The 115343-nt window shown below is 71.4% G+C and carries 96 protein-coding genes (1 of these 96 cut by a window edge); 32 read left to right on the plus strand and 64 right to left on the minus strand.

Features of this window, described 5'->3' with window-relative positions; translation table 11 throughout:
- Window positions 1-80: 80 nt before the first annotated feature.
- On the minus strand, window positions 81-1709 hold the full coding sequence (gene pruA, locus P0Y31_RS11980) for an L-glutamate gamma-semialdehyde dehydrogenase (RefSeq protein ID WP_275869626.1): 1629 nt from the start codon (window positions 1707-1709) through the stop codon (window positions 81-83).
- 56 nt (window positions 1710-1765) lie between these two features.
- Between pruA and P0Y31_RS11985 the strand changes: the two genes are divergently transcribed.
- Window positions 1766-2587, plus strand: coding sequence for an alpha/beta hydrolase (locus P0Y31_RS11985; protein ID WP_275869628.1), 822 nt, complete (start codon window positions 1766-1768; stop codon window positions 2585-2587).
- 33 nt (window positions 2588-2620) lie between these two features.
- Here P0Y31_RS11985 and P0Y31_RS11990 read toward each other — a convergent pair whose 3' ends face one another.
- From P0Y31_RS11990 to P0Y31_RS12010, 5 genes are read right to left on the minus strand one after another with little or no spacing between them, the layout of a single operon-like run.
- Window positions 2621-3385: a SprT-like domain-containing protein gene (locus P0Y31_RS11990; RefSeq protein ID WP_275869629.1), complete on the minus strand. Its 765-nt coding sequence runs from the start codon at window positions 3383-3385 to the stop codon at window positions 2621-2623.
- A 40-nt stretch (window positions 3386-3425) separates the two neighbouring features.
- The gene (locus P0Y31_RS11995; protein ID WP_275869631.1) at window positions 3426-4916 is read right to left on the minus strand and encodes a peptide ligase PGM1-related protein; all 1491 of its coding nucleotides are present in this window, start codon (window positions 4914-4916) and stop codon (window positions 3426-3428) included.
- Window positions 4917-4930: 14 nt separating this feature from the next.
- A complete protein-coding gene (locus tag P0Y31_RS12000) occupies window positions 4931-5353 on the minus strand; it encodes a hypothetical protein (RefSeq protein WP_275869633.1) in 423 nt (140 codons plus the stop codon).
- Complete coding sequence (locus P0Y31_RS12005; RefSeq protein WP_275869635.1) at window positions 5350-6360, minus strand: patatin-like phospholipase family protein; 1011 nt, start codon at window positions 6358-6360, stop codon at window positions 5350-5352. The genes P0Y31_RS12000 and P0Y31_RS12005 overlap by 4 nt, the downstream gene beginning before the upstream one ends.
- A 10-nt stretch (window positions 6361-6370) precedes the next feature.
- Window positions 6371-7795, minus strand: a complete 1425-nt coding sequence (locus P0Y31_RS12010; protein WP_275869637.1) for a wax ester/triacylglycerol synthase family O-acyltransferase — start codon at window positions 7793-7795, stop codon at window positions 6371-6373.
- Window positions 7796-7835: 40 nt separating this feature from the next.
- Here P0Y31_RS12010 and P0Y31_RS12015 point away from each other — a divergent pair, with 40 nt between their 5' ends.
- Complete coding sequence (locus P0Y31_RS12015; RefSeq protein WP_275869639.1) at window positions 7836-8309, plus strand: hypothetical protein; 474 nt, start codon at window positions 7836-7838, stop codon at window positions 8307-8309.
- Window positions 8306-9628 (plus strand): hypothetical protein, encoded by a 1323-nt coding sequence (locus P0Y31_RS12020; RefSeq protein WP_275869641.1) that lies wholly within the window; start codon window positions 8306-8308, stop codon window positions 9626-9628. Before P0Y31_RS12015 ends, P0Y31_RS12020 begins: the two co-directional genes overlap by 4 nt.
- A 24-nt stretch (window positions 9629-9652) precedes the next feature.
- Here the strand turns inward: P0Y31_RS12020 and P0Y31_RS12025 are convergent, their stop codons facing one another.
- Together P0Y31_RS12025 and P0Y31_RS12030 are read right to left on the minus strand one after the other, a co-directional pair.
- The gene (locus tag P0Y31_RS12025) at window positions 9653-10939 is read right to left on the minus strand and encodes a hypothetical protein (protein WP_275869643.1); all 1287 of its coding nucleotides are present in this window, start codon (window positions 10937-10939) and stop codon (window positions 9653-9655) included.
- The gene (locus tag P0Y31_RS12030; protein WP_275869645.1) at window positions 10936-11607 is read right to left on the minus strand and encodes a hypothetical protein; all 672 of its coding nucleotides are present in this window, start codon (window positions 11605-11607) and stop codon (window positions 10936-10938) included. The genes P0Y31_RS12025 and P0Y31_RS12030 overlap by 4 nt, the downstream gene beginning before the upstream one ends.
- Window positions 11608-11844: 237 nt before the next feature.
- Between P0Y31_RS12030 and P0Y31_RS12035 the strand changes: the two genes are divergently transcribed.
- Window positions 11845-12069 (plus strand): helix-turn-helix domain-containing protein, encoded by a 225-nt coding sequence (locus P0Y31_RS12035; RefSeq protein ID WP_141777395.1) that lies wholly within the window; start codon window positions 11845-11847, stop codon window positions 12067-12069.
- 64 nt (window positions 12070-12133) lie between these two features.
- Here P0Y31_RS12035 and P0Y31_RS12040 read toward each other — a convergent pair whose 3' ends face one another.
- Entirely contained in the window at window positions 12134-12697 is a 564-nt protein-coding gene (locus P0Y31_RS12040; RefSeq protein WP_275869647.1) for a hypothetical protein, read from the minus strand.
- A gap of 156 nt (window positions 12698-12853) precedes the next feature.
- Between P0Y31_RS12040 and P0Y31_RS12045 the strand changes: the two genes are divergently transcribed.
- The gene (locus P0Y31_RS12045; RefSeq protein WP_275869649.1) at window positions 12854-13705 is read left to right on the plus strand and encodes a hypothetical protein; all 852 of its coding nucleotides are present in this window, start codon (window positions 12854-12856) and stop codon (window positions 13703-13705) included.
- Between the two features lie 74 nt (window positions 13706-13779).
- A complete protein-coding gene (locus tag P0Y31_RS12050; protein ID WP_275869651.1) occupies window positions 13780-14286 on the plus strand; it encodes an Rv3235 family protein in 507 nt (168 codons plus the stop codon).
- 85 nt (window positions 14287-14371) lie between these two features.
- Here P0Y31_RS12050 and secA read toward each other — a convergent pair whose 3' ends face one another.
- The 7 genes from secA to P0Y31_RS12085 all read right to left on the minus strand — a co-directional run bounded on the left by secA (window position 14372) and on the right by P0Y31_RS12085 (window position 22888).
- Complete coding sequence (gene secA, locus P0Y31_RS12055) at window positions 14372-17272, minus strand: preprotein translocase subunit SecA (protein WP_275869653.1); 2901 nt, start codon at window positions 17270-17272, stop codon at window positions 14372-14374.
- Between the two features lie 171 nt (window positions 17273-17443).
- Window positions 17444-17749, minus strand: a complete 306-nt coding sequence (locus tag P0Y31_RS12060) for a GNAT family N-acetyltransferase (protein ID WP_275869655.1) — start codon at window positions 17747-17749, stop codon at window positions 17444-17446.
- A gap of 21 nt (window positions 17750-17770) precedes the next feature.
- Window positions 17771-19114 (minus strand): MFS transporter, encoded by a 1344-nt coding sequence (locus P0Y31_RS12065; protein WP_275869657.1) that lies wholly within the window; start codon window positions 19112-19114, stop codon window positions 17771-17773.
- A 75-nt stretch (window positions 19115-19189) separates the two neighbouring features.
- Complete coding sequence (locus P0Y31_RS12070; RefSeq protein ID WP_275869659.1) at window positions 19190-20416, minus strand: crosslink repair DNA glycosylase YcaQ family protein; 1227 nt, start codon at window positions 20414-20416, stop codon at window positions 19190-19192.
- On the minus strand, window positions 20413-21111 hold the full coding sequence (locus P0Y31_RS12075) for a response regulator transcription factor (protein ID WP_275809695.1): 699 nt from the start codon (window positions 21109-21111) through the stop codon (window positions 20413-20415). The genes P0Y31_RS12070 and P0Y31_RS12075 overlap by 4 nt, the downstream gene beginning before the upstream one ends.
- Before the next feature lie 105 nt (window positions 21112-21216).
- Window positions 21217-21888: a ribosome-associated translation inhibitor RaiA gene (gene raiA, locus P0Y31_RS12080; RefSeq protein ID WP_275869660.1), complete on the minus strand. Its 672-nt coding sequence runs from the start codon at window positions 21886-21888 to the stop codon at window positions 21217-21219.
- 226 nt (window positions 21889-22114) lie between these two features.
- Window positions 22115-22888: a phosphoribosyltransferase family protein gene (locus P0Y31_RS12085; RefSeq protein ID WP_275869662.1), complete on the minus strand. Its 774-nt coding sequence runs from the start codon at window positions 22886-22888 to the stop codon at window positions 22115-22117.
- A gap of 177 nt (window positions 22889-23065) precedes the next feature.
- On the opposite strand from P0Y31_RS12085, the gene P0Y31_RS12090 reads away from it, so the two are divergent.
- Window positions 23066-24688, plus strand: coding sequence for a histidine kinase (locus P0Y31_RS12090; protein ID WP_275869664.1), 1623 nt, complete (start codon window positions 23066-23068; stop codon window positions 24686-24688).
- Window positions 24685-25335 (plus strand): response regulator transcription factor, encoded by a 651-nt coding sequence (locus tag P0Y31_RS12095; protein WP_275809707.1) that lies wholly within the window; start codon window positions 24685-24687, stop codon window positions 25333-25335. Before P0Y31_RS12090 ends, P0Y31_RS12095 begins: the two co-directional genes overlap by 4 nt.
- 34 nt (window positions 25336-25369) lie before the next feature.
- Here P0Y31_RS12095 and P0Y31_RS12100 read toward each other — a convergent pair whose 3' ends face one another.
- From P0Y31_RS12100 to P0Y31_RS12140, 9 genes are read right to left on the minus strand one after another with little or no spacing between them, the layout of a single operon-like run.
- Window positions 25370-26293, minus strand: a complete 924-nt coding sequence (locus P0Y31_RS12100) for a type II secretion system F family protein (RefSeq protein WP_275869857.1) — start codon at window positions 26291-26293, stop codon at window positions 25370-25372.
- On the minus strand, window positions 26293-28299 hold the full coding sequence (locus P0Y31_RS12105; protein ID WP_275869666.1) for a type II secretion system F family protein: 2007 nt from the start codon (window positions 28297-28299) through the stop codon (window positions 26293-26295). Before P0Y31_RS12105 ends, P0Y31_RS12100 begins: the two co-directional genes overlap by 1 nt.
- Window positions 28299-29660, minus strand: a complete 1362-nt coding sequence (locus P0Y31_RS12110; protein WP_275869668.1) for a CpaF family protein — start codon at window positions 29658-29660, stop codon at window positions 28299-28301. Before P0Y31_RS12110 ends, P0Y31_RS12105 begins: the two co-directional genes overlap by 1 nt.
- Window positions 29657-30850: an AAA family ATPase gene (locus tag P0Y31_RS12115; RefSeq protein ID WP_275869670.1), complete on the minus strand. Its 1194-nt coding sequence runs from the start codon at window positions 30848-30850 to the stop codon at window positions 29657-29659. The genes P0Y31_RS12110 and P0Y31_RS12115 overlap by 4 nt, the downstream gene beginning before the upstream one ends.
- Window positions 30847-31641 carry an RcpC/CpaB family pilus assembly protein gene (locus P0Y31_RS12120; protein ID WP_275869672.1) on the minus strand — a complete coding sequence of 265 codons (795 nt, stop codon included), beginning with the start codon at window positions 31639-31641 and terminating at the stop codon, window positions 30847-30849. The genes P0Y31_RS12115 and P0Y31_RS12120 overlap by 4 nt, the downstream gene beginning before the upstream one ends.
- A 15-nt stretch (window positions 31642-31656) precedes the next feature.
- Window positions 31657-32964, minus strand: coding sequence for a Tad domain-containing protein (locus tag P0Y31_RS12125; protein ID WP_275869673.1), 1308 nt, complete (start codon window positions 32962-32964; stop codon window positions 31657-31659).
- Window positions 32952-33341 (minus strand): TadE/TadG family type IV pilus assembly protein, encoded by a 390-nt coding sequence (locus P0Y31_RS12130; protein WP_275869674.1) that lies wholly within the window; start codon window positions 33339-33341, stop codon window positions 32952-32954. The genes P0Y31_RS12125 and P0Y31_RS12130 overlap by 13 nt, the downstream gene beginning before the upstream one ends.
- A gap of 49 nt (window positions 33342-33390) precedes the next feature.
- Window positions 33391-33639: a Flp family type IVb pilin gene (locus P0Y31_RS12135; RefSeq protein ID WP_275869675.1), complete on the minus strand. Its 249-nt coding sequence runs from the start codon at window positions 33637-33639 to the stop codon at window positions 33391-33393.
- A gap of 51 nt (window positions 33640-33690) precedes the next feature.
- Window positions 33691-33864 (minus strand): Flp family type IVb pilin, encoded by a 174-nt coding sequence (locus P0Y31_RS12140; protein WP_275869676.1) that lies wholly within the window; start codon window positions 33862-33864, stop codon window positions 33691-33693.
- A 453-nt stretch (window positions 33865-34317) separates the two neighbouring features.
- On the opposite strand from P0Y31_RS12140, the gene P0Y31_RS12145 reads away from it, so the two are divergent.
- From P0Y31_RS12145 to P0Y31_RS12155, 3 genes are all read left to right on the plus strand, one after another.
- Complete coding sequence (locus tag P0Y31_RS12145) at window positions 34318-35508, plus strand: hypothetical protein (protein WP_275869677.1); 1191 nt, start codon at window positions 34318-34320, stop codon at window positions 35506-35508.
- Window positions 35505-36944, plus strand: coding sequence for a hypothetical protein (locus P0Y31_RS12150; protein ID WP_275869678.1), 1440 nt, complete (start codon window positions 35505-35507; stop codon window positions 36942-36944). The genes P0Y31_RS12145 and P0Y31_RS12150 overlap by 4 nt, the downstream gene beginning before the upstream one ends.
- A gap of 391 nt (window positions 36945-37335) precedes the next feature.
- On the plus strand, window positions 37336-38211 hold the full coding sequence (locus P0Y31_RS12155; RefSeq protein WP_275869679.1) for a hypothetical protein: 876 nt from the start codon (window positions 37336-37338) through the stop codon (window positions 38209-38211).
- A gap of 14 nt (window positions 38212-38225) precedes the next feature.
- On the opposite strand, the gene P0Y31_RS12160 is transcribed toward P0Y31_RS12155, so the two are convergent.
- The 3 genes from P0Y31_RS12160 to mtrA form a co-directional block, all read right to left on the minus strand.
- Window positions 38226-39998, minus strand: coding sequence for a GerMN domain-containing protein (locus P0Y31_RS12160; RefSeq protein WP_275869681.1), 1773 nt, complete (start codon window positions 39996-39998; stop codon window positions 38226-38228).
- Window positions 39995-41596: an MtrAB system histidine kinase MtrB gene (mtrB, locus tag P0Y31_RS12165; RefSeq protein WP_275869684.1), complete on the minus strand. Its 1602-nt coding sequence runs from the start codon at window positions 41594-41596 to the stop codon at window positions 39995-39997. The genes P0Y31_RS12160 and mtrB overlap by 4 nt, the downstream gene beginning before the upstream one ends.
- 89 nt (window positions 41597-41685) lie before the next feature.
- The gene (mtrA, locus tag P0Y31_RS12170; protein ID WP_275869860.1) at window positions 41686-42363 is read right to left on the minus strand and encodes an MtrAB system response regulator MtrA; all 678 of its coding nucleotides are present in this window, start codon (window positions 42361-42363) and stop codon (window positions 41686-41688) included.
- Window positions 42364-42649: 286 nt separating this feature from the next.
- Here mtrA and P0Y31_RS12175 point away from each other — a divergent pair, with 286 nt between their 5' ends.
- Window positions 42650-43531: a glycosyltransferase 87 family protein gene (locus P0Y31_RS12175; RefSeq protein ID WP_275869687.1), complete on the plus strand. Its 882-nt coding sequence runs from the start codon at window positions 42650-42652 to the stop codon at window positions 43529-43531.
- Window positions 43532-43566: 35 nt separating this feature from the next.
- Here the strand turns inward: P0Y31_RS12175 and ahcY are convergent, their stop codons facing one another.
- The gene (gene ahcY / locus P0Y31_RS12180) at window positions 43567-45000 is read right to left on the minus strand and encodes an adenosylhomocysteinase (protein ID WP_275869689.1); all 1434 of its coding nucleotides are present in this window, start codon (window positions 44998-45000) and stop codon (window positions 43567-43569) included.
- Window positions 45001-45285: 285 nt separating this feature from the next.
- On the opposite strand from ahcY, the gene P0Y31_RS12185 reads away from it, so the two are divergent.
- The gene (locus tag P0Y31_RS12185) at window positions 45286-46563 is read left to right on the plus strand and encodes a hypothetical protein (protein ID WP_275869691.1); all 1278 of its coding nucleotides are present in this window, start codon (window positions 45286-45288) and stop codon (window positions 46561-46563) included.
- A 22-nt stretch (window positions 46564-46585) separates the two neighbouring features.
- Here P0Y31_RS12185 and P0Y31_RS12190 read toward each other — a convergent pair whose 3' ends face one another.
- From P0Y31_RS12190 to P0Y31_RS12205, 4 genes are all read right to left on the minus strand, one after another.
- Window positions 46586-47338 carry an SDR family NAD(P)-dependent oxidoreductase gene (locus P0Y31_RS12190; protein WP_275869694.1) on the minus strand — a complete coding sequence of 251 codons (753 nt, stop codon included), beginning with the start codon at window positions 47336-47338 and terminating at the stop codon, window positions 46586-46588.
- On the minus strand, window positions 47332-48678 hold the full coding sequence (locus P0Y31_RS12195) for an FAD-binding oxidoreductase (protein WP_275869696.1): 1347 nt from the start codon (window positions 48676-48678) through the stop codon (window positions 47332-47334). Before P0Y31_RS12195 ends, P0Y31_RS12190 begins: the two co-directional genes overlap by 7 nt.
- Complete coding sequence (locus P0Y31_RS12200; RefSeq protein ID WP_275869698.1) at window positions 48675-49532, minus strand: decaprenyl-phosphate phosphoribosyltransferase; 858 nt, start codon at window positions 49530-49532, stop codon at window positions 48675-48677. Before P0Y31_RS12200 ends, P0Y31_RS12195 begins: the two co-directional genes overlap by 4 nt.
- A 92-nt stretch (window positions 49533-49624) precedes the next feature.
- A complete protein-coding gene (locus P0Y31_RS12205; RefSeq protein WP_275869701.1) occupies window positions 49625-50044 on the minus strand; it encodes a DUF3516 domain-containing protein in 420 nt (139 codons plus the stop codon).
- A 485-nt stretch (window positions 50045-50529) separates the two neighbouring features.
- On the opposite strand from P0Y31_RS12205, the gene P0Y31_RS12210 reads away from it, so the two are divergent.
- The 3 genes from P0Y31_RS12210 (at window position 50530) to P0Y31_RS12220 (ending at window position 55988) form a co-directional block, all read left to right on the plus strand.
- The gene (locus P0Y31_RS12210) at window positions 50530-51465 is read left to right on the plus strand and encodes a peptidoglycan DD-metalloendopeptidase family protein (RefSeq protein ID WP_275869703.1); all 936 of its coding nucleotides are present in this window, start codon (window positions 50530-50532) and stop codon (window positions 51463-51465) included.
- Between the two features lie 124 nt (window positions 51466-51589).
- Window positions 51590-54823, plus strand: coding sequence for a BTAD domain-containing putative transcriptional regulator (locus tag P0Y31_RS12215; RefSeq protein WP_275869705.1), 3234 nt, complete (start codon window positions 51590-51592; stop codon window positions 54821-54823).
- 142 nt (window positions 54824-54965) lie between these two features.
- The gene (locus P0Y31_RS12220) at window positions 54966-55988 is read left to right on the plus strand and encodes a calcium-binding protein (protein WP_275869708.1); all 1023 of its coding nucleotides are present in this window, start codon (window positions 54966-54968) and stop codon (window positions 55986-55988) included.
- A gap of 223 nt (window positions 55989-56211) precedes the next feature.
- On the opposite strand, the gene P0Y31_RS12225 is transcribed toward P0Y31_RS12220, so the two are convergent.
- From P0Y31_RS12225 to P0Y31_RS12240, 4 genes are read right to left on the minus strand one after another with little or no spacing between them, the layout of a single operon-like run.
- Window positions 56212-58767: a DEAD/DEAH box helicase gene (locus tag P0Y31_RS12225; protein WP_275869710.1), complete on the minus strand. Its 2556-nt coding sequence runs from the start codon at window positions 58765-58767 to the stop codon at window positions 56212-56214.
- Window positions 58764-59942, minus strand: coding sequence for an SIS domain-containing protein (locus tag P0Y31_RS12230; RefSeq protein ID WP_275869713.1), 1179 nt, complete (start codon window positions 59940-59942; stop codon window positions 58764-58766). Before P0Y31_RS12230 ends, P0Y31_RS12225 begins: the two co-directional genes overlap by 4 nt.
- A gap of 11 nt (window positions 59943-59953) precedes the next feature.
- Entirely contained in the window at window positions 59954-60163 is a 210-nt protein-coding gene (locus P0Y31_RS12235; protein WP_275809801.1) for a hypothetical protein, read from the minus strand.
- Window positions 60160-61605 (minus strand): phosphomannomutase/phosphoglucomutase, encoded by a 1446-nt coding sequence (locus tag P0Y31_RS12240; protein ID WP_275869716.1) that lies wholly within the window; start codon window positions 61603-61605, stop codon window positions 60160-60162. The genes P0Y31_RS12235 and P0Y31_RS12240 overlap by 4 nt, the downstream gene beginning before the upstream one ends.
- Window positions 61606-61701: 96 nt before the next feature.
- Here P0Y31_RS12240 and P0Y31_RS12245 point away from each other — a divergent pair, with 96 nt between their 5' ends.
- Entirely contained in the window at window positions 61702-62232 is a 531-nt protein-coding gene (locus P0Y31_RS12245) for a YbaK/EbsC family protein (RefSeq protein ID WP_275869719.1), read from the plus strand.
- Window positions 62233-62250: 18 nt separating this feature from the next.
- On the opposite strand, the gene P0Y31_RS12250 is transcribed toward P0Y31_RS12245, so the two are convergent.
- Window positions 62251-62646 carry a DUF3499 domain-containing protein gene (locus P0Y31_RS12250; protein WP_275869721.1) on the minus strand — a complete coding sequence of 132 codons (396 nt, stop codon included), beginning with the start codon at window positions 62644-62646 and terminating at the stop codon, window positions 62251-62253.
- Window positions 62647-62706: 60 nt separating this feature from the next.
- On the opposite strand from P0Y31_RS12250, the gene P0Y31_RS12255 reads away from it, so the two are divergent.
- Window positions 62707-63174, plus strand: a complete 468-nt coding sequence (locus P0Y31_RS12255) for a metallopeptidase family protein (protein WP_275809814.1) — start codon at window positions 62707-62709, stop codon at window positions 63172-63174.
- 144 nt (window positions 63175-63318) lie between these two features.
- On the opposite strand, the gene P0Y31_RS12260 is transcribed toward P0Y31_RS12255, so the two are convergent.
- Genes P0Y31_RS12260 through P0Y31_RS12270 form a run of 3 tightly spaced genes read right to left on the minus strand, consistent with a single transcriptional unit; the run spans window position 63319 to window position 68348 of the window.
- Complete coding sequence (locus tag P0Y31_RS12260; protein WP_275869724.1) at window positions 63319-64812, minus strand: DUF5719 family protein; 1494 nt, start codon at window positions 64810-64812, stop codon at window positions 63319-63321.
- Complete coding sequence (locus tag P0Y31_RS12265) at window positions 64809-68048, minus strand: glycosyltransferase (RefSeq protein ID WP_275869726.1); 3240 nt, start codon at window positions 68046-68048, stop codon at window positions 64809-64811. Before P0Y31_RS12265 ends, P0Y31_RS12260 begins: the two co-directional genes overlap by 4 nt.
- A 36-nt stretch (window positions 68049-68084) precedes the next feature.
- The gene (locus P0Y31_RS12270) at window positions 68085-68348 is read right to left on the minus strand and encodes a WhiB family transcriptional regulator (RefSeq protein WP_275809821.1); all 264 of its coding nucleotides are present in this window, start codon (window positions 68346-68348) and stop codon (window positions 68085-68087) included.
- A 178-nt stretch (window positions 68349-68526) separates the two neighbouring features.
- Between P0Y31_RS12270 and cofD the strand changes: the two genes are divergently transcribed.
- Window positions 68527-69501 carry a 2-phospho-L-lactate transferase gene (gene cofD / locus P0Y31_RS12275; RefSeq protein ID WP_275869729.1) on the plus strand — a complete coding sequence of 325 codons (975 nt, stop codon included), beginning with the start codon at window positions 68527-68529 and terminating at the stop codon, window positions 69499-69501.
- 2 nt (window positions 69502-69503) lie between these two features.
- Window positions 69504-70541, plus strand: a complete 1038-nt coding sequence (locus P0Y31_RS12280) for a coenzyme F420-0:L-glutamate ligase (protein ID WP_275869731.1) — start codon at window positions 69504-69506, stop codon at window positions 70539-70541.
- Between the two features lie 112 nt (window positions 70542-70653).
- Here the strand turns inward: P0Y31_RS12280 and P0Y31_RS12285 are convergent, their stop codons facing one another.
- Window positions 70654-71637, minus strand: coding sequence for a DNA-3-methyladenine glycosylase 2 family protein (locus tag P0Y31_RS12285; protein ID WP_275869733.1), 984 nt, complete (start codon window positions 71635-71637; stop codon window positions 70654-70656).
- A gap of 92 nt (window positions 71638-71729) precedes the next feature.
- On the opposite strand from P0Y31_RS12285, the gene P0Y31_RS12290 reads away from it, so the two are divergent.
- A complete protein-coding gene (locus tag P0Y31_RS12290) occupies window positions 71730-72434 on the plus strand; it encodes a DUF3105 domain-containing protein (protein ID WP_275869736.1) in 705 nt (234 codons plus the stop codon).
- 136 nt (window positions 72435-72570) lie between these two features.
- Here P0Y31_RS12290 and P0Y31_RS12295 read toward each other — a convergent pair whose 3' ends face one another.
- From P0Y31_RS12295 to P0Y31_RS12310, 4 genes are read right to left on the minus strand one after another with little or no spacing between them, the layout of a single operon-like run.
- Window positions 72571-73437, minus strand: a complete 867-nt coding sequence (locus tag P0Y31_RS12295; protein WP_275869738.1) for a methyltransferase domain-containing protein — start codon at window positions 73435-73437, stop codon at window positions 72571-72573.
- A 9-nt stretch (window positions 73438-73446) separates the two neighbouring features.
- Window positions 73447-74481, minus strand: a complete 1035-nt coding sequence (locus P0Y31_RS12300; RefSeq protein ID WP_275869740.1) for a lysylphosphatidylglycerol synthase domain-containing protein — start codon at window positions 74479-74481, stop codon at window positions 73447-73449.
- A complete protein-coding gene (locus tag P0Y31_RS12305) occupies window positions 74481-76370 on the minus strand; it encodes a glycosyltransferase family 4 protein (protein WP_275869743.1) in 1890 nt (629 codons plus the stop codon). The genes P0Y31_RS12300 and P0Y31_RS12305 overlap by 1 nt, the downstream gene beginning before the upstream one ends.
- Window positions 76367-77461, minus strand: a complete 1095-nt coding sequence (locus P0Y31_RS12310) for a glycosyltransferase family 2 protein (protein ID WP_275869745.1) — start codon at window positions 77459-77461, stop codon at window positions 76367-76369. Before P0Y31_RS12310 ends, P0Y31_RS12305 begins: the two co-directional genes overlap by 4 nt.
- Before the next feature lie 76 nt (window positions 77462-77537).
- Between P0Y31_RS12310 and P0Y31_RS12315 the strand changes: the two genes are divergently transcribed.
- The gene (locus P0Y31_RS12315; RefSeq protein WP_275869747.1) at window positions 77538-78326 is read left to right on the plus strand and encodes an inositol monophosphatase family protein; all 789 of its coding nucleotides are present in this window, start codon (window positions 77538-77540) and stop codon (window positions 78324-78326) included.
- A gap of 16 nt (window positions 78327-78342) precedes the next feature.
- Here the strand turns inward: P0Y31_RS12315 and P0Y31_RS12320 are convergent, their stop codons facing one another.
- Complete coding sequence (locus P0Y31_RS12320; RefSeq protein ID WP_275869749.1) at window positions 78343-80454, minus strand: hypothetical protein; 2112 nt, start codon at window positions 80452-80454, stop codon at window positions 78343-78345.
- Window positions 80455-80488: 34 nt separating this feature from the next.
- Here P0Y31_RS12320 and P0Y31_RS12325 point away from each other — a divergent pair, with 34 nt between their 5' ends.
- Entirely contained in the window at window positions 80489-81202 is a 714-nt protein-coding gene (locus P0Y31_RS12325; RefSeq protein ID WP_275869751.1) for a TIGR03089 family protein, read from the plus strand.
- Between the two features lie 6 nt (window positions 81203-81208).
- Here P0Y31_RS12325 and P0Y31_RS12330 read toward each other — a convergent pair whose 3' ends face one another.
- Entirely contained in the window at window positions 81209-82888 is a 1680-nt protein-coding gene (locus tag P0Y31_RS12330; RefSeq protein WP_275869754.1) for a peptidoglycan-binding protein, read from the minus strand.
- A 327-nt stretch (window positions 82889-83215) separates the two neighbouring features.
- Between P0Y31_RS12330 and P0Y31_RS12335 the strand changes: the two genes are divergently transcribed.
- Complete coding sequence (locus P0Y31_RS12335) at window positions 83216-84016, plus strand: CoA transferase subunit A (protein ID WP_275869756.1); 801 nt, start codon at window positions 83216-83218, stop codon at window positions 84014-84016.
- A gap of 1 nt (window position 84017) precedes the next feature.
- Entirely contained in the window at window positions 84018-84656 is a 639-nt protein-coding gene (locus tag P0Y31_RS12340; protein WP_275869759.1) for a CoA transferase subunit B, read from the plus strand.
- 115 nt (window positions 84657-84771) lie between these two features.
- Here P0Y31_RS12340 and P0Y31_RS12345 read toward each other — a convergent pair whose 3' ends face one another.
- The gene (locus tag P0Y31_RS12345; protein ID WP_275869762.1) at window positions 84772-86778 is read right to left on the minus strand and encodes a SpoIID/LytB domain-containing protein; all 2007 of its coding nucleotides are present in this window, start codon (window positions 86776-86778) and stop codon (window positions 84772-84774) included.
- A 58-nt stretch (window positions 86779-86836) separates the two neighbouring features.
- On the minus strand, window positions 86837-89308 hold the full coding sequence (locus P0Y31_RS12350; protein ID WP_275869764.1) for an FG-GAP-like repeat-containing protein: 2472 nt from the start codon (window positions 89306-89308) through the stop codon (window positions 86837-86839).
- Between the two features lie 415 nt (window positions 89309-89723).
- Between P0Y31_RS12350 and P0Y31_RS12355 the strand changes: the two genes are divergently transcribed.
- Together P0Y31_RS12355 and P0Y31_RS12360 are read left to right on the plus strand one after the other, a co-directional pair.
- Window positions 89724-90389, plus strand: a complete 666-nt coding sequence (locus P0Y31_RS12355) for a glycosyltransferase family 2 protein (RefSeq protein ID WP_345803635.1) — start codon at window positions 89724-89726, stop codon at window positions 90387-90389.
- Window positions 90386-90850, plus strand: a complete 465-nt coding sequence (locus P0Y31_RS12360; protein ID WP_275869766.1) for a DUF2304 domain-containing protein — start codon at window positions 90386-90388, stop codon at window positions 90848-90850. The genes P0Y31_RS12355 and P0Y31_RS12360 overlap by 4 nt, the downstream gene beginning before the upstream one ends.
- Here P0Y31_RS12360 and P0Y31_RS12365 read toward each other — a convergent pair.
- From P0Y31_RS12365 to P0Y31_RS12420, 12 genes are all read right to left on the minus strand, one after another.
- Window positions 90800-91204, minus strand: a complete 405-nt coding sequence (locus P0Y31_RS12365; protein ID WP_275869768.1) for an adenylyltransferase/cytidyltransferase family protein — start codon at window positions 91202-91204, stop codon at window positions 90800-90802. The genes P0Y31_RS12360 and P0Y31_RS12365 overlap by 51 nt on opposite strands.
- 102 nt (window positions 91205-91306) lie before the next feature.
- Entirely contained in the window at window positions 91307-92281 is a 975-nt protein-coding gene (locus P0Y31_RS12370) for a glycosyltransferase (protein ID WP_275869770.1), read from the minus strand.
- Complete coding sequence (locus tag P0Y31_RS12375) at window positions 92281-93096, minus strand: CDP-alcohol phosphatidyltransferase family protein (protein WP_275869773.1); 816 nt, start codon at window positions 93094-93096, stop codon at window positions 92281-92283. The genes P0Y31_RS12370 and P0Y31_RS12375 overlap by 1 nt, the downstream gene beginning before the upstream one ends.
- Complete coding sequence (locus tag P0Y31_RS12380) at window positions 93093-95132, minus strand: DUF5941 domain-containing protein (RefSeq protein ID WP_275869776.1); 2040 nt, start codon at window positions 95130-95132, stop codon at window positions 93093-93095. The genes P0Y31_RS12375 and P0Y31_RS12380 overlap by 4 nt, the downstream gene beginning before the upstream one ends.
- The gene (locus P0Y31_RS12385) at window positions 95129-95878 is read right to left on the minus strand and encodes an ABC transporter ATP-binding protein (RefSeq protein ID WP_275869778.1); all 750 of its coding nucleotides are present in this window, start codon (window positions 95876-95878) and stop codon (window positions 95129-95131) included. Before P0Y31_RS12385 ends, P0Y31_RS12380 begins: the two co-directional genes overlap by 4 nt.
- The gene (locus tag P0Y31_RS12390) at window positions 95878-96687 is read right to left on the minus strand and encodes an ABC transporter permease (RefSeq protein ID WP_275809890.1); all 810 of its coding nucleotides are present in this window, start codon (window positions 96685-96687) and stop codon (window positions 95878-95880) included. The genes P0Y31_RS12385 and P0Y31_RS12390 overlap by 1 nt, the downstream gene beginning before the upstream one ends.
- A 136-nt stretch (window positions 96688-96823) precedes the next feature.
- The gene (locus P0Y31_RS12395) at window positions 96824-98038 is read right to left on the minus strand and encodes a glycosyltransferase (protein WP_275869781.1); all 1215 of its coding nucleotides are present in this window, start codon (window positions 98036-98038) and stop codon (window positions 96824-96826) included.
- 7 nt (window positions 98039-98045) lie between these two features.
- Window positions 98046-99677, minus strand: coding sequence for a glycosyltransferase family 39 protein (locus tag P0Y31_RS12400; RefSeq protein WP_275869782.1), 1632 nt, complete (start codon window positions 99675-99677; stop codon window positions 98046-98048).
- A gap of 69 nt (window positions 99678-99746) precedes the next feature.
- Window positions 99747-101825: a DUF6077 domain-containing protein gene (locus P0Y31_RS12405; RefSeq protein WP_275869784.1), complete on the minus strand. Its 2079-nt coding sequence runs from the start codon at window positions 101823-101825 to the stop codon at window positions 99747-99749.
- On the minus strand, window positions 101822-105301 hold the full coding sequence (locus P0Y31_RS12410; protein WP_275869786.1) for a bifunctional glycosyltransferase/CDP-glycerol:glycerophosphate glycerophosphotransferase: 3480 nt from the start codon (window positions 105299-105301) through the stop codon (window positions 101822-101824). Before P0Y31_RS12410 ends, P0Y31_RS12405 begins: the two co-directional genes overlap by 4 nt.
- 136 nt (window positions 105302-105437) lie before the next feature.
- Complete coding sequence (locus P0Y31_RS12415) at window positions 105438-106448, minus strand: glycosyltransferase family 2 protein (protein WP_275869788.1); 1011 nt, start codon at window positions 106446-106448, stop codon at window positions 105438-105440.
- A complete protein-coding gene (locus tag P0Y31_RS12420) occupies window positions 106448-107986 on the minus strand; it encodes an LCP family protein (protein WP_275869790.1) in 1539 nt (512 codons plus the stop codon). Before P0Y31_RS12420 ends, P0Y31_RS12415 begins: the two co-directional genes overlap by 1 nt.
- 116 nt (window positions 107987-108102) lie before the next feature.
- Here P0Y31_RS12420 and P0Y31_RS12425 point away from each other — a divergent pair, with 116 nt between their 5' ends.
- Window positions 108103-109239, plus strand: a complete 1137-nt coding sequence (locus P0Y31_RS12425; protein ID WP_275869792.1) for an LCP family protein — start codon at window positions 108103-108105, stop codon at window positions 109237-109239.
- Between the two features lie 86 nt (window positions 109240-109325).
- On the opposite strand, the gene P0Y31_RS12430 is transcribed toward P0Y31_RS12425, so the two are convergent.
- Window positions 109326-109670 carry a hypothetical protein gene (locus P0Y31_RS12430; protein WP_275869794.1) on the minus strand — a complete coding sequence of 115 codons (345 nt, stop codon included), beginning with the start codon at window positions 109668-109670 and terminating at the stop codon, window positions 109326-109328.
- Window positions 109671-110060: 390 nt separating this feature from the next.
- Here P0Y31_RS12430 and P0Y31_RS12435 point away from each other — a divergent pair, with 390 nt between their 5' ends.
- The 3 genes from P0Y31_RS12435 to P0Y31_RS12445 all read left to right on the plus strand — a co-directional run bounded on the left by P0Y31_RS12435 (window position 110061) and on the right by P0Y31_RS12445 (window position 113240).
- Window positions 110061-111347, plus strand: a complete 1287-nt coding sequence (locus tag P0Y31_RS12435) for a cation:proton antiporter (RefSeq protein ID WP_275869796.1) — start codon at window positions 110061-110063, stop codon at window positions 111345-111347.
- Between the two features lie 268 nt (window positions 111348-111615).
- The gene (locus P0Y31_RS12440) at window positions 111616-112281 is read left to right on the plus strand and encodes a hypothetical protein (RefSeq protein WP_275869798.1); all 666 of its coding nucleotides are present in this window, start codon (window positions 111616-111618) and stop codon (window positions 112279-112281) included.
- A 20-nt stretch (window positions 112282-112301) separates the two neighbouring features.
- The gene (locus P0Y31_RS12445) at window positions 112302-113240 is read left to right on the plus strand and encodes a DUF1254 domain-containing protein (RefSeq protein WP_275869800.1); all 939 of its coding nucleotides are present in this window, start codon (window positions 112302-112304) and stop codon (window positions 113238-113240) included.
- 169 nt (window positions 113241-113409) lie between these two features.
- Here the strand turns inward: P0Y31_RS12445 and P0Y31_RS12450 are convergent, their stop codons facing one another.
- Complete coding sequence (locus P0Y31_RS12450; protein WP_275869802.1) at window positions 113410-114576, minus strand: acyl-CoA dehydrogenase family protein; 1167 nt, start codon at window positions 114574-114576, stop codon at window positions 113410-113412.
- A 217-nt stretch (window positions 114577-114793) separates the two neighbouring features.
- On the opposite strand from P0Y31_RS12450, the gene P0Y31_RS12455 reads away from it, so the two are divergent.
- Window positions 114794-115343, plus strand: partial view of an FG-GAP-like repeat-containing protein gene (locus tag P0Y31_RS12455; protein WP_275869804.1) — the 5' end (the start) only. The gene runs 1628 nt beyond the window's last position; the window shows 550 of its 2178 coding nt (coding positions 1-550); its start codon is at window positions 114794-114796; its stop codon lies off the right edge, out of view.

A 115343-nucleotide genomic window follows, 5' to 3' on the forward strand; every position in this document is an offset into this window, starting at 1 on the left:
CGGACACGGCGAGAGGGCCTGGAGCCACTGCGGTTCCAGGCCCTCTCGGCATTCGCGGGCGCCCCGTCAGGGCGGCGCGCTCAGCCCATGTGCGGGTACTCGTGCGCGGTCGGCGGGTTGAACGTCTCCTTGATGGAGCGCGCCGAGGTCCAGCGCAGCAGGTTCTGCGCGGCGCCCGCCTTGTCGTTGGTGCCGGAGGCGCGACCGCCGCCGAACGGCTGCTGGCCCACGACGGCGCCGGTCGGCTTGTCGTTGACGTAGAAGTTGCCGGCGGCGAAGCGCAGGCGCTCGGTCGCGTCGGCGATGGCGACGCGGTCCTGGGCGATGATCGAGCCGGTCAGGCCGTAGGGCGCGAACGACTCCATCTGGTCGAGCACCTTGTCGTACTGGCGGTCGGGGTAGACGTGCACCGACAGGATCGGCCCGAAGTACTCCGTCCTGAACGACTCGTCGGTCGGGTCGGCGATCTCGAGCACCGTGGGGCGCACGAAGTACCCCTCGCTGTCGTCATACTTGCCGCCGGCGACCACGTCGACACCTGAGGTGGCGTGCGCCCGGTCGATCGCGGCCGCGTGCTTGCCGAACGCGCGCTCGTCGATGACCGCGCCCATGAAGTTCGACAGGTCGGTGACGTCACCCTGCTTCAGGCCCTCGGTGATCGAGACCAGGTCGGCCTTGATGCGCTTCCACAGCGACTTCGGCACGTACGCCCGCGAGGCGGCCGAGCACTTCTGGCCCTGGTACTCGAAGGCGCCGCGGATCATCGCGGTGCGCAGCACGTCGGGGTCGGCGGAGGGGTGGGCGAGGATGAAGTCCTTGCCGCCGGTCTCCCCCACCAGACGCGGGTAGGTGCGGTAGGTGGTCAGGTTGGCGCCGACCTCCTGCCACAGGTGCTGGAAGGTGGCGGTCGAGCCGGTGAAGTGGATGCCCGCGAGGTCGGGATCGGTGAGGGCGACCTTCGAGACGTTGATGCCGTCGCCGGTCACCATGTTGATGACGCCGGGCGGCATGCCGGCGGCCTCGAGCAGCTCGAGGGTCAGCTGCGCCGCGAACTGCTGGGTCGGCGACGGCTTCCACACCACGGTGTTGCCCATCAGCGCGGGGGCGGTCGGCAGGTTGCCGGCGATGGCGGTGAAGTTGAACGGGGTGATCGCGTAGACGAAGCCCTCGAGCGGGCGGTGGTCGGTGCGGTTCCAGATGCCCTTGGAGTTGAGCAGCGGCTGCTCGGCGAGGATCTGGCGCGCGAAGTGCACGTTGATGCGCCAGAAGTCGATGAGCTCGCAGGCCGCGTCGATCTCCGCCTGGTAGGCGGTCTTGGACTGGCCCAGCATGGTCGCGGCGTTGAGCCGGGCGCGCCACGGGCCGGAGAGCAGCTCGGCGGCCTTGAGGAGGATGGCGGCGCGGTCGTCGAAGGAGAGCGCGCGCCAGCCGGGGGCGGCGGCCTTGGCGGCATCGACGGCCGCGCGGGCGTCGTCGACGGTGGCGTTGCGCATGGTGCCGAGGACCTTGCGCTTGGCGTGCGGCTGGCGCACGTCGATCCTCTTGCCCGTGCCCATCAGCCGCTTGCCAGCGATGGTGTGCGGCAGGTCGATCCGGTCGCTGCCGAGCTCGGCGAGCGCCACCTCGAGGGCGGCCCGCTCGGGGCTGCCGGGCGCGTAGTCGAGCACCGGCTCGTTGACGGGGGCGGGCACCTGGGTGACGGCATCCATGGGTGGCGACTCCTAGAGGGTCTCTCGGCGGTGAGTGCGCCCCTATGGTGTCACGTATGCCGCCACTGGAGTTTCCGCCCGAGCTCACCGTCCACGACTTCGGGGGGCCGGAGGGAGCCACCACGCTGGTGCTCATGCACGGGCTCACCGACTCCGGTGAGTGCTGGACCGACGCGGCGGCCCGCTGGGTGCCGCGCTACCGGGTGCTCGCCTGGGACGCCCGCGGCCACGGGACGTCGGCGCGGTTCACGCGTGAACAGCTCGACGCCGGCGTCGGCGAGACGATGCTCGCCGACGCGGTGGTGCTGCTCGAGGCCCTGCGCGAGCAGGGGGTCGAGCGACCGATGCTCATCGGTCACTCGATGGGCGGCGGCACCGCCGGCTCGGTCGCGGCCACCCGGCCCGACCTCGTGCGCGCCACGGTGCTCGAGGACCCCGCGCTGGGCGAGGACCCCACCGAGTCGATGGACGACCGGCTGCTCGTGGGCGACCAGCGGGTGACCGACGCGCAGGAGTGGCACGACGACCCGGAGGGTGCACTGGCCAAGGGGATGGCGGACAACGAGGGCTGGCCGCCTTCGGAGTATGCCGGCTGGGCCAGGGCCAAGACCCGGACCGACCTCGCGATGCTCGCCACCGGCCAGGCGCGCGTCCGCCGCACGTGGCAGGAGGTGGCGTCCGAGATCGCCGTCCCGTCACTGGTGCTCACCTGCGACGACCCGCTGCTGTGGGACGACGCGAAGCGCGATGAGCTGCGGGGCCTGGGCAACCCGAACCTGCAGGTGGAGAAGGTCGACGGAGCCGACCACTGCATCCGCCGGTCGAAGCCGGACGCCTTCCACCGCCTGGTCGACCCGTGGCTGGAGCAGCACGCCTGAGCTCACCGCTCGCCGTGCGCTGGCTGGGCTGGTCTACGCCGCCTCGACGAGCGGGAACGGCACGGTGAGGATGCCGGCCGGCACCTTGAGGTGGTAGCGCGTGCGGCCGCGCTTGACCACCTCGCCGACGACGCCGTAGTACTTGCCCGGCGCCAGGCAGCGGGCCCGGGTGCCGGGTGCCAGTCGAGCCACCGCCTTCGTGCCTGCCGGCCCGGGCTGGCGCGGCTGTCCCAGCGCAGCCCCGGCCGCACCCCAGAGGTCGGTCGCGCCGGCCCGTGCCGCCGCGGCCTCCGCCTCCCGCCGCCGCACGGCGGCCAGCTGCGCTTCGTAGGACGCCGACATCGCCACGGCGCGGCCGCGGTAGGTCCACGCGAAGAGGTGGCGCAGGTCGAACGACGGCCGGCATCGGGAGCATGACTGGGGCCGCTGCGGACGGCGGTGCCGGTGCACCTCGTGCCCGGCAGGACAGGTGCCGAGCCAGTCGCCGGCCACCTTCGGGGCGTCGGGGGGCACGCACCGCTGCCCGGTGCACCCGATCTTCACAGCGGTGGCCCGCCACACCTCGTCGTGCCGGTGCTTCGGCCCCACGAGGGCGTGCGCGATCTCGTGGAGGATGGTGTCGCGCACGTCGGCCTCGGAGTGCAGCCGCGTCAAGGGGCCGCTCAGGGTGATCAGCCGCTTCCCGTAGTGGCACGCGCCGGCCCTGGTCTTGGCGCGGTCGAGCCCCACCGTCCAGCCCCGCAGCCCGTGCGCGGCGACCAGTTCGCGGGCCAGGGCGAGGGCGTCGCGGGTCTGCATGGGCGCCTCCTGGTGAGCCGGGGATGACAGACCCTGAACTCTAGGCGGACCCCCCGACAACGATGGTTCGAGCTCGCCGGGCGGCGCCCGTGATGGCGGCTTGGGCCTCCTGCGCCAGCGCGGTGGCCTCCTCCGGCGAGCCCGCGATGGCCGTGAGCCCGCACCTGCCGTCGATGCCCAGCCCCGACAGCATGTGCAGCACGACCCCCGACCTCGTCGAGTCGGAGAAGTCCACCCGCGCCGCAGCGACCGCGTCGATGGCCGCATCGGCCCGCAGCCCCAGCCAGGCCGGGTCCAGAAGGTTGTCCGTCGAGGAGTAGCACCGGACCCCGCCCTGCTCGGCCAGCCACTGGCCGTGGACGGGGTCGTAGCGACCGGGCACGAGGTGCCGCAGGGCCGTCAGGGGGTGTGTGGTGCCGCCCTTGCGCAGGTTCACCTCGATGGCCAGCACGTCCCACTCCTCCCGCCGGACGGCCACGAAGTCCACGCTCAGACGCCCGCGGGCACCCAGCGCGGCCAACCGGGTGCCCACGGCGTCGGCGTAGGCGGCCAGCACACCGGTGTACTCGGGGTTCGCCGGGAAGGTGCACCCGGCATACACCTGGCCGGTCTCCCCGGAGAGCACCTGCTCGTGGGTCGCGGCCACCGAGACCGACCCGTCCGGGGCCACGTCGACCTGCGCGCTGGGGCTCGCGAAGGGCTGGCCGGACACCAGCTCCTCCACGACCCCGCCGCCCAACAGGTCGAGGCGGTACCACTGGGGGATGGCCTGCTCCAGCAGCTCGGCGAGGGCAGGGCCGTTGACCGCCCGCCCCCCGAGGTCGCGGATGCCCACCACGATGTTGCCCTCGCCCGAGCCGCTGTTGTCGTGCTTGATGACCACGCCACGGGCGTTCGGGCAGGTCTCGATGATGTCGGTGACGGCATCAGCCACCTCCTCGACCGTGCGCACGCCCTCGCGACCAGCCGGGACGGGGACACCGCTCTCGCGGAAGACGCGACGACCGGCGCTCTTGAAGGCCACCGGCCACAGGTCGGGAGGCGTGCCGTTGAGCGGCAGACCGAGCCGTTCGGCGACGGCGACCTCGGTGGTGGTGACGTTCCAGGGCTCGATCATCGCCGGGCGCCCGGCCACGACTTCGCCGATGCGCGACAGCGCCAAGGGGCTCTCGAGGAGCTTCTCGGCCACGGGCCGGGCCGACAGGTCCTCGACCGCCACCACGTGCACCCGCGCGCGCACGCCGGCCTGCAGGTGCGAGGGCACCAGGCCCGCGTAGTAGTCCAGGACGGCGGAGCCGGGGTGGGTGGAGCAGACGAACACGAGCTCGCAGCCGGGGACCCGGGCGAGCATGAGCATCTCGGTCAGGTACCGGTGTTCCAACGACAGCAGGCGCGGCCCGTAGTGCTTGAGCATGCTCTGCGAGACGTTGAGCGAGGGCAGCACAACCACGACGTGCTCGGTGGTGCACCCGGGCCGGTTCAGGGCCCAGACGGCACCGAGGCCGTCCTGCAGGACATGGAGTGGGTCCATGTGCCCTCCAGCTTCTACATGAGACGCGCGACCTCGTCGAGCTCCGTCGCGTCGTACCAGAGCAGGTCCTCCGCCCCGTCCGCGTTCGGGAGCTCGTCGATGTGGAAGGAGACGATGCGCCGAAGCGGCACCGCCTCCCCCACGTCAACGGACGAGAGGGCACCAGCCTCCCCGCCCGCCATCACCGAGTCCGCCTCGACGTCGGCCGCCGCCACCACCCGCTTGGCGCCCGGCGTCTCCCTCAGCTCCGAAGCCGCCTCGACTGCGTCGCACAGCGCGGCGTACTCCCACTCCTCCTCGTCCCCCGTCGGCATGGAGCGCTCCAGCCGTGCCGTCACCGCGAAGGCCGCCAGCGGCGTCCCGGTGAGCGTGCGCGTCCGGCTCAGCTCGCGCAGGCGCGAGGCGTTCAGCGGCACGTAGATCCGGGTCTGGCTCATCCCACATCCTCGAAGTCGGTGGCGTCCGGCAGGGGCGCCGGGTCGCGCAGGGAGTGCGCCGATGTTCGCAGGGACGTCTCGATGACGCGCGGCCGCCGCCCCACGTCCATGAGGTTGGCGCCGAACGCCTCGAGGTCCTCCTCGCCCGGACCGAGCACGGTGACGTGGGTCCCCTCCCGGTGCACCCGGCGCAGCTCGCGCAGGCAGCGCTGGGTCACCCGGTTGCGCCACTGCCGCTCCACCCGGGTCCGCCAGTGCTTGGGCGCGTCCTGGACGAAGCTCACCGAGGGCGCCAGCACGTAGACCTCGTCGAGGCCCAGGCCGGCCATCAGGTCGAGGTTGGTCGACGACCACGCCCCGCCGTCGATGTAGCGGCGCTCGCCCAGCCGCACCGGCTGGTACCAGCCCGGGATGGCGCACGAGGCCATCACCGCCGACGACAGCGGCGCGGGAGGAGCGCCCTCGCGACCGAACGCCACCCGCTGACCGGCATCGAAGTCCAGCGCCACGACGCACACCCCGTCGCGGGGCGCCCAGGCGCCCCCGGCCACCCAGGAGACGAGCGCGCCCACCGCCTCGATGCTGCCCCGGCCCTCGGGCACGATCGCGGACAGCACCGCGGTCGGCGGGAGCTGGCGCAGCTGGCGGGCGTTGGCGCGCAGCAGCTCCGGCGAGCCGAGGCTGACCCGCGGCCGCGGCGGCCGGTCGCCGCCGGTGTCGCGGTGGTAGTCCCACTCGTAGCCCGCGAGCGGCCCCACGTCGATGGCGCCCTCGAGCTGGTGGCGCACGAGGTCTCCGACCGAGACCCCGCAGCCGAGCAGCGCCGTGAGCACCGCGCCGGCCGATGTGCCGACGTACTCGTCGAAGTGGCGGGCGTCCATGCCCAGCTCGTCCTCGAGCGCCTTGAGCGCCCCCACCGTCCACGCCGCGCCTAGCACGCCCCCGCCGCCCAGCACGAGCCCCCGCCGAGGGCGTCCGGCGTCGGTGGGAACGAGCTCGGTGCTCACGGCGTCCCGCCTACCGCTGGCTCGACTTGCTCTCGAGGAGCTCGCCGAGGGAGTCGACGACTCCCTGGCCGAGCACGTCGATGTCGGGCATCGCGTCACGGTCGGCGTTGAGGCCGTAGTAGACGCCGCCGTCGTAGGAGGTCAGGCCGATCGACAGCCCCTGTCCCTTGGCGAGTGGCATCACGGGGTAGGTGGCCACCATCTTGGCGTCGCCGGCATACAGGGCCTGCTGCGGGCCGGGGACGTTGGTGATGACGACGTTGAACAGCCGCCGCGACACGGCGCTGCCGAGGCGGGCACCGAGGGAGTGCAGCGTGGGCGGGGCGAAGCCGGCGAGCTCGGCGAGCGAGTCGGCGCCCACGGCCTGCCCGCCCTCCATCTGCTGGCGCATCGCGAAGGCGATCTGGTGCAGCCGCATGGAGGCGCCCGGCTCCCCCACCGGCAGGTCGACGAAGCAGGCCTTCAGGCGGCTGCCCACGTGGTGCGTCTGCTCCTCGTCGTAGACGCTCACCGGCACCATCGCCCGCACCGTCGTGCCCGAGTGCACGGCCTCGCCGCGGGTGAGCAGCCACGAGCGGAAGGCGCCGGAGATCGTCGCGAGGATGACGTCGTTGATGGTGACGTCGTCGGCGTAGTTGCCGCGGGCCAGCTTGCTGCGCACCTTCTTGTAGTCGTCGAGGTCGGTGCCGATCATCACGTAGCGGCGGGCCTCGCCCACCGAGGCGTTGAGCGGCGAGGTGGGCGCCGGCCGGGTCGCGGTGCGCGCGATCGTCGACACGACGTGGCCGGCCGCCGACAGGGCCCTGCCGCCGACCGCCTTCAGGTCGACGATGCCGCCACGCACGTTCTCGACGATCTCGCTGGGGCGGCGCACGGCGTCGACCAGCGCCCCGGTGAGCAGCTCGATGTCGCTCGGCTCGTGCGAGGGACGCCACGTGTCGGTGACCAGGCCCTCGGCCGCCGGGTCGTCGTCGACGATGACGTGGGCGATGTCGACCGCGTGCACCCCGTCGACCAGCGCCTGGTGCGACTTGGTGACGATCGCGAAGCGCCCGTCCTCGAGGCCCTCGACGAGGTAGACCTCCCACAGCGGCCGGTGCCGGTCGAGGGGACGCGGCTGGATCCGGGCGACGAACTCCTGCAGCTGCTCGTCGGTGCCTGGGCGGGGCAGGGCCGACCGGCGCACGTGGTAGGTGACGTCGAAGTCCTCGTCGTCGACCCACACCGGATTCGCCAGGCGCCCGGGGATCTGCCGGATCCGCTGCCGGTAGCGCGGCACGAAGGCGATCCGCTGCGAGATCAGCTGCACCAGCCGGTCGTAGTCGAAGCCGTCGTCCGGGGGGTCGAACACCATGACCGAGCCGACGTGCATGGGCGTGGTCGCATCCTCCAGGTAGAGGAAGGACGCGTCGAGCGAGCTCAGGCGGTCGGGCACGCGTCCATGGTGTCAGATCGCGCTGTCTAGACTGCAGCGCGTGACGAAGATGACCCTCTCAAGGGGCACCTGGTATGCCGCGGGGGCGGCGCTGGCGCTCGCCGTCACCGCCTGCGGGGGAGGCTCCGGCTCGCCTGCCGCGAGCGGCAGCCCGAGCCCGTCGGCCACCTCGTCGAGCCCGGCCGCCACGGCCACGACGCCGCCGTCGGCCAAGACCCCGACCACTCCCCCACCCGCGAACGACACCCCGGCGGGCCGGACCATCGAGGTCACCATCACGGGCAAGAGGGTCACCCCGGCTCCCGCCACGATCGACCTGAAGGTCGGCGAGAAGCTCACGCTCATCGTCACCAGCGACCACGACGACGAGATCCACGCCCACGGCTTCGACGTCACCGGCACGCTCAAGGCCGGGACGCCCTCGACCGTCACGGTGACGGGCACCGAGCCGGGCGTCTTCGAGGTCGAGACCCACGAGCCGCCCCTGATGCTCATGAGGCTCGCCGTCCGATGACGGCCCTCCCGACGGTGCTGCCGGCGCACGGTGTTGGCTCGCGGCAGGACCTGCCCCTGCCCTTCGACCTGCTGCTGATCGGTGCCGGCCTGGCCCTGGCGATCTCGTTCGTGGCCCTCGGGGTGCTGTGGAAGCAGCCCCGCCTGCACCGCACCGACGGCCGCCTGCTGCCCCCGGCCCTGGCCCTCGCCCTCGACTCCCCCTTCGTCCGGGGCGTCTTCGCCGCCCTCTCCCTGGCCCTGACGGCGTGGACCCTGCTGGCGCTGTTCTTCGGCAAGGACGACGCCAACAACCCGGTCCCCTACGTCGTGTACGTGTACCTGTGGGTCGGCCTGGGCCTGTTGTCGTTGGTCTTCGGGCCGATCTGGCGGGTGCTCAACCCGGTGCGGCACCTCCACCGCGGGGTGCTGGCGCTGGCCCGGGTCTCCCCCGACTTCTCCCTCGCGCCCTACCGCCTCGGCTGGTGGCCGGCCACCCTGGGCCTGTTCGCCTTCACCTGGCTCGAGCTCATCGCCCCCGACAACACGACCCTGCCCGTGCTGCGGGTGGCCATCGTGGGCTTCCTGCTCGTCTCGCTGCTGCTCGCGCTCGTGTTCGGCCGCGACTACTTCGCCACCGGGGACCCGTTCGAGGCCTGGTCGGGTCTCTACGGCTCGCTCAGCCCGCTCGGCCGCCGGGCCGACGGACGGTGGGTGCTCCGCACGCCCCTGCACGGGCCGAACGAGATCGCCGCGCGCCCCGGGCTCGTCGCCACGACGTCGGTCATGCTCGGCGGCACCGCCTACGACGGGTTCTCGTCGGAGACGTGGTGGTACACCTTCGTGCAGTCCTCCGACCTGCCCGGCCGGCTGTGGCAGACCCTGGCCCTGGTCGTGCTGTGCCTGCTCGTGGCCGGGATGCTCTGGGCCGCCGCTGCGTTCTCGGCCCTGCTCGCGAAGATGCCAGCGCGCGGCCTGGCCACCGCCTTCGCCCCCTCGCTGGTGCCCATCGCGGCGGGCTACCTCGTCGCGCACTACTGGTCGCTGTTCGTCTACGAGGGGGTCAACGGACTCGCCAAGCTGTCCGACCCGCTGGGCACCGGCGCCAACTGGCTGGGCACCGCCGGGCTGGAGCCGAGCCTGGCCCTGATCGAGCCGACCCTCGTGGCGACCATCCAGGTCGTCGGCATCATCACCGGCCACCTGCTCGGCGTCGTCGTGGCGCACGAGCGTGCCGTCGCCCTCTTCCCCCGCCGCGTCGCGGTCACCGGCCAGGTGCCGCTGCTGGTGCTGATGGTGCTCTACACCGTCGGCGGCCTCACGCTGCTCTTCTCGGCGTAGGCGCAGCGACCGGCGACCGCACCGTCAGCGACGGCGCCGGCCTCCAGCCGGGTCGGGTGCGGCCACGCCACACCGGGCCGCCACGGCGGCCATCGCGCGGCGCAGATCGGACTGCGGCGCGAACTCGCGCAGCGTCCTGCCGGCGAACAGGGCCCCGTCGAGCGTGTGCTGGTCCCAGGGCAGGAAGAGCAGGTCGTCCATCCCCGAGAACCGGCTCAGCGCCTCACTGATGCGCCGCTCCGGCCGGCTGCCCACCGCCGAGGCGCGCACCTTGTTGACCACCACCTGGGGTTTCGGCGAGGGGATGCTGCCGACGTCCTGCACCCCGCGCACCAGTCGCTGGAGCCCGATCGGGTCGGCGCTGCCCACCACCAGAAGGTCGTCGGCCTGCTCCAGTGCGGTCAGGGTGGCGGCGTTGCGGCGGGGCGCCAGGGTGTCGTAGCTGAGCTCCTCGTCGTCCTCGATGGCGAAGCCGCAGTCGACGACCACGACCTCCGCCAGCTGCCGCGCGACGGTGAGCACGTGCTCCACCGCCGGGGCGCGCAGCTCCGGCCACCGCTCCGCACGGGGTATGCCGGTCAGCACCCGCAGGCGCGGGCTCACCTCGGGCGCGAGCCGGGCCAGCGCGGGGAGGTCGAGGGCACCCTGGTCGGCTGCGCGGGCTGCGGCCGCCATGCCCGGCGCCTCGTCGAGCAGCGACAGGGCCTGCGCGATGGACGAGCCATAGGTGTCGCAGTCCACGAGGAGCGTGCGCGAGCCGGCGGCGGCCGCCTCTGCCGCCAAGCCGAGGGCCACCGTGCTGCGGCCCGGCGCACCGGTGGGCCCCCAGACCGCGATGACGCGGCACTGCTCCACGGGCCGCCACGTGTCGCCGTCCGGCTGCTCGCCGAGACCGTCGCGGTCGCCGTCCGGACTTGCACCGGGCTCGCCGGTGCCTGGCTCGGCTCCCGGGACCTCCGCCGCCTCGAGCCCGACGAGGGCGTCCTCGATCTCGTGGGGTGCGGCGTCGGCCCGCACCACGACGTGGAGGCCGAGCTGGCGCAGGTGCCGCTCGGCGGCCTCGTCACCCGGCGCAACGACGCCCGCCGCACGCACCCCGTGGCTCGCCAGGTGGTGCAGCGCCGCCCGGTCAAGGGCTCGCAGGTCGGCGGAGACCACCGCGACGTCGGCCAGGCCTGCCGAGGCGGCGGCCAGCAGGTCGGCAAGGTCGGCGCACCGGCGCACGACCGTCAGCCCGGGAGCCGACTCGAGGGAGGTGACGAGCTCGCTCTCCCACTGGTGGCTGACGGCGGTGAGGACCGCCGTGCTCACTGGTCCCCGCCCAGCCGCGACCCGGGCACCGGCACGAGGGTGACCCTGGCGCCGAGGTCGACGTCGCCGATGAGGTCGCGGATCCGCTCCGTGGGCACCATCACCTGCACCGCACGCTCGGCCTGCGAGCCGCTGAGCCGCCCACCGGCCTGCGGCAGCCCGGCCACGGTGGCCGACTCGAGCGCGAGCCGCGCGCCCTCGAAGTCGCGCCCTGCCGCGTCGCCCTCGGGGTTCACCGGGTTGACGTAGACGTCGACCACCGAGCCGACGACCAGCGGCGCGGCCGAGCGGGAGTCGACGACGAGAGTGAGCGGTTGGAGGTCGACGTCCTCCTTGCCGCCGATCGCCGACAGGGGTACCAGCTCGCCGGGACGGACCTCGCGCAGCACGTGGGCGCCGGGCGGCAGCGGCGACGAGGCGGAGAGGTAGCGCTCCCCGCGGTCCCCGAGCTGGACGCCGACGCGGGTGAGTCGATCCGCGCTGAGCGGCTGGCCGGGGACCAGCTGGCCCGACGCGGCATACATGGGCACGCGGTCGTCGGCGGCCGCCACGGTCAGCGACCCCAGCACTGTGGCGGCGAGGACCAGCAGGATGCCGACCAGCAGACGGGTGTCCCTCCACGACGGCTTCTGCAGGCGCGCGGCCCTGGGCGTGGCGATGTCGGGCACGACGTGGCTCCCCCTTGCTGACTGGCTGCGGTCTGGTGCGTCATCATGGCGCACCGGGCCACGCTGCGGCTCGTCCAGTCCACAGTGGCGGGGATGTCCACAGGTCGTGACCGTTCAATGCGGTGAAATCGCGGTGATGCGAGACTGACGACAATCAGCAGACGCAGCCGAACGCTTATGGTAAAAATTTGGTCAAGGACGGGTAACCTCCTGTCCAAGGGAAAGGCAGGGGCAGCCGTGACCAAGCGCTTCATCCAGCTCTCGGAGGTCTCCGAGGTGCTCGACATCTCCTCCGCCCAGGCATACGCCCTTGTCCGCTCCGGCGAGCTGCCCGCCATCAAGGTCGGCGGCCGAGGGCAGTGGCGCGTCGAGGTGTCCGAGCTCGAGAGCTACATCCAGCGCATGTACGACGAGACGAAGAGCTTCGTGGCGGCGCACCCCTTCGGCCAGAACCCGGAGTGAGGCGGGCGCGCCACGCCCGCCACCCTCGCGCCGACCCGACCCGCCCCTCGCCGGGCGGGTCTCGTCATTCCAGGGAGGCCGGACCGCCGGCCGGGCGCAGGCACGCCACGGCCGAGAACGGCACCAGGAGCCGGCCCGTGACGTTGGCCGCACGCCTGGGCTCCTCAGGCGCGTGCTCGCTGAGGTCGAAGCAGTCCGACCCGACCGCGTCGATGGTGCCGGTCGCCACGGCGCCGGCCACGTCGGTGAGCGCCACCACCGCACGGTCACGACTCAGCCCCCGCAGGGCGTAGCCGAGGCCGAAGCGCCTCCCAAGGGCCGACTCCGACGCCCGGGCGCCGACTCCCGTCACGGCTGTCACTGCGGCCAACGGCACCAGGGCGGCACGCCCCAGCTCGCCGGCGAGCAGCAGCCACCCGTCGCCGACGTCGGCCACGACGCCGGCCAGCGGCGGGCCGGCGACCAGGCGCAGGCCGACCGGGTCACCGACCGAGGCGGCCAGGCGCTCGTACAGCCCCACGGTCGCCCGCTCGCGCCGCGTGCGGTCCGCGACCTCCTGGTCCAGGTCGCGGCGAGCCTCCGCCTCCCACTGCCCCTCGAGGTCGGCGAAGAGCCGCTCCCAACGCATGACACCCCCCGATCTGTCGCCGGCCTGCAGCGGCGCTCGGCGCCCTGCCGAGGCGGTCGAAGCCTAGCCTCGCGAACGCACCCCTTGCCAAACGCAGGCAAACGTGCATGAATGCATATGAACGCAAACGCAGGCAAACGAACACTGGGGACACCAATGCGGGGAGCGCAATTCGGCAGGGTCATCGGAGCGGGCATCGGCATCCCTCTCGCCGGGGGCTGGCTGGGCGTGGTGGCGGTGTCGCTGGTCCGGGAGGTGGGGGCACCCCCACCCGCGAGCCCGGAGGAGGCCCTGACCCTGGTGGCGGCGCTCGGCGGGGCCGTGGTCGCGACGTGGCTGTGGGCGGGTCTGGTCCTCGCCCTGCTCGGTCACCTGCCGGGGCGGGTCGGCCTCTGGTGCCGCCGGGCGGCGGAGCAGACGGTGCCGCGAGCGGTGCGCCGCCTCGCCGCGGTGGTCGTCGGCGCGAGCCTGGCCGGCGCCCTCGCACCCGGCACCGCCCTCGCCGAGGGCACCGGGACCTCCGCCGACGCCGGCACGGCCGCGTCGCCGGCGTTCCGGGCCACTGGGCTGCCGCCCGGCCCTCATGCCCCAACCACATCGAGCTCCACCCCAACGTCCGCCCCCATCCCCTCGTCCACCGCGCCGTCACCCGGCTTCGGCTCCTCCCGGGTGCCCGCTGAGAAACCGTCCGCTGCCGGTGGCGAGGTCCCTGCGCCGCCCGCACCGGGATGGACCCCGAGCCGCCCACCGGTGCGCCCCCAGCCGTCGACCCGGCTGGTGTCGACCGCCCCGCCGGCCGGGGAGCGCCCCGATGTCGTCGTACGCCGTGGAGACACCCTGTGGGACCTCGTACGCCACCACCTCGGCCCCGATGCGACCGACGCCGAGGTCGCAGCGGAGTGGCCACGCTGGCACGAGGCGAACCGCGCAGTCATCGGGCCCGACCCCGGCCTCCTCCTGCCGGGCCAGGTGCTCCGCGCGCCCGCCGCGACCGGAGCCCTCCGTTGAGCGCGGCCAGGAACCCTGCTGCGCAGACAGGCAGCGGACCCGCACGACCCGGCCCTGCCCTGCAGCCGATCCGGGTGCTGCCCATCCCGCAGCCGCGCCCTGCGGTGCTCCCCCAGACCACCCCCGGCAGCTCCGGCGCCCTGCCGCCCGACAGCGCGCGGGGCGGCCCCCGCTACATCCAGGACGCCTTGGCGGTGGACTTCGCCTCGGCCAGCGACGAGCAGCTCTTCGGGCCGCAGGCCACCGGCCGCAGCGGGCTGCCCGACCCGGTCCACTGGGCCGGGCACCTGGCACAGGCGGTGGTCGAGGTGATGTCGGGACTGCGGCAGCCGCCGCAGATACTGCGCTGGACCACGCCCGAGGTCTACGCCGTGGTCGCGCGTCGCGGGGCCGTCTCGGCGCGCCGCGGCTCGACGGCCGCCCGCCGCGCCGTGGTCCGCAGCGTGCGGGTGTGCGAGCCCGCCGACGGGGTCGCCGAGGCTTGTGCGGTGGTGCTCGACGGCCCGCGTGTCAGGGCGCTGGCGATGCGGCTCGTCGGCGTCGACGGCCGCTGGCGCATCGAGGCGCTCCAGGTCGGCTGACCAGCTGAGGTCGGCTGACCTGCTGCGGCAAAGGTGAACGCGCCGGCAGCTGCCGGCGCGTTCACCCTGCTGTTCGGGGGGACCCTCAGGCCTTTGCCCCGTGGCACATCTTGAACTTCTTGCCCGAGCCGCAGGGGCAGGGCGCGTTCTTCGGGGTCTCGTCGAGCTGCTCCTGCGTCAGGGTCGCTCCGGTGGAACCCACGTCGCGGACCTCGACGCCACCCTCGGCGGTGGGAGCCGAGTAGTGCAGCTGCGACGCGCGCACCGGCTGCTCGAGGCCCTTGGCGCGGATCTCGATGCGCTCGCGCTCGGCCCGCTCCTCCTCGCTCTCCCCCGCGGGGGCGGCGGCGAGGACGTCCTCGCCCACCGGAGCGGCCTCGGCCGCCAGGCTGGGCTCCTCTGCTGCGGCGGCGATGCCCGAGCCGGCCAGCATGTCGGAGACGCTGACGGGGGCGACGGCCGGAGCCGGCTTCTCCACCTCGACGTTGACGTTGAAGAGGTAGCCGACCGACTCCTCCTTGATCGACTCCATCATCGCCTGGAAGAGCTGGAAGCCCTCACGCTGGTACTCCACGAGCGGGTCGCGCTGGGCCATCGCGCGCAGGCCGATGCCCTCCTGCAGGTAGTCCATCTCGTAGAGGTGCTCGCGCCACTTGCGGTCGAGCACCGACAGCACGACGCGGCGCTCGACCTCGCGCATGACCTCGGCGCCGAGCTCCTCCTCACGGGCGTCGTAGGCGTGGTGGGCGTCGGAGAGCAGCTGCTCGCGCAGGACGTCGGCGGTCAGGGCGCTGCGGCCGCCCGCGGCCTCCTCGACATCCTCGGGGGTGACCGACACCGGGTAGAGCGTCTTCAGCGCGGTCCAGAGGCGCTCGAGGTCCCAGTCGTCGGGGAAGCCCTCTGCCGTCTCGGCGTCGATGTAGCCGTTGACGACGTCGTTGACGAAGTGGCGGATCTGCTCGTGCAGGTCCTCGCCCTCGAGCACCCGGCGGCGCTCGTCGTAGATGACGGTGCGCTGGCGGTTGAGGACGTCGTCGTACTTGAGGACGTTCTTGCGGATCTCGAAGTTGCGGCCCTCGACCTGGCCCTGCGCGCTCTGGATCGAGCGCGTCACGAGCTTGGACTCGATCGGGACGTTGTCGTCCATCTTCGCGGTCGTCATGAACCGGTCGACCATCGCCGCGTTGAACAGGCGCATGAGGTCGTCCTGCAGGGACAGGTAGAACCGGGACTCGCCCGGGTCGCCCTGACGGCCGGAGCGACCGCGCAGCTGGTTGTCGATGCGGCGCGACTCGTGGCGCTCGGTGCCGAGCACGTAGAGGCCGCCGAGCTCGGTCACCTCGTTGTGCTCCGCGGCCACGGACTCCTCGGCCTTGGCGAGCGCGTCGTCCCAGGCGGCCTCGTACTCCTCCGGGGTCTCGACCGGGTCGAGGCCGCGCTGCTTGAGGGTGGCCACGGCCATGAACTCGGGGTTGCCGCCGAGCATGATGTCGGTGCCTCGACCGGCCATGTTGGTGGCGACGGTGACGGCGCCCTTGCGACCCGCCTGGGCGACGATCGCGGCCTCACGCTCATGGTGCTTGGCGTTGAGGACCTCGTGCGGGATGCCCTTGCGGCGCAGCTGGTCGGAGAGGTACTCGCTCTTCTCGACGCTGACGGTGCCGACGAGCACGGGCTGGCCCTGCTTGTGCTTCTCGACGATGTCGTCGACCACCGCGGAGAACTTGGCCTCCTCGGTGCGGTAGACGAGGTCGGCCTGGTCCTTGCGGATCATCGGCCGGTTGGTCGGGATCGGCACGACGCCGAGCTTGTAGATCGAGTGCAGCTCGGCCGCCTCGGTCTGGGCGGTGCCCGTCATGCCCGACAGCTTGTCGTACATGCGGAAGTAGTTCTGGAGGGTGATCGTGGCCAGCGTCTGGTTCTCGTTCTGGATCTCGACGCCCTCCTTCGCCTCGATCGCCTGGTGCATGCCCTCGTTGTAGCGGCGGCCGGCGAGGAGGCGGCCGGTGTGCTCGTCGACGATGAGGATCTCGCCGTTCATGACGACGTAGTCCTTGTCGCGCTTGAACAGCTCCTTGGCCTTGATGGAGTTGTTCAGGTAGCCGATGAGCGGGGTGTTGACCGACTCGTAGAGGTTGTCGATCCCGAGGTAGTCCTCGACCTTGGCGATGCCGGCCTCGAGCACGCCGACGGTGCGCTTCTTCTCGTCGACCTCGTAGTCGCCCTCGCCGGACTCGAGCTCGCCGCGCTTGAGCATCTTGGCGATCTTGGAGAACTCGGTGTACCACTTCGTGGCGGCGTCGGCGGGGCCGCTGATGATGAGCGGGGTGCGGGCCTCGTCGATGAGGATGGAGTCGACCTCGTCGACGATGGCGAAGTGGTGGCCGCGCTGGACGAGCTCCTCCATCGACCAGGCCATGTTGTCGCGCAGGTAGTCGAAGCCGAACTCGTTGTTGGTGCCGTAGGTGATGTCCTTGGCGTACTCGGCCCGGCGCTGCTCCGGGGTCATCGAGGCCAGGATGCAGCCGGTCTCGAGGCCGAGCAGGCGGTGCACGCGGCCCATGAGCTCGGACTGGTACTCCGCGAGGTAGTCGTTGACGGTGACGACGTGCACGCCCTTGCCGGTCAGGGCGTTGAGGTACGACGGCAGCGTCGCGACGAGGGTCTTGCCCTCACCGGTCTTCATCTCGGAGACGTTGCCCAGGTGGAGGGCGGCGCCACCCATGAGCTGCACGTCGAAGTGCCGCTTGCCCAGGGTGCGCTTGGAGGCCTCGCGCACGGCGGCGAAGGCCTCGGGCAGGATGTCGTCGAGGGTCTCCCCGTCGGCGAGGCGCTTACGGAAGACATCGGTCTCGGCGCGCAGCTCGGCGTCGGTCAGCTTCTCGAAGTCCTCCTCGATCGCGTTGACCTGGGCAGCGACGCCCTGCAGCTTCTTGAGGGTGCGTCCCTCACCAGCTCGCAGCAGCTTTTCGACGATCTTGACCACGCAGTATCTCCTGGAGTTTGCGGCCGTCCTCGTCAGACGGCCCCGCCTAGGTTAGTCGAGTCGGCCGGCGCGGTGTGACCCCCCACACCATGCGCCCCTCAAGGCGCAACGCCCCGGCCCCGCGGGCCGGTTCCCACCACCGTATGTCGGGTGGCACGCACCGGGCGCCGCTCAGGCCTGCGGCGCGCCCTCGAGCAGGTGCTGGTAGTCGGGGTGGCGCCCGATCCAGGCCCTGATGAACGGGCAGACCACCTTGATCCGGCGGTCGCCGCGCGCGATCGCGTCGTCCAGGACGCCCTTGGCGAGAGCCGATCCGACGCCCTGTCCCTCGTAGGCGGGGTCGACCACGGTGTGGGTGAACGTGATCACCGTGGAGGTGAGGGTGTACTCCGCGAAGCCCGCGAGCGCGCCGTCCACGTGCGCCTCGTACCGGCTGGCCTCGTCGTTGCGGGTGATCACGGTGTCGGTGTGCGCCATGGGCCCCATTCAACACACCCGTCAGGAGGGCCGCTCCCCGGCACCCTCGAGAGCCGGCCGCGGCTGCGGTCCGGCGGGCTCCCTGCCTGCGCCCGTCGTCCGGGCGATGGCCAGGCAGGCGACCGCGGCACCGAGGCAGAGCGCGCCGGCCGTCAGCCAGGCGGCCAGGTACTCCCCCGTCGAGCTGCGGACCCAGCCGGCGTAGCTGGCGGCGACCCCGGCGCCGACCATGTGCGAGGCGAAGACCCAGCCGAACACCACGCTCGAGCGCGCGACGCCGAAGTGCCGACGGCACAAGGCGATGGTCGGCGGCACCGTGGCCACCCAGTCGAGCCCGTAGAAGACGATGAAGAGGAACAGGTTGGGGTGCACCTGCGGGCCGAGCAGCGACGGCACGGCCAGGAGCGCCAGGCCACGCAGGCTGTAGTAGCCGAAGAGCAGGTAGCGCGGGTCGACCCGGTCGGTGAGCCAGCCGGAGGCCACGGTGCCGACGATGTCGAAGATGCCGACCAGCGCCAGCAGCCCGGCCGCGGTGGTCTGCGGCATACCGTGGTCATGAGCGGCAGGGATGAAGTGGGTGCCGATGAGGCCGTTCGTCGACCAGCCGCAGATCCAGAAGGTGCCCACCAGGATCCAGAACGTGCGGCTCGCCAGGCTGTCGCGCAGGGTCTGCACGGCCATCCGGGCGGGTGATGCCGCCCGCGGCGCGAGCTGCGCCTGGCTCTCACCCATCTCGTGCGGCTGTGCGCCGAGGGGGTGGGTGCCGACGTCGTGCGGGTGGTCGGCGACGACGAACAGCACCACGGGCACGAGGAGCACCGCCGCCACGGTGGTGACCAGCGCGGCATACCGCCAGCCCGGCCCGGTGGCGAGCGCAGCGATGCCCGGCAGGAACACCAGCTGGCCCGTGGCGTTGGCGGCGCCGAAGATGCCGGTCACCAGCCCGCGACGGTTCTCGGCGAACCAGCGGTTCGCGACAACCGCCCCGAGCACGAGCGCCATGGCCCCGGTGCCGACGCCGACCGCAAGCCCCCAGAGCAGCCACAGCTGCCACGCCTCGGTCATGACGAGGGTCAGGCCACTGCCGGCCGCCACGAGCAGGAGCGCGCCGCTCACCACCCGGCGGATGCCGAACCGCTCCATGAGGGCTGCTGCGAAGGGTGCGGTGAGGCCGTAGATGACGAGGTTGGCGCTGACGGCTCCGGACGTGGTGGCCCGCGACCAGCCGAACTCGCTCTCCAGCGGCTCGAGCAGCGCCCCCGTGGACGAGCGGAACCCGGCCGCGGCCACCAGGGCCCCGAGCACGACCAGCGCCACCCACCAGGCACGGTGGATGCGGCGACGGCGACCGGCGGTGGTGGGCACCGGCGGAAGATAACGCGCGCCACGGCTGGGGCGACAGGCGTATCCGGCCAATGAGCGGCAGGATCCCGCCGTTCGTCAGCCGACGGAGCCCAGGCCCAGCCAGCCGGCCATCGAGGCGAGCTCCTCCTCGAGCGCCGGCCGGGCCTCCGGCGGGGCGTCCGGCTCCCAGTGCACCGCGTGCACGCGCAAAAGCCCGGCCGCCCGGTCGGCCTTGAGGTCGCAGCGGGCGACCAGGCGCTCGCCGAAGACGAACGGCAGCACGTAGTAGCCGTGCACCCTGAGGTGGGCCGGCACGTAGATCTCGAGGCGGTAGGCGAAGTCGAACAGCGCGGCGGTGCGGTCGCGCTGCCAGATCAGCGAGTCGAACGGGCTCAGCAGGGCCCGCGCGGTCACGCGTCGCGGCCGGCGGGCTTCCGGGTGCAGGTATGCCGGGCGCGCCCACCCCTCGATGGTGGCGGGCAGGAGGGCGCCCTCCTCGACGAGGGAGGCGATGGCGGGCCGGGCCTGCTCCGGCTTGAGCCGGAAGTAGTCGCGCAGGCACTGCTCGGTGCCGACGCCGTGCGCGCGGGCGGCGATCAGGACCAGCTCGCGCCAGGCCTGCTCGTGCGTCGGTCGCAAGGACGGGTCGAGGGCCAGGGGCGCGACGTCACGGGGCAGCACGCGCCCCAGCGCGGCATACCGGCGCTCGAACTGCTGGGTGCGGCCGGCGCTGGTGATCTGACCCGACCAGAACAGGTGCTCGAGGGCGTTCTTGACCAGCGACCAGTTCCAGCCCCACTCGTCGCGCTCACGGGGAAGGTCGTGCTCCAGGGCGACCTCCACCTGCCGGGAGGTCAGCGGGCCCCGGGCGGCGACCTCGCCGAGCACCGCGTCGACGAGCTCGGGGTGGTCACGCGCGACCCGCTGCATGCCGCCCCACGAGTCGTCGAGCGCCCGCTGCATGCGGAAGTCGAGCAGCGGCCAGGTCTGCGGCGGGATGAGGCTGGCCTCGTGCGCCCAGTACTCAACGAGCCTGCGCGGCGCCCGGTCGCGCGCACGCTCGAGCAGGGCGCGGTCGTAGGGCCCGAGGCGGGAGTAGAACGGCAGGTAGTGGCTGCGGACGAGGACGTTGACGCTGTCGATCTGGACGACACCGACCCGGTCGATGACGCGCTGGAGGTGGCGCATCGTGACCGAGCCCGGGGCAGGGCGGGGGTCGGCGAAGCCCTGGGCCGCGAGCGCGATGCGCCGAGCCTGGGCCTTGGTCAGGCGGACCGGCTCGGGGGCCGACGGTGCAGCGGTGAGGCGTCCGGCAGCCGTCATTCTTCGGGGTCGAGCAGGTTCTCGCGCACGGCATACATGGCCGCCTCCATGCGCGAGTGGAGCTGGAGCTTCTCCAGGATGTTGCGGACGTGGTTCTTCACGGTGTTCTCGGAGATAAAGAGCTGGTGCGCGATCTCCTTGTTGGCCATCCCGCGCGCCACGAGCTTGAGCACCTCGAGCTCGCGCTCGGTGAGCCGCGGGGCGCCCACGGTGGTGGGGCGGTCGGGGCTCTTCTTGCTCATCTGCGCGAACTCGGCCAGCAGCTTGGAGGCCATCGACGGGGAGATCAGCGAGTCGCCGCCCATGACCGCCTTGATGCCGGCGGCGATCTCCTCGCCGGGCACGTCCTTGAGCAGGTAGCCGTTGGCCCCGGCCTTGACGGCCTCGTAGAGGTCGGACTCCTCGTCCGACATCGTCAGCATGATGATCTTGGTGGACGGGACCTGGCTCTTGATCGCGGCGCAGGCCTCGATGCCCGACACGCGCGGCATCCGCACGTCCATGAGCACGACATCGGGCAGCATCTCGACGGTGCGGTCGATGGCCTCCTGGCCGTCGCTCGCCTCGCCGATGATGTCGATGTCCTCCTCCTGGGTGACGACCGTCTGGAGACCGCGCCGGTACAACACGTGGTCGTCGGCGATCACCACCCGGATGGGCTCCTGCGCCGTCTGCGCGCTCTCCCCTGCGTTCACGCTGCACATCCTGTCATGCGTGAGCGGCGGCACCTGCCCTTTTCAGCTGACCTGTCCTGGCATGAGCGCAGGTCACCGGGGCAGGCGCCGCCGCTCAACGGGTGGTCAGCTCACCTTCTCCATCTCGTCCAGCGGCGCTGCCAGCGGCTGCCCGTGGCGGTCCACGTCGAGGTGGATGACGCCGTAGGACCAGCCGCGGCGGCGGTAGACGACGCTCGGCTTGTCGGTGTCGCTGTCGTGGAAGAGGTAGAAGTCGTGTCCGACGAGCTCCATCTCGTTCACGGCCTGGTCCAGCGTCATCGGTGTGGTGGCGTGCACCTTCTCGCGCACCTCGATGGGTGAGTTCCCCTGGGCCCCGAAGGGCTCGTGCTCCTCCGTCTCACCCTCGTGGGCGTGCTCCCCACTCACGCCGTTGAGCGAGGACGCGAGGCGCGCTGTCGCCTGGGCCACCGACTCCGGGGCGTGGCGGCCTCGATGGACCCTGCGCTTGTCGTGGGCCCGCCTCAGCCGCTCCATGAGCTTGTCCATGGCCAGGTCGAGTGCGGCGTACTTGTCGTCCAGACAGGCCTCGGCCCGCACGATGGGGCCCTTCACATGACAGGTGATCTCGATGCGGTCGCAGGCCTTGGCCTGGCGCTTGTTCGGCTCGTGGGTCACGACCACGTCGACGCGCTGCGCCCGCGGCGCGAGCTGCGGGATCTTGGCCAGCTTCTCGTCGAGGTGGGACCTGAACCGATCGGAAACCTGCATGTTGCGTCCGGTGACGACAATCTCCACAGTGTCCTCCTTGGGGGATTCGTGGGGTGCATGAGACGGGCCTGCGAAGCCCTCGTCAACCGCGGCACCACTCCCCTCGCCGGCTCCGCCGGCCGCCCGCTCCCCGGGCCGGGACGCCGCCGGAGGAGTGCCGGGGGCGCCCTGTCGTCGTGTTCTCCACGAGGACCGGGGGGGCCATACAGAGAAGGTAGTCGACGTCCCCGCATTCCGACAGTGGACGAATGGCCTATACCGGGGTGGGTTTGTGGTGATAAGCGCGGGCACCCCTGCGCGGCGTCGCGCAGATGGCGGCGGCGACGACCTCCCGGGCGCCGTCGCGCCGCAGCGCACGAGCCGCCTCGACCAGGGTGGCGCCCGTGGTCAGGACGTCGTCGGCGACCACGCAGACGGCGCCGGCGACGCTGGGGCTCCAGCGCGCCCGCACCTCGATGGCCTGCTCGAGGTTGGCCCGACGCTGCTTGGCCGTCAGCCCGGCCTGGTCGGCGACACGGCGTCGCAGCCTCAGCGCGTCGGCGCAGAGCACCTCCGTCTGCTCGTACCCCGCGACGGCGCCGCGCACGAGCCCGAGCAGTGGGGCGTCACCGCGCCGCCGCCTGGCCTGCCGTGATGTTGGAGCCGGGACGACCAGCACCGGCCCGTTGCCCCGCGCCAGCGTCGCCCGCGCGGCCGACCCGCGGATCGCGGCATCGACCGCCGCAGCGAGAAGCGGGGCCAGCAGGGCGGCCAGGTCGCGGCGGTCGTCGTCCTTGTATGCCGTGACGAGGTGCCCGAGCGCGCCGCCGTAGGGCGCGCTCCCCCAGACCCGGGGCATGCCCTCCGGGCAGGGGCGCGGACGGACCATCCGCGGACCATCGACCCACACGGCCGCGCTGACCGCGGCCCGGCACGCACGGCACACGGGCTCGTCAGCGGCACCGCAGGAGGCGCAGCCGGCGGGCAGGGCGAGCGCAGCGAGGGTGCCCAGCGCGGTGGCGCACTCGTGGACGAACCGGCCTCGCATGCCGCAAGACTGGACGTCGTCGCGATTCCCGCGTTGCGGTGGCCCGGGCGTTGTGGGCGGGGATACGCTGCCCGAGGTACCTGTGGACAAATCCCGGCCAAAGACCGGAACCGCAGGACACCGCGATCCGATAGGGCGAAAATGGCAGGCGCCGGGGTGCACAGAGCGGAGGTTGGCATGCGCTGGTTGCCGCGGCTGTCGATGGCCACGCTCATCCGGATCGGCTTCGCCCTGGCAGCCCTGACCGTCGCGGCCCTGCGCGGCGACGTCGCCGAGGCCCTCCCCTGGGTGCTGCTGGTCACGACCCTGGACCTGGTGGCCACCATGCTGCTCGCCCCCAAGCCGCCGACGCGCACCAGGCGGATCCAGGGCCTGGCCGTGATCAGCATCGAGGCCCTCGCCGCCGGGGCGGCCATGGCGTACGGCGGGGTGGGGCCCAAGGCCCTCATCGTGATCCCCGCCTTCAACATCGGCCTGAACTACCGGCCGCGCTGGGTGCTGTGGATCGTCGGTCTCGGCGCCGGCACGGGGTTCGCCATCCTCTGGGCCACCGGCAAGCTCAGCGACGGAGCGAGCAGCCGCATGCTTCTGTGGATCCTCGGGGCGGCCCTCATCGGCCTGCTCGGCGCGCTGTCTCGGCAGATGGAGGCGCAGGCCGCGTCGGCGTCGGTGTCGGTCGACCCCTCGCTCGCCGCCGAGGCCAGCATGCTGCTGCGGCGGCTCCACGAGCTGGCCGACTCCCTCGACACCGGCTTCGACGCCCCGGCCTCGGCGGAGATGGCGCTGCAGGACCTCGCCGGCCGCACGCGCTCGGCGCGCAGCGCGATCCTCGTGGGCTACGGCGATGACCCGGCCGTGCCGCTGGCCATCCGCGGAGCCGACCGCACGCCGTGGCCGGACCCGACCGAGCCCGGATCGGTGCTGTGGCACGCCTGGCACGAGGGCGACCCGACGCTGTCGGTGTGGGACGGCGACTACGTCGAGCGGTCGGTGATCTCGGTGCCGATGTACGACGAGACCGGAGAGCGGCTGGGGGTGCTGGTGGCAGACCGGCCGGCGATGACTCCCTTCTCCGAGGACGACCTCACAGCAGCGGTCGAGGTGGCCGCGGCCCACTCCGCCCACATCGACCTGTCGGTGGTCTTCGCCAGCCTGCGCGAGCGGGCCGGGCTCGAGGAGCGCGAGCGACTGGCCCGGGAGATGCACGACGGAATCGCGCAGGAGATGGTGGCGCTCGGCTTCGGCCTCGACTCCGTACGCAGGCGGGCACGCGACCTCGAGTCGCCGCTCGCCGACGACCTCGACTCGCTGCGCAAGGAGGTCTCGCGGGTGCTCGCCGACCTGCGCCTGCACATCGCGGACCTGCGCATCGCCGTGCGGCCCGACACGGGCCTGGGCGCCATGATCGGCGCCCGGCTGCAGAACTTCGGCTCGGCCACGGGCATGACGACCCGCATGCACCTCTCCGAGACCGGGTTCCGGCTGCCGGCGCACACCGAGGTGCTGATCTACCGCCTGTTCCTCCAAGTGCTGACCGATGCCCGGCACGCTGCCGACACGACGTCGATGGACGTGCGCCTCAACGTGGCCGCCCCCCGCGCCGAGCTCTGGGTCTCGCACAACGGCACCTCCACCCTGAGGCGCAAGGACTTCGCCGAGCACCCGCTGCGGGCTCTCGGTGCCGAGATCACCGTCGACCCGTATGGTGAGCGCGGTGTCTCCGTCCGCATGAGAATGCGGGCACGCGGCGCGGCTCCTTCCGCGACGCTGTCACACGAAAGGATCCCTCAGCCGTCATGAGCATCAACGTGATGGTGATCGACGACCACACACTGGTCCGAGAAGCCGTCTGCCGCATGATTGACAGCGAGCCCGATCTCCACGTCGTGGGACAGGCAGGTTCGCTCACCGAGGGCCGTGTGCTGCTCCAGCAGCAGCCCTTCCACGTGCTCGTGATCGACGTGTCGATGCCGGACGGCTCTGGCCTGACGCTGGCTCGCGCGGCGCGCGAGGCGTCGCCGCGCCTCGGGATCGTCGTGCTGACCATGCACAACGACGACGAGACGCTGCTCGAGGCGCTCGACCTGGGGGCCTCTGCCCTGGTGCTGAAGTCGGCACCCTCGGAGGAGGTCATCGCCGCGGTGCGTCGCGCCGCTGTCGCGCCGGACGCCTTCATGGCCACCGGCCTGGCGGAGGCGCTGCGCCGGCGGTCGTCGTCGGACAAGCCGAAGCTGACTCCGCGCGAGACCGAGGTGCTCGACCGGCTCGTGGCCGGTGACTCCATCGCCGCCGTGGCCAAGAAGCTCTACATGAGCGAGTCGACCGTCAAGACCCACGTCTCGAAGGTCTACGAGAAGCTCGGGGCCCACAACCGGGCGTCCGCCGTGATGGCGGCGCTGCGGCTGGGACTGGTGAAGCCGGAGTCAGCGAGCAACCTGCCCCGCTGACCCCGGCTTCATTCCGCTGCGGCCCCCGGCCGCGTCACATTCCCGAGAACGTGTCGACCATGCGGATGGCGCCCGGCCCGATGATGACGATGAACAGCGCCGGGAAGATGAAGAGCAGCATCGGAAAGAGGATCTTGACCGGCACCTTCTGCGCCTTCTCCTCCGCGCGCTGACGACGGACCAGCCGCATCTGTCCGGACTGCTCACGCAGCACGTTGGCGATGGGGAGGCCAAGTCGATCCGCCTGCACGAGTGCGCTGACAAAATTCTTCGCCTCGGGCACTGTCGTCCGCGCCGCGAGCGAGCTGAACGCCTCGCCGCGAGACTTGCCGATCTGGATCTCCGACAGCACACGAGCGAACTCGCCGGCTACGGGGCCGTCAACCGCACGGGCGACCTGTAGCAGTGCCGCGTCGAACCCCTGCCCTGCCTCCACGCAGACGGTCATCATGTCCAGCGAGTCGGCCAGACCGAGCCGGAGCTCCTCCTGCCGCTTCAAACCCAAGTTGTAGAGCAGAAGGTCGGGGACGTAGAAGCCCGCGGCAGCACCGGCCAAGGCAAAGAGGAGACCCTTGATGCTCAGGCCGCCCAGGACCATTCCAACCACAGCACCGACGAGTAGTCCTGCACCCTTGAAGCCCATGATCTTCTCGGCGGTCCAGTTCCCCGGGTTGCCGGCCAGGTCCAGGAGCCGAGTCATCCGGTCGGAGGCTCCGGCAGGCGACAGCTTGAAGGCCAGACCCCGTGTGCGCAGGAGCATCGGCTGCACCAGCCGCTCCGACATGGGCATGTCCTGCTTGCTGACCTCATGCGGGTCGACCGTCTGCTCGATGATCGCCAGCGATCGTGCCACGCCCGTCGTCTGGCCGGCCCCCCAAGCTGCCGCGAGAACGACCGTGGCCAGCGCCAGCCCGATCGAGGCGATTCCCAGGAGCAGGAGAAGGTTTGATCCCATCATCACACCTGCACATCCACGACTTTGCGCATCCAGAGCGTTCCGATCACTAGGGAGACCACTCCGGCGCCCATCATGGCCAGGCCCATCGGTCTGGTCCAGAGAAGCTCGATGTACTCCCGGTTGGTCTGCATGGTGTAGAGGAAGATGCCGATGGGCAGCCCGATCAGAATGTAGGCGGAGAGCTTGCCCTCAGCCGACAGCGCCTTCACATGCCGGTGCAAGGACTCTCGCTCCCGGAGGGTCTTGGCCGTGGTCTTCAGGGTCTCCGCCAGGTTGCCACCCACCGTGCGCTGGATCTGGATGGCCATGGACGCCCACTTCATGTTGGTGCTGCCCATCCGCTCGGCCATGCGCTCCAGGGACTCACTGATGTCTGCCCCGATGCGGGTCTCAGCGAGGGCACGGGAGAACTCCTTGGCCGCCGGCTCGGCTGCATCCTTGGCCACCGCGTCGAGGGCCTGGAGCAGCGAGAACCCTGTGGAGAGGCTGCTGGCGACCAGGTTCAACACGTCGGGAAGCTGTGCCTCGAACTTCTTGCAGCGCCGCTTGGCGAGGAATCGCAGGATGGCTGCGGGAAGCAGATAGCCGAGGACGCTTCCGATCACGAGGGCGAAGATGGTCATGCCCAGCCCACCACGGAAGAGAATGAGGGCTGCTGCGATCCCCACGACCACTGCAACGAGGCGCAACACCCACCACTCCCCCGCCCGCAGGGGCAGGTCGGCACGCTCCATGAGAGCCATGGTCTTGCTGGTGGACTCGCGGCCATCCATGACCTTGTCGCCGAGGTTGACGAGACCGCTGGAAATCGCCTGTGGCTTGACCGACTTGGCCTTGTCCGCGACAAGCGTGGCTCCGGGCGTGACATAGCGCTCGATGCCCTCGACTCGACGCTTGCGGTTGGAGGTGAACAAGGGCGCAGCCAACGCAACGCCAAGTCCGAGGAGCCCAAGGCCCGTCGCGAGGAGGGCGAGCAGCAGCTGAGGCGGCAGCCCATCCTGACGCGGAGCCGCAGGGATGACCGTGCTCTCCTCGTCGTCTGGCGCGAGCGTCGCAGTCTGGCTGGGCACGGGTGTCGTGGCAACCGGAGCAGCCCCGAAGTCCACGGTGGACTGCGCCTGGAACGGGCGTCCGTTCGCCTTGCCACTGACCGTCACCACCTGCTTCGACCGCACCGCGGCGTCAGGCGTGAAGCTGATCGTGACCTGCGAGTCGAGGGCTTTCGCTGCAGCCCGGAAGGCCTGACGAACGGCCTCTTCGTTGCCGGCCGCAGCCACACTCCCCCCGCCAGCGGCCGCGAAGCCCTTCAGGACCGTGTTGTCGCTGTCGTCGGTCTTGAAGCCGATGACCTCAGCGCGAACACCGTTGCGCTGCAGCGCTGCTGTGGCACTGGCCCTGGTGGCCTTGGTGCTGCGCGTGTCCCCACCGTCGCTCAGAAGCAGCAGGCTCCGCTCGTCATAGCCCGCGAGGCCGGCGGCAGCCAGAGCCACCCCGTCGTAGAGAGTGGTCTCGCCCCGGGACCGAAGCGCGTTGACGGCCTTCTGCACCCTCGCGCGGTCCTTGGTCGGAGGCACGTCCACACCTGCGGTCGCGGCAAAGGAGACCAGCCCCACTGCGACGTCCGTGGGAACGTTGGTGAGGAACTCAGAGACCGAGCTTCGCACGGTGGCCATGCCGGCCTCGCCCATGGATCCGCTCGTGTCGACCACGAGCATGGTGGCCCGCTTGGCCTGGGCGACCGGTCGGACCGTGACCGGGTACGTCTTGCCCTGAACACTCGCCCTGAGTGAGGAGGAGTCGATGGACGACGACGACTGGCCCGCTCGAACTGTCAGGACCCCCGTGAACGTTCCCTTGTCCAGCTTAGTGGAGCTGATCGAAGCAGCGCCCCCTTCCGCGGCGGCCGCCGTTCCCGAGGTGGTGACCGCGACGCCAAGTAGGGCAGCGGTCAGCGCAAGACCCGAGCGCCTCAGCCTGAGGAGAAGTCCCTCTCGGTTGGTCGTCACTACACCCCCCGCACGAAGAGGTTCGGCGGGAGCTCGATGCCCTGGTCGTGCAGCTCCTCAGCGAACTTGGGACGCAAACCGGTGCTGACGAGGGACCCTCGGAAGCGTCCATTCTCGTCGCGGCCAGCGCTGTAGTTGAAGGTGAAGATGTCCTGCATGGTGATGACCTCACCCTCCATGCCCGCCACCTCGGAGATGGCCACCACACGTCGAGATCCGTCCTTCAGACGCGCCTGCTGGATGACGAGATCGACGGCACCGGCAACCTGCTCGCGAATTGCTCGCACAGGAAGGTCGACACCGGCCATGAGGACCAGGGTCTCGAGACGAGAAAGGCTGTCCCGGGGGCTGTTGGCGTGCACCGTGGTGATCGAGCCGTCGTGACCCGTGTTCATGGCCTGCAGCATGTCGAGGGCGGCACCGTCACGGATCTCACCGACGACGATGCGGTCGGGTCGCATACGCAGCGAGTTCTTGACGAGGTCGCGAATTGCGATCTGTCCCTTGCCCTCGATGTTCGCCGGACGTGACTCGAGCCGGAGTACGTGGTCCTGGTGGAGCTGGAGCTCGGCCGCGTCCTCGATGGTGACGATGCGCTCGTCCTCGGGAATGAAGGAGGAGATCACGTTGAGGAGCGTCGTCTTTCCGGATCCGGTTCCACCGGAGATGATGATGTTCCGACGACCTCGCACGCAGGCGATCAGGAAGTCACGGACCTGCACACTGAAGGTACCGAAGGCGATGAGGTCCTTGTCGGTGAACGGGTCCGTCGAGAACTTTCGGATGGTCAGCATGGACCCGTCGAGCGCGATGGGCGGGATGACCGCATTGACTCGGGACCCATCGGGAAGGCGCGCATCCACCAACGGGCTGGCCTCGTCGATGCGCCGGCCGACACGCCCCACGATCTTGTCGATCGTCCGTCGCAAATGTGCGTCGCTGCTGAAGTGCGTGTCGACCGAGTAGATCTTGCCGGCGCGCTCGACGTAGATCTTGTCGGGGCCGTTGACCATGATCTCGCTGATCTCACTGTCGCGGAGCAGCGGTTCGAGCGGGCCGTGACCCAGGATCTCGTCGGCCACCTCCTGCGCGATGCGGGTCCGATCCGCAAGGGAGAGCGGTGTCTCCTCGGAGTCGATGACCTCCTGAAGGGTGTGGCGAACCCTCGTCTCGAGCTCACCCTGGTCCAGGTGGGGGTCGTAGAGCTGAGGCCCCAACGAGTCGAGCAGCGCCTGATGGACGCTCGCCTTGACGGCTGCAAACGGGTCCACGATGCGTGCGCGCTCGGGCGCCGCATGGGCGCTGTCTCCGACGGGCTGCTGCGCGCGTCGCACATTCTCAAGCCGATCCGCAAGGCTCATCGGCGGCCTCCCCAGCTCAGGATGCGGCGGCGCGTGTGCTCGTCAGAGCCACGACGTTCCCGGACGTCAGAACGCGAGACGTTACCCACCGGCTTCACGAAGCCCTCGGCGAGCTCGCGGATGGCGATGCTCACGGGGTGCTTCGGCTCGTCGAGGACGATCGGCACGCCACGGTTCACCGAGGCAGGAACCGCCGTGCTGTTGGGCACCATGACTGCGATGTCCTGCTTGATGACCGCGACCACGTCCTCACTGCGCAGCCCGACCTTGGCATCGGAACGGTTGAGCACGATGACCCGGTCCTCCCGAGGGCTCCCGAGGAGGTCCAACGTGTCGAGCGTGAGCCGTAGGTTCTTGACCGCGGGGATGTCCAGCGTGGCGATCAGCACGAGCAGGTCGCTGTTGTCGAAGGCCGCGAGCACATGCTCGGTGAAGGCCGGCGGCGTGTCGACGACGATGAAGTCGTAGCTGCGCTTGGCGACCTTAAGGAGCTCGCCGATGATCTGCCCGGGGATGCGGTCCGCGTCGCTCGGCTCTGCGGGCGCGCAGGCGGCGTCGAGACCACTCTCGTGGCGCGTGACCACCGACTGCAGACCCTGCTCATCGAGGTGTCCGGCCATCTGCACCAGGTCGATGATCGAGTTCTGCGGCAGCATCTGGAGGCTGATGCCCACGTCCCCGAACGCCAAGTCGAGGTCGACCAGCAGGACGCGGGCTCCTGTCGAAGCCAGGTAGCAGCCCAGGTTGGTCGAGAAGGTCGTCTTGCCGACGCCGCCCTTGGCCGAGAAGACCGTGACGACCTTCCCCTCCTGCACCGCATGGTCGTGCTGACCTGCCATCTTCTGGGACAGCTCGCGGCTGCGACGCACGGCGTCGGCCAGACCGGTGAGATCGTCCGCAGTGATGACCTCACGCACCCCCGCCCGCAGGGCCTGGCCCAGGACGGCGACGTCGAGACGGCGGCGCAGGAGGATGACGCCCACATCCGCCCTGAGCACGCGAACCGCTTCCGACAGGTCGCACGCGCTCTGCATGTCGATGTCTGGACCGATGAGCACGAGGTTCTCGCGCGGAGAGTCCTCAAGTCCGCGCATCAGGGCGACGTGGCTGTCGATCCTGTGGATGTCTCCGCCGACCGCGTAGTTGAAGCGCTCGGCTGCCGCGGCGTCGTTGTCCCAGAGGAGCGTCATTTGCCGACTCCGGAAAGGTCGAAGAGGTTCAGGTCGTCGATGCGCGGAACGCCTGCCATCTTCACGTCGGCGCCTCGGAGCGCTGCGTACAGCTGACCGGTGTTGATGCCGTGGACGAGCCTGGCGGCGTCCTTCGGCGACACGGCGACGGTGACCAGGAAGCTGGGCGCGGCGGCGGGTGCTGCCTCACCCTCCTTGGGAGTCGTGTTCTGGCCCGGTGTCAGAGCGGTGTTCCCCATGGCGATGACCAGGACGTCCTCGAGCAGGACGCTGGTGCCTTGGACCCCCGCCTCGTTGAGGGTCTTGGACTTCTCGTCATCGCCGATGGCCTTGATCTTGTAGCTGTCGAAGATGGCGAGGTGCGTCCCGGGCGTGACGAACGTTCCCACGCGAGCGGGGTCGGACAGTTGCACCGAGACGGCAACCATCCCCGCCGGGACCTCGATCGCCTTGGTCCCCACCGGCGTCGTGCCGAAGCGACCGGAAAGAACGTATTCGCCGGGCTGGATGTCCGTGAGGGCGAGGAGTGAGCTGTTGCTGTCGGTCACGCGCTGCAGCGCCCCCATGGGAAGGCCCTTTGACGCCACCGATGTCTTGACGATGGCCCCTGAGCGGATGGCGTCCTTGAGCATGGTGCCCGAGGAGACCGCCTTCGTTGCCACGTACACGTCGGCAGGCTGCTGTGCCGCAACGGCACGTGTGTCTGCACCGCGCGCGTACACCAGCACCGCTGCGACACCGACCACGGCAACGACCGCCGCGACGAGGATTGCGAGAACTCTGCGTCCCATGCTTTTGCTTCTTCCTTATCCTGCGGGCTGGATGGCGTAGGTGCCGAAACCATTGGTCACTGGGGGGCCGGCGACGGGACGGTCCCTGAGGACACCCTCGAGCAACCAGCCGGAGATGCAGCGGTCACCGCCACTGCACGGCACGACCCCGCTGACGAGACTGGCACGCTCCTGCGAGCCGCCGGTCTTGTAGCCGCTGAGGTAGAACTTGGCCCAGCCGGCGACGTGGTACCAGGTGTTGTTGCCGTTGCCCTCGGTGCAGTCGGCCGGCAGCGGGTTCACGACGCCCGGGTTGCCGTGGGAGGTGATCGTGCAGTCGAAGACGGGCAAGTAGATGACGGTGCCTACCAGGGAGCTCAGGTCGCAGCCGGCGGAGTTGTTACCCGTGTCGACCCGGATCCAGTCGCCTTCCCCCAGCACGGCGTTGCAGCCGCCCGCGCTGAGGTAGCCGAAGCCTCCCGGCACGTCGTGGCCGTTCCAGTTGTAACAGGACGACGCAACACCGTGGGACTGCAGGTAGATCTTGATCTCCTGCCCCACCAGGGGTGCCGCCGGTGGCGTCGTTGCCGCGGCCGGCCACGCCGGCTGCCCGGCTCCGCCATAACCAGGCGCGGTACCGACCGGGTCGGTGTAGTAGGAGGCGCCGTTGTTCGTGTTGGCGCGCCACTCGCACATGGAGAACGTGATGGGAGCGCTCGATGCGCCGCCCGGGGCACCGTAGGCTGCCCGTCCGCACGCGGCGACACGGTTCCCCGAGTCGGACGCTCCCCCAGCAATGGTCTGTGCGATCCACTTGGGCAGAAGGGTGCTGCCGTCGGCCTCCTTGGACAGCGTGTGCACCTCGACGTACGGGATGGCAGGGTTGGCCGCCACACCGGAGGGCAACGGAGCGCAGTCCGCAAGCGTGCTGGTCGGGGCGTTGCAGGCGACCAGGCTGCCGACGGCCCGACCACACACACCAGCCAGACCTCCGGCGGGCGCCGCGTATGTCGTCGGATCGAAGCCGGCAGCGGAGTCCCTGTAGCTGTTCACGTTGTTCAGGCCGGTGAGCATGGTCTGCGTTGTGCCCGATGTCGTCGTGCAGGCAGAGGGGTCGGTGGCGCACGTCTGTGCCAGCGCCAGCGCGGCGGAGTCTGCGCCGTTCTGGAGCTGGCGACGCTCCCACAGCAAGGACCCGACGTCGATGGACAGCGCCGCGAACCCCAGAATGACCCCACCGCCGAGCAAGATCGCAACGATCGACGCCGCTGCGCCGCGCTCACGCCGACGCAGCTCGAGCGGTGTGCAACGGCGAAGTCGCCGCATCAGGGTCAGGCCACGCATCGCATGCTCGCTGTCGCTGTGAGGTTCGGAGCGGGGATGTTGCCGCCGACGAGCTGCGGCACGACATTGAGCATCAACCAGCCGAAGCCCGTCGCCGTGACAGTCACGGTGCCTGAGTCGGTGGGAGCCGGAGAAGCTGGGCACGCGGTCGGAGTGATCGTGAGGTTGGTTGCCGGAACGACCATCGGCGATATCCCCCCTGACGCCAGTCTGACGCGGTCTTGAACCTGGGTTGTCGAGTACCCGCTCACCGACACCATTCGAGCGCCTTCGCGCGCGGCGTTGCTGATAATGATCTGCCCGTAGAGGGCCCTGCCGAGGTCGACGATGCCGCCCAGCACAAGCAACAGCACGGGGAGGATGATCGCCATCTCCACCGCAGACGCTCCGCGATCGCGGTTCCTGCAAGACCTTTGCATGCGGACCTCAGAGTGCACTTGCGGGGACATTGAACAGCGGAATGACCTTGAGGCCAAAGGCCGTAACTGCGCCGATGATCACGAGCGCGATCAGACTGGCCATCAAGGCGTATTCGACGGACGTGGCACCGCGGTCGCCCAGGCAAGAGCCCAGACGACCGCGGGACCGCACGTCAGCGGAGGACGAGGCTGCGGAACGCAGAGCCGCAGGATGCCGCGACGAGCGGCGCCTGATCGGCGTTGGCACTCCGAACATTGCTCCTCCTCCCGACGGGCAGTGAACAGCCCGCCATTCTCGAGATCTTCGTCAGACGCTGGTGGCAACCTTGTCGAACAGTCCGTCGAGGTTGTTGCCGAGCAGCGTGACCGCCGCAATGATGACGATGGCGATGAGCGCGACCATGAGGCCGTACTCAACTGCGGTGGCACCGCGGTCGCGCGAGACGAAACGGGCCTGGAGCTTGGCGACGTAGTTCAGCATGATGAGTTCCTTTCGAGACTTACGGGCTGAGGTTCGCACCTCGAGGTGAGGCTGGAGCCTCGCCGGGCAGAACACTTCCATCACGGCCGGCCGCCACCAATCGGCCATCCCGTTACAACGCCGTGGACCCTTCGGCCCCGTCGCATCAGCCGAACGGCTGAGGAGTCTTGGGGACACTGGGCCTGAACTAGCCGAACCTGCAGAATCGATCGCGTGCCCGGAGTGTCCCGTTTTCCCCGCAGCCGATCCGCGGCGGCAGCTGCAGCTCCAGGCTTCGTCCTTCTCCTCCTGCTGCCGCTCGTGGGGGTACGAGGGATCAGCGATCCCAGCCCATGGCTGCACCTCAAAGTGGGAAGCTTCCTGCTCCACGGCCACCGGTTTGACGGCCAAGACCCTTGGGCTCCCTACGCAGCTGCCGACTACGTCCCGACCCAGTGGCTGCCCTCGGTTGTCGTGGCCTGGCTCTACGAACTCGCCGGCCCGGCTGCCGTTGCCTGGACCCGGGGAGTGGGCATCCTCCTGCTCGGGTTGATGTTGATGATCTTCTTGGCCAAGGTCTGCAGCCCTTGGCTCGCAGCCGGTTTGGCACTGGCCTCGCTCGCGGCCTGCTGGCCATGGCTGACCGAACGGCCTCAGCTGGCAGGTTTCGTCCTGCTCGTGCCGGCCGTGGGCGCGTGGTGGCAGTCGGCAGCGGACCTCGAGCCCCGTTGGTGGCTGGTCCCGCTGACCTGGCTTGCGGCCTGCACGCACGGAGTCTGGTTCATGGGCCTAGCGTTTGGCGGCCTCGTGGTTCTCGGGCTCCTCGTTGGAGGGGCGCTGAGCGTTGCTTCATTCAAGCGTTTGGGGATTCTCCTCGGCGCCTGCACTGCGGCAGCCGCCTTGACACCGTTGGGCCCCAATCTCTTGCTGACCCCCATCAGCGTGGGTTCGAATGGTCGCCAGTTCGTGGCGGAGTGGATGCCTTCCTCGGTCCGGACACCGGCCGTGGCACTCGCTCTGGTAATGCTGGCGGCTACATGGCTACTGTGGCTGGTCGGAAGACAGCGACCGCCCGCCTGGCAGCTCCTGGCCTTCTGCGCCGCCACCACGTTTTCCCTGGCGATGCAGCGTACGGTTCCGCTCGCGGCGATCATCGCGGCGTTCCTCCTGGCCGGGGCCTCGGAGCAGGTCTTTCGCCAGAGATCCGTTCTGACGGCTGGACTTCAGATTCGGGCCGTGCCAAGCGTGGTCGGACTGTGGGTGGGGGCTGCCGCACTTGCCTCGATCGCGGCAGTTCCACTCGCGAATGTCCGGGGGCAGGAGGTGACCGGCGTTCCGATTGCCCTGGAGGAACGGCTACAAGGCCTGGCCGCGGAAACCCACCTTCTCTCCTACGGTGATGCCACCGGGTGGTTGATGTTCACCGCGCCTCAGGTTCGCCCGGTGTTCGACCTGAGAATCGAGCAGTACTCACCAGCGCAAGTCCACCGATTCATCGATGCGATGCAGGCCAAGCGAGGGTGGGAGCAGTTCATCTCGGACACGGGGACCCAAGCGGCACTCCTTGAGTCGGACAGTCCCCTCACTGCGGCCCTGACGGAACAGCTCCAATGGCAGGTCTCTGCTGGCGGCAGCGGCTTCGTCCTGCTGGAGGCGCCATCATGATCGCCACACCACGGCGTTCAACGGTCAGGCCAGTCGAAGTCGTCGCGCTCGTGACTGTCCTGGGACTGGCGCTGATCCGGGGCCTCGGCCCGTTCTACGAGCCGGACTTCTGGTGGCACCTGCGCGCAGGAGACCAGATACTTCGAGGCGGTGGTCTCAGAGTCACCGACTCCGCCGCGGTCTTCGCCGAGCGCCCGTGGCTCGCGACCCAGTGGCTACCCGAGGTCGTGGCAGCGCTTGCCTATCGGCATTGGGGCACCGGAGGGGTGCTGTGGCTCCGAACGCTGTGCATCCTTGCCATAACCCTCACGGTATTCCTCACGGCACGCCTCGTCGCCGACCGCCTTCCGGCACTGCTCGCGGCCGGGTTGACCATCTTGGGTGCTGCTGCAAGCCTCAATCCGCGGCCCCAGCTCGTCAGCTTCGTGCTCTTCGCCCTCACCCTGTTCGCGTGGTGGAGGACGACGCAGGACCGCCGACCGAGGTGGTGGCTGGTCCCGCTGTTCTGGCTGTGGGGCTGCTCCCATGCCCTGTGGACATTCGGCATTGCGGTGGGGCTGCTGATCACGACAGGCATGTTCGCGGACCGGCGCAGTCGTCCGACCCGGCGCGACATCAGCAGGCTGCTCCTGCTGAACGTCATGTGCATCCTCGCCCTGGCGGTCACGCCAGTCGGGCCGAGGCTTCTGTTGGCCCCTCTGCACTTCACCACCAACGCCGCGATGATCGCCGACGAGTGGAAAGCGACGCCGGTCACCAATCCTTTCGCTGCAGCGGCCCTTGCGGCGGTGCTGCTCACGGCTGTCCTCTGGACCCGCCTCCCGAAGCCGCCGACCCTATGGCAGATTCTCACCCTCGGCTTTGCCGCAGCGTGCATTCTGTGGATGTGGCGTCTGGTACCACTGGGCGCCATCATGGTCGGACCCCTTCTGGCCCAAGCCCTTCAGCAGAGCCTGCCGCCGTTCGCGGTCCGAAACCGCGGCAATGACCGGCGGCTCTCGGCGCTTGCCTTGGCCGGCGCCGCCACAGCGGCACTGGCCTTCTCTCTCTCCGCTCCGGCCATGCAGTCTGCGCGCTATCCAGAGTCGATGACGACCGTGGACAAGGTGCTGTCATCGGCGCCCCGGGGATCCGTCGTGTTCTCAGATCTCGGCGTGAGCGGATGGCTGCTGTGGCGGCACCCTTCACTGTCTCCCGTCGCCGACCTGAGGGTGGAGATCTACAACACGGAGTACCTGAGAAGCTACGTCGCCGCCTTGGAAGCCAAGCCGGCATGGAGCGAGTTCGTGGAGAGCACGAAGGCTCAATACGCCCTAGTCGAGGAAGACTCCGGCATCGCGGGTGCCATGGCATCGCGTCTTGGGTGGATACCAGTGGCGCGCAGTGCCACCTACGTCCTCCTAGTGCCACCGAAAGCGGGTATCCATGGCGCCTGATGCAGCGCCCGTCTTGCAGCGGCCCAGATATGGGATTGTCGACCGCTCAGCAGCGGTTGTCCGCCAAGCCTCAACCCAGCAAGACGCCTGGTGGGTGTGGCCAGCACTGGTCTTCCTCATAACGCGCCTCGTTGACGTCGTGTTCATCCTCATTGCGCAACGAGAGCAGATCGCGGTCACGACCGTCGTCGCGAGCTCGGGATATCACGTGCACTCAACTGCGCCGGCCCAGCCTGGGTACTGGGAGGTGGCCACTAATTGGGACGGGCAGTGGTACGAGCAGATTGCTCACGATGGCTACCCTTCCACTCTCCCTTTGACGGCCGACGGGTCGGTAGACCAAAACCCTTGGGCCTTTCCGCCCCTCTTCCCCCTCGTGGCTCGAGTCGTCATGGCGATCACCGGCCTCGACTTCTCGCACGCCGCGGTGTTGCTGTCCTTGACGTGCTCGTTGGTGGGGACGGTGCTGGTTTACCGTTTGCTACTCGACACCGCCGGGCGTGCTGCTGCACGCGCCACCGTCCTTCTGCTCTGCACCAGTATGGCCGCCGCGACCTTTCAGATTGCCTACACGGAGGGTTTGGCCCTGATGTTGTTGTCTGGGCTGCTCCTCCAACTCAGACGCCGGCGCTACCTGACCACCGCTGCCTTGATGTTGTTACTTGGGTTGACGCGTCCGGTGGTCTTACCACTTGTGATCGTCGTTGCTGCACACGCAGTCGGCCTGTATCGCTCACGCGAAGCCGATCTCCGGCTACGACCGCTGATCTTTGTCGCTCTCACTGCTGTGGCTGCAACGGCCGCGTGGCCGCTCACGGCAGCCGTGATCACCGGACGACCTGCAGCCTTCACCGAAACACAGAAGGCATGGCGTAACGGAGCCGACGTCGGACCGTTCGGCGTTTTCAGCGTGGCGCACGACCTGGGCAGCTGGGGGGCCGTCGCTCTATGTCTGGCTGCTGCCGGCATTCTTGCTGCAGTGGTGTTGCGGCCAAGCACCTCTGTCTGGGGGCCCGAACTGCGCGCTTGGGCTTTGGCCTACCCCATGTACCTCTTCGCTGTTGCCCCAGCAGCCATCAGCCTGTTTCGATTCTTTCTTCTCGCCTTTCCATTGGCCTGGATCTTTCCCACGACGCACGGACGTTCCACGCGCCTTCGGCACCTGGCGATCGTCACCTGCGCTCTCGCAGGACTACTCGCCCAGTGGTACTGGATCAGACACTTCCTCGTGCTCGGACCGGTGGACGAGCAGTTCGCGATGCCCTAGTCACGAGCAGGTGGCTATCTGGCGGGCACTGCGAAGTCGCTGCCCTCAGCGACTTCCAGCCAACTGCTTCCAGCACGCAGGAGGACACGGCGATCGTCTGTGGTTACGACCAGGCCTCGCTCGCCGTTGACAGTGGTGATCGATTGCGCCCCAGGGACATCCGAGACCTCGGCCGCCAACATTCGACCTCCCACCTCGGCGATCCATGCACGCACGGGTGACGCGCTGTTGATTCGACCGAGAGCTGCCACGCGGGTCTGGTCAAGCCAGACGAGGTCCCGGACCAGCGTCAACGCTGGGGCAACTCCGAGAGGCTGAGCAAGCCGCTCCGGCATGCCGTTGGCTGCGCGCACCACACCTGCCACGTCGACCCGGGGGTACCGGCCGGACTCGCTGGTAGACGCAATTGCTACTCGCTGCCCATCAGGCGCGATCCTGATTGCCACAACGGTCCGATCCTGGAGCCAGCCTGCGTCAACGGTGAAGGGTCGACCGCTCTCCGCGTCAGCCGGGTCCGCGGCAGCGTTGATCGACCACACCCGCGTTCGGCCGTCCGCCTTGCCCGCCACCCAGAGGATGTTTTGGCTGTCGTAGGTCGGCCTTGTCAGCCCGGCACCGAACGGCGGCACGCGAATCTGGTCAGCGCCGCGCCACCGAGCGAGTTCAGCGCGGTTTCCCCCAACCGCAGCGACCTCGTCACCAGATTTCGACACGGCCAGCCAGACCCAGCCGGTGGCGATGGTCGGGGTGTTGGCTCGGCGCACGGACGGTTCTGAGTCAGGCTCGTCGCCCAGCCGCGCCGGGTCGACGGCGAACAGCTGACCGCCCGTTCGAATCACGGGGTTTGCCGCGGCCGGGGACTGCGCCGGTGTAAAGCCCAGTTCGGCAAGGCCAGCGGGAGCCTGCTCGATCCCCGGTAGGTCCAGGTCCGAGCCCTCGACTCTGAGCGCCACCCGGTTGACGTCCGGGATCTGCGTCAGCGTCGCCACGAACTGAGCCCAGAGGTTCTGCCGACGAACCGGGTCGCCTCCGGGCTTGGTCGCGGTGAGGTCCACCGTCGCCACCCCGTTCTCCACAGGTACCGCATCCACCGTCAGGCGAGTGCCGACTGGTACGTCACTCCTGGCAGCGCCCTGCAGGTAATCCGGCGGTGGGCTCAGCTGTGCACGGGCCAGGCGGGTCGCCAGCCCCTTGCCGACAGAGAACCATCGGACGTCTGGCACCAGCCGCCGCTCGACCGAGGAGATGTAGTGGATTCGGAAGGGCTTGTACAACCGGTCGACGTCGGATGCGCTGAGCCAGAGCCCAAAACCCTCCGGGACCGTGTTGATGCGCCACTCCCCAGTCGGCCTGTTCAGGGTGAAGGTAGCCTCAACGATTGTTCCTGGCGGCAGATCTCGGTAGCGGCCGTTTGCATCGATGCTGGCAGTGACCTTCGCTGTGGCGCGCACGGAGCTTTCGCTCAGGGATCTGACCGACAAGGCCGACTCGTCAGTGAAGATCATGATGGAGGAGTCCGGGCGCCAGGTGGCATCCGAAGACAAAGCCATGAACGAACGTGCGACCTCGAACTCCTCGTCACTGGCAGCCCCAGCCCGCAGGAACCCCTGAACGATCTGCTCCGGGGAGGATCCGACAGCCGGGCCAGGAAACAGCACCTTCACCGGGTCTGCTGCTGCCGCGCCGACCTCCAACCCCGGCCGCACCGGGGAGTCGCTGGAGATGCCGCCGCAGGCACTCACCAACAGACTCGCACACAGGAGGGACAGACGGCGCTGCCAGTTCATGGCTGTGCCTTGATCGCAGCGGACAGTGGCTCGAGAGGCAGGGGGGACTCGTCGATGGGGGTTCCCGACCGCCGAGGCAGGGTCAGGCGGAAACAGGAACCCTCGCCCGGCTCTCCCCAAGCCTGGAGCCAGCCGTCGTGGAGACGGGCGTCCTCGAGCGAGATGGCCAGGCCGAGCCCGGTTCCACCCGTGGTCCGCGCCCGAGCAGGATCAGCGCGCCAGAAACGGTTGAAGACAAGGGCGGACTCACCCGGTCGAAGGCCGACACCGTGGTCCCGTACGGTGACCGCGACAGCCGACTCGTTCCCGGCAAGCGAGATCTCAACAGGCTTGCCTTCGCCATGCTCCACGGCGTTCACCACCAAGTTGCGGAGTATCCGCTCGACACGACGTGAGTCCATCTCCGCGACGCAGTCACCTTCCGCACGAACGGTGATCTGGCTGCCACGGCGCGCGGCGATCGGCTGCGCTGCTTCTACCGCACGCGCGACCGGATCTCGCAAGTCCGTGGGCTCGGCATCCAGAGCGGCCGCCCCAGCGTCGAACCGGCTGATCTCCAACAGGTCCGCGAGCAGATCTTCGAACCGATCGAGCTCGTCGTGGAGCAGTTCGGCCGACCGGGCGGTGACGGGGTCGAAGTGCTCCCTGGTGTCGTGGAGCAGGTCCGCGGCCATCCGAATGGTCGTCAGCGGGGTGCGAAGCTCATGGGAGACATCTGAGACGAAGCGTTGCTGGACCCTCGAAAGACCCTCGAGCTGACGAATTTGCGATTGAAGGCTGTCGGCCATCTCGTTGAAGGATTTGCCCAGCATCGCGAGGTCGTCCTCGCCACGCGCTCGCATCCGCTCGTTGAGCTTCCCGGAGGAGAGCCGTTCTGCCACGACCGCTGCCCGTCGCACGGGGATGACGACCTGTCGGGTGACGACGAAGGCTACGGCGCCGACGAGCAAGACGAGGGCGACGCCTCCGAACGCGAACGTGTTGGTGATGATCTCGAGCGTCTGCACCTCCCGCTGCAGGGGAAAGACGAAGTAGAGGTCGTAGGCGCCGGCTACCGGCAGCTCGACCTGGGAGCCGACGAGGACGGCGGGGACCGTGTCGCCCGTCTCGTCGTTGATGCTCGTGAGCTTGTACTGCTGTCGCCTGGGATTGTCGCTGACCGCGGCACGAAGGTCATCGGGGATGCTCGGTAGGCACGCCTCGTCGGAGCACACGGTCGCCACGAAGGTGGGACTTTCGTTGTCCAGCGAACGCGTGAAGACCACCTGTCGACTTGCATCGGCCCCGGGCGAGGCCAGCTTCTGCTGCACTAGGTCGCGGGCGAACTGGCCCAGATCGGCTGCGCTCTCCGTGCTGTCCGTCGCGTCGAATGCCTGCTGTGCCTCCGTGGCCAGACCCGAGGCCTCCAACGTGGCGGTCGAGATGCGGTCCTGCTCCAGACCGTTGGAGATCGACTGGTAGAGATAGGAGCCGAGCAGCGTGATCACGAGCAGCCCAAGCAGCATGGTCGTGGTGACGACCCTGAACTGCAATGAGGAGCGCCAAGTGTGACGCAGCGCGCGAAGCGCGCGAACAGCAACCTTCCGGGAGTGCCCCACGATGCGGGCCGTGACCTCGCTGACGCCCGACCACCGTCCCCTCCAGGCCGAGGTAGGCCCCGGATGAGGCCTGGCCGTCCCGGACATGACTAGCTCGGCCCTGCCTTGTAGCCCACCCCGCGGACCGTGACCACGATCTCCGGCTTCTCCGGGTCGTGTTCGATCTTCGACCGCAACCTCTGCACATGGACGTTAACGAGCCGTGTGTCGCCGGCGTGCCGGTATCCCCATACCTGCTCAAGCAGGACCTCCCTCGTGAACACCTGCCACGGCTTGCGAGCCAGCGCCACCAGCAGGTCGAACTCAAGCGGCGTGAGCGAGAGGGCTCGGCCATCGCGCTTGACCGAGTGACCGGCCACATCGATGACGAGATCTCCGATCTCCAGGCGTTCTGGCTCGGGCTCGTCGCCCCGGCGCAGTCTGGCCCGGATACGCGCGATGAGCTCTTGAGGCTTGAATGGTTTGACGACATAGTCGTCGGCTCCGGATTCGAGCCCGACCACGACATCGACGGTGTCCGTGCGAGCAGTGAGCATGACGATGGGTACACCGGACTCTGCGCGGATCCGTCGGCAAACCTCCATGCCATCGAGCCCGGGCAGCATGACGTCGAGGAGCACGAGATCGGGCTTCGCCTCGCGGAACGCGTTGAGGGCGCCGGCGCCGTCAGCTACATGAGAGACCTCCAGCCCCTCATTCCGGAGCACGATGCCAAGCATCTCGGCGAGCGCAAGATCGTCATCGACGATGAGCACGCGACCTTTCACTTGTGTCAGTCCTCTCTCGGGAACCACGAATCGCCCGCACGCATCATCACATATCGGTGAGTCGTAACTGCTCAAGACAAGAGTGCGTCACAGACATCATGGCGCTCATCCGGTCGGACAGAAGTTTCTGCAGTCGCTGCACGCACGTCCCGGATATGGGAGTTTCTGCCTGTCGGGCCAACTTCGGCCAGATCAAGCATCTGCGGCCGTGGCGTACAGGACGACAGGCATAACCCCCGAGTTGGATGGAGGTCAATCGGTGACAGCCCCGAGCGGATCAGCCCGCATGACCCCCTCCTTCCGACGCGTCACGTCGGGCGCCGCAAAGGTTCTTGGCGCGACCTTTCTCCTCACTGCCACCGTCTACGCCCTGCACCCCTTCAGCCTCGGCTGGGACTCCCACCCGTATTGGCTCACAGGCCACGGCGTGTATTACACGAACGGACCGATGACGACGGACGCCTATCTCTACTCGCCTGCCTTTGCCCAGATCATCCGGCCCATGACGGCCCTGCCTTGGCCAGTGTTCGCCTCGCTCTGGTCCTTGCTCCTGGCAGCTGGGCTAGCGTGGCTGTTGGCACCGCTCCGCTATTGGGCGATCCCACTGTGGCTGGCGGGACTTCCGGAGATCGTGGCAGGCAACGTGTTCATCCCCCTGGCACTGGCCATGGTGCTTGGTACACGGCGGCCGTGGCTGTGGGCCCTGGCGGCGCTGACCAAGGTGACGATCTTCCTGGGCCCCATTTGGTTCGCTGCGAGGCGCGAGTGGCGGTCACTCTGGTTGTGCCTGAGCGTTACGGTCGGAGTCGCCTGCCTTTCGGCCCTTTGGGAGCCGCACTTGTGGACCCAATGGTGGAGCCTGCTGTACACGAATGCACACCGGTCGGGTGAGACCCTCGGAGCGAGCGTCCTGCCACCGCTGGTCTATCGACTGCCGGCCGCCTTGGCGCTTGTGCTGTGGGGGGCCAGAACCCACAGAACCTGGGCGCTGCCAATCGGCATGGTCTTGGCTTCCCCTGTGATGTGGCTGGGAACTCTCACTCTTCTAGCGGCCACGCCACGCCTGCTGGCCCAGGCGTCACCGACCACGGCGCTACCGTCAGGACGAGCGATTCGCGTCGAGGCCTTGGCTCCGGACACGGACGGCGGGAGGGTCGCCCGCTCTTGAGATGCGGGCGACCCTCCCTCACGAAATCAGGTCGCTCAGTAGCGGTAGTGCTCCGGCTTATAAGGGCCTGCCACGTCGACACCGAGGTACTCGGCCTGGCCCTTGGTCAGTTCGGTCAGCTTGGCGCCCAGCGCGTCGAGGTGGAGACGGGCGACCTTCTCGTCGAGGTGCTTGGGCAGCACGTAGACCTTGTTCTCGTACTCCCCCGGCTTCGTCCACAGCTCGATCTGGGCGATCGTCTGGTTCGAGAACGAGTTCGACATCACGAACGAGGGGTGGCCCGTCGCGTTGCCGAGGTTCATCAGGCGACCCTCGGAGAGGACGATGATCGAGCTGCCGCTCTCGAAGGTCCACTCGTGGACCTGCGGCTTGATCTCCGTCTTCTTGACGCCGGGCACCTTGGCCAGGCCGGCCATGTCGATCTCGTTGTCGAAGTGGCCGATGTTGGCCACGATCGCCTTGTTCTTCATCCGCTGCATGTGCTCGGCGGTGATCACGTCGTAGCAGCCGGTGGTGGTGATGAAGATGTCGGCAGTGTCGACGACGTCCTCGAGGCGGGCGACCTGGAAGCCCTCCATCGCGGCCTGCAGGGCGCAGATGGGGTCGACCTCGGTGACGATGACGCGGGCGCCCTGGCCGGCGAGCGACTGGGCACACCCCTTGCCGACGTCACCGTAGCCGCAGACGACAGCCACCTTGCCGCCGATGAGGACGTCGGTGGCGCGGTTCAGACCGTCGATGAGCGAGTGGCGGCAGCCGTACTTGTTGTCGAACTTGGACTTGGTGACCGAGTCGTTGACGTTGATCGCCGGGAAGAGGAGGTTGCCGGCCTCGGCCAGCTGGTAGAGGCGGTGGACACCGGTGGTGGTCTCCTCGGTGACGCCCTTGATGCCCTCGGAGACCTTGGTCCACTTGGTGGCATCGGCCTCGATGGTCTTGCGGACCAGAGCCTTGAAGATGGCGAACTCCTCGGAGTCCTCTTCGGTGGTGGGCGGCACCTGACCGGCGGCCTCCCACTCGCGGCCCTTGTGGACCAGCATCGTGGCGTCGCCGCCGTCGTCGAGGATCATGTTCGGGCCGTCACCGTTCGGCCACGTGAGAATCTGCTCGGTGCAGTCCCAGTACTCCTCGAGGGTCTCGCCCTTCCAGGCAAAGACGGGGACGCCGGCCGGCGCCTCGGGGGTGCCCTTGCCGACGACGACCGCGGCGGCGGCCTCGTCCTGGGTCGAGTAGATGTTGCAGGAGGCCCAGCGGACCTCGGCGCCGAGAGCGGTGAGGGTCTCGATGAGCACGGCGGTCTGCACGGTCATGTGCAGCGAACCGGCGATCTTGGCGCCCTTGAGGGGCTGGCTCTCGCCGAACTCCTCGCGCAGGGACATCAGACCGGGCATCTCGTGCTCGGCAAGACGGATCTGGTGACGGCCGGCCTCGGCGAGGCTCAGGTCGGCCACCTTGTAGTCAAAGGACATGGAAGAACTCCTGTGGGTTGACTCGTTCGGTGTGCGACCCGGCGTAGCCCCTCTGGGCGCGCTGAGCGGGTTATCACCCACGCCGGCGGTAAACACCAGTCTACCCGGCCGCCAGGACGGATCGGTGCCTCTCTGGGCAGTGCCGATCCGACAAGGTGACGACCACCCACTCATCCGTTCGGCCGGAACAAGACGTCGCGGACACTCCCGGACCGCCTGACCCGGGACGATCTGGACATACCTTCAGGATTGCTACGTCACTGGGCCACAGGGAGCGGACGATTGTTGCTTGACCTCGAGCACTCCACCCGGAGGCTGCGCGCGCTGAACTTTGCTCCTGACCGACTGCGGACCGTCGCCCAGGACGCACTGCCCCCTCTGCTGATCTTCACCGCAACTCGCTTCATTTCGGCAGCCTTCTTGGCTGCGGGTGCTGCCGACCAGCCATCGCGTCCGAGGTCTTTGGCGGATGCGACCATTACCACGGCGGGTGCCCCGGACGCGAACCTCTGGACCATCGGCATGAATTGGGATGCCCAGTGGTACAAGTCCATCGCGGAGGACGGCTACCCGTCCGTCCTACCTCAGGTCAATGGCGAGGTTCTTCAGAACGAGCTGGCTTTCTATCCCGCCTACCCTTTGGCTGTCCGTGCGATTTCCTGGATGACGGGCCTAGAGTATGAGTTTGCTGCCCCGGCGTTCAGCCTCGCATGTGCGGGGCTCGCCATGGTGCTGCTCTACAAATATCTAGTGAAGCGCGCCAGCAGGTTTACGGCTCTGGCCCTGATTGCCTGTATCAATGTCTACCCAGCAGCTCCCATCTTTCAGGTTGGCTACACAGAGGGCCTTGCCCTCCTGTTGCTGGTGATCTTTCTTTATGCCCTTTCCACTGAGCGGTACTTGCTGGTGAGCGCGGCCGCCATCCTCCTGTCCCTCACGCGCCCGATCGCCTTTCCATTGCTCGCTGTGCTTGCCGTGCATGGGGCGGTCAAATGGCGCCGATCCGCTGGCAAGAATCGCGCATTCGATATCAGAGGCTATGGTGTGGCCACAGCAGTAACGGCCGTTTCATCGCTGCTCTGGCCAGCCATAGCTGCCCTGTTGGTGCAGCGCCCAGACGCCTTTTTCGTCACCCAGGCACAATGGATGAGCAATCAGGGTCCGGGGGTCATTGGACTGGCTTGGCCAATGAAGCTCTACGGCGTCGTCGGATGGCCAGGAGTTCTCGTTCTGCTCGGAGCAGGCGCATATCTGGCGCTAACGCTTTGCCAGCCTCGAGGCTCCGCATGGCCTCTGGAGCTCCGGGCCTGGGCTTTTGCATACCCGATGTACATCGCAGCAGTCACGCCCCTGGCGGGGAGCGGCGTTCGATACCTGCTGCTTTCGCTGGCGCCCCTGTGGCCCATGCCAACCCGTCGTCGCGACAGGCTGCCTCCCTCGGCTGTTGCTGTACGGGCAGGGTTACTGGTTGGCCTGATTGTGGTTGGCCTCTATTTCCAGTACCTGTGGACCGTCCACGTGTACGCGATCCACGGCAGCACTGACGAGCAGGCGTATCCCTAACGCAGGGACGTTTTCGCGATAATCACAGAGAAAGTCGGCGAAAGATGGTCCGAGGGATGTACCGAACTAGGATCATCACTGCTCGCAGATGCGTGGGAACCCAGATCGTGCGGGTTCCCTTGCCCGTGTTCCTGACGATCGCATTTGCCACGTCAGAGGCAGTCACGGAGAAGGGAGCGGGCTTCATCCCCTCGGTCATCTTCGTGTGCACGAAGCCTGGTCGCACAACGATGACACTCACCCCGGAGCCATGGAGGTCGTCACCCAAACCTGTCGCGAAGGCGTCTAGCCCGGCTTTGCTGGCTCCGTACAGATAGTTCGACCTTCTGGGGCGCTCCCCAGCGACGGAGGAGAGCACCACTATGACGCCGTGGCCTTGCTGTCGCATCATCCGTGAGACGGCCGTCAGCACCGAGACGGCACCAGTGAAATTCACACTGACTACTCGCGCAGCCTCCACGGGGTCCTCGACGGAACTCTGCGGTGGCAGGACTCCGAAGGCAACGACAACGACGTCCAGGTCACCGTCCTCGAACATTCCAGCCACCGTCTCAGAGTGTCGTTCCGGTTGTTCGGCGTCGAAGGCCACGCGTCGAATGAGCGCCGGATCGATGCCAAGATCGCCGTCCGGGCTCGCCGGCGTCGATGGACGCTCGGCCAACACCACGCGCTCCAGGCTCCCTGCTGAAGCGAACGCCTTGACCGTTGCTCGGGCGATGTCGGAGGTTCCCCCGAACACGGCAATGGACTGGGGGAATCCGAATGCGTTCAACAAAGCTGAAGCCTCCTCGAAAGGTCTGAAACGAAAATGCCTCGGGGATCCAAGGTCGCCCTCAGTTCACGCCAACGCTCGAGTTGGGGATACATCTGCGGCAAGAGACGTGCATTCATGCGGGCGTCCTTTGCAAGGTACACCCGGCCCCCACCAGCGACGACCATTTCATCTAGCCGATCGAGGACGCCCGCAAGTTCACGGGTCGCTGGAAAGTCCACTGCAAGGGTCCAGCCTTTTGTGGGAAACGACAACGGAGCACCGGATGCCGGGCCGAACCTCTTGAGCACGGCCAAGAACCCATAGTTCGAGTTCCGCTGAAAGCATTCGATAACCTCCCGGACGGTGCGCTCATGTGGTACGGCAAATTGGTACTGCACAAATCCCCTAGGGCCGTAGGCCCTGTTCCAGGCGTTGACGACGTCAAGCGGGTAGAAGAACGAAGAGATGCTCTCGTGGCTCGTTCTCGGGCGCAGAGGAGCGCGGTGGTAGTAGATCTGGTTGAAGAGCCTCATGCCCGCAGGTGACAGTAGATTGAAGGGTGGCGTCGGCGGTGCCGCAACGGCCAAGCCTTGGGAGAAGCGCGCCAGCGCAAGTGGGCTCCTGCCATGATCATCCAGCGAGGCTGGCGGGGCATGCTCGCCGCTGGACACAACTCCACGCCCGAGATGCTTTCCGTGCGCGAGCGTGTCGAGCCACGCGACCGTGTAGCGGTGCGTCTGGTCCGCATCTGCCAGAGCGCCCATCGTCTCGTCCAGGTCCGCGGTCCTCCTGGTACATACCCGCATGCTTGCCGTCTGAATGGGAACGAGACGGAGCCGGGCCCTCGTGATCACGCCGCTCAGGCCCATTCCGCCGATCACAGCGTCGAAGAGGGGCTCCTCACGCCTCAGCGTGCGCAGCGCGCCCGTTCCATCTACAAGATCGATCTCCACGACATGCGCCCCAAGACTCCCATCCCGGTGATGGTTCTTGCCATGGACGTCGGCAGCCAGGCCCCCACCGATCGTTATATGCTTGGTACCAGGCGTCACTGGCACAAACCAGCCTCGCGGAACCACGTGGGTCAACAGTTCGCCGACGCTGAGGCCCCCATGAAGGTCCACCTGCCCGTCTGGGCCGATCTCACCCACGGGCGAGGTGCGGAGCCGCAGGGTACGACCTCCAGAATTCTGCGCTGCATCGCCATAGCTGCGGCCCAAGCCGCGAACCAGCAAACCGCGTTCTCCGCGATAGCCACGTATGGCTGCTGAGACACTTTCGGCGGTCTCGTCATCGGTGACCAGCGAGCTGGTGAAGTTGGTCCGGCCCCATCCAGATAGCAGGGTTTCGTCGCCCTTCACAGGAAGATCCCAGCGGAGAAGGTGAGTAGCCACAAGGCCCCGAGAGCTTGAAGGGTCGGGTCTCGGAGAACAACTTCCTCAGGCTCTTCAGCTCGCCCCTGGTCGGTATCCAAGGCATACCGGAGAATGGCCAAGACGAAGGGGCCCACGCTGATGGCTGTCCACAGCCCCCCAGAGTGGGCAGCGCCCACTTCAAACGCCCAAAGACAATAGCCAGTTATCGTGACGCCTGCGGAGACCGACAAGATCATCCGAAGATAGGACAACGGATAGAAGGTCAGGCTGCGCCGGACCATAGGGACCGGCTGCGACTCTGCAGCCAACTCGGACAGCCGCTTTCCGGCGACCATGAACATCGATGCGAACGCAGTGACGATGAGGAACCACTTGGAGAGGGGAATCTGCGTCGCCGCTCCCCCACCCACGGCTCGAACGATGAACCCTCCCGCGACCAGCCCCAGCTCCAGGACCGGCTTGTGCTTAAGGCCGGTGCAGTAGAGCACCGTCAGTCCGAGGTAGCTGGTCACGGCCCAACGCAGGGGTGCGGGACTGGCAAGGACTAGCGCTCCCGCCGCAAGGGCTGCTGCCAAGGTGAGCGCTACCCAAGGTCTGACCAAGCCAGAAGCGACCGGCCGCGAACGCTTCACTGGATGCAGGGCGTCGGCCCCTGCGTCAAGCACGTCATTGAGGCAGTACGTGGCGCTGCTCGCCAACGCAAAGACCGCGAACGCCCGGAGAGTCTGAGAGGCCACGCCTGGCTCGAGGAGCTCCCCCGCCGCCAGCGGGGCTGCGCCCACCAGCACGTTCTTGATCCATTGCTTTGGCCGCAGAAGCCGTAAAACCGCCCATATCACGCCGCGAAGATAGCGGCGTCAGGCACCCCGAGCGAGGGATACGCGTTAAGTCTGCCCGATCACCCGAGTGGGCCCCGACTCGGGTCGCACGTTCAACCACCGCTCGGATTCGAGGTCACGCTTGCAGCGGATGCCGGCCCCAGCAGGTCCGACTGACGGCTTGGGCCCCATAGTCGGTGCCTACACAGCGGCTGACGGGCGAAGTCCTTGATCGTGACAGCCGCCTCGCCAGCCTCGTCTGATCCCGGGAGGTCGACGACCGCGGGGATGGCCCAGTCGTGGTCGCCCTCGGGGTCGACGCTGACCTGTCGCACCAGCCAGCGCCCCGGCTCCCGGGTCACCTGCAGGAGAGCCGGTCCGCGCGCATCCGGCCGGGGCCGGATCGAGTCGTACTCCTCGAAGTAGTCCTTGATCGCCGACGGCCAGCGCTCGGCGTCCCACCCGGAGCCAACATGCAGCTCGCCCAGGTCGTTCCACCGGCGCAGCGCGGCCAGCTCGACGCGCCGGAACATGCCGTGCGCACGAGCACCCGGAAGCCCCGCTCGTTGGAGGTGATCGGCCGTGGCTCGTCCCCCGCTCCCCCGGGCCGGACCTCAGCGGCAGCAGCCAGCGCAGCGACCGCCGCCGGTTCGGTCAGCTGCTCCCACTCGTCCAGCAGGCTCGAGTCGGCCTGCCGCGACCTCACCGCGCGCCTCGAACTGCTGCGCCAGCAGCACCTGCCGCGGGCGATCGAGGGAGCCCTGTCCCAGCACCTCAGCGGTTCAGCCGACGATCGGCGCGTCCGCGTTCACCGACGTGTTACGAGTCAACAGCTCGTCCTGACCGATCAGGTTCGAGTCCGTCGAGCGCCAGGTTCGCCATCTATCGGCGGCGCCGAGCAAGGTGCTCGCATCGCTCCGCAGTGGAATCGCAGCGACTCCGCAGCGCCCCCCGAAACCGTGGGTCCCGTCGAACTCCGGCAGCGGCACCTGCCCGCTGCAACCAGAAGGGACAACCCATGAGAACTTCCATCACCAAGCGCACCGGCTCGCGACGCGCCGGTCTCGTGACCGTGGCAGCGGCGCTCACGCTCGCGATCGCACCCGGCGTGGCGTTCGCCGCGGTGCTCGAGGGCGACGGCGGCAACAACGAGATCCACGGCACCGTCAACGCCGACACCATCAACGGCTTCGGCGGGCAGGACCGCCTGTTCGGCAGCGACGGCCCTGACATCGTCGACGGTGACAACGGCGCCGACCACGTCGTCGGCGGCGACGGCAACGACGAGGTCATCGGCGACGACGGCGAGGACGAGATGTTCGGCGGGACCGGCGCCGACATCATGCGCGCCCGCGACGGCATGGCCGACCGCATCAACTGCGGAGACGGCGCGGACACCGTGTTCGCCGACTCCCAGGACCTCTTCCCGACGGCCACCAACGCCGACCCCAAGGGCAACTGCGAGGACATCAACTGGGTCAACCCGACCGTCCTCCCCATCGCGCTGGCCGACATGCCCGAGGGCAAGGCCGGTCTCGACGACCCGCACCACGACTACCCCTCCTCTGACCTGCAGGCCCCGGCCGGCGCGAACATCCGTGCCCTGCGCGGTGGCCATGTCGAAGCGGCCGGCTGGGCGCCGCTCGGCCAGGGCTGGTGCGGCTACGGCGTCGTGATCCGCGGCATCGGCGGCGGGCAGTACATGTACTGCCACATGCTCGACGCGCCCGACGTCTCGGCTGGCCAGGGCATCAGCCCGGGACGCAAGATCGGTGACGTGGGCAGCACCGGCCAGTCCTCCGGCAACCACCTCCACCTGCAGGTGTGGAAGGGCAGCATGCAGAACGACGGCTACTACAACAGCGTCTGCCCGCAGAAGATGCTGACCGCCATCGCCAACGACAACCCGGTCCCCCTCCCCAAGGACCTGCCCTCCACCGGCTGCACCTACTGACGGCAGGCACCTCCACCTAGCACCCACACGGCCGACATGGCGCCGCGGAGCTCGCGGCGCCATGTTGGTCTGCCATTGGTAAAGAGGTAGTGACACCGTCACTTTCGTCCCATATGTTCCGCCTGTGCCGATTCCAGAGGCTGCCGAAGGTGCCGTCGAGTTACGGGTGCTGGGCCAGGTGGAGCTCTGTCTGCGGAGCGACCAGCCGGTCCGCCTCAGCGGGCTCGAGCGCGGGCTGCTGTCCCTCGCCGCGTTCGGCGGCGGCCTCACGACCACCAGCCTCAGCGAGTGGCTCTGGGGCGACGCCCCACCGCCCTCAGCCCGCAACCGCGTCCAGGCCCTCGTGAGCGGCATCCGCCGCAAGGCTGGCGGCGCGGGCAACACGGTGCTCCTCACCGACGGCTCGGGCTACCGGCTCGACGCCCGCCTTCGCGTCGACCTCACCGCGTGGGAGCAGCTGGTATGCCGCGCGCGCAGCGCCCGCGCGGAGGCGCCTCTGGAGAGCCTGCACCTCTACGAGCAGGCTCTCGGCCTGTGCACCGAGAACCCCTTGCAGGGCGCTCCCGAGACGGCCGCGGTGCAGCTCGAGCGCGACCGCCTCTCCCACGCCCGCCTCACCGTGCTTGAGGAGCGCATCGACACCGCCTTGGGTGTCGGGCGCCTCGACGGTCTGGTGGCCGACCTCGCCGCCCTGACGAACCGGCACCCCTACAACGAGACCTTCCTCGCCCAGTTCGTGCTCGCCCTCGCCGCCTGCGGCCAGCAGGCAAAGGCGCTCGAGGTCTATCGCTGCGCCTACCACCGGCTCGACGACGAGCTCGGCGTCGAACCGTCGCCTCGCCTGAAGGAGGCCCATCACCGGGTGCTTGCCGGCGACGTGCCCCATCCTGCGATGGTGTCGACTGGATCCGTTGCAGGAGAGCCGCAGCCGCAGCCAGCACCCTCCGAGCCAGAGACGCCAGAGAGGCCGGACCCTGCTCCTACGGACGCCACTGCACGTTCTTCGCGCGAGGTCGACGAGGTCGTCACCGAGTCCCTCCCTGCGCCGGCTTCCGCTGTGGGGACGGCGCTGCCCACGCCGAGGACGCTGCCCCGGAGGCCGCACGGGTTCCTCGGTCGCGACCCCGAGCTGGAGGCCGTTACCGCCGCAGCAGCGAGCAGTACGGGCTCAGCAGCCACGGTGCTCGTCACTGGCCTCGCGGGAGTCGGCAAGAGCGCCCTCGCCGTGGAGGCCGGTGCCCGCCTGCGCGAGACCTTCCCCGGTGGCACGCTCTACGTCGACGTCTCGAGCGAGCAGAGCACCGGCGAGACCGACTCCGTCATCGCCGTGTTCCTGCACCTCCTCGGCGTGATGCCCGAGGCCGTGCCCGAGACCCCCGCTGCCCGAGCCGGCCTCTACCGCTCGCTCATCGACGGCCGCCGGTTGCTCGTCGTGCTCGACAACGTGGACCACCGCGGCGAACACCTCGACGAGAGCCTGCTCGCCCTCCTGCCCACCTCCGTGGGGTCGATGGCCATCGTGACCTCCCGCACTCCCCCGTCGCGCCTCCAACCCACGCACCACGTGCGCCTGCGGCCTCTCCCGACGGAGCACGCTGTGCGGCTCCTGGCCGAGGTGGCCGGAACCGAGCGCGTCGAGGCGGACCCGGCTGCCGCTCGGGAGCTGACCCGCCACACGGGGTGCCTGCCGCTGGCCATCCGGCTCGTGGGCGGCAGGCTCGCGCAGCGCCCCGACCTCAGCGTCCGGCGGATGGCCAGGAGGCTGCAGGACATCGCTCGAGGACTCGACGACATCGAGACCGGCGGCTCTGAGAACGCCTCCGTGCGGGCCAGCCTGACCATCGTGTGGGACCGGCTCCCCGAGCGCACCCGGCGCACCGCTGCCCTGCTGGCCGTCCTGCCCATGGAGACGTTCTCCCCGTGGGTGCCGCAGGCCCTGCTCGATGACGAGGTCGCGGGTGAGCGGGCGATGGACGCCCTCATCGACGCGAGCTTCGTCGAGCCGGTGATCGTGCCGGGCCACGAGGCCCAGTACCGGCTGCACAACCTCGTCGCCCGCTTCGCTCGCGAGCACGCTCCGGTGGGCGAGGACGACGCCGAGGCCGCCATGCTCGCCGTCAGCTCCTGCCTGCTGGCACTGGTCGAAGGCCACCGCGAGTCCTTCCCCCTCCAGTTCCTGCCGGCTGCCCCGCCACCCCGGGACGCGGAGCAGGACGGGTGGCGCGCACCGATCGAGGTCGAGGCCGGTCTCGACGCCGACGAGGCCCGCGAGGGCTGCATGACCGCCCTGGAGGCCGTGCGGTCCTGTGCCCGTGCGATCGCCCCCCACCGACCACAGCTGGCCTGGCGACTGCTGGCCGCCGCGGGCAACGCCCACCACCTCTCGCCCGACCACGCAACGTGGCTGGCTGCCTGCGAGTCGGTCACTGCTGGGCTCTCGCAGGTCTGTGAGGACCAGCGACTGGGCAGGGCGATGCTCTCTCTGGCCAAGGCCTGGCACCTGCACGACCACCTGGGGCGATCGGCCCCAGCTCTGGCGCTGGCCTCCCAGGCCCGCCGCGACCTCACCCTGCTCGGCGCAGGGACGCAGGCCGCGGCCGCGGGGCTGGTCGCCTCACATGCTGCCCTGGCCGTCGGGCGCCGGGAGACCGCGGAGGACGAGCTGGCGAAGGCGACGGACCTGCTGTCCCGCCACCCCGACCGGGTGCTCGAAGGCTGGACGCACATCGTGCGGGGAGAGCTCCACAACGACTACGACGAGCTGGAGCAGTCGCGACGGGAGTTCACGACGGCACGCGAGCTGCTCGACGACTGCCCCGACCGGCTCGCCCATGCACTGGCGACCGTCTTCCTGTCGCGCACCTGCCGGCGCCTCGGCCAGCTCGGACTGGCACAGCAGCTGGTGCGCGAGTCGCTGGTGGCTCTGCAGCGCTTCGGCGCCGAGCACCTCGTCACGGTGGCCCTCGACGCGAGCGCCGAGGTGGAGGCAGCTCTCGGTGACGGTGCAGCGGCCCTGGAACACGCCACTGCCGCGCACCAGCGTGCGGTCGCCGCCCAGGACGCCTTCCTGACGGCGCGCACCAGCCGGACCCGCGGTCGCGCACTCCTCGCTCTGGGACGACTGGCCGAGGCCGCCGACGAGTTCCGTCGCTCGGTCGACGCCTTCGCCGTGCTGGGCCGCGACCTCAGCGTCGCGGGCACGCTGCGGGACCTCGCGCACGTCCAGCGACTGCAGGGGCAGGCTGCGGCAGCCAAGGAGTCAACCCGCCGCGAGCAGGCGGCGCTGGCCCGTGCCGGAGTCGTCCCCGACGAGGTCGACCTCGCCGAGCACCAGCCGGCAGGCGGCCTGCTGCGTTGAGCCACGACGCGTAGCGCATCCGCAGCGGTTTCGCAGCGGCGCCCGCGACGGTCTCCTCAGGGCCCACCGCACCGGTGGGCCGGAGCAGGCGGCGACCACGCGGCACACGAGGGTCGCCGACACGGACCCAAGGAGCACCACCATGAAGCGCACCTTCAGCCGCGTCACGGGCACGACAGTCCTCGCCGCGGCGATCCTCGCCAGCGGGCAAGCGGCCTACGCGGCCACCTGGACCGGCACCGACGCCGACAACACCAAGGAGGGGACCAGCGCCGCCGACACGTACTACGGACGAGGCGGCAACGACCACCTCGAGGGTGCCGGTGACAACGACGACCTCTACGGCGAGGACGGCAACGACACCCTGTTCGGCAACACGGGTGCTGACCGGCTCTTCGGCGGGGCCAACCCCGACCGGCTCTACGGCGGCCCAGGACGCGACGTCATCGACGGCGGCTCCGGTGACGACCGGCTGTACGCCGACGACGACACGGACTCCAGCACCTCCGGCAGCGGCGACACGGTGCGCGGCGACTTGGGCAACGACACGATCTTCACCCGTGACGGCGAGGTCGACGTGGTGCAATGCGGCGACGGCACGCGCGACGTCGTGATCGCCGACAACGTCGACGAGGTGGCCGGCGACTGCGAGAGGGTCGCCCGGGCGGCCGAGCGCAGTGGTGAGGCCGACGCCCTCGCCGAGCGTGCGACGGAGTGGGCGAAGGCCTTCATCGGTCTCGACGAGAAGCAGCTCTACAACCTGGGGTACTGGCAGGTGTGGACCGAGCGCACGGGCAACGCCAGCGGCACGCCCGGCTCTCCGGAGTGGTGCGGCATCTTCGCCCACGAGGCCTACTTCCAGGCTGGCCGCGACCTCCCCAACGAGATGGACTACACCAACTGGCTCTACAGCACGACGAGCCCGGCGTTCTCCACGGTCGCCTCCGAGGGCAACATCAAGCGGGGCGACCTGCTCCTCTTCGACTGGAACGGCGACAACGACCCCGACCACATCGGCATCGCCGCCAAGGACTACGTGGAAGGCGACGGGGGCAAGGTGCAGGTCGTCTCGGGCAACAGCAGCATGCCGGACGGTGGCCCGAACGGTGTCGACCTCGACACCAACACCTTCGGGGAGATCATCAAGGTGCGCCGGGTCAACTGACCCCGAACACACGCCCTCGAGCGGGTCGCGACGGGAGGGGGTCGCGGCCCGCTCGCCGTGTGAGCGGAGTGCGGTCATCTCGTGACTGCTGCCGAGGAAACCTGAGATCTCCGTTGCCCCGCAGGACGAAACTGCTGGCACCGGCAGCGTCTCTGCTCGACCTGCCCAACGCAGAGGATCTGCAGCGCGTGCAGTAGCCGGCTCGACGCAGACGTCGGGTGGGCTACTCGCGCTCGGCTGCGAACCCGCCGACCGGTCCGAAGGCGGTGACAGAGACGACGGCCTCGCCAGCCTGGTCCGAAGCGGCCAGGTCGACCACCGCCGTGATCGCCCAGTCGTGGTCGCCCTCGGGATCGTCGATGACCTGCCGCACCAGCCAGCGCCCCGGCTCCCGGGTCACCTGCAGGAGAGCCGGCCCGCGTGCGTCGGGGCCGGTCCCGATCGAGTCGTACTCCTCGAAGTAGTCCTCGATCGCCTCCCGCCACCGCTCGGCGTCCCACCCGGAGTCGGCATCCAGCTCGCCCAGGTCGTTCCACCGGCGCAGGGCGGCCAGCTCCACCCGCCGGAACATGGCGTTGCGGACGAGCACCCGGAAGGCCCGCTCGTTGGAGGTGATCGGCCGCGGCTCGTCTGCCGCTCCCCCGGGCCTGACCTCAGCGGCACCAGCCAGCGCGGCGACCGCCGAGGGGTCGGTCAGCTGCTCCCACTCGTCCAGCAGGCTCGAGTCGGTCTGCCGCACCACCTCGCCCAGCCACTCGATGAGGTCCGAGACCTCCTCGGTCTTCAGTGAGTCCGGCACGGTCTGGCGCAGCGCCTTGTAGGCGTCCGAGAGGTACCGCAGCACCAGACCCTCGGAGCGCGACAGCCCGTAGTAGGCGACGAACTCGCCGAACGTCATGGCGCGCTCCCACAGGTCACGCACCACCGACTTCGGCGACAGCGGCGTCTCGGCCACCCAGGGGTGCCCCTGCCGGTAGGTCTCGAACACCGCCTCGAGCAGCTCCTGCAGCGGCTTGGGCCAGGTGACGTCGTCGAGCAGCTCCATCCGCTCGTCGTACTCGATGCCCTCGGCCTTCATCTCCGCGACGGCCTCGCCACGGGCCTTGAACTGCTGAGCCATCAGCACCTGGCGCGGGTCGTCGAGCGTCGCCTCCACCACCGAGAGCACGTCGAGGGCGTAGGTCGGGGACTCGGGATCGAGCACCGAGAAGGCAGCCAGCGCGAAGGGCGACAACGGCTGGTTGAGCGCGAACCCGAACTGCAGGTCCTCGACCAGCCGCACCGTCCGGCCGTCGTCATCCGGGGAAGGGAGCCGCTCCACCACCCCCGCCGTCAGCAGCGACCGGTAGATCTGGATCGCCCGCTTCGACAGCCGGGCCTGCCGGCGCGGGTCCTCGTGGTTGTCGCGCAGCAGCTTCGCCATCGCCAGGTAGGGATCGCCCTCTCTCGCAAGGACGTTCAGCAGCATCGAGTGGCTCACCTGCATGCGCGAGACCAGCGGCTCCGGCTCGGCCTCGACGAGCCGGTGGAACTGCTCCTCCGTCCAGGTCACGAAACCCTCGGGCGGCTTCTTGCGCTGCACCTTGCGCTGCTTCTTGGGGTCGTCGCCCGCCTTCTGCAGCGCCTTGTGGTTCTCGATGACGTGCTCCGGCGCCTGCACGACAACGGATCCCGAGGTGTCGTAGCCGGCCCGACCCGCGCGTCCCGCGATCTGGTGGAACTCGCGCGCCTTGAGCAGCCGCTGCCGCGACCCGTCGAACTTCGTCAGCCCGGTCAGCACCACCGTGCGGATCGGCACGTTGATGCCCACCCCCAGGGTGTCGGTGCCGCAGATGACCTTGAGCAGCCCGGCCTGCGCCAGCTGCTCGACGAGCCGCCGGTACTTGGGCAGCATCCCCGCGTGGTGCACCCCGATCCCGTGCCGCACGAGGCGCGACAGCGTCTTGCCGAACCCGGCCGAGAAGCGGAACCCGCCCATGAGAGCAGCGATCTCGTCCTTCTCGGCCCGGGTGCAGACGTTGATCGACATCAGCGCCTGCGCCCGCTCCAGCGCCGCGGCCTGCGTGAAGTGCACGACGTAGACCGGCGCCTGGTGCGTGGTCAGCAGCTCCTCGAGCGTCTCGTGCAGGGGCGTCAGCGCCCACGAGTACGACAGCGGCACCGGCCGCTGCGCCGACGTCACCACCGCGGTCGTGCGCCCGGTGCGACGAGTGAGGTCCTTCTGGAACGGCGTGACGTCACCCAGCGTCGCCGACATCAGCACGAACTGGGTGCGCGCCAGCTCGAGCAGCGGCACCTGCCAGGCCCACCCCCGGTCGGGCTCGGAGTAGAAGTGGAACTCGTCCATCACCACCTGCCCGATGTCGGGCGAGGCCCCCGTGCGCAGGGCGATGTTGGCCAGCACCTCAGCGGTGCAGCAGATGATCGGCGCGTCCGCGTTGACGGAGGCATCTCCGGTCAGCATCCCCACGTTGGCCGGTCCGAACAGGTCGCACAGCGCGAAGAACTTCTCCGACACCAGCGCCTTGATCGGTGCCGTGTAGTAGGTCCGCACACCAGCGGCCAGCGCGGCGAAGTGGGCCCCGGTGGCGACCAGGCTCTTCCCCGACCCGGTCGGGGTCGACAGGATCACGTTGGACCCCGTCATCACCTCGATGAGCGCCTCCTCCTGCGCCGGGTAGAGCGTCAGGCCCTGCGAGGAGGCCCAGGCGACGAACGCGTCGAACAGCGAGTCGGGGTCCCGCTGCCCCTGCGGCGGGAGGTGGTCGAGCAGCGTCACTGGCGGCCCGAGCGCAGGCCGGCGACGTGCGGCGCCACGGCCGGGTCGAGCCCGAGGCCGAGGGCGAGGTAGGTGGCGGCGAAGTCGGTCGTGGCGATCTGGCCAGCCAGGCGCACGAGGGGGTGACCCGGCTCGGCCGTCACCTGCGAGACCCGCACGCCGGTCTCGCGGGCCGACTCCACGACCGCCTCGGTCAGGGCCTCGGCCTCGGCGACCTCGGGCGAGGGGTTCTCCGGCACGGCGTCGCGCAGCATGAGCAGGCCCAGTCGCGGCGGCGTGGGCCCGTCGAGGTAGGGGTCGGCGAAGACGTCGTCCGCCGCGCGACCTGCCGAGCCGCTGCCGAAGGCCGCCGTGAAGGGACCGTCGAAGCAGGCCACGATCTGGGAGGCGGCGTCCGGCAGCTCACCGGACGTCGCCGGCATACGGGCGGTGCGCGCCAGCATCGAGGCCGCGCGCGAGGCGGCCACGCCGTTGAGCGGCCCGTCGCCGAGCACCACGGGCACGGTGTCGGCGAGGTCGACGGCGAGCACCTTGGCCGGGTTGACGAAGGACTCCGACGAGGGCCGGCAGGCGTCCGCGCGCTCGTCGAGCCGGTCGGCCACCGCCTCGAGCACGGCGGCGTCGACGTCGGCCAGCCCGAGGTGGCCGGCGGCGAGCATGACGGGGGCGAGCATCGCCCACAGGTGGGTGCGCGAGCCGTCGCGGTCGTTGCCGACGTCGATGTGCACGCCGTGGGCACGGGCGCACACGTCGGCCAGCGGCGACTCGTCAGCCCCCACCGTCAGCAGCGACGCCCCCCGCCGCCCCGCCTCGGCCGCCAGCGCCAGCGGTCCGGCGGCGCGCCCCGACTGCGACACCGCGATGACGAGGTCGAGCGGCCCCACCCAGCCCGGCAGCGGCACGTTGCGGCGCACGCTGACCGGCACCGGCGAGCCGGGCTCGGCCAGCGTCTCCAGCACGTCGCACACGACGGCCGTGCCGCCGAGCGAGGCCACGAGCACCGACCGCGGACGCTGTCCCCCGCCGACCCGCTCGATGCCCGCCTCCTGCGACAGGGTCAGCGCCAGGCGCACCTGGGCACCGGCCATCGCGAGCGAGCGCAGGGTGCCGTGGGAGTCGAGGGCGGCACACGCCTCCTCGCTGTCGAAGCGCGCCTCGTCGAGCAGCGGTGCCATCGCGATGCCCGTCAGCCGGGCTTGCGGGCTTCGTCGACGAGGAGGACGGGCACGCCGTCGTCGATGCGGTACTGCAGACCGCAGGCGGGCGTGTTCGTGCAGTGCAGCTCGGGCGACCCCGACGGCCCCTGCGCGTCCGCGAGCTCGGCATGGCACGCCGGGCAGCGCAGGATCTCGCGCAGCCAGGGCTCGACCAGGGGTGCGCCGGCCTTGTCGGTCATCGGGCCTCTCCTCTCACCAGGGCCAGGACGTCGTCCCGCACCCGCTCCATTGTGGCCTCATCGGCGGCCTCCACGTTGAGTCTCAGCAGGGGCTCGGTGTTCGACGCGCGCAGGTTGAACCACCACATCGGGTCTCCTTCTCCCCCACGGTGGGTCGCGGTCAGCCCGTCGAGGGTGTCGAACTCCGCCCCCCGACCCGCAGCCCACTCTCGCACCATCTCGGTCGTGCCCGCAGCATCAGCGACCGTCGAGTTGATCTCGCCGGACGCGGCATACCGGCTGTATGCCGCGGTGAGCCGGCTGAGCGGCTCGTCCTGGGTCCCCAGGGCGGCGAGCACGTGCATCGCCGCGAGCATCCCCGTGTCGGCGAACCAGAAGTCGCGGAAGTAGTAGTGGGCGCTGTGCTCGCCGCCGAACACCGCCCCCGCCCGCGCCATCTCCGCCTTGATGAACGAGTGCCCGACCCGGGTGCGCACGCCCACCGCGCCGGCCTCGTCGATGATCTCGGGGACCGCCGCCGAGGAGATGACGTTGTAGACGATGCTGACCTTCTCGGCCGGGGTGCCGGCGGCCGCCTCGCGGGCCACCTCACGGGTCGCCACCAGCGCGGTGATGGCGCTCGGGCTGACCGGCTCGCCCCGCTCGTCGACGACGAAGCAGCGGTCGGCGTCGCCGTCGAAGGCCAGGCCGATGTCGGCGCCGTGCTCGCGGACCGCGGCCTGCAGGTCGCGCAGGTTCTCGGGCTCGAGCGGGTTGGCCTCGTGGTTGGGGAAGGTGCCGTCGAGCTCGAAGTAGAGCTCGACCACCTCGAGCGGCAGGGCGTCGAGCCCGGCGGCGGTGCCGAGCACGGCGGGGACCGTGTGCCCGCCCATCCCGTTGCCGGCGTCCACGACGACCTTGAGCGGCCGGACGTTCGAGAGGTCGACGAGCGAGCGCAGGAACCCGGCGTAGTCGGCCAGCACGTCGCGCTCGGTGACGGTGCCGGTCTCGGTGTCCTCGCGGGCGAAGGAGTTGCCGCCGTCGAGGATGGCCTGGCCGAGGTCGCGGATGTCGGCCAGGCCGGAGTCCTGCCCGACCGGCCGGGCGCCGGCGCGGCACAGCTTGATGCCGTTGTACTGCGCCGGGTTGTGGCTCGCGGTGAACATCGCGCCGGGCAGGTCGAGCGCGCCACTGGCGTAGTAGAGGCCGTCGGTGCTGCACAGGCCGATGAGCACGGCGTCGACCCCGTGCGAGGCCACGCCGTCGGCGAAGGCCCGCGAGAGCTCGGGCGACGAGGGCCGCATGTCGTGGCCGATGACGACGGCCTCGGCCCGCTCCGGCAGCGCGACCACCTGCGCGAAGGCCGAGCCCAGGGCGTAGGCGACGTCGACGTTGAGCTGGTCGGGCACGACGCCACGGACGTCGTAGGCCTTGATGAAGTCGGCAAGCACGGGGGCGGTCACGCCGAAACCCTAGCGGTGCGGCGCCGGCGCCCACGTGGCGGCGCCGCCGAGGCCTTCCCCTGCCCTGCCCGGCGCGTCTGCGGTTAGGGTCCGAACGTGACTGCCGAAGGACACCTGAGCTGGACGCCCGCCCACGACCCCACCCAGCAGGCACTGCTCGCGCCGCCCGTGGCCCTGGCCGTCCACGCCCTCCCGGGCGCGAGGGTCGCCCCCATCGACCCGGACCTCGCCGACACGGCCGCCTTCTGCGCGGCCTACGGCTCCCCCCTCGAGCACTCGGCCAACTGCGTGGTCGTGGCCGGCCGGCGGGCCGGCGAGGTCAGGTATGCCGCGGTGCTGGTGCTCGCGACCATGCGCGCCGACATCAACGGCGTCGTCCGCCGGCACCTCGACGTGCGCAAGATCTCCTTTGCCCCGCAGGACGAGGCGGTGGAGCTCACCGGCATGGAGTTCGGCGGGATCACCCCCGTGGGCCTGCCCGCGTCCTGGCCGGTGCTCATCGACCCCGCGGTCGTCGAGGCCGGCGACGTCGTCATCGGCAGCGGCATCCGGGCAAGCAAGCTGCTCGTGCCGGCGGCGCAGATCGCCGACCTGCCCAGCGCGCAGGTGCTGCCGCTGGCGCTGTAGGGCCTGGCGCCTTGGGGGTCAGAGGTCGCGCAGGACGCGCAGGTGACCGCGGCGGCCGGTCTCGACGGCCCCCGAGCGGGTCTCGTCGGTGCGGCCGACCTGGCCCGGCACCACGGTCGGCGTGGGGTGCTCGGTCAGGCGGGGCTTGCCGGCCTCGCGCACGGCGTTGGCGAGGGCGAGCAGGTCGTCGTGGGTGGGCTCCGGCTCGACGTACTCCCCCGACAGGCGAACGACCTCCCAGCCCCGGGGCGCGGACAGGCGCTCGGCGTGGACGGTGCACAGGTCGTAGGTGTGCGGCTCGGCGTAGGTCGCGAGCGGGCCGACGACGGCCGTCGAGTCGGAGTAGACGTAGGTCAGGGTCGCGATCGCGGCGTTGGGGCACGCGGTGCGCGAACACCTCCTCGTCAGACTCACGCGGGGACTCTAAACCACGACCGGCCGGATCCTGCAACGGCACGCCGTAGCATGGCGGGCATGACGGCTGCCGGCTCCTCCGCGAGCTCCTCCCGCGCCGCTGCGGTCCCCCCGCGGCTGCGCCGGGACCGCCGGGGCCGGGGCCGCCGCGGCCCCCTCGCCTGGCCGGCCGTGCCCGCGATGGCCTCGCGCCGCGAGCAGTTCGACGAGCTCGTGCTCGACGCCGCCTCCCGCCTCGAGCCGCGCCTGGGCCCGCAGTACCCGGAGGTCGAGTTCGCCGTCGAGGACGTGCCCCCGAGCGACCCGGCCCCGTGGGAGAGCGCCGTCGTGCCCCTGGGCCGACTCTTCCCCGCCCAGGGCAAGCTGCCCGCCCGCATCGTCGTCTACCGGCGACCCGTCGAGAGCCGCGCCCACGACACCCGCGAGCTCACCGCGATCGTGCAGGACGTGGTGGTCGAGCAGGTGGCGGCGCTGCTCGGGGTCTCCCCCGCCGAGCTCGACCCCCGCTACGGCGACGACCTCGACTGACTGCTCGGGCTGCTCCGTGAGCCCACCACCCGGCACATCCCCGTATGCCGCGGGGCTGCGTTGGCGGCACACCCCGGGCTTTGGTGTGGTGGTGAGCAAAGCGAACCGAGGGTTCGGGTTCTGTGAACCCCAGGTTCACTTTCGCTACTGGGGCACCTCGAGCAGGCCCACGCTGGTCGTCCGCAAGGTGGCGTCCGACAGCGGCATCACGGCGATGAGCTCGCCGCGGGAGTCCTCGCCCCCGGCGACCACGCCCGCCCGCACCTGACCCTTGCCCGAGAGGCGGTGCACCCACACCGTGGTGGCCCCCGCCAGGTCGACGGTGGCCGCGGAGTCGGCCCGCACGCTCAGGCGACGCGAGGTCGCCCTGCCCGAGGCGTCGGTCGTCACCACCTCGACGCCGGCGCCGGCGCCCGTGCTGGTCAGGGCGAGGGAGAGGTCGAGCGGGTTGCCCGCCAGGGTGTGGGCGGGCAGGGGCGCACCGGCCACACCCCGGATCGGGGCGGTGGACGTCGTCCAGGCGAAGTCGCCCACCGTGGTGGTGCCACCCCGGCGCTGCACGCCCACCCCAGCGACGACGGGCACGTCCGCCCGCACCTGCACGCCGTAGGTGCCCGTTGGCAGGCCCTTCAGGCTGATGTTGCGCACTGCCCCGCCCGGCACCCGCACGACGCCGTCCCGGGGCAGCGCCCGCGGGCCGGAGGGGGTCAACGCGCGGGCCTGCACGACGGCCTCACCGTCGCCCGGCACGGCCACGCGCAGCGCCGCGTACCCGTCGACGGCGACGGCAGGCACGACCTGCTCGCGCGAGGGTGCCGCGGCCGCGACCGCGTCGTCGCTGCCCGCGGCGACCGAGCCGTCGAGCCAGCGGTCGTTGAGCACCGCGTGCACCACACCGCCCTGGGCCACGACGTGCACGACCGGCGACGCCTCGGCCCCGGAGATCGAGTCGAGCAGCACCACCGTCCGCCCCCGCGACGGGACGACGATGCCCTTCCCGACGGGCGACTCGACCGCGCCCTCGGCGCCGTGGAGGGTGAGGTCGACCGTGACCGGGTTCTCCCCCGGGTTGGTCAGCACGAGCCGCTCCTGGCGACCGGCCGCACCGGCCCCGGCGACGAGCCAGGCGTCCGCGCTCGGCTGGCCGCACGGGGTCATGCCGAGGCTGCGGTTGTCGCCGTCGGGCACCAGCCACGACTGGGTGGCCGCCAGGCCCGGGGCCATCGACTGCTGCCCGCGCACCATGACCGGGGCCGCCTCGGACAGCGGCGTGGTCGCCACCAGGCCCCGAGCCGTCGTCCTCGCGCGGACCGAACCGCCGTCGAGGCCCGTGAGCACGAAGGCCCCCTCCTCCTTCGGCAGCGCCAGGCCGGTGAGCACGCGCACCGGCGCGGCGGAGGCGGCGACCGTCACGTCGACCGGGAGGTCGCCGAGACCGGCGAGGCCCTTCATCTCGGGACCGGAGCAGACCAGCGCCGCGCTGCGCACGGTGCTCATCCCGCCGTCGGTGCTGGTGTCGGCGTTGCCGGACGGCCCCAAGGCCACCGCGCCGGGAGCCTGCATGGCGGCATACACGAGTCCGGCACCGGCGCCGGCTGCGAGCACGGTGCGGGCGATGCCCTTGACAGAGACGATCACGAGCGGCTCCTGGTGCGGCGGCCGCCGACGGGCAGCGCGACGAACGCCACGGCGACGAGGAGTGCGAGCTGCGCCCACCGCCACAGCGGGTGGGTGGGAAGGACCTCGACCACGAGCCGGCCCGGCTCGGCGGGCAGCGCGTAGGTGGGCTGGGCGGCCCCGGGGTCTGCCCGCAGCACCTCGCCCTCGTAGGTGACCCGCGCGTGCTCGGCCCACTCGGCCGGCTCGGCGACCACCAGGCTCGCGCCGCGCCCGGGCGACAGCGACGTGGCGGTGCGTCCGTGGTCGCCGGTGACCTCCACCTCGCGGGTGACGCCCTTGGCGTCGACGAGCCGGGCCCGGGAGGGAGCGAGGGTGCCCTCGGCCGCCCGATCGGGCAGCACCCGCCAGAACATCACGCCGTGGTGCTCGCCGAGCCGGGACAGGCCAGCCGTGGCGTCGAGCGCGCGGATGGTGGGGTCGGTGTCCTCGGCGCGCAGGCCGACGAAGCCGACGGCGTGGTCGGACAGCGCTGCGGCGGGTTCGGGCGAGTCTGGCGAGCCGCCCTGCTCGAAGAGGCGGCCGACCGCCTGCGCCAAGCCGGTGCGGTCCGGCAGCTGGGCCGCGGTGAGCGGCAGGTCGCGGGTCACGCCAGAGACCTCCCGGCCGAGCAGCTGGTAGCGCACCTGGCCGTCGGCGGGCTCGAGCAGCAGCATCCGGTTCGACAGGGTGCCCTCGGCCTGGTCGATGGCGACGGCGGGCCGGGGGTCGTCCCAGGCGGAGAGCTCGGTGCCGACGGCCTTCCACGCGGTCCAGCCGGTGCTGGCCAGCACCGCCACGACCACTGCGGCGCCCACCGGCCAGCGGGCCACGGCGAGCCAGCCACCGGACGAGCGCCGCACCGGCAGCCGGTCGGCCCCCAGCAGTGCCGCCGCCAGGAGTGCCAGCACGTAGACGAGCAGACCGGCGCCGGGCCAGGCCAGGATCGGCTCACCGGCCGCCTCGAGGCCCTCCGGCACGGTGCCGAGCTGCAGGCGCGGCGCCGCGAGCCCGAACGCCAGCCCGACGAGGGCGAGCAGGGCGAGGAAGGTGGCGGCCGCCGACCGCGGGCCGCAGCGCAGCAGTCCCACCAGTCCGGCCAGCACGAGCGGGGCGGTGAACAGCACCGGGTGGGAGCCCGGCCCCCCGGGGTGGGCCAGGGCGATCTCCCACGGCTGGGCGCTGGCCGCGCCCCACAGGGCGAGGCCGGGACCGGAGAGCAGCCGGTGCGGTGCCTCGACGAGCGCCAGGAGCCAGGGCCCCATCAGCGCCGGCGGCAGCACCAGCAGCACGAGCCCGCGCACCCGGGGCCCGGTGCCGCGGCCGAGGACGACGAGCACGAGGGACGCGGCGGCGACCAGGACGAGCATGGCCGGGACGAACGCGGCGAGCACGGCAGCGGCCAGCACCGTGGCCGCCGTGGCCGTGGCGCTGCTGCGGCGGCGGGTGGCGAGCGCGAAGCCCGCGGCGACCGCAGGCAGCAGGATCGCCGCGACGACGCCGCCGAGCCGGCCGGCGCCGACGGCGGTGGCGACCACGGCGGTGCTCGACCACGCCAGGGCAGCCAGCGCGCGCGGCCACGGCGAGCGGGTGACCACCCGCGCCGACAGGTATGCCGTGAGCGTGGCAAGCGGGAAGGCGAGGCCGACCAGCGCGGCCACCGTCGCGCCCACGGGTGAGGCGGCCGGCGTGGACCACGGCAGGTGCTCCCCGAGCCAGGCCAGCGCGGCGACCACCGCGAGGTAGGGGCCCTGCTCCCCGGCGAAGCCCGAGGCGGCTCCGTGCCAGCCGTCGAGCCAGGCGTGCCAGAGGGTGCGCGAGTCGGCCCGCACCCCGACGAGCTCGCCGCCGACCAGGCCGCTCTCGAGCCGACCGGCGAAGCCGCCCGGCAGGTGCCGGCCTGCGAAGAGCGTGACGACGGAGGCCACCGCGACCGCGAGGACGCCCGGGTTGCGCAGGACGCGGGAGACCCACGACGCGGAGAGGACGTGCAGGTCCATCGCCTCGTCCGAGACGGGCCCGCTCTCGAGGGCCTCGACCGGCGTGTGGGCCCGCTGCGCGGGACCGCGCTCGAGCACCACCTGGTCGTGCACGAGGTCCGCGGTGTGGCGCATCGCCGAAGCAGGGCGGATGAACAGGCCGGACAGGTCGCGGCGCCGCAGCGTGCGGCTGCCGCGTGAGCGCCACCGCGCGCCCAGGCTGCGCCACGGGTCGAGCAGCGCGCCGACGTCGGACAGCTCCCGCCAGGCGGCCCGGGGCTGCTTGGCCACCAGGAGGACGAGTCCCCCGAGCACCGCGCTGGCCGCGACCCACAGGGCGAGGAACGGCGCGGCCGGCAGCGAGCACCGGGTGAGCGCGACGCGGCGGGCTGCGCGGCGGCGCGACGCGACGCCCTCGCCGCTGCGCGGTCGCGTGCGCACGACCGCGCGCGGGACGACGACCACGCGGTGACCGGCCTGGTGGGCCCGCCAGGAGAGGTCGAGGTCGGCGCCGAAGTCGCCGAAGGCCGGCTCGTGGCCGCGCAAACCGTCGAGGAGGTCGCGCTCGAGCAGCATGCCCTCGAACGGCACGGCCAGCACGTCGGTGCGCCGGTCGTACTGGCCCTGGTCGGGCTCGCCCGGCCACGGCGAGGGAATGATGCGCCCCGCGCGGGTGAGCTGGATGCCCACCGACTCCAAGGTGCGCGGGTCGTCCCAGCGCACCAGCTTCGGCCCGGCGGCGCCGACGGAGGGCGAGCGGCGCACGGCGTCGAGGAGGCGGGCCAGCGCCAGCGGGTCGGGGGCGGCGCCGTCGGTGAGCAACCAGAGGTGCTCGACCACGTCGGCCGGCTGGGCGGAGTCCGGCGAGGCTGGGGAGTCGGAGGGGCCCGCGTGCTCGGAGGAGTCGGAGGGGCCCGCGTGCTCGGAGGAGTCGGAGGGGCTCGCGAGCGCGGCGCGGACCGCGGACCCGAGGGAGGTGCCGGGCGCCACCGTGGTGAAGCGGATGTCAGCAACGGCGTCGCGGAGGGCCGCGTGACCCCGGACCGTCTCGACGGCCTCGCCGTGGGCCCCGTCGTCGACCACCAGCAGCCGCTCCGGCGTGCGGGTCTGGCGGGCAAGGGAGTCGAGGACCTCGCCGACCCAGGGGCCGGGGTTGCGGAGCACCAGCACCGCGGTCACCGTGGCGGTGGCTGCGGCAGCTCCGTTGCGGGCGTGGGCGTGCGCTGGGGCGAGCGTCATGCGTTCTGCGTCAGGTGCGGTGTCGCCGGGTGGCGACTAGACCGCACGCTTCTTCAGCTTGCGGCGCTCCCGCTCGGAGAGCCCGCCCCAGATGCCGAAGCGCTCGTCGTTGGCGAGGGCGTACTCGAGGCACTCGGCCCGGACCTCGCAGCCGACGCAGACCTTCTTGGCCTCGCGGGTGCTGCCGCCCTTCTCGGGGAAGAACGCCTCCGGGTCGGTCTGAGCGCACAGGGAGCGCTCCTGCCAGGACAGCTCTGCCTCGTCAGCTGAGCTGACGGAGACCAGTTGAAGTTCGTGCACGGTTCCCTCCTCGACCCGGTGGTTGCCCCGCTGTGCGTGATCGAGACAACGATGGAATTACACGCGTGTCATACGTGTTTCGTCAAGCGGAAGTCTGATATTTGCCCCGTACGGCCGACCCTGGTCCTCGACCCGGCCGGATGCGGGTCCGCCACCGCGCCCTGACACACTGGCCGCCATGCGCATCACGGCACTCGCAGGCGGCGTCGGAGGGGCCCGTTTCCTCCGCGGCCTGCGCGCCCACCTCGACCGGACACCCGAGCTGGCGGACAGCACGACCACCGTCATCGGCAACACCGGCGACGACATCACCCTCTTCGGCCTGCGCGTCTGTCCCGACCTCGACACCATCCTCTACACACTCGGCGGGGGCGTGCACGAGGGGCAGGGCTGGGGGCGCGCGGACGAGACGTTCCGCGTGCAGGGCGAGCTGGCGGCATACGGCGCCCTGCCACAGTGGTTCCACCTCGGCGACCAGGACTTCGGCACCCACATCGTCCGCTCCCAGTGGCTCGGCCAGGGCCTGACGCTGTCGGAGGTGACCGCGCGGCTCGCCGAGCGGTGGGCGCTGCCGCAGCAGGGGGTCACCCTGCTGCCCATGACCGACTCCCCCGTCGAGACGCACGTCGTCGTCGACGAGGGCGAGGGCCCGCAGGCGGTGCACTTCCAGGAGTGGTGGGTGCGGATGCAGGCCGCGGTGCCGGCGAGCCGGTTCGTGGCCGTCGGCATGGACCGGGCCACCGCCGCGCCCGGCGTGCTCGACGCGATCCGGCAGGCCGACGTCGTGCTGCTGCCGCCGAGCAACCCCGTCGTCTCGATCGGCATCATCCTCGGCGTGCCCGGCGTGCGCGACGCGCTGCGCGGCACCAGCGCGCCCGTCGTCGGCGTCTCCCCGCTCATCTCCGGCGCACCCGTGCGCGGGCACGCCGACGCCTGCCTGAACGCGATCGGGCTCGAGTCCACGACCGCCGCCGTGGCCGGGCTCTACGCCGACTTCCTCGACGGCTGGCTCGTCGCACCCGACGACGCGGACGCCTTCGCCGGCCAGCGGTTCACCGTGCGCGGCCGCCCGCTGCTCATGACCGACGTCGGCGCCGCCGCCGACATCGCCGGCGCCGCGCTCGACCTCGCCCTCGAGCTGCGGCAGCGCTGACCGTGCCGCTCACCCTCACCGCCCTGCCCGGTATGCCGGAGGTGCCGGCGGGCGCCGACCTCGCCGCGCTGCTCCTGGCCGCCGTGGGTGCCGCGGGCGAGCGCCTCGCCGAAGGCGACGTGCTCGTGGTCTCGAGCAAGGTCGTCTCCAAGGCCCTCGGGCTGTGGGCGGAGCCGGGCGCCGACCGGGAGGCCGTCATCGCCGGGCAGACCCGGCGCGTGGTGGCCGAGCGGCGCTCGGGTGAGCGGGTGACCCGCATCGTGCACGCAGCGGCCGGGCCGGTCATGGCTGCGGCCGGGGCGGACGCCTCGAACACCGGGGCGGGCGACCGCCTCCTGCTGCTGCCCGACGACCCCGACGCCGACGCGCGCCGGGTGCGCGCCGACCTGATGGCGCGCTCCGGGTGCCGGCGCCTGGGCCTGGTGCTCAGTGACACCGCCGGGCGTCCGTGGCGTGCAGGCCAGGTCGACTTCGCGCTCGGCGCCGCCGGTCTCGCCGTGCTCGACGACCTGCGTGGCGGGGTCGACGCCGACGGCCGCGCCCTCTCGGTGACCGCACGGGCCCTGGCAGACGAGCTGGCCGCCGCGGCCGACCTGGTCAAGGGCAAGGCCGACGGGGTGCCCGCCGCGCTGGTCCGCGGTGCCGGCGGCTGGGTGGTCGAGCCCGACGGCGACGGCGCCGCGGCCCTGGTGCGCACCGGTCGCGAGGACTGGTTCGACTACGGCCGCGCCGAGGCGGTGCGGGCGAGCCTGGGCGTCGAGCCGGGCACGCCCGCGGCGGCCCACTGCGGCATACCCGCCGTGCACCCCGAGCCGGTGGCCGACCGGGTCAGCCGCGCGGTGCGGGTCGCGCTGCACGACCTGCCCGACGTGGGGGTTGACGTCGGGAGCCGCGACGTGCGCGTCACGGCAGACGAGCCGTTCACCCTCGGGCGTGCGGTGGCCCGGCTCGAGGTGGCGCTGTGGGGCGAGGGCCTGCGCGCCGAGCTGACGTCACCGCCCGACGTCGTCGAGGCCGTGCTCGCGATCACCGAACGCTGAACATCGCTGTCTCACCTCGGCACTCAGCAGAGGTTGCTGCCGCTGAGCCAGGTTGCTAGCTACCCCTACGGCAGCAACCTCAGCTAGCAGAAGTTGCTGCAGGACAAGCCGGTCAGCGGGGGCGGGTCGGCAGGTGGCGACGCGGCGCCATCCTCGGCCCACGTCGCGGTCGCACGGCGCCGTCGAGCTCGAGGAGCCGCTGCACGCGGTAGCGGTGCCCGGCATACGGCTCGAGCAGCTCGGCGCAGGCGTCGTCGTCGAGCGCCTCCCCCGTCAGCGCCCAGGTGATGTTCTTGGCCACGTGGTAGTCACCGAAGCTGACGGAGTCGGGGTCGCCGAGCGCGCGCTGGGCCACCTCGGCAGCGGTCCAGACGCCGATGCCCGGGATCGTCCGCAGCCGCCGGTGCGCCTCCTCCAGGCCCAGCGACGCGGCCTCCTCGAGGCGTCCGGCGCGCTGGGCGGCGCGCACCGCCGTGCCGGAGCGGGCGCCGTCGACGCTGGCCCGCAGCCACTCCCACGACGGGATCGTGGCCCACGTCCTCGGGTCGGGCGCGACCCACAGCCCACGGGCCGCGCCGGGCCCGGGCGCGCGCTGGCCGTACCTGCGCACCAGCACGCGCTGCGCCGAGAACGCCTCCTGCCCGGTCACCTTCTGCTCGATGACCGCGGGCACCAGCGCGTGCATCACCAGGCCCGACCGCGGCACGTGCCACCCGGCATACTGCGCCCTGGCCCGCGCCACCTGCGGGTGGTGCGCCACGAAGCCGTCGGCGTCGTCACCGTCACCGAGCAGCGCCGGCACCTGGTCGAGCACCCACTGCGCACCGGGCCCCCACGCGCGCGCGACCACCTCGTCGTCCGAGGGCCGGGCCTGCAGGTGCAGCGTGACGGGGCCGAGCGTGGTCGGGAGCCCGAGCCACCACCCCTGCCCCTGGTCGGTCTCGAAGGTCGGGTCGCCGCTCCCCCGCCGGAAGATCGTCAGGATCGCGCCGAGCGAGACCGGCCGTCTCGGCCGCCACACCCGCTCCACCCCGGGCGCGGGGTCGGGCGCAGGGTCCGGTGCAGACGTGCGGGCCGGCGGACGGGACGGGGACACACGGACAGTCTGACCCGTTGCACCGGCGAGGCCGCACATCGGCCCTGCGTAGACTGCGCGCGAACTCCAGTACCCCCGAACGCGAGGATCCCGTGAGCAACAAGAAGGCGAGCCAGGACCGCAAGGCGCGACTGGCAGAGGTCCAGAACGCCCAGAAGGCCAAGGAGAAGCGAGTCGTCGTCGGCATCGTCGTCGGCATCCTCGTCCTCCTGGGCGGCCTGGGCGCCGTGGTGACGTACGCGATCAACGACGCCAAGAGCCAGCAGCTGCCCAACCTCGGCGTGAGCGCCGCGGCCGCCTCCTGCGACCCCGTCGCCTCGGACTCGGGCGAGGGCCAGGGCGAGCACATCGGCCCGGGCACCCCCAAGGCCGACCAGCTCACCGCCGAGTACACGACCGTCCCGCCGTCGAGCGGACCCCACTTCGCCGCCCCGGCGGTCAGCGAGCGGAAGTTCTACACCGCCGCGGACCGCCCGCCGCTCGAGACCCTCGTGCACAACCTCGAGCACGGCTACACGGTGCTCTGGTACGACGGCGAGAAGGCCAAGGGCAAGGAGCAGCTGCTGCGCGACATCGCCGAGCAGGGCAACAAGCAGCCCGAGGCGCAGGACAAGTTCCTCGTCGTCGAGTGGGACAGCTCGCGCGGGGCCTTCCCGGCCGACAAGCCCTACGCCCTCGCGCACTGGGCCAAGGACACCGGCAAGCGCCAGATGTGCGGCGACCTCTCCGGCGCGGTGGTCGTCGACTTCATCAGGAAGTACCCGGCCAGCGACACCCAGGAGCCGGGCGCGGCCTGACCCGCCCCTCGGCACCACGACGACGGCGCCGGCCCCCTCGGGGGCCGGCGCCGTCGTCGTGTCGCAGCACTGTCGTCGTGTCGCAGCACTGTCGTCGTGTCGCAGCACTGTCGTCGTGTCGCGGCGCTGTCGCCGCCTACCGGCGGCGGAAGGTCAACAGGATGAAGGTGTAGTCGAGGCCGAGCCGGGCCCAGCGCACCGGCCGCTCGCGGTGGGCCAGCGCCTCGTCGGTCAGCTCGCCGACGAGCTCGAGGCCGACGCGGTCGGCGGCCGCCACCAGCTCGCGGATCTGCGCCGGGTCGAAGATCCGCACCGGCGTGCCGTATGCCGTGAGGCCGGCGGTGTCAGGCGGGTTCTGGTCGTAGTCGGTGGAGACGCACAGCACCCCTCCGGGGCGCAGCACCCGGGCGGTCTCGGCAAGGAAGGGCTCGACCGGCACCCCGTGCTCGATGACCGACATGCAGGTCACGGCGTCGAGCGAGCCGTCGCCGAGGCCGGTGGAGGTCACGTCGCCGTAGCGGAACTCCACCCCGTCGCGGAGGGTGGGCTCGCCGAACTCGAGGTTGATGCCGAGCAGCGAGCCGGGCTCGGACCCGAGGCCGTAGAGCCGCAGCCACGGCAGGACCGGCGAGTACCGGGCGCTCCCGGCGTCCATGACGCGCGCGGCACGCGACCCGTCGTCGGCGAGGGCCAGCACGGCCGCGACGGCCCCGAGGGCGTCCCAGTTCTTCGGCCGGTCGCGGTGCAGCGGCAGCCGGAGGTGACGTGCCTCGGCGACGGCCTTCTCCCACTCCGCCCGGGTGCGCAGCACCCCGGTCGGCGGCACGGAGGTCGGCACCGGGCGCGACTCCCCGTCGCGCTCCTGCAGGCGCCGCTCGACCCGTCGCTGGACGGCGACGCGGCCCCACAGCAGGCGCTCGGCGCCCCGCTTGGCCACGCCGAGGAGACGCCCACCGGGCGGGGCGGCGACCTGGGCCGCGGACTGGTTGTCGGGAGTGGTCATGGGAGGAACCTATCCGCCTGCCGGGTTGTGGCCCGACGCCGTGGACGCGTCGGGCACCTCGTCGTCGAGCTCGAGCAGCACACCCTCCGCGACCCGCTCGCGCCGCGAGGTGACCAGGTGGTGCGAACGGGCCCACAGCCAGCCGGCGGCCGCGAAGACGATGTCGCTGACCACGGTGAGGAACCGCGACAGCACCACCACGGCGGTGGCCGCCGAGGTCGAGGTCACCGGGGCGAGCAGGAGCACCAGCAGTCCCTCGCGCGCGCCGACCCCCGCGGGGAGCACGAACGTGAACATGGCCAGCGACGAGGAGAGCACGAAGCCGCAGATCGACACCAGGGCCAGCCGCTGCGGGGACACGACCGCCTCGTCGACACCGCGGACCAGCACCCAGGCGTGGGCCCCCGAGGCCAGCCAGGCGCCGATGAAGCAGGTCGCCGAGACCAGGACGGCACGACCCGACAGGCTGTGCTCGAGCGGCTCGCGGCGCATGAGGCGCAGCCCCAGCGCGATCCCCCAGTTCAGCAGGCGGGGCCAGAGCAGCACGGCGAACAGCGGGAGTGCGAGCACGAAGGCCAACACGACCGCCTCGGTGTCGTCGCGCCCGAAGAGCAGCGGCAGGGCGGGCAGGCCCACGGCCAGGCCGCAGATGACCGCGATGCCGAGGGTGATGAGTCCGACGACCGCCGAGCGGCGCCGCGGGATGTGCAGCCGTGCCCCCATCTCGGCCTGGGCAACGATGCTCCACACGGAGCCGGGCACGTACTTGCCGAGCTGGCCGACGAAGAAGATGCCGCCGGCGGGCGCGAGGTGGAGCGGGGAGCCGAGGTCGGCGAGCAGGGTGCGCCAGCCGAGCATCGTGAGGATCGGGGCCAGCGCGACCAGCCCCGCGGCCAGCAGCAGCGAACCGGCGTCGATCTTGCGCAGGTCGGCGGAGACCTCGGTCCAGTTGCGGGCCACGGCGACGGCCACGGCGACGGTGACCAGCACCGCCAGGGTGATGCGCAGCGTGTTGAGCACCCGATGGCGCGGCACCGCTGCCATCAGCGCCTCCGGAGCGTCAGCCGCAGCAGGCCGTAGGCCGCGTCGGCCGAGGTCGAGGCGCTCGCGGCGCGGCGCATCCGCTCGGTGATGTCGCGGTCGAGGTCGCCGACCAGCACGAAGCCGAGGTCGTGCGCGCGTGCCAGGACCCCGCGCACGTCGGCCGGGCCGAGGGCGCCCTCGGCCCCGGACGGTCCGATGGGCAGGGTGAGCAGGAGCAGGCCGCCGGAGCGCAGCGCCCACGACGCCTGGCTCATGGCCTCGTCGACGTCGTCGGCGTCGCAGCCGCCGGGGTGCAGCCTGGCGATGACGTCGAGCGAGGCCGTGTCGACGTCGAGCACCTCGACGGAGGACCGCCCACCGGTCAGGTCGAGCTCGACGGGCGCGAAGCCGATGGCGCGGACCCACCTCGACAGCGGTGAGCGGCTGCCGGACTCGTCGACGATGACGGCGCTGCGCCGGCCGTCGTCGCGGACCCGGACGATCGCGGCCAGGGCGCCGAGCGCGGCCCAGGCGGCGATGCCGTCGCTGCAGCGGGGCAGGCCGGCCCGGCGCGCGACGTCGCGCGCGTCGTCGGCGTCCTGGGCGTCGGCGAGCACGTCCGTGGCCCGGATCCACTCCGGGAGGTCGGAGGCCTGCAGCGACAGGGTGGGCCGTCGGGCGGCCAGGGCGCTCCGCGCGCGGTCGACCGCCCGGGCCGGCAGCGAGGCGAGCGGCGGCCGGGGCGGCTGTGGCGCGGCCTCCTCCACGACGTCCTCCGCCGCCCCCTCCGAGGAGGCGAGCGCCTCGAGGGTGCCGACGTACGTCGCCCACGGCCCGGAGAGGTCGGGGGCGTCGACCGCGGACCGCAGCTGTGCGGCATACGAGGGGTCGGCGAGGCGCTCGAGCGCCGCCACGAGCGAGTCCTCGTCGTCCGGGGGCACGAGCAGGCCGTCGACCCCGTCGCGCACCTGGCTCCCGAAGGTGCCCACGTCGGAGGCGAGCACGGGCAGGCCGTGGCTCAGGCCGAGCAGGACGTTCTGCGAGGCCGTGGCCGTGCGGTAGGTGAGCGCCAGCACGTCGTGGCTGGCGAGCAGGGGGGCCAGCCGGTCGGCCGGCACGTAGCCGCTGTGCACCTCGACGCGGTCGCGCAGGCGCGGGTCCTGGGCCAGTGCCTTGACGCGCTCACCGGCCTCCCCCCACATCTCGCCGGCGACCGTCAGGGTGGGGCCGGGCACCCGCGCCAGGGCGCGCATGAGCAGGTCGACGCCCTTGTACTCGCGGACGATGCCGAGCGCGAGCAGGCGCGTGGGTCCCTCGTAGGCGGGGCGCTCGGCGGGCGCGCCGCCGGGCAGGTGCGGAGGCAGCTCGGCCAGCGACACCCGTGCCGCGCCGAGCTCGTGCGCCAGGCGGGCCTGCTCGGCCGAGTGCACCAGCACGGCGTCGACCCGCTCGAAGAGCCGGCGCACCAGGGCCCGGTCGCCCGGGTGGGTCTCGTGCGGCAGGACGTTGTGGGCGACCACGACCGACCGGGGTGCGTCGGCGCTGCGGCTGCCGACCCCGGCCGCGCGCAGCATCGCGAGGTGGGCGGGCACGACCGCCGGGATGACGTGCACGACGACGACGGCGTCGAACCCGCGCAGCCGACGGCCGGTGCGCACCCAGGTGTCCGGCCGCGCCCAGCTCAGCGCGCGCACGGTGCGCGGGAACGGCGGCACGTCCGGCGCACCGCCCGGCACGGCCTGCTCCCCCGGGTAGAGCCGGCTCGGGTATAGGTGCGACCACGACACCAGCGTGACGTCGTGACCCGCCTCGGCCAGCTCGTGCGCCAGCGTCGTCGTGTGGGCAGCCACGCCCCCCTTGTAGGGGTGGGTCGGCCCGACGACGGCGACCCGCAGGGCCGCCGCGCTCACACGCCCTCGCGGGATCTGACGACGAGGTCGGCCAGCAGGGCCAGGGTGCCGATCATGATGCCGCTGATCACCAGCAGGACGGTGCTCGCAGGGAAGTAGAACGGGTGACGCACCATGTCGACGACGCCCTTGACCACGCCGATCACGAACAGCCACAGGGCCGGCGGCATGAGCACCTTGAGCGGGTCGAAGTACATCACCATGCGCAGCACCTGGAGGATGTAGCGGTAGGCGTCACGCGCGAAGTGGAACTTCGACTCGCCCGCGCGCTTGGCGTAGGACGTCGGCACGTACTTGATGTCGTGCTGGTTCTGCAGGAACGCCAGGGTGATCGTCGTGACGCACGAGAACCCGGGCGGCAGCAGCCGCAGGTAGGGCAGCGACACCTCGCGCCGGAACGCGCGCAGCCCCGAGTTGAGGTCGGGGATCTTCTGGTTGCTCAGGCGCTCGGCGATCTTGCGGATCAGCCACTTCGCCGGCACCCGGGCCCACTTGTGGGTGCCCTCCTCGGTGGTGCGCGCGCCGACGACCTGGTCGTAGGACTCGTCGTCGCGCAGGATCCGCACCAGCTCGGGGATCCGCTCGTTCTCGTAGGTCATGTCGGCATCGGTCCACACGACGATCTCGCCGTAGGCCTGCTGGGTGCCGATGCGACGGGCCGTGCCGCTGCCACCGTTGCGCCGGAACGGCATCACGCGGATGTTGGCGTAGCGCTGGGCCGCGTCGTTCAGCACCTCGAGGGTGTTGTCGGTCGACGCGTCGTCGATGCAGAGCAGCTCGTAGGTGAACTCGCTCGCGTTCATCGCCTCGGTGATGCGGTCGATCTCGCGCAGCACGTGCTCGCCCTCGTTGAAGCAGGGCAGCACGATGGTGACGTAGGGCCGCGGCTGCGTGCCGCCCGTCTCCTGCGGTCCGGCCTCGGTGGCCGTCGGCGTCTCCTGCGCGGGCGCCCGGAGCGCGTCCTCGTATGCCGGCTGGCCGGCCGGCGCTGCCGGGGCACCGAAGCCGGCGTCGACGGGGAGGGGCTCGGTGGGCGGGGACGCTGCCGGAGCGGGCGCCGAGGGGGTGTCGGTGGCGGTGTGCTCGTTCATCGTGCTCAGGAGCCTACCCGGCACGTGGGGCGCCCTGATTAACGCCGAGCCGGGCCCGTGTGGAACGGTGGGACCCGTGGACACCAACGCGGTGCTTGACCTGATGAAAGACGTCGCGGCCGAGGTCATCACGCCGCGGTTCCGCTCCCTCGCCTCGGGCGAGGTCATGGAGAAGAACCCGGGCGACCTGGTCACCGTGGCGGACCAGGAGTCCGAGGTGCTGCTGACGCGGGCCCTCAACGCCGCCTACCCCGACGCCTTCGTCCTCGGCGAGGAGGTGACCTCGGTCGACCCGACCGTCCTCGAGCGCTACCTCGCCGCCGACCACGCCTTCACCGTCGACCCGGTGGACGGCACCAAGAACTTCGTGCACGGCTCACCCGACCACGCCGTGATGGTCTCGGAGACCCGCGCCGGCGAGACGGTGCGGGCCTGGATCTGGCAGCCCGAGCACGAGGTGGCCTGGGTCGCCGAGAAGGGTGCCGGCGTCTGGCGCAACGGCGAGCACGTCGTCCGCAAGCCGGTGGCCGACGCCGACGAGCCCCGTGGCTGCACGTCGATGTGGCCCCTGCGCGGCCACTCCTTCGGGCCGATGCCCCCGCTCGTCGGGTCGTGGGTCTGCTGCGGGGTCGACTACCCCAAGCTCATCGAGGGCGCCGTCGACTACGTGCTCTACGGCCGCAACAGCCCCTGGGACCACTCCCCCGGCTCGCTGATGGTGCGCGAGGCCGGCGGCTGGGTCGGGCACCCGGACGGCACGGTCTACGGCCCGCGCAGCCGGGTCTCCGGCATCATCGTCGCCGCCGACAGGAGCACCTTCGCCCACGTGCGCCGGCACGCGGGCGAGGCCCTCGCCCGCCGCTGAGCCGCAGGCCCCAGGGTCAGCGGGCCGGGGCGAGCCACACCTGCAGCGGCAGGGTGACGAGGTGGTCGGGCCGGCGCTCGAGCAGCCGGGGGTCCTCCAGCACCGTCGTGTCGAGCACCTTCTCGACCTCACCTGACGAGAGGGATCGCACGCCTTCGTCGGAGTCGGCGCCGAGCAGCACCAGGCGCATCCCCCGGTCCTCGACGGCCCGGCTCACCCGGGTGACGGCGTCGGCGAGCGCCTCCCGGTCCTTGCGCAGCGCCCCGGTGGTCGACAGGGCCGACACCCCGCACTGGCCGCGCAGCACCTGGGGCCACTCGTTGGCGGCGCGCGAGTCGACCATGAGGGCCACGTCCCCGGGGCGGAACGAGCGGCACACCTGCTCGACGGCGGCCAGCTCGCCCTTCTCGACGCGCTCCGTGGCGTGCGGCCAGGTGGCGAGCGCTGTGGGCACGAGCAGGGCGAGCACCGCCAGGGCGCTCGTCGCCACCAGCACCGGGGCCGGCATGCGGCGCGCCGACCAGCGGGTGCACACCGCCGCTGCGGCCACGACCAGGAGGATCACCGTCGGCAGGGCGATGACGAGCCGGCGGTCCGCCCACGGGTGGTCGGGGGTGATGCCCGGGCGGTACCACGTCAGCACCGAGGAGCCGAGACCCACGAGGAGCGGCCCCACCCACGGCTGGAGGTCGCGTCCGGCGGTCCAGGCGCGCAGCGCCCGGCGCACCAGTGCCACCGCGGCAACCAGGGCGATCACCAGCGCGACGGGCCCGACCCACCACGACATCCAGACCAGTGACTGCTCGGCGTAGGTGCGTCCGCCGTCGACGGGCAAACCCTGGCGGAGCTGCAGCCCCGCCACCACCCGCGAGCCGGGGTCGGCCGCGGACTGGCGCACGGTCTGCCACAGCGGCCGGCTGGCCAGGACGAGGGCCACGAGCACGACGGCCGCGGCACCCGCCCGGAGCAGCCAGGGCGCGGCGGCCGCAGGGAGCCGGCGGTGCCGCCCCGCCCGGAGCAGGGCGGCACAGACGACCACCACGGCGACACCGAGGGCGACCAGGGGCAGCAGCGAGCCTGCGATGCTCCTGAGGTACTCGCTCGAGGTCAGCCAGGTCAGCCCGAAGGCGGCCGCCGCGGAGCCACCGGCTGCCAGCAGGAGCGACCGGGCGTGGGGCTGGCGCTGCGCCGCGGCGAGCGCGGCCACCGGCACGAGGAGCACGACCTCCCTCAGGCTGTCGACCCTGACGAGGACCCCGGCCCCGACGAGTCCCCCGGCCACGGCGGCCGCAGCGCGGGCGACCGCCACCTCCCGCGCGCGCGCCGCCCGGGACGCCTGCACGAGCGCCGCCATCGCCGCCATGAGGACCAGCACCGCCAGCGGCTCGCTGTAGGTCGACCGGTTCACGTGCAGGAGCGGGAAGCACAACGCCAGCCCCAGCGCCGCCAGGGGCGACCAGCGCGGCCCGACGGTGAGGGCAGCGAGCAGGCCGAAGGCGAGGACGCCGAGCCCCCCGAGCACGGCGGGGGCCCAGAAGGCTGCGCCGGCGCCGCCGAGCCACCACGCGAGCGAGTACCACGCGGACGGCCCGATCGGGAACTGCGGCTGGATGGCGGGGTCCTCGGGGGTGCCGACCTGGTAGAACGCCGGGCTGTCGAGCGTGATGCCGTCGATGCGCAGCACGTCCGGTCCGCCGACCGACTCGGGTGAGAGCTCGATCGGTCGCTCGTGCCCGCGCGCCAGCTCGAGCGAGGACTGCAGGTAGCTGCCGGAGTCACGCCGGGGCAGGACCTGCTCGGAGTGGGTGAGGCCGGCCCACAGGGTGGTGCCCAGCGCCACGACCGCCAGGGCGAGCGCCACCCAGACCGGCATGGGGCGCGATGGGACGAGGGCGGCGACCCGGACGGCGACGGCGGCGAGCACGAGCAGGACGACCGCCGCGACGAGCGGTTGCCACAGGCCGGCCAGGGCGAGCAGCCCGCAGGCGGCGGCGCCGAGGAGCACCCAGGCGGCCGCGGCGACCACCACCCGCCCGACCAGCCAACCGGCGAACGCCTCTCCCCGCAGGAGCGGCAGGTCGGTGGGCTCGGTGGCCATCGGGTAGCTGCGGGGCGCGCGGCTGCTCACGGACGGCCACGCTATCGCTCCTAGGCTGGGGGCCATGCGCGCCCCACGCACCCCTGCCGAAGTCCTCGCCGAGATGCTCCGCTCCGACCCCGCCAAGCCGCGGGTCACGTGGTACGACGACACCCCGGGACCGACGGCGGGTGAGCGGATCGAGCTGAGCGCCAAGGTGCTCGCGAACTGGGTGAGCAAGGCCGCCAACGCCCTGCAGGACGAGTTCGACGTCGCCCCCGGGTCGACTGTGCGGCTCGCCCTGCCCCCGCACTGGCGGGCGCTCTACTGGGCGCTGGGCGTCTGGTCGGTGGGCGGGTGCGTCAGCCTCGAGGACGGGGACGCCGACCTCACCGTCACCGACGACCCGGAGGTCGCCGGTGACGCCACCGCGGCCGTGCTCGTGACGCTCCCCGCGCTGGCCCGCTCGGCTCCGGGCGGTGCGCCCGCCGGTGTCGTCGACGAGGCGCGCGAGCTCCCCTCCTTCGGCGACCAGTTCGTCGCCTGGGAGGAGCCGTCCGCGGACGACGCCGCGCTGCGCACGTCCGCCGGCACCACGGCATACGGCGCCGTCGTGCCCGGGCAGGACTGGCCGCTGGGCACCCGCCTGCACACCCGCTCCACCGACCTCGAGCAGGTGCTGCGCGACGCGCTCGCCGTGTGGGCGCTCGACGGCTCCCTCGTGCTCTCGCGCGGGCCGGCCGAGGCCGAGCGCGACCAGGCTCGCGTCGAGGCCGAGGGCGTCACCCGGGTGGGCTGACGCCGGTCAGCGACGGCGCAGCTCCGCCTCGAGCGCCTGCCAGGTCAGCGAGGCGACCACACCGGTGCGGGCGATCTTGGCGCGCCCCTGGAGCGCCTTGACGGCGGCCTCGGTCTGCGGTCCGAACATGCCGTCGGCCCCCACCCGCAGCGCCTTCTGCAGCACCACCACGGCGGTGCCCGTGGAACCCTTCTTGAGGACGGTCCCCCGGTACGCCAGCAGCGGGTAGTCGCGGGCCTCGAGGGCCTTCCACACCTTCGCGTCGGTCACGCCGGTGGCCTTGAGCTTGTGCGCCTTCTGGAACGCGGCGACGGCCGCGGTGGTGCGGGGACCGTAGTGGCCGTCGACGGCCAAGCCCCCGAGGGCGCGCTGGAGCACGCGCACGGCGGTGCCCGTGGACCCCTGCCGCAGCACCACCTTCGAGACGGCCGTGTATGCCGTGGTGGACGACGGCTTCACGGCCACCTTGGGCGGGGTGCTCTGCACGGGCGGCCGGGCCGTGCCGCGCGAGGGGGTCGAGGCGGTGCCGGCGCCCTGCCCCATCAGTGCCTTCCACGTCGACGCCGACACGATGCCGTTCACCGTGAGCTTCGACCGGCTCTGGAACGCCCGCACGGCGACGTCGGTCTGGGGGCCGAAGTGGCCGTCGGCGGTGATCTTGAGGGCCTTCTGGAGGGCGACGACCGCGGCGCCCGTGGACCCCTTCCGCAGGGTCGTGCCCGCGTAGGGGGCGAGCGGCGAGGTGGCCGGCTTGGCTGCCTGGGGCGGGGTGGCCGGCTTGGCCGTCGTCGACGGGGTGGCCGGCTTGGCGGCGCCCGGCTGCACCGAGCCGCGGGCCGGCACCTTGCCGAGGGCGACCATCCTGGCCCAGGTGGCCGCGTCGAGCCGGCCGGTGACCGGCACCTTGTTCGCCGCCTGCCACTTCTTCAGCGCCGCCAGCGTGACGGGGCCGAAGTGGCCGTCCGCCGGCACGCCGATCACCTTCTGGGCGAGCGCCACGTCGGAGCCCGTGCTGCCCTGCACCAGGATGGCGTAGACACCGGTCGGCGCCGTGGGAGGGGCGCTCGGGCTCGGCTTCGCCGGCGCGGGGCCGGGGTCGATGGTGGTGACCGCCTTGCCGGTCCACCAGGAGGTGCGCTTCATCGCGCCGTCCCACGTGAACGAGAAGTGGATGTGGTCGGTGTGGGGCGAGGAGCCGGAGTAGGCCGCCCACCCGCGCGCCGGGTCGTAGGCGCGCCACATCCGCTTGTTCCAGATGATGTACATGATCCCGAAGCGCCGGGCCATCGCGCCCGGCCTGCCCTGGGCGTCGGGCGCGGTCAGCCACGTGACGACCGAGTCGGCGATGGCCTTCTGGTCTGCGTTGCCGGCGTTGAGCATCCAGTCCCACGCGCGGCCGTCGGAGTGCTCGGTGACCCCGCTGTTGCAGCTCCGCTCGATGTACCACGGCGCCGCCGAGCCCACCTTGTAGTGCGCCACCATCAGCTCGGCGAAGGCGACCACGCCCGGCTTGGCGTGGGGGTCGCAGACCTTCTGCCCGTTGTAGGGCGGGGCGATGTCGAGGGCGGTCGGGAGCGACTTCGTCGGCGGCTTGGGCACGGAGGCCGCCTGCGCGCCACCCGCCACGAGGGGCACACCGAGGACGGGGATGGACAGGGCACCGAACGCGCGGGCGGCGAAGGACACGGGCACTCCTTGTGACGTCGCCACCTCGGGTCGCAGGGGGCGGATCGGTACGCAAAAGGCACAACACCCAGAGTCCCCAGACGTCCCTGCAGTCCCCGAGCCAGACATTTGTCCCACTGGTTCAATCAGGCCACAACCGCTTCCGTCGAACTACAGACGTGGAATTTCGCTCCCCATCGGCCGAACGGCTGATGCCGTCCAGGGCGCGTCCGCGCCGGGGATGCCGGAACCGGCCCGTTGGACGTGTGGCGGGACCACGTGCCTCGGCGCGAGCGGTGGCGCGGGCCCACGCCCGGTGCCGTGAGTCGCGGCGCTAGAGTCCGGCCCATGGACAAAGTCGTCTCCTCAGCATCCGAGGCCATCGACGGGATCGTCGACGGCTCCTCCCTCGCGGTCGGTGGGTTCGGCCTGTGCGGTGTGCCCAGCGTGCTCATCGCCGCGCTGCACGACGCGGGGGTGAGCGACCTCGAGGCCATCTCCAACAACTGCGGCGTCGACGACTGGGGACTCGGCATCCTGCTGCGCGACAAGCGCATCCGGCGCATGGTGTCGTCGTACGTCGGTGAGAACAAGGAGTTCGCCCGCCAGTACCTCCAGGGCGAGCTCGAGGTCGAGCTGACGCCGCAGGGCACCCTCGCCGAGCGGCTGCGCGCCGGCGGCGCCGGCATCCCCGGCTTCTACACGATCACCGGTGCCGGCACGCAGATCGCCGAGGGCGGCCTGCCGTGGCGCTACAACACCGACGGCTCCGTCGCGGTGGCCTCGCCGCCCAAGGAGACCAAGGTCTTCGAGGTCGACGGCGAGGAGAAGGAGTTCGTCCTCGAGCGCGCCATCGTGGCCGACTTCGGCCTGGTGCGGGCGTGGAAGGGCGACCGGCACGGCAACCTCGTCTTCAACAAGTCGGCCCGCAACTTCAACCCGCTGTGCGCCATGGCCGGACGCGTCACCATCGCCGAGGTCGAGGAGCTCTACGAGCCCGGCGAGCTCGACCCCGACGAGATCCACCTGCCCGGCATCTACGTGCAGCGGGTGCTGCCGCTGACGCCGGAGCAGGCCGCCGAGAAGCGCATCGAGCGCCGCACCACCCGCCCCCGCCCCGCCGCGGCCGACCAGAACCAGGAGGCCTGAGATGGCCCTGACCCGTGAGCAGATGGCGGCCCGCGCGGCCGAGGAGCTCTCCGACGGCGCCTACGTCAACCTCGGCATCGGACTGCCCACCCTCGTGCCGAACTACGTGCCCGACGACGTCGAGATCGTGCTCCAGTCCGAGAACGGCATCCTCGGCGTCGGCGCGTATCCCTTTGAGGGAGAAGAGGACCCCGACCTCATCAACGCCGGAAAGGAGACCGTGACCCTGCGCAAGGGCTCCTCGTTCTTCGACTCGGCCACCTCGTTCGGGATGATCCGGGGCGGCAAGGTCGACGCCGCGATCCTCGGCGCGATGCAGGTCTCGGCCAAGGGCGACATCGCCAACTGGATGATCCCCGGCAAGATGGTCAAGGGCATGGGCGGCGCGATGGACCTCGTCCACGGCGCCAAGAAGGTCATCGTCCTGATGGAGCACAACGCCAAGGACGGCTCCTACAAGATCGTCGACGAGTGCTCGCTGCCCTACACCGGCCGCGGCGTCGTCGAGCGGATCATCACCGACCTGTGCGTCTTCGACGTCACCGACGACGGCCTGGTGCTGCGCGAGCTGGCCCCCGGCGTGACCGAGGACGAGGTCCGCGAGCGGACCGAGCCGGCGTTCACGGTCGACCTGGCCTGACCGGCGCACCGGACCACGACGCGAAGGGGCGGGACCCTGCTGGGTCCCGCCCCTTCGCGCTGCCCGAGCCAGGCGTGCCGGGCGTGCCAGGTATGCCGGGTGTGCCGTCCGGGCGTCAGCGCAGCAGCGCGTACAGGCCCGACCACCCGGAGCTGACCTTGAAGCGGGTGCCGACGCCGCCCCTGCCGTTGCCGGGCCACACCCAGAGGGTGCCGGCCGCGTCGCGGCCGATGATGTCGGCCTTCCTGTCCGAGCCGGCGTCCCCGACCGAGAACAGCGTGTCGTAGCCGTTCCAGCCGCTCGAGACCACGACGCGGGACCGGAAGCCGCCCTTCCCGTCGCCGGGGTACAGGAAGAGCGTGCCGGCGCTGGAGCGGGCCAGGACGTCGCTCGAGCCGTCGCCGTTGAAGTCCCCGGGGCTGAAGACCTGGGTGAAGGCGCCCCATCCGCTGCTCCCCACCTTGAGGCTGCCCTTGAGGGCGCCGACGCAGTTGGAGCTGTGCAGCCAGAGGGTGCCGTCGTCGGCCCGCCGGGACATGAGGTCGGTGCAGTTGTCGCCGTCGAAGTCGCCCACCGGGAAGGCGAGGTTGTAGACCTGCCACCCGGAGGCGACCTTCCTGCCGCCGGAGATGCCCCCACCGTCGCGGCCGGCGTAGTAGTAGAGCGAGCCGTCCGGCCAGATGGCCATGACGTCGGCGAGACGGTCGAGGTTCCACGTGCCCGCGGTGAAGGCCAGCCGCATGTCGCGCCAGTCGGAGGAGTTGACGGTCTTGGCGGCGGTGAACGTCCCGTCGCCACGGCCCCGGTAGAGCCACAGCACGCCACCGTTGGCGTGGACGGCGACGATGTCACCCCGGCCGTCGCCGGAGAGGTCGCGCGGGAAGGACGGCGAGGACACGAGCGAGTCCGGCTTGAACCACTCGCTCTTCAGCCCCAACCCCATGCGGAACCCGTTGCCGCTGACGGTGACCGAGCCCTTGGTGCCCTCGAGCACCACGGTCCTCACCCGCCCTCCCCACTCGCCGTTGCCGTCACGGGCGGTGACGCGCAGCTGGGTGAACGTGCCGACCTGGGGCCACGCCGACTCGATCGCCGAGGCCGAGACCGACGTGCGCCAGTCGTGGTTGGGGTTGGCCGCGACACCGTCGTAGGGGTCGGACTGGGCCAGGAGGTACGGCTTGCCGCCGTCGGCGCTCCACCCGCCGCTGGACGAGCTGAACTCGGTGAAGGCGGTGGCGCCGTTGTACTTCAGCACGACGCCCGCGGTGGCGGCGATCGCGTTGTTCGTCGAGGCGTACTCGTAGGTGGTGGTCGTGCCGCCGCTGGTCAGCGAGTAGCCGTTGAAGACCTGGCACTGCTGCGTGGGGCAGGTGTCGTAGAACGCCGCGTTGCGCGGGTGCTCGCGTCCGTAGTTGGCGTAGCTGCGCGCCGCCACCGCCTGCGCTCCGAGGGCGTTGGCGTCCCACGAGGCGGGCATCTCGCTGGGGACGACGCTGCGCAGGTAGAGGTCCATCGGCAGCGCCGCGATCGGCACCAGGACCTCCTCGCCCGGGTCACCGACCAGCGCGCCGCGCACCTCGCCCCGGTAGGCGCGGACCGCCCCGGAGGTCGCGATGGCCCGGGTCAGCCCGGTGCTCGGGTTCGTGATGTTGATCTGCGGGCCCGGCGGGGTCTGCGGGGACGTCTTCACCGACCCGTCGGCGAGCACGTACTGCAGGACCGGCTTCGACGCGACTCCCGGCCGCAGCGCCGGGCGCACCACGCGCCACTCCCTGACCGCCACGCCCCCAGAGGTCTCGTGGGGCAGGGAGAACGAGCTCGACTGCGAGTAGGCGCTGCCGAAGGACGCCCGCAGCCCCGCCTCGGCGACGACCCGCGTGGTGTTGGCGAGGTGCGCCCGCACGTCCACGCGGATGAGCGGGTTGCCGATGGAGGTCCTGTCGGTGTTCGGGTAGTAGAAGTCGACGATCTGCTGCCAGGTCCTGCCCTGCCGCGCGGCGCCGAGCGCGCCGTACTGCGACATGCCGTGGCCGTGGCCCCAGCCGTGGCCGGACAGGTACATGGTGCCCGACGGCGGTCGCGGGTAGGTCTCCTCCGCCTGCGCCGGAAGCGCCGTCGCCACGCCCGCAGCCAGGAGCACAGCCCCTGTCGCGACGGTGGCGACCAACCGCCGCACTGGGCTAACCGATGACATGTCCTGCTCCCTGGTTCGTGTGGACGGACTGGCGCGACGCCTCGAGCGTCCCCGTCCGCGTGCCTGCGTAGAGCCACAGCTTTCCGGCCGCTCCGGCCGCCATGACGTCCTTGTAGCCGTCGCCGTTGAAGTCGTCGACGCCCACGATGCGCGTCAGGTCGGACTGCGCGGACTTCAGGACGGTCTGGTCGAGCAGCGTGGACCCGGCCCCGGCCCCTCGGTAGAGGACCAGCGACTTGGTGCTGGTCAGCGCCACGATGTCGCCGTTCGCGTCGGCGTTGAACGAACCCGCCCCGGCGATGCTGACCATGCCTCCCCAGCCCGTCGCGATGCGGAAGCGCGGCAGGAACCGCAGCGAACGCGTCATCGGGTAGAGCCAGACCTCACCGGTGGAGGTGCGGGCCACCACGTCGGGCACGCCGTCGCGGTTCATGTCGGCGACCGGCTCGATCATGGTGAACTCGTTCCACCCGGTGCCCATCACCACCGGCGCGTTGAAGCGCCCGTTGCCACGGCCGCGGAGCACCTCCAGCGACCGGCGGGCCGGGACGCGCACCACCATGTCGGCATACCCGTCGCCGTCGATGTCGCCGGCGATCCTGGCCAGGTCGGCGCCGGGCACCGGGTCGAGCGCCTCCGAGTCCGCGAGGTCGCGGGCACCGGTGCCGGGGTACAGCAGGAGCGCGCCGTTGTAGGTCTCGGGGTACACGCCGAGGATGTCGACGCGGCCGTCGCCGTTGAAGTCGACCCCGGAGGACAGGCCGTTGAGCTCGTGCCAGCCCGACCCCCAGTAGTTCCACCGCTCCCACGTGCCGCGGCTGCTCGTGTAGTAGGTGCGCATGCGGCCGCCGGGCTCGCGGGCCAGCAGGTCGGGGTTGCCGTCGCCGTCGAGGTCTCCGCCGCCGTCCGTCGCGGTGACGGTGTCCCAGCCCCGGCCCCAGAGCACACCAGCCGCCACTCCCCCGTCGGCCGTGCCGGCGAACATCCGCTGCTCGCCGGTGCCGGAGTCGGTGGCAAGCAGGTCGGGTCGCCCGTCGCCGTTCAGGTCGCCCATGGACAGCAGGCCGCGGTACGACCCCCAGCCCGGGTCGAGGAGGCGGGAGGCGCTGAACACCCCGTTGCCCTGACCGGGGTAGAGGCGCAGCTCGCCGCTCTTGGTGATGCCGAGCAGGTCGTTGTGCCCGTCGCCCGTCCGGTCCCCGGCCGGGACCAGCTCACGGAAGAGGTTCCACCACGTGCCGTACGTGGTGCGCTCCAGGAAGCCTCCGCGGCCGTCACCGCGGTAGACCCGCAGCCGCCCCGCTCCCGGCTCCACGCCGAGCACGTCCGGCTTGCCGTCGCCGGAGACGTCCGGCGTCATCGTGACCAGCGTCAGGCCGTTCCACCCGCTCCCGATGCGCGTCCACGAGCGCACGGGCTTGACGTTGTGGCCCCTGGAGAGGCGCAGGGCGCCCTGCGTGCCCGGCGAGGCCGGCAGGGTGACCACGTCCGGCTGCGAGTTCCGGTCGACGTCGCGGGCCACCGGCGTGGGGGCCAGCGCCCCCTGGAGGGCGGTCGCCGAGCTGCGGATCGACGGGAGCCGGGCGTAGAGGCTGGCGCCGGGGCACGCCGTCTGGAACCCGTCGCGGTGGCCGGAGATGCGGTTGAAGGTCTTGCCGCCGGCGACGACGGTGCCCGTGGCCGGGATCCCGGCGAGGGTGAACTTCCACGCGAAGAGCTTGGCCAGCGCGCTCGTCACCGCCGACGGCACCGCCGTCGACTCGTAGTTGCCCACCACCGACGCCCCGGTCGACCACGAGTTGAAGTTCTTGGTCTGGGCCCCGATGACCGCCTTGTCGATGCCGCCGTAACGGCCCTCCCAGATCCTGCCGAAGCGGTCGACGAGGTAGTTGTAGCCGATGTCGCTCCAGCCCTGGCCGCTCACGTGGTACGTGTAGATGCCGCGGATGATGCCGGGGACCTGCTCGGCGGAGTAGGTGTTGCTGCCGTCGGTGTGGTGCACGAAGCCGAGCTGGACCTGCCCGTAGGACGGGCTCCCGGTCCGCTTCGACTCGTCGGCGCCCCACTGTGCACGCGTGTAGATCGTCGGTTTCGCCGCGGCGGCCGAGGCCGAGGCCGGCGGCCCCGACGCGGCGGGGGCGTCGGCCGGCGACGTGCCCGGGTCGATGACCTCGACCCGCGCGTCCTCGGGGAGGCTCCCGTCGCTCGAGACGATGCGGACCTCGACCTGCTCGGCCGAGGTCACGACGAGGGGGGCCGAGCCGCTGCGCGCGCCGGCGCCCTCGGGTCGGCCGCTGTCGGGTCCGTGGTCGTCGTCGACCTCGAGGTCCTGCCACGGCCCCCACGTGCCGGCCGTGCGGACGCGCGCCTGCGGGGTGTCGCCCGGTGAGCCTGCCGCCCACGTGGCCCCCACCACGGCCAGGTCCGTCGGCAGGTCCACCGGTGCGGCTGACAGCACGGCGCCCTCCTGCGTCGCCGTGCCGCGAGCGGTCCCCGATGAGCCCGAGGAGGAAGGGGACGCGCCCGGCGGCGCGCTCTTCACGACGGAGAGCGGCACCCTCGTCACGGCGGTCTTCACCGGACGCGGTCTCGGTGCCTCCTTCAGCGACCAGGCTCCCGACACCGGCAGCGACCCGAACAGCAGGGTGAGTCCGACCACCCCGGCGACTCGGCGTGCGACCGGGGTCCGATGGGTGGGTGTCGTCACAGTCAGCTCCCTCACGCGCGCCGCCGGATCGGCTCATTTGTCACAGAGCGGCCACCATCTCCCATCAGACACGCTGGTTCCAGTGGAACCACCAGAGGTCGACCGTTTTGTGACCTCTGCGTCCCCCTACACTGGCTCGGTCATCGGCCATTCAGAGGAGGAACGCGTGCAGGACACGTGGTTCGTGATCCCCCTGTTCAACGAGGAACAGGTCATCGCGGAAGTGGTGCGCGACGTCCTCGCGACGTGCCCGAACGTTGTCTGTGTCGACGACGGCAGCAGCGACGGGTCGGCCGCCGCAGCACATGCGGCCGGGGCCGTGGTGGTGCGCCACCCGGTCAACCTCGGCCAGGGCGCGGCCCTCCAGACCGGCTTCGAGTACGCGCTGTCCCGGCCCGACATGCGCTGGGTCGTGACCTTCGACGCCGACGGCCAGCACCAGGTCTCCGACGTCGTCGCGATGCTCGAGAAGGCCAGGGCAGAGGACCTCGACGTGGTCTTCGGCTCCCGCTTCCTCGACAAGCGCACGGAGGCCGGCGCCCTGAAGCGGCTCGTGCTCCGGATGGCCGTCGCCTACACCAACCTGACCACCCGCACGAAGCTCACGGACGCGCACAACGGCCTGCGGCTGATCTCGCGCGACGTGGTCTCACGCCTGTCGATCACGCAGAACCGCATGGCGCACGCGTCGGAGCTGGTCGCGCAGATCGGCGGCCTCGGCATCCGCTACGGGGAGTCCCCCGTCCACGTGCTGTACACCGACTACTCTCGCGCCAAGGGCCAGTCCCTCTGGAACGCCGTCAACATCCTCGTGGAGCTGATCCTGCGATGAAGATCCTGCTCATCCAGGTCCTGCTGATCATCGTCGTCATCGCGGTGGTGGCGAGGCTGTTCCGCTCCCGGGGCGCCCGTTCCCAGGCGATCCGGCGACTCGGCCTGCTGCTCTTCGCCGGGTTCGCCGTCGTGTCGATCCTCTTCCCCGCAGTGTGGAACCGGATCGCCACGATTGTCGGCGTCGGCCGAGGCACCGACATGGTGCTCTACGCGCTGGTGGTGGCCTTCCTCAGCTTCACGGTGACCACCTACCTGCGGTTCCGGGAGATCGAGACGCGGTACACCAAGCTCGCGCGGCGCCTGGCCCTCGACGAGGCCGAGCGCGACTACCCGTCGCCGGGCTCCCCGGCGACGGGGACGGGCCCCACCGGTGCCGGCGGGCCCGCGGCGCCGGGTGCCCCGGAGGGGTCAGCGGGAGATCTTGGCGATGTGCTCGATCAGCCCCGTGGTCGAGACTGACGGGGTCCGCGGCAGGTAGACGACTTCGCAGACGTCGGAGACCCAGTCGAACTTCCCGGCCCAGTCGTCGCCCATGACGAGGACCTGCGCGTTGTGCTCGACGATGTAGTCGCGCTTCTTCTCCAGCGACTCCTCGAGGAACACCTCGTCGACCATCTTCAGGCTGCTGAGGATCTCGAGCCGCTCGTCCTGGTCGAAGACCGGCGCCCGGCCCTTCTTCTTGATGTTCAGCTCGTCCGCCGAGACACCGACGACGAGGCGGTCGCCGTACTCCGCGGCTCGCTTGAGGACTCGGATGTGGCCGACGTGCAGCACGTCGAACGTGCCGAACGTGATGACGGTGCGAGTGCTCACCAATGCTCCTTGGGTATGCCGGTGCGAGACCTTGTGCCGGGCCCCTCGGGGCCGTCGTCCGTGCGCGGTGGCACGTCCTTTTGCCGAGAGGCTACCGTCCGGTCACGCTGAGGGCCGCATCGCGGCCACGGCACCGTGGACCGCCTCCAGGAGGCTGGTGGTGGCCAGCCCCTCGCCGGTGCTCCTCCGTCCGCCGTGCAGCACGGCCTCGGCGAGGGCGGCGGCGTCGAGCGGGGCCAGCTCCACCCCGGGCGGGCGCGCTGCCACGTCGGAGGCGACCACGCGGGCGCCGAGGGCGAGGGCCTCGCGGACGACCACGGAGTCGCCGTCCCAGCTGGTGGGCCTGAGGAAGACGGCCGACTGCTCCAGCACCGCGCGCACCTCGGCCGGGCCGGCGTCGAAGCTGAGGTCCACCCAGTCGAGGCGGTAGACGGCGGACCGCAGGCGCGCCATCGCGTCGCCGTCGTGGCCGTAGGCGAGGATCCGCAGGGTGGCGTCGGGCCACACCTCGCGCACCCGCCGCACCGCCTCGACCCCGAGCTCGGCGTTGTAGTGCGGCAGGCCTGCGTTCGTCGCCAGGCTGATGAGGTGGCCGGTCCGCTGCGGCCCCTCCCCCGCCGCGGGCTCGACGGCGAACGGTGTCACCACCCGCACCACCCGCGAGCCGGGAGGAAGGAGCCGGCCGATCTCCTCGTTGACCGCCCACACCTCGTCGTAGGCCGCCAGGGACACCCGCAGCAGGGCCGCCCGGACGCGGCCCATCGACGCGAGCTGCCCCGCGACCGACCCCGAGTGCAGGACCAGCACGGTGCGCCCGCGCTGGAGGGCGAAGACCGGGGCGAGGACGATGGCCCTCCATAGCCGGGTGATGTGGAACAGGTGGAGCGCCGGCCGCTGCCAGAGCCTCGGCAGGGCGCCGAGGGCCCGGCGGGCCGAGCCGGTGTCGACGTAGAGCACCTCGCTGCCCTCGTCCCGCAGCTGCGCGGTCAGCTGGGTGTGGCTGGTGAGCACACCGCCGACCTCGCCGTGCTCCTGGGCCCACTGCACGACGAGGGTCCGGGGGCCGGCTCCCGCCATCAGTCGAGCCTCGAGCTGGTGAGCACGCCGACCAGGTGGCCCCCCGCGGTCACGAGCGCCAGGGGCACCATCACCACCACGAGCACCTGGGTGCCCAGCAGGTCGCCTCGCAGGACGTCCACCAGCCCCGCCGCCAACGCCAGGAGCGAGGCCTCGACGGCGACGAAGGCCCGGAAGACCGGCAGGTACCCCATGGCCCGCCGGACGGCGGCCAGGCCCGAGACCTTCGAGCGCGTCGTGGCCGCGACGTCCTCGAGGGGCGGTCGTCCGGCCTTGGCCCGCGCCACGTGCACGAGGTCGGTGAACGCCTTGTTCATGAGCACGACGACCGCGACGAGCAGGCCGAGCACCGTCCAGCCGCCGACCCGCAGCGGGTCCGTGGCCGACCAGGCGTCGGCGCGCAGCCCGAGCGCCACGGGGATGGCCGCCTCCGTCGCGTAGTGGCCGATCCGGTCGAGGTAGATGCCGGCCGGCGAGAAGCGCTGCCGCCAGCGGGCGACTTCGCCGTCGCTGCAGTCGAGGAGGATCTGCACCTGCATCGCCAGGGCGCACAGCAGCGGCCCGACCAGTCCCGGCAGTGGCAGGGCGAAGGCGCCCAGGACGCCGACCGCGATCATCAGCCAGGTGACCCCGTTGGGGCTGATGCCCGTGGGCAGCAGGGCCCTGGTCGCGTAGATGCTCAGGTGGCGGATGTACAGCGCACCGGCCCAGTGCTCGGCGTTGTAGCGCGCGATGTGCTCCGGCGGCTGGGCGACCGCCCGCAGCTGGGCGAGGCCGGGGTGGTTGTCCGTCGGGTCGTGCGCCGGGGAGCTCACGCCGGCACCTCTGCCTGAGCGGTGCGCTGACCGGCGATCCACGTCCGCCAGCCCCGGATCGACTCGCCGAGGTAGAGCGCGGCCAGCAGCAGCGCGAGCGCCCACAGCACGGGGACGACCGCCCCCGGGGCGAGGAGGGCGAGCAGCAGCACCACGATGACCCGCCCGTCGGTCCCGCCCCCGGCCAACGTCAGCCACGGGGCAGGCGGCGTGCCGGTGTCGCGGAGCCGGTAGACGACGTCGTAGCGGTGGTAGGCGACGGCGCTCAGGTACGCGTAGGCGGCGGCGCTCATGACACCGACGACGTGGTGTACCACCAGGCCCACCACGAGCACCTCGGCGACCCACAGGGCCGCCGGCGCCTGCCAGCCGAGGGGGTGGTGCACAGGGGGCTGCCACCCCAGCCCGACGAGGACGCTGCCGACGAGGGCGAGCGCGAGGGCCGCCCCGACGGAGTCGAACCACAGGGCCAGCGGGACGAGGAGGGTGAGGATGCCCGCCCCGGCCAGCCCGACGGGGAAGGTGGCACGCCCCAGGCGGCCGGCCAGGCGGGCCACTGGCCCGAGGTCGAGCTGGTGGTCGAGGTGGCCAGGGCCGCTGCCCGGCGTGACCGAGGACCAAGACGGGTCGCGGCGCACGAGCACCCGCACCACCCGGCCGCCCTGGGTCCAGAGCACGGCCACCACCACGGCGACGAGCAGGGTCCACAGGACCAGCATCGGGCGGCGGGTGAGCAGCGTGAGCGCGATGAGCAGGTAGCGCTCGGCGATGGGCAGGTGGACGACCTTCTTCGCCCAGTGCACCGCCCGCGCCCGCCGCCCGGCCGGCTCGGGCAGGGTGCCCCTCGCACCGGAAGGGCCGCCGTCTCCGCTCTCGTCCACGGGCAGGAAGACGGGGTTGCTGCGCCGGGCGAAGCCCAGCCGGTGCTCGTAGGCGTAGTCCTCGAGGTGGCGCACCGTCACCGCGGCCAGCACCGCGACCGCCAGCGGCCAGCCCGGCTCCCCCTCGCGCACGGCCACGGCGGCGACCGCCGCCACGACGGCATACTCCTTGACGCGGTCGCCGACCGCGTCGAGGAAGGCGCCCAGGGGGCTGAACCTGCGCGTGAACCGCGCGATCTCGCCGTCGACGCAGTCGACCACGAGCGCCGCGAGCAGCAGGACGGCCGCGACCACCCACGCCCACCAGGCCCCCGTGGCCACCAGGCCGGCCGCCACGAGCCCGAGCACCAGGGAGACCACGGTGACCCCGTTGGGCGTCCACCCGTGCGCCAGCCCGACCGCGGTCAGCCGCCGCGAGAGGGGGCGCACGGCGAACGTGGAGAAGAAGCCGTCACCACCGCGGGACGCCCCGCGCAGGCGCTGTCGCCACGGGTCGCCCGCCGCCCCCTTCGCGCGCACCGCCCCGCGGGACCAGTCGAAGGGCCCGAGCTCGGACGCCTGCACGGGCAACCCGCCCCGGACGAGCACGAGCAGCACGGCGGCCAGAGCGTCGCTCCCCCAAGCCGGGCCGGCGTGGCCGGCAGCCTCACGCAGCAGCCGGGCCGCCTCGGCCCGGTCGCCGGCGGCGATCCGCAGCACCCCCGGGAGCGCGTGGGTGGGTGCGCTGACCGCGTGGGCGGCCGTGCCGACCGACTCGACCAGCCGGCCGTCCCCCCCGACCCGCACCCGGGCCGCCTCGTCCCGGCCCTCGGCGACCGCGAAGGGGTCGGCCACGAGCGCCGCCGTTCGCACGCCGGGGCGGTCGAGCAGGTCGAGGAGCGCCACGCCGGTGATGTCGAGGTCGGCCGCGGCCACGACGGCCGGGGCGGCCTCGCCCTCGCAGAGCACCTCTGCGAGTGACCGCAGCATGTCCGGCAGCGACCCGCTGAGGCGCACCGGGGGCGCGCCGAACCCGAGGCCGGCGAGCGATGCCGCCATGCCCGCGCCACCTGCGCCGAGCAGGACGACGTCGGCTCCTGCGGTGTAGCCGTGGACGGCCCGGGACGCCTCGTTGCCCACCGAGGGGCCTGCCGAGGGGGCTGCCGACGCGGTCACGCCCCGGCGTCCATGTCGGCGTTGTAGCGGTCGAGCACCTCGAGCATGGGGCCGTCCATCATCAGGCGGCCCTTGCGCAGGTACAGGCCGCGGGTGCTGAACCGCTTGAGGTCGTTCTCGGAGTGGGACACGAGGAAGAGCGTGCGGCCCTGCGCGAGCAGCGACTCCATCCGCTGATAGCACTTCTCCCGGAAGGCGCGGTCACCGACGGCGAGCACCTCGTCGACGAGGATGATCGGCTCGTCCAGGGTGGTGATGACGGCGAAGCCGAGGCGCACCTTCATGCCCGACGAGAAGTGCCGGTACGGCGTGTCGAGCCCCTCGCGCACCTCCCGGCCGGCGAAGTCGACGATCTCGTCGAAGCGCTCGTCGACCTGTGCCCTGCTCAGCCCGTGCAGGCCGGCCGTGAGGTAGATGTTGTCGCGCGCCGAGAGCTCGCCGACGAAGCCGCCGGTGAGCTCGATGAGCGGCGCCACGCCGCCGTCGACCCGCACCGACCCCTCGTCGGGCAGCAGCACGCCGGCGATCATCTTCAGCAGGGTGCTCTTGCCACCGCCGTTGCCACCCACGAGGCCGACCGCCTCGCCGGGGTAGATGTCGAAGGTGACGTCGCGCAGCGCCCAGAAGGTCTCCTTGGGGGCTCCGCTGCGGCCATGGAAGAGCAGCTCGCGCAGCTGCATCCGGCGCCGCCGCGACCGGTAGAACTCGATCCCGAGCCCGTTGACGGAGATGACCGGCTCTGCCATCAGATCTCCTTCAGGACGGCACGCTCGAGCCGGCCGAAGACCGCCACGCCGAGCAGGAGGAGGACCACGGACAGGACTGCGGACACGGCCACGGCGCCCCAGACGATGGGGAACTGGTCGTGGGAGAAGAAGCCGGCCCGCATGAGCTCGAGGATGCCCGTCAGCGGGTTGAGCCAGGCGACCTTGTCGTAGGGCTCGGGCACGAGCTGGTTGGCGTAGATCACCGGCGTGGCGTAGAAGAGCATCCGGATGACGATGCGGATGACGCGCTGCATGTCGGTCACCAGGGCCGTCACGGGGGCGAGGAGCAGGCCGATGCCCACCAGCGTGACGCCCTGCAGCAGGATGCCCAGCGGGAGCAGGACGACCCAGCCGTTGAGCTCGGCCACGCCCTGCACCAGGTAGAGCACCAGGAAGGCCAGCAGAACCGGCAGCGACAGCAGGTACTCGATGCCCTTGGACAGCACCACGCGCAGCACCCACATCTCACGGGGCAGGTTGGTGGAGCGGACCAGCTTGGCCTCCTGGATGAGCGCCCGGGAGGTGTCCGTCAGGCAGCCGGAGAACCACTGCCACGACAGCAGGCCGACGAGGAGGAACAGGAAGTACGGCTCGTGCCCGAGGTCGTCACGGCGGAAGATGTGCACGAAGACCAGGTAGTAGATGAGCGACATCAGCAGCGGGTCGAGCACGGTCCACACGTAGCCGAGCACGCTGCGGGAGTAGCGGACGCGCAGGTCGCGCAGGACGAGGGTCCAGAGCACGCTCCGCCTGCCCGTGATGGCCTGCGTGCGGGTGATCAGTCTCATGCGTCCTTGCCTGTCGTATGCCGTGGCACATGCCGGTCCGGCATCCGGGGGGACACCCGCACGCCAGGTCCGAGGTCCGAGGGTACGCCACGGGCACGGCGGCGGACCGCGGTGGTGGCCCGGCCCGCCGAGCCGGTCAGCGGGCCCTCCCGGTGCCCTTGCCCAAGCCCCGCGTCGCGAGCGCGACCCGGGCCCTGCGGGGCAGCACCGACTTGACCGCCCGCGACGCGGCGTGCCGCACGATCTGGGGCAGCCCGGCCAGGCCCAGCTCGTGCTCGAGCCGGTAGGCGGCGACCTCGTCGCGGGCCCGCTGCGGCAGTCGGCGGTCGTCCTGGGCCCACGCGCGCTCACCCCGGCGGGCGCGGACCGCTCGCACCAGGTCGTCCATCCGGCCGGCGTCGGCGAGCTCGACGTAGAGCCGCAGGGTCGGAGGCAGGGACTGGCGGCGCTGCGGCGGGAGGCCGTCGACGAGGTGGCGGAAGAACGACAGGTATGCCGTGCGGTAGGCCTCGTCGGCCTCCGGCAGCGCCGAGGTGTAGAGCGGCAGGTCGAGCCGCAGGACCTTGACGTCGTGCGCCTCGCGCAGGTCGTGCAGCCCCTCGGCCTCGAGGAACCGGTCGACGTCGCGCACCGCAGCGAAGCGGTCGGTGAGGTTGCCCAGCTCGTTGCGTCGCTGGGTGATCGACCGCTCCCCCTCCCGGGCGCGCCAGAGGTAGACCGGCTCGTGCACGCACTCCACCGTGCCCGCGAAGTGCAGGGCCCGCACGGTCACGGGCAGGTCCTCGTAGAGCACGCCCTCGGGGAAGCGCAGGCCGCGGTCGGCGAGGAAGGAGCGGCGGTAGACCTTGTTCCAGGCGGTGGTGTCGTAGAGCAGGGAGGGCTGCCGGGTGAGGGTTGCCTGCTCCCCCACCCCGGCCAGCGCCTGGGCGTGCAGCCCGGACGGCCAGCGGCGGCGACCCTCGAGGCGCTGCACCGCGCCGGTCGCCACGTCACCGCCCGCCGCCAGCGCGCGGGCGGGCAGCGCGGCATACGCCGGGAGCAGCTCGTCGTCGCCGTCGACGAAGCCGACGAACTCGCCCGTCGCCGCGTCGAGCCCGGCGTTGCGCGCCGCGCCGAGGCCGGCGTTGGCCTGGTGGAGCACCCGCCAGCCGTCCCGGCCGGCGGCGAACTCGTCGCAGATCGCTGCGCTGCCGTCCGTGGACCCGTCGTCAACGACGATGACCTCGGTGCCCGTCGGCACGGAGGCCGCGATGGAGCCGAGGCAGGCCGCCAGCCAGCGCTCGACGTTGTAGACGGCCACCACCACGCTGAGGAGCGGGGCCGAGGGGCGCGGGGCGGATTCAGGCGTCATCGGGCAGTCACCGGACTCGGTAGAGGACAAGGTTGTCGTGTTCGGCGGTGTAGAGGACCTCCCAGCTGCGCGGGGGACCCTCCGGGTGCTTCTCCAGCCACGGCGCCAGGGCGTTGCGGCAGAACGGGCAGGTCTCCGAGGTGGCGCTGAACAGCAGCACGTGGTCGCCCGGCCGGGGCTTCACGGGACCGGTGATGCTGCGCGGCTCCCCCGGCCAGACGCTGTCGCCGCCGAAGAACGGCTTCTGGTAGGCGGGCAGGATGCGCACCGTCTCCCAGTCGGTGAACACCCGGCCGCCGGCGAAGCCCCGGGCCCCCAGCTCGGAGCGCAGCTCCTCCAGCGCGGCTCCCCCACCCGGCGGGAACGCTGGGTCGGTGGCGGCATAGCGGCTGACGAAGGCGAGCGGAGCGGCGCAGAGCAGCACGGACAGGGCGACCGCCGGCGCCCGGCGGGCCCAGCCCGGCTCGTCCCGCAGCGGCGTGCGCCGCACGACCCAGCCGGCCGCCAGCGCCGCGAGCCCGGCCGTCGCCAGCGCCGTCGCCGGGAAGAACGGGATCCAGTAGCGCTCGACGTGCAGCAGGCCCCGCGGGTGGTCGGGGTCGAGGCCACCGCCGGCCAGAGTGGTCAGCCCGTAGACGAGCAGGAACCACAGGCTCACCAGCCGCAGGCCGCCGTTGCGCACGAACAGGCCGACCAGCGCCGCTGCCCCCATGAGCACCATCGAGAGCCCGCCGGGCCGCTCCAGCGCCCGCTCGGGGATGTAGGTGAAGTAGAAGAGCCGCGGCTGCCCCAGCATGAGGGCGTTCTTGACCTCGCCGGTCTTCGTGCGGGCCGCGCTGACGTCCAGGCCCGTCAGGACGTGGTACTTCAGCAGCGGGTCACCGTAGGCCCAGGCGCTAACCCCGACGTCGACCGCGGCCCACCCGAGCAGGGGCAGGCCGACCAGCAGTGCCGAGGAGAGCAGCCGCCCCCGGCGCCACAGGATGAGGGCGACCAGCGGCCAGGCGAGCATCGAGGTCTCGCGGACCTCGAAACCCCAGCCGAGGAGGAAACCCACCGTGAGCAGCCAGGGAGCTGCGCCCCTGCCCGCCACGAAGCGGTCGCGGGCGGCCAGGGCCGCGAGCACCGCCACGACGAACAGCGCCATCGACATGAGGTCGGGGTAGCCGCGCGAGAGGTTGTAGAAGACGATGCGGTTGGCGACCAGCAGCACCACCGCCGTCAGGCCGGCCACCGGCCCCCACCAGCGCCGCCCCAGCAGGTAGGTCGCGGCGGCCAGCACGCCTGCCGACAGCAGCGGCCAGAAGTAGTAGGTGAACTGCGCCGCGCCGAACACCCGGGCCACCGGGATGGCCGGGAGGATGATCCCGTAGCGGGTGTAGCCCAGCGCGACCCAGCGGTCGCTGGGGAACTCGATGGCCGAGCGGACGTAGTGCCAGGGGTCGGCCGGGACGACGACCGAGCGGAAGGCGTAGGCGACCGCGACGACGACCAGTCCCACCCCCGTGGCCACGGCGAGGTCGGTGCGGCGGGTGGGACGGCCGGACAGCCAGTCCCCACCCCCGGTGTCGCCGTCCTCCCGGGCGACGTCGCCCGACCAGTGGGCCGCGTCGGCGCGACGGACGTCGGCGCTGGTCATCGAGGCGCACGTCCCGTCTTCGGGCGCCGCCCGTCACGAGGGGCACCCGTCATCAGGCGCTGCCCGTCATCAGGCGCCACCGGGACGCCGCAGGCACACCAGGTCGCCGGGATCGGAGACCACCTCGAAGCCGATCTCCTCGAGGGCGTCGACAGCCTTGCCCCGCCGGTCGGAGACGCACGCGGTGTCGACGCTCAGCGCCTCCACGAGGGGGCGCAGCGTCTGCGCCGGGGGCGTGCGCGAGTCCGCGAACTTCTGCAGCTCGGTGCGCTCCTCGACCTTGGCGTCGGGGATGCCCGCGTAGGCCGGCAGGTAGATGGCGCGCGCGGAGACCGGGTGGACGTCCACGGACATGCCCGCGAGCACGCGGGCCGCGTCCCACGGGACCAGCACCACGTCGCCGTCCTTCGAGACCTCGAGGGCGCCGCGGGCCTCGACCTCGGCACCCACCGGCACCTTCCAGGACAGCGGGGAGACCCAGCGGGCGCCGTTGGCGGTGGTGAAGATCCACTTGCCACCCACGAGCGGCACGAGGGCCACGGCGAGGGCCGCCGCGACCGGCACGGCCGGCGCCAGGCGGCCGAGCGTCCCGGTGACGAGGGAGGGCCGGCGCACCACGTCGGCGGCCAGGCCGACGACGCCGGCGACCAGCAGCGGCACGGGCACGGTCCACCACATCCGCCAGATCACCGACCCGACACCCGCGGCCGACACGAGCACGTCGGTGACCGGCGGCAGCAGGGCCACCCCCGCGGCGAGGGTGACGCAGACCGCGACGGCCCGCGCGGCCCTCGAGCGCAGCCCGGCCCAGCCGAGCGTCACCGCGACGATGGTGACGACGAACAGCCCGTGCCGTCCCGGCACCGCGACCAGGGGGTTAAGGGGCCGCGTGGCGGTCTCGGCGCCGGCGACCGGCTCCGGGATGTCAGGGGCGAGCAGCAGCACCAGCACCCCGCACAGCAGCGGGTAGGCGAGGGTGGCGGCGACGCCGGCGGCGCGGCGCAGCCCCCCGCGCACCCACGCGGCGACGACGAGGCCGCCGAGCAGCACCGGCACCAGGAAGACCGCCGTGTTGCTGGCGCCGACCGTGCCGACCACCGCCAGGGCGAGCACGGCCAGGCGGCGCCAGCCGCCCCTGCCGATGTAGGCGATCGCCGCCGCGGTGACGAGGGGGATGACCAGGGTGGCGAGGGTCGCCTTGCCCTGCCACATCCGCAGGGCGAAGAAGTTGCCGAAGCTCGCCCCGGAGCCACCGGAGGCCAGCAGGAACAGGACGGCGGCCGACAGTGCCAGGGGCGCCAGCCGCACCCGGCTCAGCGACACCAGCCAGGCCAGGGCCAGGACCGCGAGGGCGGTCAGGGCCGGGGCGGCCACGATGTAGGTGACGACCCCGCCGCGCAGGCCTGCCACGTGCCCGACCGCGCCGAACAGCCCCTCGATCGAGTGCACCGGCGGGCTGTGGGACTTCAGCGCCGGGAACGCCTCGTCCGCGAGCATGGTGTCGCGGGTCGGGAAGGTGCCCCGGTCGGCCACCCACTCGGCCAGGTTGACGAAGTAGGCGTCGTCGCCGTCGGGCCGGGCGGTCACGGCCGCGAGCACGGCGCACGCCAGCGCCCAGAACCACGCCACCAGCCACAGGCCGGCCTCGCCCGGCCGTCCCTGCCGCAGCGCCGTGCCGGCTCGGTGGGGCTCCGCCTCGGCCGACCCGCCCCTGCGGCGGACGAGCGCCTGTACGACGACCCACGTGGCCGCGGCCGCCACGACGACCGCGATCATCAGGCCTCGTCGACCCGCCATGCCGAGGGCCCCGGCGACGAGGGCGGTGGACGCCCCCACGGCGAGGGCCCGCCAGCCGGGGCGGGTGGCCACGTCGCGGCTGGCGCCGGGACCGAAGGCCGGCAGGACGGCATACCCGACCACGGCCGTGAGCACGACGGCGGCCACGAGCGCGACGGTGGCGCCCAGCCCGGTGACGAGCGCCACCTGGTAGACGAGGGTCCACGAGCCGAAGGCCACCGTGGCCAGCACGAGGAGGGCGAGGGTGCCCCGCTCGAGCAGGGCAAGGGCGCGCACGACGCCGTCGGAGAGCGGGCCGGGCCGGCTCGGCTCGAGGGACTGCTCGGGGGACACCGTGTCGACGGCGATCACAGGAACCTCTCGATGAAGCGCTCGGCGGACCGCCCGTCCTCGAGGCCGGTGAACCGCTCGCGGAAGGCCTGGTAACGCTCGGCGTACTCCTCGCCCACGGCGTCGAGGCGTCGCAGCGCGTCGATCACGCCGCTGGTCCCGGTCAGCAGCGGCCCCGGCGCCTCGGCCTCGAAGTCGAAGTAGAACCCGCGCAGGTTGTCGCGGTACTCCTCGAGGTCCCAGGTGAAGAACAGCAGGGGCCGGCCGGTGTTGACGAAGTCGAACATCACCGACGAGTAGTCCGTGACGAGCACGTCGGCCACGAGGTACAGGTCGCGGATGTCGGGGTAGCTCGAGACGTTGCGGACAAAGCCGCCGAACATCGAGGAGTCGATCCCCGACGACACCAGCTGGTGGCCACGGATGAGCAGGACGCTGTCGTCGCCGAACTCCCGGTGCAGCCGCTCGAGGTCCAGCTTCATCGTGAACTGGTAGCGGCCCGTGGCGCTGTAGTCGTTGTCGCGCCACGTGGGGGCGTAGAGGATGACGCGCTTGCCCTCGGGCAGGCCGAGCCGGGCCCGGGTCGCCGCGGCCTGCTGCTCACGCACCTCGGGGAGGTGGAAGATGTCGTTGCGCGGGTAGCCGATCTCGAGGATCTCCCCGTCGTAGCGGAAGGCGCGGCGCAGGATGTCGGTCGAGAACGCGTTCGGGGAGACCAGGGTGTCCCACTTGGCGACGTCCTTGGCGAACTGCTTCAGGTAGTCCCTGTTCGACATCTGGAGGTTCTCGATGTCGAAGCCGATGCGCTTCAGGGGTGTGCCGTGCCACGTCTGGGCGTACCGGCTGCCCTTGCGCTTGACGTAGTGGACCGGCATGGAGTCGTTGCTGACCACCCAGCGCGCCCGGGCCAGCCGGCGGTAGTACTCCCGGCTCCCCGTCAGCACGGTGGTGACCCCCTCGGGCACCTCGACCCCGTGGTTCGCCACCGCCCAGACGCACTCGCGCGGGTCCCCCCGGCGCTGGAGCTCCTCGAAGACGGCCCTCGGGCTGTCGGAGTACTGCTTGCCCTTCCACGACTCGAAGAAGATGGTGTCCTCGAGCGGGAGGCGCCGCTGCACCCGGTAGAAGTACTTGCGGTTCCGCTCCCGGTGCAGGGCTCCGCGGTCGCGGAAGTCACCGGACCCGTCGACGACGAGCTGCAGGTCGTGGTCGGAGCTCGCGCGCATCAGGTAGGTCAGGCCGTCGACCCGGCCCTGCTCCCCCAGGCGGTCCTCGGCGGTGCTGGAGGTGCGCACGGCGCGCTGGCGCTGGCCCTCGTCCTCGGTCGTGACGCTCCAGACCCACCGTCCGGGGGTGAGCCAGCGCAGGCACGCCGAGCCCGGCTCGCCCAGGGCGGGCACCAGGGCACGCCAGGTGTCCCCCGTGGACTGCACGGGAACGGTGTGGGTCGTGCCGGACCCGGACGACAGTGAGAGCGAGCGGGGCGCGGGTCCGTTGGTGATGCCCTCGAGGCAGAGCCCCTCGGGCTGCCACGCGAAGGACGTCAGCACCGGCCCGGTGCGGCTGTCGCGCACGGTGACCCCGTGCTCGGCGCTCTGGCGCACCTCGATCGAGCGGTCGCGCATGGTGATGAAGACGTCGTCCATCTGCGGGGCCATGTCGAGCAGGCTGCGGGGCCCGTCCGCGGGGTCCGCATCGACACCGGTCAGGCCGACGACCCACTCGCGGTCGCCGAACGAGGAGGAACGGACCTCGAGCACGTCGGCGCTGACCGTCGCCGTGGAGCCCTCGCCCTCGTCGGCCAGGGGCACCACGACCCCCGTCAGGGCGTCGGTGCGGCGCAGGTAGAGCCCGGTGTCGCGCAGCGGGCCATCGGTGCCGCGCACGCGGAACCGCACGGCATCCCCGACGTGCTCGACCGACTCGAGCAGCGCCTCGGCGCGGCGCACCGTGACCACGAGGCGCCGGCCGTCGTAGCCCGGGATGGCGATCTGGCCGGGGGCGACGAGCGATCGTCGGGGGTGCCTGGCGCGGCCGAGGTCCGGGTTGCCGATGCTGGAGCCGCGGCGCGCCGCGGGGGTCGCCACCTGGGCCAGCAGCTCGAACCGGCCCTGCTGCTCGCCCGGCTCGAGGAGGAGCGCGCGGGCGGGGACCCGCACCCGGAAGCCGGCCGCGTCGTACGACAGCAGGGCGCCGGTCGTGCGCGCGGTGAGGTCGGGCCGGTGCACGCGCTTGCCGGGGATGGACTGGCGCCTGCCCGACCCGCCGTCGAGGCGGCGCAGCTGGAAGCGACGCAGGGACGAGGCCCGGGTCGCCTCGGGGACCCGGTGGATGAAGGCGTGGCCGTCGACCACGAGGTCGCCGTCCTCCCAGGCGACGTCGCGCACCCCGGTCCGGAGGGGTTGGGAGCGGGTGACGTCGTACACGCTGTCCGGCACCCCGAGCGCAGGGTCCTTGCGGAAGGGCAGGTCGGCGTACATGCGCAGGCCGGAGCGCACGAAGAGACCGCGGTTGGCGGGGATGCGGTAGTACTCGTGGAGCTCGATGAGCTCGCTGAGCATCCCCCGCTGGATGAGGTGGTACTGCAGCCGCCGGATCGGCGGCATCCGGGCGATGGTGGCCGCCGGCACCCGGCGGAGGTAGTCCCCGACCAGGCTGATGACCTGCTCCTGGAACTCCGCCGTGCCCTCGTGCAGCACGTCGAGGAACAGCGGGATGTCGACGGTGAGGACCTTGCGGTCGTGGATCTCCTTGCCGGCGGTGTCGCCGCGCTCGGTGAGGAAGTCGTCGACGGAGGACACCGCGGCCATCCGGTCGACGAGGTTCTTGGTCTCGGCCCGGCGCTGCGTGATCGAGAGCACCGCCGTCTGGCGCTCCCGCCACAGGTAGACCGGGTCGGCCAGCACGTCGACGGACTTGGCCAGGAAGTGCGCCGGCAGCGTCAGCGGGATGTCCTCGTAGTAGACGCCCTCGGGGAACCGCAGCCCGTGCTCCACGAGGAAGGACCGCCGGTACACCTTGTTCCACGCCGTGGAGTCGAAGACCAGCGACGGCGTCTGGTGGATGTGGGTGCGCATCTGCGTCCGCGTGATCGCGCGCCGGTGCAGCGGCGAGGTGAAGGTGCGGGCGCCGTCGAAGCGCAGCACGCCGCCACAGACGATGTCCGAGCCGCTCTCGCGCACCGCGTGGAGCATCAGCTCGTAGGCGTCCCGCGGGATCAGGTCGTCGGAGTCGACGAAGGCCACGAACTCGCTCGTGGAGGCGTCCATCCCGATGTTCCGGGCCCGGCCCAGGCCGCCGTTGTCGACGTGCAGGACCCGCCAGCTCGGCCGCCCGGCCGCGAACTCGTCCGCCATCTGCCCTGAGCCGTCGGTCGACCCGTCGTCGACCAGGATGACCTCGAGGTCGCCCAGGGTCTGCGCGACGAGGGACTCCAGGCATGCCACGAGGTAGTCGCTGACGTTGTAGATGGGGACGACCACGCTCAGCAGGGGCATCGGCGGGCGACTCCTTTCCTTGCAGGTGGTTCCGGGCAGTGCTCAGCGCGCCCGACCGGCCGCAGCCGTCGGGACGCGCGGAGACCACCTTCCCACGAGCGGCCTCCCACCCGTAATCGAGCAGCCCGGCAGGTGGTCACAGGCGGACCCTGCTGGTGAGGAACCCCCACCCCCACGACAGGTGCATCGTCGGCAGGATCACGGGCAGCAGCAGCCGCTCCCGCAGCGTCAGGTCGCCCTTGATGGCCAGCCCACCGACCGTGGTCACCGCGAGGTATGCCGCGGGCGCGGCCCACAGGGGCCACCAGACGAAGCCGCCCACGAGGCCGCCCGCCACGCCGAGCAGCGCCACCGGTGGCGCGAGGTAGCGCAGGTTGATGGTGCCCTTGTGGGTGCGCGCGACGACGCGCCGCCACCGGCCGTAGTCGCGGTACTGCCGCGCCAGGGCGGGGAGGGTGGGCCGTGGCCGGTACGAGACCCGCAGGCGGGGCGAGAACCACACGGTGCCGCCCGCCTCGCGGATGCGGTGGTTGAGCTCCCAGTCCTGCGCCCGGACGAAGCGCGGGTCGTAGCCGCCCATGCGCCGGAGCCACTCCCTGCGGAACACCCCGAGGTAGACGGTGTCGGCGGGCCCGGCCGCTCCCCCGGTGTGGAACCGTGCCGCGCCCACGCCGAGACGGGAGGTCATCGCCGCTGCCACCGCCCGCTCGAACGTCGTGGCGCCCTCGGCGTCCATGAGGCCCCCGACGTTGGCGGCGCCCGTCTCCTGCAGCAGCTCCCACGCCGTGCGGACGTAGTCGTGGTCGAGGACCCCGTGCCCATCGACCCGCACGACCACGGCGACGTCGTCGGACAGGCCGGCCAGCGCCGCGTTGAGGGAGTCCGGAGTGCGACCCGTGGGACTGGGGACGGTGCGCACCCGGGGGTCCCGCTCGGCGAGCGCCTGCGCGATCTCGTCGGTGCGGTCGCGACTCGGGCCGAGGGCGAGCACCAGCTCGACCTGCCCTGGGTAGCTCTGGCCGAGGACGGCCGCGACGGCCTCCTCGAGGTGGCGCTCCTCGTTGAGGATGGGCATCACCACGCCGACCTTGGGCCAGGGGGCAGGGGTGGGCTCGGCCCCGCCCGTGGGGGGTGTCGGGTCGGCCATCAGCTCGAGCACACCGCCGACAGGTCGGCCTCGGAGGCCTGGCCGCCCGCGGTCGCGGGGTCAGCCGCCGGCTTGGCCGGCACGGAGGTCGCTGCCGGCGCGGCGGGCTTCGGCGTCCGCGGGGCGGCCGAGGCCGGGCGGGCGGTCGCCTTGGTCCGGGGCTTCTCGGGGGACTTCTCGGACGCGGCGATGGTCGAGCGCACGGTGCGGCGCACGAAGTCGGCGTCGTAGTCCCAGGGCTTGATGAGGGGCGGCACGAAATTCACACTCTTGATCTTCTGCGTCCGGGTCTTCAGGGCCAGGTCGGCAAAGTATCCCAGCTCCGACTGTGGCAGGTCGGTGCGGACCAGCCCGGAGCTGGCCCCGGCGATCTTCGGGAAGCGGGTGAGCACGGTCTGGGGGTCGACCTGGTCGACGAGCGCCGTCATGACGCAGCGCTGGCGGGCCATCCGCTCGTAGTTCGTCGAGCCGTGCCGTGACCGGGCGTACCAGAGGGCGTGGTAGCCGTCGAGGTGCTGGCGGCCGGGTTCGATCCACCCGACGACCGGTGAGGTGCCGCCGCCGATCGGGGTCCGCCGCTGCACCGTGATGTCGAGGCCGCCCACGGCGTCGACCATCTTGCGGAAGCCGCGCAGGTCGACCATGGCGTAGTAGTGCACGTCGAGGCCGCTCACGGCCTCGACGGCCTCCCGGGTGGCCAGCACGCCGGCACTCTGGGTTCCCGCCGGGAACTGGTCGCGGTGGTCCTCGGCCCAGGTGTAGAGGCCGTTCAGCAGGCACTCGTCGCCGCAGTTCCAGCCCTCGGGCATGAGCCGCTGCATGACCGAGCCCGGCCGGAAGTCGATGTTCTCCATGTCACGCGAGAAGCCGAACACGACGGCCCGGCCGGTCTCGGCGTCGATGCTGGCCAGCTGGATGCTGTCGGGCCGCGTCCCGACCCGCGACTTCCCGGTGTCGCCGCCGAGGAGCAGGATGTTGTAGCGGCCGTCGGTGGGCTCCACCGCGCGGTTCCCGCTGAACAGGGCGTTCAGGGCGTCCTTGCCGGCGGCCACGTTGCTGGCCGCGTAGACCAGCCCCCCGGAGGTCACGACCAGGAGCCCGGCCGTGAGCCCGGTGAGCCACCGCCTGGCACGCAGGACCAGCCGCCCCGGCTGGCCGAGCCGCCACGCGTCGAGGAACAGCGCGCCCCAGAACAGCGCGAAGCCGAGCAGGGCCCACTGGAGCACGGTGAGGAACCACGCGCGGCCGAACAGCCCGAGGAACCAGCCGCGGTTGACGAGGAAGAGCAGGCCGAAGAACAGGGCCAGCGCCCACAGCCCCAGCCAGCACCGCACCGCCACCCTGCCCACGGTGCGGCTGCCGGCGGCCAGCTGCGCGCTCCCGGGGAAGGCGAGGGTGAGCAGGACGAGGGCGAAGGCGCGCCGCCTGCGCGTCCGCGGGCCCATGGACTCCGGGTCGGCGAGCCTGCGGTCCGGCCGACCCGACACGTAGACGCTCACCTCGGCGTCCCTCTCCAGCGCTGCAGGGGGTCGGCTCATGGTCGCCCAGTATCGGTGACGGGACTGCTGAGGCTCCTGAGGCGCGCGGGCCGTTCCGGGCCTTGTCGGATGCGTCCTTTTTGGCACGGGACGTGCCTGACGAGGATCATGTCCGCATGACCCCCCGCGACACCCGGCCGGACGACGCCCGCCCCCTCCCCCAGGGCAGGCGTGGCGCAGCGATGAGCTCAGAGGACGACGACGTCTACACCGTCGACGTCCGCCGCGGCGCCGGCGGACCAACCGCCCGGCCGGCGAAGGTCTCGCGCCCGCGCCGTCGGCTGCGGTGGGGCTGGCTCGTCGCGCTCGTCGTCGTCGGCTGGCTCGCCTTCATGGTCGGCACCCCGCTGCACGCGTGGAGCAACGTCACCAAGGTCGACACCGCACCGGCGGGCGAGCGGCCCGCCGACGGCAAGGGCTACAACTACCTGCTCGTCGGGTCCGACAGCCGCGAGGGCCTGACCGACGAGCAGAAGAAGGAGTACGCCACCGGCAGTGCCGAGGGCCGCCGCACCGACTCGATCATCCTCGTCCACGTGCCCGAGGGCGGCGGCAAGCCTGCCCTCATCTCCCTTCCGCGCGACTCCTTCGTGCCGATCCCGGGCAAGGGCAGCAACAAGATCAACGCCGCCTTCGCCTTTGGCGGCCCGAAGCTCCTGGTCAACACCGTCGAGCAGGTCACCGACCTGCGCATCGACGGCTACGTCGAGATCGGCTTCGCCGGGTTCGCCTCGGTGGTCGACAGCCTGGGCGGGGTCGACATCTGCGTGAAGTTCAACATGAACGACAAGAAGGCCGGCATCAACCTCAAGAAGGGCTGCCAGACGCTGAACGGCAAGAACGCCCTCGGCTACGTGCGCGCCCGCTACTCCGACCCGCGCGGCGACATCGGCCGCGCCGACCGGCAGCGCCAGTTCCTCGCCGCGATCATGAAGAAGGCGGCCACCCCGTCGACCGTCCTCATCCCCACCCGCTACTGGGGCTTCACCCACGCCTCCGCCGAGGGCCTCATCGTCGGCGAGGACACCTCGGTGACCGACGCCGGCCGGGTCATGCTGGCGATGCGTGCCGTCTCCCGCGACGAGGGCCTCAGCCTCGTGGTCCCGATCCAGAGCGAGAACTACCAGACCAGTGCGGGCAGCGCCGTCAAGTGGGACACCGAGCGCGCCAAGGCGCTGTTCTCGCTGCTGCGCAACGACGAGCCGCTCGAGGAGCCGCCGCCCGGCACGGACGGCAAGCCTTCCGAGGGCTGAGTTCCCGGTGCAGGCCAGCACCTGCACCCCTCAGGGCCAGCGGCATGCCTGTGGCGCCGCCGTCTGCGCCGGGGTGTGGGGCGGGGTCACGCTGGTTCGGCCTCGGTGCTGCTCGCGACCCGTCGGGCGAGGAGCTCGTCGTAGCAGCATCGGGTGAGGTCCCACTCGACCCGTTCGCCCTTGGGCGTCCTTGACGACCCGTCCGGCGTAGCGGCGGTTGTGCACGACCGCATGGTCCGCTCCGCGATCCGGCCGGTTTCACATGCCATGCCCAGGGCGTCGACCTCGGACAGCAACCCCGACAGACGATCCGGGCCGCCACCGGAGGGCACCTGCCACAGCGCGGAGCCCAGGGCAGCCAGCGAGGAGCGAGCGGCCGCTAACCGCTCGCGGTGCTCCGCCGGGCTCAGCTCCTGCTGCTTCCCCTCCATGACGACAACCGTAGAGGCGGCCACCGACAGCCCTGCTGGACCCGAGACCAGCGGAAACCGTTGTCGCACAACGGCTCCCGACGGCAGATGGGCGGTGCCTGGCGTAGCGCCGCCGCCCGGTCCAGCTGTTCCGGCGCGGTCATGCCGAGCATCTGCCGCACTGCCACCCGGCGCGTCACGCGGTCCATGTCTGCGGTGTGGCGTGCCCTCTGACGGCCGGTGCTGTGTCAGAGGGCCAAGGGTGGGCGCTATCGCAGCAGGGGTGCGTCCCGCTACCGTCGTCAGTGGCGCGCGACCGTGGAGCCTGCCCACCCGCCGTGCAGTGTGACGGCGGACGGTGACGGCGGGCGCAGCCCCGGCCGCTGGGGTAGCCGAGCGGGGAGGCGAAGGATGAGCGAGACCATCGTCCTGATCGTCGCCGCCGCGGTCTTCGCCTGGTCGGTCGTCTCGGCTCGGCTCGAGCGGGCCGACCTGACCGCTCCTGTCGTCTTCATGTCGGTCGGGGCGGTACTCGCGAGCTCTGGCACGGTCGACGCGCCCTCCGCCCCCGAGACGGTCAAACCGCTGGTCGAGGTCACCCTCGTGTGGGTGCTGTTCTCCGACGCTGCTCGCCTGCCACTGCAGGCCCTGCGGCAGGACGTGGGCATGTTCGTAAGACTGTTGGCGGTGGGCCTGCCGCTGACCATCCTGGCCGGCTGGGGCTTGGCCGCCTGGCTCTTCCCCGCCCTTGGGGTTTGGCTGGCGCTGCTGGTTGCGGCGGCCCTCGCGCCGACGGATGCCGCCCTGGGCGTGCCCGTCGTGACCAACCCGGCGGTGCCCTCGCGGGTGCGCCGGGTGATCACCGTCGAGAGCGGCCTCAACGATGGCATCGCGACCCCGGTGGTCATGGTGGCCATCGCCGGGACCGCGTCGGCGGAGGCTCTGCCTGGGGCCGCGGGCCTGGGCACGGCCCTGCTCGAGCTGCTCGTCGGCGCGGCGGTGGGGGCCGTTGTCGGGTCGGGCGGGGGGTGGCTGCTGCGCGCCGCCCGAAGGGCCCGCTGGGCGTCGGAGGAGTTCGCCGGCCTCGGCGTGCTCGCCTTGGCTCTGCTGTCCTACCTGGCGTCCACCAGCCTCGACGGCAACGGGTTCATCGCCGCGTTCGTCGGTGGTCTCACATTCGGCGCCACAGCCGGACGTCGTGGTCCCGCGGAGCTGCTGTTCCTGGAGCAGGCCAGCGGGCTGGTCTCGCTGCTGGTGTGGCTGGCCTTCGGTGCCATCGCCGTGCCGATCGTGGTCGACAACCCGGACCCGACCACGGTGTTGTATGCCGTGCTCAGTCTCACGCTGGTACGGATGGTGCCCGTCGCGCTGTGCTGCCTCGGGGCATCCTTGGACCGCGAGACGGTCCTGCTCATCGGCTGGTTCGGGCCGCGAGGGCTGGCGTCCCTGGTCTTCGCTCTGCTCGCCCTGGAGGAGCTCGGCGCTGCCGCGCACGAGGCGGTCTCGGTCATCGCCGTGACGGTCCTGCTCAGTGTGCTGGCGCACGGCGTGACCGCCGGGCCGCTGGCCGCTCGGTACGGGCGGCGCCAACGCCGTATCGCCGCGGCTGCCCAAGGTGAGTCTCGCAGGGACCCGCCCTTGCCCGACCTGCCGGTGCGCGGGTTGCCGCGACGGAGCCGGGCGGCAACGCCCGGCTAGGGAGTGCGCACTCTCACGCGGGGTTCCCATGTGCGGCAGGCATCCGCTGGTGGTGCTGGTCCCCGGGGCCGGAGCAGCCGTCTGGGGGCCCTAGTCGAAGGCGCGGTGGAGCGTCGCCCCCCTCGTCCGGCCGCCGGGCTTGACGTCGAACCGGCGCAGCGACACCGAGAAGACGTTCGGGTGGTCGGTTGGTCCGGCCATCGCGACGGTCGGCGGTCATCCCTTCAGGGTGAGGGCGGGGTGGGTGCCGCCGCCGTACATTCGATTCATGGTCGAGACGACGATTCGGGTTGAGGGCATGCGGGCGTATCCGCAGGGCGAGCTGTTCCTCCTGACGCGAGGCGAGGACGGGTTCGATGCGCTGGTGTACAACACGACCGGATGCGGGCCGTGCCCGGACGAGGAGTTCACGGCGCTTGACGTCGAGGCGCTGGCTGCCGAGCAGGGGTGCGACCTGGTGTGGAAGAACCCCCGCCGCTTCTGGATGATGGACGCGCTCACGATCGACCTGGTCGGTAAGCCCGCCACGTTCGGTGGTGTGCCGTTCAACCTGGTGGCCAAGATGCACATGCCCGCCGGGTTCGACCCGGGTCAGGACCAGTCTGCGTTGGCGTACCGGCGCACCCAGATCCACCGCAACAGCGTGTACGAGTTCGGCGCCGGCAAGCCGGTTCACGTGCTGCGGTCCCCGGACGAGGTCACCTGGGTCATGCAGACGTTCACCGACCACATCGCGCACGACCTCACCGAGGCGAACTTGCCCTCGCTGGGTGAGCGGCTGGCCCTACCTGAGGGCTGGCGGTTCCGGACCGTGACCCTCCCGCAGGACCTGGTCATCACCACGACCGGGCTGGCGAACATCGTGCCCGACGATCTGGCCAACATGTACCAGGGCCTGATCGACGGCGTGGGCAACCTCGACCCCTGGGAGTGAGGGCGGCATTGGGGGCCCCGGTGAAGGTCACCGTGGACAACTTCGTCCGCGCGGAGACCGGGCGGATGATGACGAACCTGATGTCGGCCGGCGGTGGTGTCAATCGCTTCCACCACGTACGGGTGCCGACCCCGCTGGACCAGCAGACCGTCGTGCGGATGAACCGCGACACCCTCTACAGCTTCGCGGTGGTGGACCTGGCGGACGGCGCCGTGGTCACCGTTCCCGACGCTGGCGCGCGCTACCTCTCTTTGGCAGTGGTCAACGCGGACCACTTCACCAACCGGGTGATCCACGAACCCGGGAGGCACCGGCTCGAGATGGCCGAGCACGGCACCCGCTACGTCACGCTCGTCGGTCGCGTTCTGGCCGACCCCGCCGACCCGACCGACGTGGCCGCCGCCAACGCGGTTCAGGACGGGTTCGCGGTCACGGCCGGCTCGGCCGAACCGATGACCGCCCCGGAGTACGACAAGGAGTCCCTCGACGAGGTGCGCGCCGCCCTGCTCACCTTGGGCCGCACCGTCGCGGGGGCCACTGGCATGTTCGGCACGAAGGATTCCGTCGACCCCGTGCGCCATCTCATCGGCACCGCGATGGGCTGGGGTGGCCTGCCTGAGAGCGAGGCGTTCTACGCCACGGTCGACCCCGGCCTCCCCGTCGGGGAATACCGCATCACCGTGCGCGACGTGCCCGTCGACGCGTTCTGGTCGATCTCGCTGTACAACGCCGACGGCTTCTTCGAAGACAGCGACAAGGGCGGCTGCACCATCAACCAGGTCACCGCGGTCAAGGAGCCCGACGGCTCAGTGGTGGTGCACCTCGGCGGCTGCTCCGACGGGCGCCCCAACTGCCTCCGCCTGATGGACGGCTGGAACTACACCGTGCGGCTCTACCGGCCGCGCCCCGAGATCCTCGACCACACGTGGACATTCCCAGCCGTCCAACCCATCCACTGACGTGACGGTCGACATCTTCTTCCGTGCGCTCAAACGCACGATCGAACCAAGCTCCCGGCGGGCTCTACTACCTCTCACGCAGCGACACGCTGCGGCGTTCTCGTAGGTACCTTGTCGTTCCACAGGTCCCTTTGGACAGCCGCCCTGTGGACACGAGGCCGGGGAACCCCTACTTCAGGAGCTGACGGGCCATCACCACGCGCTGCACCTGGTTGGTGCCCTCGTAGATCTGGGTGATCTTCGCGTCGCGCATCATGCGCTCGACCGGGAAGTCCTTGGTGTAGCCGTAGCCGCCGAGCAGCTGCACCGCGTCGGTGGTCACCTTCATGGCGACGTCGGACGCGAGGCACTTCGCGGCCGCACCGAAGAACGGCAGGTCGGCGTCACCGCGCTCGGACTTGGCCGCGGCGACGTAGACCATCTGGCGCGCCGCCTCGAGCTCCATGGCCATGTCGGCGAGCATGAACTGGATGCCCTGGAAGTCGGCGATGGCCTTGCCGAACTGCTTGCGCTCCTTGACGTAGTCGAGCGCGAAGTCCAGCGCCCCCTGGGCGATGCCGACCGCCTGCGCGCCGATGGTGACGCGGGTGTGGTCGAGGGTGCGCAGCGCGATCTTGAGGCCCTCGCCGGGCGCGCCGACTATGCGGTCGCCGGGCAGGCGCACGTTGTCGAAGTGCAGCTCGCGCGTCGGGGAGCCCTTGATCCCGAGCTTGCGCTCCTTCTCGCCGAAGGTGAAGCCCTCGTCGGACCTCTCGACGACGAAGGCGCTCACGTTGTTGCCGCGCCGGCCCTCGGGGTCCGTGACGGCCAGCACGGTGTAGAAGTCGGAGACGCCCGCGTTGGTGATCCAGGACTTCTGCCCGTTCAGCACCCAGTCGTCGCCGTCGCGGCGCGCGCGGGTCTTCATCGCGGCGGTGTCCGAGCCGGCCTCCCGCTCGGAGAGGCCGTAGGAGAAGGTCGACTCACCGCGGGCCACCGGCGGCAGGTACCGCGCCTTGACCTCCTGCGAGGCCGCCAGGAGCAGCGGCATCGTGCCCAGCTTGTTGACCGCCGGGATCAGCGAGGCGGAGGCGTCCGCACGGGCGACCTCCTCGATGACGATGCAGGTCGCGAGCGCATCTGCCCCGACGCCGTCGTACTCCTCGGGGATGTGCGGCGCGAAGAAGTCGGAGGCGACGAGGGCGTCGTGGGCCTCCCGGGGGTAGCGCCCCTCCTCGTCGACCGCTGCGGCGAACGGCGCGATCTTGTCGCGCGCCACCGCGCGGACCGCGTCGCGCAGGGCCTCGTGGTCCTCGGACGTCTTGAACAGGTCGAAGTCGGCGTTTCCGGTGCTCACAAGGGCTCAGGTTACCTCCCGGTACAGCACTGCCGGGCAGCGTCGCGTGTGGCCCCGGACACGTGCCTGGCACTGCGCGTGGCGCTGCCCCCCGACGACACGAGGCCGCGCAAAGGGCCCCAACAGGGCACAAAGCGGCCCCAACGCCGTGAGCCGTGCCATAAGGTGCGGCCAGCACCTCACCTCGGCGTCGCCGACCACACCACCAGGGGACCTCATGACCCGTTCGCCTGCCCGCCTGCGAGTCGGCGCCACCGCCGTGACCGCTGCCGTCGCGGCCTCCCTCGCCCTCGGCAGCGGCGCCACGGCCCACGGGGCCACGACCACCGCCTCCCGCGACGGGGGCGAGCTGAAGACGCGTGCCGCCAACGCGGTGCTGGCCTCGTCCACGCCCTCCGGTGAGGGCGACGCCACCGGTGCGACCCCCTCGGCGAAGGCCCGGTCCACCGCGCTCGGCGAGGCGCCCACCTCCGACCAGCCGTCCACCGCGCCGACGGAGCCGGCGCCGCGCAGCGCGGCGGCGGCCTCCGCGACCGACTGCCAGGCGCTGGGCCTCGACTGGACCCCGACCAACGACCACGTGTGGGTGCACTGGAACAGCACCGGCGCCTCGTCGTATGCCGTGTGGCGGCTGCGCCAGAACGGCACCTGGAAGCAGGTGGGCTCGAGCTCGACCACGAGCTTCCTCGACAAGGGCGTCAACCCCGACGCCTACTTCACCTACCGCGTCGTGGCCGGCGGGCTGACCTGCGACCTCGGCGACTGGG

The organism is Knoellia sp. 3-2P3, from assembly GCF_029223115.1.
Classification (GTDB): Bacteria; Actinomycetota; Actinomycetes; order Actinomycetales; family Dermatophilaceae; genus Pedococcus_A.

Coding starts and splice junctions, on each gene's coding strand:
- P0Y31_RS12420 (WP_275869790.1), bottom strand. CDS start 107,986: ATGAGCCGACCCCCTGCAGCGCTGGAGAGGGACGCCGAGGTGAGCGTC.
- P0Y31_RS12255 (WP_275809814.1), top strand. CDS start 62,707: ATGACGGCTGCCGGCTCCTCCGCGAGCTCCTCCCGCGCCGCTGCGGTC.
- P0Y31_RS12430 (WP_275869794.1), bottom strand. CDS start 109,670: ATGGAGGGGAAGCAGCAGGAGCTGAGCCCGGCGGAGCACCGCGAGCGG.
- P0Y31_RS12300 (WP_275869740.1), bottom strand. CDS start 74,481: ATGGCAGCGGTGCCGCGCCATCGGGTGCTCAACACGCTGCGCATCACC.
- P0Y31_RS12040 (WP_275869647.1), bottom strand. CDS start 12,697: ATGCGTTGGGAGCGGCTCTTCGCCGACCTCGAGGGGCAGTGGGAGGCG.
- P0Y31_RS12335 (WP_275869756.1), top strand. CDS start 83,216: ATGGACAAAGTCGTCTCCTCAGCATCCGAGGCCATCGACGGGATCGTC.
- P0Y31_RS12220 (WP_275869708.1), top strand. CDS start 54,966: ATGAAGCGCACCTTCAGCCGCGTCACGGGCACGACAGTCCTCGCCGCG.
- P0Y31_RS12045 (WP_275869649.1), top strand. CDS start 12,854: ATGCGGGGAGCGCAATTCGGCAGGGTCATCGGAGCGGGCATCGGCATC.
- P0Y31_RS12085 (WP_275869662.1), bottom strand. CDS start 22,888: ATGCGAGGCCGGTTCGTCCACGAGTGCGCCACCGCGCTGGGCACCCTC.
- P0Y31_RS11990 (WP_275869629.1), bottom strand. CDS start 3,385: ATGCAGACCCGCGACGCCCTCGCCCTGGCCCGCGAACTGGTCGCCGCG.
- P0Y31_RS12060 (WP_275869655.1), bottom strand. CDS start 17,749: ATGGCGCACACCGACACCGTGATCACCCGCAACGACGAGGCCAGCCGG.
- P0Y31_RS12295 (WP_275869738.1), bottom strand. CDS start 73,437: ATGACCACTCCCGACAACCAGTCCGCGGCCCAGGTCGCCGCCCCGCCC.
- cofD (WP_275869729.1), top strand. CDS start 68,527: ATGCGCATCACGGCACTCGCAGGCGGCGTCGGAGGGGCCCGTTTCCTC.
- P0Y31_RS12125 (WP_275869673.1), bottom strand. CDS start 32,964: ATGCGTGGCCTGACCCTGATGCGGCGACTTCGCCGTTGCACACCGCTC.
- P0Y31_RS12265 (WP_275869726.1), bottom strand. CDS start 68,048: ATGACGCTCGCCCCAGCGCACGCCCACGCCCGCAACGGAGCTGCCGCA.
- P0Y31_RS12415 (WP_275869788.1), bottom strand. CDS start 106,448: ATGGCCGACCCGACACCCCCCACGGGCGGGGCCGAGCCCACCCCTGCC.
- P0Y31_RS12400 (WP_275869782.1), bottom strand. CDS start 99,677: ATGACCAGCGCCGACGTCCGTCGCGCCGACGCGGCCCACTGGTCGGGC.
- P0Y31_RS12325 (WP_275869751.1), top strand. CDS start 80,489: ATGCGCGCCCCACGCACCCCTGCCGAAGTCCTCGCCGAGATGCTCCGC.
- P0Y31_RS12205 (WP_275869701.1), bottom strand. CDS start 50,044: ATGTTCCGGCGCGTCGAGCTGGCCGCGCTGCGCCGGTGGAACGACCTG.
- ahcY (WP_275869689.1), bottom strand. CDS start 45,000: ATGTCCTTTGACTACAAGGTGGCCGACCTGAGCCTCGCCGAGGCCGGC.
- P0Y31_RS11985 (WP_275869628.1), top strand. CDS start 1,766: ATGCCGCCACTGGAGTTTCCGCCCGAGCTCACCGTCCACGACTTCGGG.
- P0Y31_RS12310 (WP_275869745.1), bottom strand. CDS start 77,461: ATGAACGAGCACACCGCCACCGACACCCCCTCGGCGCCCGCTCCGGCA.
- pruA (WP_275869626.1), bottom strand. CDS start 1,709: ATGGATGCCGTCACCCAGGTGCCCGCCCCCGTCAACGAGCCGGTGCTC.
- P0Y31_RS12235 (WP_275809801.1), bottom strand. CDS start 60,163: ATGACCGACAAGGCCGGCGCACCCCTGGTCGAGCCCTGGCTGCGCGAG.
- P0Y31_RS12140 (WP_275869676.1), bottom strand. CDS start 33,864: ATGCTGAACTACGTCGCCAAGCTCCAGGCCCGTTTCGTCTCGCGCGAC.
- P0Y31_RS12000 (WP_275869633.1), bottom strand. CDS start 5,353: ATGAGCCAGACCCGGATCTACGTGCCGCTGAACGCCTCGCGCCTGCGC.
- P0Y31_RS12020 (WP_275869641.1), top strand. CDS start 8,306: ATGACGGCCCTCCCGACGGTGCTGCCGGCGCACGGTGTTGGCTCGCGG.
- P0Y31_RS12230 (WP_275869713.1), bottom strand. CDS start 59,942: ATGGCACCGCTGCTCGACGAGGCGCGCTTCGACAGCGAGGAGGCGTGT.
- P0Y31_RS12425 (WP_275869792.1), top strand. CDS start 108,103: ATGACCCCCCGCGACACCCGGCCGGACGACGCCCGCCCCCTCCCCCAG.
- P0Y31_RS12390 (WP_275809890.1), bottom strand. CDS start 96,687: ATGAGACTGATCACCCGCACGCAGGCCATCACGGGCAGGCGGAGCGTG.
- P0Y31_RS12110 (WP_275869668.1), bottom strand. CDS start 29,660: ATGAGCCTTGCGGATCGGCTTGAGAATGTGCGACGCGCGCAGCAGCCC.
- P0Y31_RS12435 (WP_275869796.1), top strand. CDS start 110,061: ATGAGCGAGACCATCGTCCTGATCGTCGCCGCCGCGGTCTTCGCCTGG.
- P0Y31_RS12175 (WP_275869687.1), top strand. CDS start 42,650: ATGACCCCCTCCTTCCGACGCGTCACGTCGGGCGCCGCAAAGGTTCTT.
- P0Y31_RS12090 (WP_275869664.1), top strand. CDS start 23,066: ATGCGCTGGTTGCCGCGGCTGTCGATGGCCACGCTCATCCGGATCGGC.
- P0Y31_RS12370 (WP_275869770.1), bottom strand. CDS start 92,281: ATGGCGGGAGCCGGCCCCCGGACCCTCGTCGTGCAGTGGGCCCAGGAG.
- P0Y31_RS12115 (WP_275869670.1), bottom strand. CDS start 30,850: ATGACGCTCCTCTGGGACAACGACGCCGCGGCAGCCGAGCGCTTCAAC.
- P0Y31_RS12095 (WP_275809707.1), top strand. CDS start 24,685: ATGAGCATCAACGTGATGGTGATCGACGACCACACACTGGTCCGAGAA.
- P0Y31_RS12385 (WP_275869778.1), bottom strand. CDS start 95,878: ATGGCAGAGCCGGTCATCTCCGTCAACGGGCTCGGGATCGAGTTCTAC.
- P0Y31_RS12410 (WP_275869786.1), bottom strand. CDS start 105,301: ATGCCCCTGCTGAGCGTGGTCGTCCCCATCTACAACGTCAGCGACTAC.
- P0Y31_RS12100 (WP_275869857.1), bottom strand. CDS start 26,293: ATGATGGGATCAAACCTTCTCCTGCTCCTGGGAATCGCCTCGATCGGG.
- P0Y31_RS12395 (WP_275869781.1), bottom strand. CDS start 98,038: ATGACGCCTGAATCCGCCCCGCGCCCCTCGGCCCCGCTCCTCAGCGTG.
- P0Y31_RS12135 (WP_275869675.1), bottom strand. CDS start 33,639: ATGTTCGGAGTGCCAACGCCGATCAGGCGCCGCTCGTCGCGGCATCCT.
- P0Y31_RS12070 (WP_275869659.1), bottom strand. CDS start 20,416: ATGACGGCTGCCGGACGCCTCACCGCTGCACCGTCGGCCCCCGAGCCG.
- P0Y31_RS12120 (WP_275869672.1), bottom strand. CDS start 31,641: ATGGGACGCAGAGTTCTCGCAATCCTCGTCGCGGCGGTCGTTGCCGTG.
- P0Y31_RS12150 (WP_275869678.1), top strand. CDS start 35,505: ATGATCGCCACACCACGGCGTTCAACGGTCAGGCCAGTCGAAGTCGTC.
- P0Y31_RS12210 (WP_275869703.1), top strand. CDS start 50,530: ATGAGAACTTCCATCACCAAGCGCACCGGCTCGCGACGCGCCGGTCTC.
- P0Y31_RS12440 (WP_275869798.1), top strand. CDS start 111,616: ATGGTCGAGACGACGATTCGGGTTGAGGGCATGCGGGCGTATCCGCAG.
- P0Y31_RS12155 (WP_275869679.1), top strand. CDS start 37,336: ATGGCGATCACCGGCCTCGACTTCTCGCACGCCGCGGTGTTGCTGTCC.
- P0Y31_RS11995 (WP_275869631.1), bottom strand. CDS start 4,916: ATGGACCCACTCCATGTCCTGCAGGACGGCCTCGGTGCCGTCTGGGCC.
- P0Y31_RS12360 (WP_275869766.1), top strand. CDS start 90,386: ATGAAGATCCTGCTCATCCAGGTCCTGCTGATCATCGTCGTCATCGCG.
- P0Y31_RS12160 (WP_275869681.1), bottom strand. CDS start 39,998: ATGAACTGGCAGCGCCGTCTGTCCCTCCTGTGTGCGAGTCTGTTGGTG.
- P0Y31_RS12340 (WP_275869759.1), top strand. CDS start 84,018: ATGGCCCTGACCCGTGAGCAGATGGCGGCCCGCGCGGCCGAGGAGCTC.